Below are 112,991 nucleotides of genomic sequence, written 5' to 3' on the forward strand. Positions count from 1 at the left end.
CCCCGCGGTGACGCGGGGTGCCGCCCTCGGTGTGCGTCCGTACGGCGTGCCGCCTACTCGGGCGGACCGATGTAGTTCTTCAGTCCCGGGACCGTCAGGGTGCCGCCGAACTGGCCGGCCTGGACGACCTTGACGTCCGTGAAGAACGCGAACGGGACATTCAGGGGCGGCGGGCTGTTCGGAGTGAACTCGATCGGGATCAGCCCGAACAGCTTCCCCTTGAGGCTCTCGGTGTACATCGTCACCGTGCCGCCGCGGATCTTGGACGTGGAGCCCGGACGCGACTTCAGGTGGGCGACGTTCCCGCCCTTGCCGACCGTCTGGTAGAGGTCCTTGATGTCCAGCGAGTCCGCGGTGAACTTCAGGACCTTCTTCACCTTGCCGCCGGCGGTCTTCACCTCGACGATGCCGTGGTAGTCGAGGCCGTAGAGGGTCAGCAGGGAGCTGTCGAGGTACCAGGGCTCGTCCGGCAGGAGCGGGATGCCCTGCTCCAGCTCGGCGTTGGCCAGGGCCTCGGCGTCGTAGGTCGGACAGGGGAAGGGTTCCTTCCCGTCCGGGTCCTTCGTCGTCCCGGGCTCGGTCGCGTCCTCGCCCTCGTCACCCTCGTCGCCCTCGTCCTCGGGTGTCTCGTCCTTGGGCTTCTCGTCCTTGGGCTTCCTGACGGTGTCCTTGACCTCGTCGGGCAGCTCCTCGACCGTGGCACCGGCCTGCTCGGCGGCGCGCCTGATCGCTTCCGCCGCAGGGTCCGGGGCCGGCTTCGCCGTCGTGGAGGGCGTGGCCGTGGGCGTCGGGTCCGCCTTCGGCTCCAGCGGCTTGCCCAGCCCGTCGAAGAGGTCCTTGAGCTTGTCGCCCACGCCGAGGGGGTCCAGCGGGTTCGCGGACTTCGTGGGTGCCGGCGCAGGCGTGGTGGCGGCCGGCGCCGGGGTGCTCGCCGACGGGGAGCCGGTCGCCGAAGGGGAAGGGCTCGCCTTCGGCTTCGCGGCGGTGGAGGCTGCGGGCGACGCGCTGGGCGAGGTGCTCGGCGAGGCCGTCTTGGAGGGCGTGGGGGACGGGGACTTCGACTCGGTCTCCGCCGGCTCGTCGGACCGCGTCACGCACGGCCCCGGCGCGAAGGGGATCTCCTTGTCGTCGGCCACGGCCAGTTTGGGCGCCATGCCCATCCCGACGAAAACGGCCGTCGGCATCGCCGCCAGCGCCATCGTCCTGCCGACGGGTATCTGGATCTTGTTCAGCAGGGACTTCCTGGGCGCCGCGTGCCGCGGGCCCGTCTTCTCACGGGACTCTGCGCCTGGGGCCACGCCCCGCTGCGTCTCGTCACCCCGCACTGTTCCTCCCGCCATCGGCGTGGGCAGTCGTCTCGCTCGCGTGTGCCGTCTCCGTCTCGCGGGGGCCCGGAACGTCCAGGGCTCCGGGCGCCGCATCCGTCTTGCCCAGGGCGACCGCGCCCGGCTGCTGGACCGCGGGCTGCTGGACGGCCGCCTGCCGGTCGGCGGGCACCTCCTCCGCGGGCTGTCCGGGCACCCACGACAGGGCGAGTGCGCCGCCGATGAGGGAGAGGACGAAGCCCATCCCGAAGCCGCCGAGGTTGGACACCGGCAGGGACACCAGGGCCAGCAGGATCGAGGCGACTCCGGCGAAGACCCGGATGGACTGCTGGAACCAGAGGGCCAGGCCCAGCGTGATCAGCAGTACACCGATGATCAGCGCACCGGCGCCACCGGTGGTGGCCATCGCGAGACTGACGTTGCCCAACCGGAGGTCCGCATAGGGGAAGTACGCGATCGGGAAGCCACCGAGGAGCGTGAACAGCCCGGCCCAGAAGGGACGGCGACCGCTCCAGGCATGGAAGTGGTAGTACACCACGGTGAGCCAGGCGTCGTCTTCTGCGCGAACGTAAACCGGGGCCTGGGGGTTCATGGACAACAGCTCCCTGGAAACGGTGGTACGGAGAACTCTGTGGAGCCCGGACGGGCGGGCGGGGACAGCCGTCGCCACCCGCCCGTCCGGTCATTCACCGGGACGGACTCAGTCCTTGATGTCCTGGTAGCACGGCTGGTCGCCACCGAGCAGGCGCAGCTTCAGGTCGGGCAGCTTGAACGTGCCGGCCGTGGTCGCCCACGCCTTCTGGCGCACGTTGGTCAGGATCGCCTTGTCCGCGCGCTGCGAGAACGCGTACGGGCTGGCGACCGTGCCGGCCTGCGGCTTGGTCTTGTGGCTCTGGTCGCCGACCGCGACACCGATGTCCAGGTTCTTGAACTCGGCGTCGGTGTCGAGCTCCGCCACATCCAGGTAGATGTTGTCGGCGACGGCCGGCTTGCCCTTGTGGCCGGTGCGCAGCTGCAGCGTGATGTTGCCCAGCGGCGTCGGGGTCACCAGCGACTGGCACATGTTGGTGATCTCGGCGTGGCTGAACCCGGAGATGGTCACCGGGTGGTGCTGCGCATTGCCCTTGAGGTCGTGCCCCTCGGCGATGCCGCCGTACTGGATGAGGTTGTCACCGTCGAGCTTGTCGGCCGTGACCTTGAAGTCCTGGCCGGAGACGCTGAAGGACGCCGCAAGGGCACCCTGCGCCAGACCCACACCGACCGCGGCCGTGGCCGCGATGCTCGGCACCATGACGAGCGCGAAGCGCTTCCATCTGGTCCCGCCACGAACCTGAGAACTCATTTCGTTCCTCCTTCTCGGACGTACATCTCCGGTCCGGGCCGCGCCCGTCCTGGGATGGGAGAAGTGCTACGTCCTCGGGAAGGAGCGCAGGCGGGCCGGCCGCGGCCGTGCCACGTCCGATACACCGGCGTTCACCCCCGAGCGACAACCACTGGGCCACGCGTTCGCGCAACCTGGAGGACAGGCCCCGCCCGTGCGGCGGAGACCCCCCTGTCCCACGGCCGGTGCCACTGCCACCGGCCGGCCCGGTGGGGACCCTTCACCGCGGCTCCGAGTGAGCGGCTCTGCGGGAAGGACCGAGCGTCGCCGATCGTGGTCCATTCCCGGCCGGGGCACAAGAGGGTTCGTTACTGGCGGGTAACGGCCAGATAACCTGCATGCTGCCCGTAACCGTCCGTCGGCAACGCAGGGTGCCGCCGAGGGCCACGACAGAATGGCGGAATGGTGAACACACCGGACAGTTCACGGGGTTCGATTTACTGCGAGTAACAGCGGCCGCGAATGCCAAGTTTTGGCAAAGCGCGGCCGCTGTTTATCTACGTGTCAACAAATCGTCGGCGGTCCACCGACCTCCGAGCCCTTCCCAGGACCGGCTCGGAACCGCACCGGAGCCGCCCTAGAAGAGCACCCGCGCCAGCGCCGTCCGCGCCGCCGTCACCCTCGGATCGTCGGCGCCGATGACCTCGAACAGTTCGAGAAGCCGCAGCCGCACCGCATCGCGATCGTCACCGAACGTGACCTTCACGGTGTCCACCAGGCGCCCGAAGGCGTCCTCCACGTGGCCGCCGACCAGATCGAGGTCGGCCGCGGCGATCTGGGCCGCCGGATCGCGCGGATTCTCGGCGGCGGCCGTGCGCACCTGCTGCGGGTTCATGTGCTGGACCCTGGCGAGCAGCTCGGCCTGGGCCAACCCGAGTTTGGCCTCGGTGTTGCCCGGGTCGTCCGCGAGCACGTTCTTGTACGCCTGCACCGCACCGCCCAGGTCGCCTGCATCCAGTGCGACGACGGCCGCCTCCAGCAGCGCGTCGTACGGTCCGGCCGGCGCCTCGGCCGGGATGGTCTCGGCGGCGCCCTCGGCGTTCGGGTCCACCTGCAGGCCGATGATCCCGAAGCGCTCCTCGGCGACCTGGACCAGCTGGGCGAGGGTCTCGCGGACCTGCTGCTCGGGGGCGACGCCCTGGAACAGCGGCAGCACCTGACCGGCAACCACGGCGAAGACGGCCGGGATGCCCTGGATCTGGAACTGCTGCATCAGCATCTGATTGGCGTCGACGTCCACCTTGGCCAGCACGAGGCGGCCGTTCGCCTCGACGGTCAGGCGCTCCAGGAGCGGGCTGAGCTGCTTGCACGGCTGGCACCACTCGGCCCAGAAGTCCAGGACGACCGGGACCTCGGCGGAGAGCTGGAGCACGTCGCGTTCGAAGCCGGCCTCGTCGACGTCGACGACGAGTGCCGAGGGCGGGACGGCGCCGGCGGCCGGAGCGGCCGCGCCCCCCTGAGCGGCCTGCCGCGCCGCTTCCGCGCGGGCCTGCTCGGCCTTGGCCTTGGCCTCGCCGGCCGCCTTCACCGCGGCGAGGTCGACGACGCCGCTCATGGACATGTTTCTGGGCTGCATGCGTACATCCTCCCCCGTGTGCGCGCGCCGACGAAAAAGATCGCGCGAATTGGCCGTGCCGTCACGTCCGTGCCGTCACGTCCACTGCGATCGTCTTGCTGGGCGGCGCCGGGTCCCCACCTGGCGCCTGTAGCTCGTCGCGTGGTTGTCGCTCTTACGCTACGAGCCGTAGCGTAACTCTCCCGGGGGCCCGGCGCGCCCCCGCGGCGCCCGTGATCTGAACCACAGCGGCCCGTTCGGCTACCGGCGGGTATGGTCTCGGCCATGCGCAACCCGAGCCCCGGCCGCACCGGTCGCCCCCGCAGCGCGGCCGCGGACGCCGCCATCCTCGCCGCCACCCGGGACGCGCTGGTCGAGCTGGGCTGGTCGAAGCTGACCATGGGCGACGTCTCGGCCCGCGCGGGCGTCGCCAAGACCACCCTGTACCGGCGCTGGGCGGGCAAGAGCGAGCTGGTCGTGGACGCGGTCGCGGAGCTCTTCGACTCGCTCGAACTGCCGGACCGGGGCTCCCTGGAAGCCGACATCGAGTACGTGGTCCTGCGCTTCGCGGAGCTGCTGCGGCGCCCGGAGGCCCGTACGGCCCTGATGGCGGTCGTCGCCGAGTCCACCCGGGACGAGGCCCTGCGCGACCGGATCCGGTCGGCGATCGTGGACCGGCAGAAACGTCTCGTCGTCCTGGGCCGCGAACGGGCCCAGGCCCGCGGCGAACTCCCCCACGAGGAGGACGACTTCCTCGCCGGCCACACCACGGACCTGATCTTCGACGTGATCGCGGGCACCGTGGTGCACCGCGCCCTGGTGAGCTCGGAGCCGGTGGACGAGCTCTGGGTGGCAGCCTTCACCACCCTCCTGATGCACGGCCTGCGCGGCGCGGCCGCCGCCTGAGGCCGCAGCCGCCCCTGTTCCTCACCACGTGCGCGCTCACGCTCCGTACGGGCAGGGGAAGGCCGGTCACGGCGTCACCGTACGGGCGCCGCGACCGGCCTTCCGCGCGCTCTCCGGGGCGGGACCCGGCCTCAGAAGCCCGGGGGCTCGGTGTAGGTGCCCCATTCGTCGCGCAGCGTGTTGCAGATCTCGCCCATCGTGGCCTCGGCGCGGACCGCGTCCAGCATGGCGGGGATCATGTTCGACCCGTCGCGGGCGGCGTCCAGCATGGCCTTCAGGGAGGCGGCGACCTTGGCGTCGTCGCGGCGGGCCTTGCGATCGGCGAGCATGCGGACCTGTTCGCGCTCCACCTCGTGGCTGACCCGCAGGATCTCCAGGTCGCCGGTGACCGATCCGTGGTGGACGTTGACGCCGACGACCCGCTTGTCGCCCTTCTCCAGCGAGCGCTGGTACTGGAAGGCGGACTCGGCGATCTCGCCGGTGAACCAGCCGTCCTCGATGCCGCGCAGGATGCCCGAGGTGATCGGACCGATGGGGTGCTGCCCGTCGGGGTGGGCGCGCAGGCCGCGCTCCTTGATCTGCTCGAAGATCCGCTCGGCGTCGGCCTCGATGCGGTCGGTGAGCTGCTCCACGAACCAGGAGCCGCCCAGCGGGTCCGCCACGTTGGCGACGCCGGTCTCCTCCATCAGCACCTGCTGGGTGCGCAGGGCGATCTCGGCAGCCTGCTCGCTCGGCAGCGCGAGGGTCTCGTCGAGGGCGTTGGTGTGCAGCGAGTTGGTGCCGCCGAGGACGGCCGCGAGGGCTTCCACGGCGGTGCGCACGACGTTGTTGTAGGGCTGCTGCGCGGTGAGGGAGACGCCCGCGGTCTGCGTGTGGAAGCGCAGCCACATCGACTTCTCGTTCCGGGCCCCGTAGACCTCCTTCATCCAGCGCGCCCAGATCCGGCGGGCCGCGCGGAACTTGGCGATCTCCTCGAAGAAGTCGAGGTGCGCGTCGAAGAAGAAGGAGAGCCCGGAGGCGAAGTGGTCCACGTCCAGGCCGCGGGAGAGGCCCAGCTCCACGTAGCCGAAGCCGTCGGCGAGGGTGTACGCGAGCTCCTGCGCGGCCGTGGCCCCGGCTTCGCGGATGTGGTAGCCGGAGACGGACAGCGGCTTGTAGGCCGGGATGCCCTTCGCGCAGTACTCCATGAGGTCGCCGATGAGACGCAGGTGCGGCTCCGGCTCGAAGAGCCACTCCTTCTGGGCGATGTACTCCTTGAAGATGTCCGTCTGGAGGGTGCCGTTCAGGACGGCGGGGTCCACGCCCTGGCGCTCGGCGGCGACCAGGTACATGCAGAAGGCGGGCACGGCGGGGCCCGAGATCGTCATGGAGGTCGTGACGTCGCCGAGGGGAATGTCCTTGAAGAGGACCTCCATGTCGGCGGCGGAGTCGATGGCGACGCCGCAGTGGCCGACCTCGCCGAGGGAGCGGGGGTCGTCGGAGTCGCGGCCCATGAGGGTCGGCATGTCGAAGGCGACCGAGAGCCCGCCGCCGCCGGCGGCCAGGATCATCTTGTAGCGCTCGTTCGTCTGCTCGGCGTTCCCGAAGCCGGCGAACTGGCGGATGGTCCAGGTCCGGCCGCGGTAGCCGGTGGCGTGCAGGCCGCGCGTGTACGGGTACTCCCCCGGCCAGCCGATCCGCTCGAAGCCCTCGTACGCGTCGCCGGGCCGGGGCCCGTAGACGGGTTCGACCTCATCGCCGGAGAGCGTGGTGAAGTCTGCCTCGCGCTTGCGGGCCTTGTCATAACGGGCCTGCCAGCGGCGGCGGCCCTCCTCGATGGCGTCAGCGTCCATACCCACGAATTTACTAGGACGTCCTAGTAAATGTCGATGGGAAACCCCCGGGAGTCGTCCCGGGGGCGGGTGACGCTCGCCTCGTCGTCAGGCCTTCGCGGTCGCGAGCGAGTCGTCGATCAGCGGCTCCACCTCGGCGCGGACCGTGCGCTCGACGAAGAAGGCGGCCAGCGGGATCGTGCCCGACACCAGCACCCACAGCAGCCTGCCGAAGGGCCACTTCGCCTTGGATCCCAGGTCGAAGGCGAACACCAGGTAGATCATGAACAGCACACCGTGGGTCTGCGACACCACGAAGGTCAGATCGGCCCCGGTGTCGAAGCCGTACTTCGCCACCATGCAGGCGCACAGGATCAGGAGCATGACCGCGGTCACGTAGGCCATGACGCGGTAGCGGGTCAGCACGCTTCGTTTCATGCCGACGAGCCTAACCGTCCGTTTTGCTCGATCTTGACGCGGCCCCGGGATCGCGGGGCGGCCTCAGGACTCCTCGAAGTCGGCGGCGGCCACCCGCAGCGGGCGGAGCAGGGCGAAGATCTCGCCGCACTCCTCGGCGTCGTAGGCGCCGAGGCCGAAGTCGATGGCCATCAGGTCCTTCGTGGCGGCCTCGACGACCTCGCGGCCCTTCTCCGTGATGGAGGCGAGGGTGCCTCGGCCGTCGTTCGGGTTGGGCCGCTTGGCGACCAGCCCGGACCTCACCAGCCGGTCCACGGTGTTGGTCACCGAGGTCGGGTGAACCATCAGCCTCTCGCCGATCTTCGACATCGGCAGCTCGCCCGCCTTGGAGAAGGTGAGCAGCACCAGCGCCTCGTAGCGCGCGAAGGTCAGCCCGTACGGCTTGACGACCGCGTCGACCTCGCCGAGCAGGATCTGGTGGGCGCGCATGATCGAGGTGATCGCGGCCATCGAGGGCACGGGCCCCCAGCGCTGCTGCCAGAGCTCGTCGGCGCGGGCGATGGGGTCGAAGGGAAGGCTGAGCGGCTTGGGCACGCCTCCGACCCTACCGGGAGGTCACTTCACGGCGGGGGCCGTCTCATCCCTCAGTCGCTCCTCCTGCCGGACCGCGCAGCGGAGTTCGGCCAGGAGAGCCAGGGCGACGGCCGTACCGAGCACCCCGGCCCCCGTGACGACCCCGTGCACCGGGAAGAACTCGGCGGCGACCCCGGCCAGAGCCATGCCTGCTCCCTGGAGGGTCATCAGGCCGGTGCTGAGCAGGGTCATCGCCCGGCCGCGCAACCCGTCGGGGACGGCGTCCACGTACCACTGGTCCAGCCCCAGGGTGTAGGCGTGGGCCAGCCCGGCGAGCAGCAGCGCGAGCAGGGCGACGGGCACGCCCGGCCGGCCGGCGTAGAGGAGGAACGGCAGCAGGCCGCCGGCGGCGAGCGGGGCGACGATCCGCGAACGCGTCCGCGCACTGAGCGCGGAGCCCGCCCAGAGCTCCCCGGCCAGGGTGCCGACGGGCATGGCGCACATCATCAGGCCGAGGACGCCGGTCCCGGCGCCGATGCCGTCGGCGTACGCGGCGAGCAGCGCCTCGGGGACGACGAGGAAGACGGGCGGAAGCCAGAACAACAGGGTGAGCGCCCGCAGCCGGCAACGCCCCAGGACGGCCCGCATCCCGGCGATCGCGGAGGTCCGGGCGTCTCCTTCGAGGAGGAGCTCGCGGTGATCCGGGCGGCCGACCCGGCCGCTGCGCGCGAGGACATCCGCAGGTCGTTGGCGTGCACGCCGGGCGCGCTCGACAGCGAGCCGGGCCGGGCCCTGCTCGCCGATCCGGCCCGGTCGGTACGGGAACTGGCCGACCTGCTGGAGCGGGGCTGGGGCGTACTGGTCGAGCCGCACTGGCCCCGACTGCGGGCCCTGCTGGAGGCGGACGTCCTCTTCCACACCCGCCGTCTGGCCGCCGGCGGGCTGGCGTCCCTCTTCGACGGCCTGCACCCTGATCTCTCCTGGGACCCCGCGTCTCTCACCCTCACCATCGAGCGGCCCAGCCACCACGACCGGGTGCTGGGCGGCCAGGGGCTGCTGCTCATGCCGAGCGCCTTCGTCTGGCCGCAGATCGCGGGCGGCTTCGACCCGCCCTGGCAGCCGACCGTCGTCTATCCGGCGCGCGGCATCGGCGCCCTGTGGACCCCGGCGGACCAGGACACACCGACCGCGCTGACCCGGCTGCTGGGCCGGGCCCGGGCGGACGTCCTGTGCGCGCTGGAGGAGCCGGCGTCCACGACCGCCCTGGCCCACCGCCTCGGCCTGGCCCCCTCCACCGTCTCGACCCACCTGGGGATCCTGCAGGCCGCAGGTTTGCTCATCTCCGTCCGCCGCGGGCACCAGGTCCTCTACGAACGCACCCCGCTGGCCATCGCCCTCACCACCGGGAGCGCCGCCGACTGACCGGCGCGGGCGGTGTCGCACGACCGAGCCGACGGACCGTCATGTCACCATATTCCGGTCATACATCCCTACTGCGTCACCGCCTCACCGCCTCACGGCCTGCCCCCGACCCTTCGTCGCGAGGAATCCGGATGCCACCCGTCGCTCCCAGGCCCGTCGCCGTCCTCGGCCTCCTCCTGCTCCTCGCCGCGGCCGCCGCCTGCACCACCGCGCCGGATCATGGGCCGCGCGGTCCCGCCGCCGGCCAAGCCGCCGGCCCCACGGCCACGGCCGCCCACGGCGAGTCCCCGTTCTGGGTGGACCCCGACAGCGAGGCCGCCCGGCAGGTCGCGGCCTGGGAGGCGACGGGCCGCTACGCCGACGCCCAGGTACTGCGCCGGATCGCGGACCGGCCGGTCGCCCTGTGGGGACGACCGGGCGATCCCGGACCCGGGATCCGCCGGGCCCGCGCGGCCGCGAAGGCCTCCGGGCGGACGCTGGTCCTGGCCGCGCACCACATCCCGCCCCGCGGCTGCGGGCAGCCGCCCGCGGGCGGCGCCGCCGACGCCCGCGCCTACCGCGACTGGATCGACGCGTTCGCCGATGCCATCGGCGACGCCCGGGCCCTCGTCGTGCTGGAGCCGCACGCCGTCGCGCACGCCGTCGACGGCTGCGTGCGCGCCGAGCACCGCGCCGAGCGCTACCGGCTGCTCTCCGAGGCCGTCGACCGGCTCAAGCGGAACCGCCACACGAAGGTCTATCTGGACGCCGGCGGGCCGACGTGGATCCGCGACCCGGCGGATCTCGCCGGCCCGCTCCGCCGCGCGGGCCTCGACCGTGCCGACGGCTTCGCCCTCAACGTCTCCGGCTTCCAGCCGGACGCGGCCGTACGGGCCTACGGCGCGAAGCTCTCCCGGGCGGTCGAGGGCCGGCACTTCGTCGTCGACACCGGCCGCAACGGCGAGGGGCCCCTGCCGGGTGACCGCGGACACGTTTCCTGCAACCCGCCGGGCCGTGCGCTCGGCACGCCGCCGACCGACCGGACCGGCGACCCGCTCGTGGACGCGTACCTCTGGGTGAAACGGCCCGGCGAGTCCGACGGAACCTGCCGCGGTGGCCCGGCGGCCGGCGCCTGGTGGTCGGAACAGGCCCTCGGCCTGGCCCGCCGGGCACGGGGCGCCTCGTAGGCCGTGTCCGCGGAGCAGCGCCGGGCGCACCCGGACGCCCGACGGCGACGCCGCGAGGTGCGGCCACCCCCCGTTCCCACGCTGCGAGCGATCGCTCAACAGTGAGCGCGGTCAGCCGGATTGGGGTCCGGGCGTGCGCGAGCGCCCCCGGCCGATCGGCCGGGGGTGCTCGTGGCGTGGGGCGGGAACGGGTCGTTCACCCCTGCGCGAGGTGACGCTCCACCGTCTCCACCTTCGAGGTGATCCCGTCGGTGACGCCGGGGCGGATGTCGGCCTTCAGGATGAAGGAGACACGGGGCGCCCGCTCCTCGACGGCGGCGACCGCGCGCCGGATCACGTCCATGACCTCGTTCCACTCACCTTCGACGGTGGTGAACATGGCGTCGGTGCGGTTCGGGAGCCCTGACTCGCGGACCACGCGGACGGCGTCGGCGACGTACTCGCCCACCTCTTCACCGACCCCGAGCGGGGTCACCGAGAACGCGACGATCACGCCCGGGCCGCCTCACGGGCACGGGCCGCGACCACGCTGTCGGCCTCTTCGCGCTTGAGCAGCTTGTCGCCGTAGAGGCCGCCCAGGGGCACCACCGAGAGGACGAAGAAGAACAGGGCCTTCTTGAACGGCCACTTCGCCTTGTACCACACGTCCAGCAGCAGCACCGAGTAGACCATGAACAGGAACGCGTGCAGCAGGCCCAGCGGCAGCAGCAGGTAGTCGATGTCCGAGACCCGGCTCAGCAGCGAGCCGAAGATCAGCAGGGCCGGGAACGACAGCGCCTCCGGGACGGAGACGAGGCGCAGGCGGTGCAGGGCGGAGGCGGTCTTGATGTCCACGTGGAACCTTCGGGGAGGGAGGCCGGGGTCGCCATCCAGTGTCTCAGCCGCTTTGCGGGATCTTGACCCGGCCCCTCCGCCGCGGCACGGGCCGGGCCGGACCGGGATCGCTCCCAAACGCCCGGGTGTGTCATATATCCGGCCACGGGACTCTGTTCGGGTCCGCCCCCTGCCGATAACGTCTTCCCGTGGCTCAGTTCCGACTCCAAGGCAGCAAGGTGCTGGCCGTCGACCTGACCGGGGACGCCGTGAAAGCGAAGAACGGCTCCATGGTCGCGTACGACGGGCAGATGGCCTTCAAGAAGATGACCGGCGGTGGCGAAGGCCTCCGCGGCATGGTGACCCGCCGGCTGACCGGCGAACAGATGACGGTGATGGAGGTACAGGGGCACGGCACCTGCTTCTTCGCCGACCGCGCAAGTGAGATCAATCTGGTCAATCTGCACGGTGAAAAGCTCCACGTCGAGTCCAGCAACCTGCTGTGCACGGACGCCGGCCTGCGCACCGGCACCACGTTCACCGGTCTGCGCGGCGCCTCGACGGGCAACGGTCTGTTCACCACGACGGTGGAGGGCTCGGGGCAGGCCGCGATCATCTCCGACGGCCCGGCCGTGGTGCTGCGCGTGAGCGCCCAGTACCCGCTGTCCGTCGACCCGGGGGCGTACATCGCGCACACCGGCAACCTCCAGCAGTCCTTCCAGTCCGGCGTGACCTTCCGCACGCTGATCGGCGAGGGCTCCGGCGAGGCGTTCCAGATCCGCTTCGAGGGCGAGGGCCTGGTCTACGTGCAGCCGAGCGAACGCAACACCGTCGGGGGCGATCTCTGATGCCGTTCCGCGAGATCAACTCGAAGATGGTCGAGGCCCAGGTCGTCCCTGGTCAGAAGATGTTCAGCCAGCGCGGCGCGATGCTCGCCTACCGCGGCGACGTCTCCTTCACCCCGAGCATGACGGGCGGTCAGGGCGGCGTCATGGGCATGATCGGGCGCCGCGTGGCCAACGAGCAGACCCCGCTGATGGCGGTCGAGGGCAGCGGGACCGTGATGTTCGGGCACGGCGGCCACCACATCCAGGTGATCAATCTGACCGGCGAAACCCTCTACGTGGAGGCCGACCGGCTGCTCGCCTTCGACGGCACCCTCCAGCAGGGCACGATGTTCATGGGGTCGCAGGGCGGGGTCATGGGCATGGTCCGCGGCCAGGTGACCGGACAGGGCCTCTTCACCACCACCCTCAAGGGCCACGGCTCGGTCGCCGTGATGGCCCACGGCGGGGTCATGGAACTCCCGATCACCGCGAACCGGCCGGTCCACGTGGACCCGCAGGCGTACGTGGCCCACCACGGGGACGTCAGGAACAAGCTCTCCACCGCCCTCGGCTGGCGGGACATGGTGGGGCGCGGCTCGGGCGAGGCGTTCCAGCTGGAACTGTCTGGCCAGGGCGCGGTGTACGTACAGGCCTCCGAGGAGAAGCTGTGAACTTTGGCCCCGTGATGGGCGGGCCCGGTGGCCCGACGGTCTTCGACCCGTACACGCTGCCGTCGGACGACAACGTGAACGCCTACACCTTCTGCGTGGAGCTCAAGGGGAGCCAGTGGTTCCTGCAGAAGGGCAAGATGATCTCGTACTACGGGCGCATCGAGTTCAACGGCATCGGCAACGGGCGCTTCGACCGCCTGCTGCGCACCAGTTTCCACTCCCCGCTGCACGCCAGCGACTGGGTGGTCGCCGAGGGCCAGGGCAAGATGCTGCTGGCCGACCGGGCGTTCGATGTGAACTCGTACGACCTGGACGACGGGAACCTGACGATCCGCTCGGGCAACCTGCTCGCCTACCAGCCCTCGCTCGCCCTGAAGCAGTCGATCGTCCCGGGCTTCCTGACACTGATCGGGACCGGGAAGTTCGTGGCGGCTTCCAACGGGCCGGTGGTGTTTATGGAGCCGCCGCTGCGCGTGGACCCGCAGGCGCTCGTCGGATGGGCGGACTGCCCGTCTCCCTGTCACCATTACGATCACGGCTACATGTCCGGCGTGATGGGCGGACTGCGCTCGCTGACCGGCATCGGGGGAACCTCGGGCGAGGAGCACCAGTTCGAGTTCGTCGGAGCGGGGACGGTGCTGCTGCAGTCCTCGGAGATGCTGATGGCGGAGCAGTCGGTCGGCACGGTGGGTGCCGGGGCGGCCACGGGCAACGCACAGGGCGTGCCGGGGGCCGGCCAGGGACCCCTGGGGCAGGTGGGTGTGCCGAGGATGCCGGGACAGCTGGGTGATCTCCAGCGGCGCCTGGGACTGTAACGGCGGGGACTTTCGACCTTTGTACGCAATTCAACTTTTTAGGTAGAGTTCATTCATGGAGACCATGGAGACCGAGACGGCAACGCGCTGGCTCACCGACGCGGAGCAGTGCGCCTGGCGCACTCACCTGGACGTCAGCAGGCTGCTCATGCACCAGCTGGAAAAGGATCTCCAGCCCTTCGGACTCACCAACAACGACTACGAGATCCTCGTGAACCTCTCGGAGTCGCAGGAGCACCGGATGCGCATGAGCGATCTCGCGACCGCGACCCTGCAGTCCAAGAGCCGGCTCTCGCACCAGATCACGCGGATGGAGACGGCGGGCCTGGTCCGCCGGGTCAACTGCGAGTCCGACCGCCGCGGCCTGTACGCGGTGCTCACGGACGAGGGCATGGAGACGATGCGGAAGGTCGCCCCGCACCACGTGGCGTCCGTCCGCCGGCACTTCATCGACCTGCTGCCGCCGGAGGCCCTGGCGGCGCTGCGCACCTCCCTGACCCCGGTCGCGGAGCACCTGCGCGGCACCCGCGGCAAGGTCTGAGCCGGTCCAGGTCGGTCCGGGCGCCCGGATCGCCCCGCCCGGCAGCGGGCGGGGCGATCCGCCCGCTGCCCGGCCGGGGCCGTCAGGCCTCCGTCAGGGTCGCCAGGAGGGCGTCGGCCGCCGCGTACGGATCCAGCTCGCCCTCGGCGACCCGGGCGGCCAGCGCGCCGAGGTGCGCGTCCCCGTGCACGTCGGCCATCCGCGCCCGCAGCGCCGTGACGGCGATCGTCTCGACCTCCCGGGCGGCCCGCGCAGCCCGCCGCTCGGCGAGCACGCCGCGCTCGTCCATCCACGCCCGGTGCTTCTCCAACGCCTCGACGACCTCGTCGATGCCCTGCCCGCGGGCCGCCACCGTCTTCACGATCGGCGGCCGCCAGTCGTCCCGGCCGCGCGCCTCGCCCAGCCCCAGCATGTGGTTCAGCTCGCGGGCGGTGGCGTCCGCGCCGTCCCGGTCGGCCTTGTTGACCACGTACACGTCGCCGATCTCCAGGATGCCCGCCTTGGCAGCCTGGATCCCGTCGCCCATCCCCGGAGCCAGCAGCACCACCGAGGTGTCCGCCTGCGAGGCGATCTCCACCTCCGACTGCCCGACGCCGACCGTCTCGACCAGGATCACGTCGCAGCCGGCCGCGTCCAGCACCCGGATCGCCTGCGGGGCGGCCCAGGCGAGACCGCCCAGGTGGCCGCGGGTGGCCATGGAGCGGATGTAGACCCCCGGGTCCGAGGCGTGGTCCGACATCCGCACCCGGTCGCCGAGCAGCGCCCCGCCGGAGAAGGGCGAGGACGGGTCCACGGCGAGGACGCCCACGCGCTTGCCGGTCCTGCGGTACGCCGACACCAGCGCGGACGTCGAGGTCGACTTGCCCACGCCCGGCGATCCCGTCAGGCCCACCACGTACGCCCCGCCCGTCAGCGGGGCCAGCGCGGCCATCACCTCACGCAGCTGCGGGGACGCCCCCTCGACCAGCGAGATCAACCGGGCCACCGCTCTCGGCCGGCCCTCCCGCGCCTGGGCCACCAGCTGGGGGACGTCCACCGTCATGCGTGCTGCGCTCCTCGGTTCTCGTACGGGATACGTGCGGGCCGCCGGGCCCGGTTCCGGCCCGGCGGCCGGGCCGCTTACTCGGCGACTACTTGGCGACGCGGACGATCAGCGCGTCACCCTGGCCGCCGCCGCCGCACAGCGCGGCCGCGCCGACCCCGCCGCCGCGGCGCTTGAGCTCCAGCGCCAGGTGCAGCACCACGCGGGCCCCGGACATGCCGATCGGGTGGCCCAGGGCGATCGCACCGCCGTTGACGTTCACCTTTTCCGGGGTCACGCCCAGATCCTTCATTGACTGCACGGCGACCGCCGCGAAGGCCTCGTTGATCTCGATGAGGTCCAGGTCGGAAACCTCCAGACCCTCCTTCTTCAGGGCGTGCAGGATCGCGTTCGACGGCTGCGACTGGAGGGAGTTGTCCGGGCCCGCCACATTGCCGTGGGCGCCGATCTCCGCGATCCACTCCAGGCCGAGCTCCTCGGCCTTCGCCCTGCTCATCACGACCACGGCGGCCGCGCCGTCGCTGATCTGCGAGGAGGTGCCGGCGGTGATCGTGCCGTCCTTGGCGAAGGCGGGCCGCAGCTTGCCGAGCGACTCCACCGTGGTCTCGGGGCGGATGCCCTCGTCGGTGGAGAAGATCACCGGGTCGCCCTTGCGCTGCGGGATCTCGACCGGGGTAATCTCCGCCTCGAAGACGCCGTTCTTCTGGGCGGCGGCCGCACGCTGGTGGGAGGCGGCGGCGAACGCGTCCTGCGGGCCGCGCTCGATGCCCAGGCGGGTGTTGTGCTTCTCGGTGGACTCGCCCATCGCGATGTTCTCGAAGGCGTCGGTGAGGCCGTCGTAGGCCATCGCGTCCAGCATCTCGATCGCGCCGTACTTGTAGCCCTCGCGGGACTTCGGCAGCAGGTGCGGGGCGTTGGTCATCGACTCCTGGCCGCCCGCGACGACGATGTCGAACTCGCCGGCGCGGATCAGCTGGTCGGCCAGCGCGATCGCGTCCAGGCCGGACAGGCACACCTTGTTGATGGTCAGGGCCGGCACGTTCATCGGGATGCCGGCCTTGACCGCCGCCTGGCGGGCGGGGATCTGACCCGCGCCGGCCTGGAGCACCTGGCCCATGATCACGTACTGGACCTGGTCGCCGGAGATCCCGGCCCGCTCCAGCGCGGACTTGATGGCGAAGCCGCCGAGGTCGGCGCCCGAGAAGGACTTCAGCGAGCCGAGCAGCCGCCCCATGGGCGTGCGGGCCCCGGCGACGATCACGGAGGTGGTGTTGTTCGATCCGGACATGAGGCACAGCCCCTTGGATGAGGAGTGAACGAGGGTTTACGTGAATGTACTGGGCGGTACCGCAGCGGTCACCGGGCTGCCGGTGTGATCGCGCGCACGTTGCGTGACCGCCCCCTTCAGGAGTGCACTGTCCCCATGCTGACAAGAATCGACCACATCGGGATCGCCTGCTTCGACCTGGACAAGACTGTCGAGTTCTACCGTGCCACGTACGGCTTCGAGGTGTTCCACACCGAGGTCAACGAGGAGCAGGGCGTCCGCGAGGCCATGTTGAAGATCAACGAAACCTCCGACGGCGGCGCCTCCTACATCCAGCTCCTGGAGCCCACCCGCGAGGACTCCGCCGTGGGCAAGTGGCTCGCCAAGAACGGCGAGGGCGTGCACCACATCGCCTTCGGCACCGAGGACGTCCGGGGCGACTCGGAGGCCATCCGCGGCAAGGGCGTCCGCGTGCTCTACGACCAGCCCCGCACCGGTTCGATGGGCTCCTCGATCACCTTCCTGCACCCCAAGGACTGCCACGGAGTCCTCACCGAACTGGTCACCTCCGGCCCCGACCATTGATGGACCACTGATGGCCCGATTCCCCGGCCGGTAGAGTGGCCATGGCTCGGCCGGGGTTCGGTGCGGAGAGGGTCGGGGCCTGTGACCCCTGCCCCGGTATCTGACACCATTCCCCCGGGGGCGTCGTTCAGCGGGCGAGCGATGCTCATTGGGAGTGAGCTTGCGACCAGGGGACGGATGGGACCGCGCTGTGCGGGGCTACGAAAGCCAGGAGAGCCATCAGGCCGAGGCCGACCATCTCTCGCGCTTCGAGGCCGAGATGGAGCGGCTGAAGAAGGAGCGCGGGAAGGCCGTCCAGCACGCTGAGGACCTGGGCTACCAGGTCGAGGTGCTGCGCGCCAAGCTCCACGAGGTACGCCGGGCCCTCGCGTCCCGCCCTGCCTACGACGGCGCGGACATGGGCTATCAGGCGGAGCAGTTGCTCCGCAACGCCCAGATCCAGGCCGACCAGATGCGCTCCGACGCCGAGCGCGAGCTGCGCGACGCACGGGCGCAGACCCAGCGCATCCTCCAGGAGCACGCCGAGCACCAGGCGCGCCTGCAGGCCGAGCTGCACACCGAGGCCGTCAACCGCCGCCAGCGGCTGGACCAGGAACTCAACGAGCGCCGCCAGACCGTCGAGGCGCACGTCAACGAGAACGTGGCCTGGGCAGAACAGCTGCGCGCCCGTACCGAGGCCCAGGCTCGCCGCCTGATGGAGGAGTCCCGCGCCGAGGCCGAGCAGTCCCTGAACGCGGCGCGCGCCGAGGCCGCCCGGGTCGCCGAAGAGACCCGGCGCCGGATGACCGCCGATGCCGACGCCGCCCGCGCGGAGGCCGAGTCCACGCTGCTGCGCGCCCGCAAGGAGGCCGAGCGACTGCTGACCGCCGCCTCCACCCAGGCGCAGGAGGCCACCCAGCACGCCGAGCGGCTGCGCTCCACCACCTCCGCCGAGGCGGAGCAGACCCGGCAGCAGACCCTGGACCTCGGCCGCATCGCCGAATCCCGGGTGCAGGAGGCCGAGTCCGCGCTGCGCGAGGCGCGTGCCGAGGCCGAGAAGGTCCTCGCGGAGGCCAAGGAGAGCGCCTCGCGCCAGCTCGCGTCGGCGGAGTCGGTCAACGAACAGCGCACCCGCACCGCCAAGGAGCAGGTCGCCCGGCTGGTCGGCCAGGCCACCAAGGAGGCCGACCTCCTCAAGGCCGAGGCCGAGCAGCTCCTGGCCGACGCCCGCGCGGACGCCGAGCGGCAGCGCACCGAGGCCGGAGAGCAGGCCCGTACGGCCGCTGCCGAGGACATGGCCGCACAGCTGGCGAAGGCCGCCCGTACGGCGGAGGACGTCCTGAACAAGGCCTCGGAGGACGCCCGGGCCACCACCCGGGCCGCGTCCGAGGAGGCCGAACGGATCCGCCGCGAGGCCGAGGCCGAGGCCGACCGGCTGCGCCTGCAGGCCGCGGCAACGGCGGACGAGCTCAAGGGCGCCGCGAAGGACGACACCGAGGAGTACCGCGCCCGGACCGTCGAGCTGCAGGAGGAGGCCCGTCGACTGCGGGGCGAGGCCGAGCAGCTGCGCGCGGAGGCCGTCGCCGAGGGCGAGCGGATCCGCGGCGAGGCCCGCCGCGAGGCGGTCCAGCAGATCGAGGAGGCGGCCAAGACCGCCGAGGAACTGCTCGGCAAGGCCAAGTCCGACGCGGACGAACTGCGCGCCGGGGCGACCACCGAGAGCGAGCGGGTCCGCGCCGAGGCCGTCGAGCGGGCCGGCACCCTGCGCAGGCAGGCCGAGGAGACGCTGGAGCGCACCCGCGCCGAGGCCGAGCGGATCCGCGGCGAGGCCGAGGAGCAGGCCGAGTCGGTCCGCGCCGAGGCGGACGCTGCGGCCCTCGCACGGCGCGAGGAGACCGAGCAGGCTCTGGCCGCGAAGCGGGCCGAGGCCGACGAGGAGCTCGTACGGCTGCACACGGAGGCCGAGAGCCGGCTGACCACGGCCGAGCAGACGCTGCGCGACGCCCGCGCGGCGGCGGAGACCATCCGCCGCGAGACGACCGAGGAGAACGACCGGCTGCGCGCCGAGTCGGCCGAGCGCATCCGCACCCTGCAGGCGCAGTCCGAGGCGGAGGCCGACGAGCTGCGCACCGAGGCGGCGCAGGACGCCGGCCGGGTACGTGCCGAGGCCGAGCAGGTCGCCGTACGGCTGCGCGGTGAGGCCGAGACCGAGGCCGAGCGCGTGCGCTCCGAGGCCCAGGAGACCGCGGACCGGCTGCGCGCCGAGGCGAAGGCCGCGGCGGAGCGGGTCGCCGAGGAAGCCGCCGAGGCGCTGGCCGCCGCGCAGGAGGAGGCCGCCCGGCGCCGCCGGGAGGCCGAAGAGACCCTGGCGTCGGCCCGGACCGACGCCGACCAGGAGCGGGCGCAGGCCCGCGAGCAGAGCGAGGAGCTGCTGGCCGCGGCCCGGCGCCGGTCGGAGGAGGCGCAGGCGGAGGCGACCCGCCTGACCGAGGAGGCCGAGCGCCGCGCGTCGGAGCTGGTGTCGGCGGCCGAGGCCACGGCCCAGCAGATGCGCGACTCCGTGGCCGGACTGCACGAGCAGGCCGAGGAGGAGATCTCCGGGCTGCGCAGCGCCGCCGAGCACGTGGCGGAGCGGACGAAGGCGGAGGCCGAGGAAGAGGCGGCCCGGGTCCGCGCCGACGCCCACGCGGAGCGGGAGCGGGCCGCCGAGGACGCCCACCGGATCCGCACCGAGGCGCGCACCGAGACGGACGCGGCGAAGGCGCTGGCGGAGCGGACCGTCGGCGAGGCGATCGCCGAGGCGGAGCAGCTGCGCACCGACACCGCGGAGTACGCGCAGCGGGTGCGTACCGAGGCCACGGACGCGCTGGCCGCGTCCGAGCGCGACGCCGCCCGTACCCGGGCCGACGCCCGCGACGACGCCAACCGCATCCGTGGGGAGGCGGCGGAGGCCCTGGAGGCCTCGCGCGCCGAGGGCGTCCGGATCGTCGCCGACGCTTCGGCGGAGGCCGAGCGGATCACCGAGGAGACCCGCGCCGCGAACGCGGCCACGGTCAGCGAGGCCGAGGCGGAGGCGGAGCGGCTGACCGCCGAGGCGGCGGAGGCCGCCGAGGCCACCCGCGCTGAGGCCGCGGCCGCGCTGGACGAGGCGCGGGCCGAGGGCAACCGGCTGCGCACCGAGGCCGCGGAGCAGGTCGACCGGCTCATCACCGAGGCCTCGGCGGAGGCGGAGCGCCTCGTCGAGGAGACCCGCGCCGCGAACGCGGCCACCGTGGGCGAGGCGGCGGCGGAGGCCGAGCGCCTCACCACCCAGGCGGCACGCCTGAAGTCGCAGGCGGCCGAGACGCTGGCGGGCGCCGAGCGGGACGCCGCGAAGATCATGGTCGACTCGCGCGCCGAGGGCGACCGGCTCATCGACGAGACCCGGGTGGCCAACGAGGCCACCGTCGGAGAGGCCGCGGCCGAGGCCGAGCGGCTGCGCGCCGACGCGGCCCGCGTCCTGGACGACGCCCGTGCGGAGGGCGGCCGGATCATCGGCGAGGCCACCGCGGAGGCGGACCGGGTCACGGCCGCGGCGGGCGAGACCCTGGCCGGTGCCGAGCGCGACGCCGAGCAGACGCTGGACGAGGCACGCGCCGAGGCGAACCGGCTGCGCAGCGAGGCGGCCGAGCAGGCGGACCGGCTCATCACCGAGGCGGCGGCCGAGGCGGACAAGCTCACCGAGCAGACCCGCAAGGACAACGAGCGCACGGTCGGCGAGGCGTCGTCCGAGGCGGAGCGGCTGCGCGCCGAGGCCGCGGAGGCACTGTCCTCGGCGCAGGAGCACGCGACGCGTACCCGGTCGGAGTCCGAGCGGGTCGAGGCGGAGGCCGCCGCCGCGGCGGAACGCACCCGGGCGGAGGCCCGTGCGGAGTCCGAGCGGCTGCTGGACGAGGCCCGCGAGGAGGCCAACAAGCGGCGCAGCGAGGCCGCCGAGCAGGTCGACCGGCTGATCACCGAGGCGGCCGCGGAGGCCGACAGCCTCACCGTCGAGGCTCAGAAGCAGGCCCTCGCCGCCACGACGGCGGCCGAGGAGCAGGCCGACGCCATGGTCGACGCGGCCCGCAAGGAGGCGGCGCGCATCACCTCGGAGGCGACCGTCGAGGGCAACTCCTTGGTGGAGAAGGCCCGTACCGATGCCAACGAGCTGCTGGTCGGAGCGCGCACGGACGCCGCCGCCATAAGGGAACGGGCGGAGGAGCTGCGCGGCCGCGTCGAGGGCGAGGTCGAAGAGCTCCACGAGCGGGCCCGCCGGGAGTCGGCCGAGCAGATGAAGTCGGCCGGCGAGCGCGTGGACAAGCTGGTGCGTGCGGCGACCGAGCAGAGCGTCGAGGCCGAGGCGAAGGCCAAGGAGCTGCTGTCGGACGCGAGCAGCGAGGCGAGCAAGGTGCGCATCGCGGCGGTCCGCAAGGCGGAGGCCCTGCTCAAGGAGGCCGAGCAGAAGAAGGCCGAGCTGGCGCGCGTGGCCGAGAAGGCACTGGCCGAGGCCAAGGCGGAGGCCGAGCGCCTCGTCGAGGAGGGCCGCCGCGAGCTGGAGGTCCTCGTCCGCAGGCGGCAGGACATTCAGGGAGAGATCTCCCGTGTCCAGGACGTGCTTGAGGCGTTGGAATCATTCGAGGCGCCTTCGGGTGGCGGGAAGCCCGCGGTCGGCGGCCAGGGCGCGGGGGGTGCCAGGGCCGGAGTCTCGGCAGGTTCCACTCGTTCGGGTGGCAAGTCGTCGGAGGGGTAGCCAAGCGGTCCGAGATGTGCGCACCTGATGAGGGTTCAGGCGAACGAGTGACAAGCATTCCGCCGCCTTGCCACTCAAAAGGGGTGTCATTGTCCAGATCAAACGCGGATTGACTCGATGACACGCCGTCTGGGCGCCTAGGATTCCCCTAACACCTCACGTAGCACCTCATCGGTCTCATTCGACAGGAACCCCATGAGCGACACTTCCTCCCCCTTCGGCTTCGAGCTCGTGCGGCGTGGTTATGACCGCGGTCAGGTGGACGACCGCATTACCAAGCTGGTCTCCGACCGCGACAGCGCCCTTGGACGTATCAACTCTCTGGAAAAGCGGATCGAGGAGCTGCACCTCGAGACGCAGAACGCCCAGGCCCAGGTGAACGACGCGGAGCCGTCGTACGCGGGTCTCGGCGCCCGGGTCGAGAAGATCCTGCGGCTGGCCGAGGAGGAGGCGAAGGACCTGCGCGAGGAGGCCCGTCGCGCGGCCGAGCAGCACCGTGAGCTCGCCGAATCGGCCGCCCAGCAGGTGCGCAACGACGCCGAGTCGTTCGCGGCCGACCGCAAGTCGAAGGCGGAGGACGAGGGCGTCCGCATCGTCGAAAAGGCCAAGGGCGACGCGGCCACCCTGCGCGCCGAGGCCCAGAAGGACGCGGCCTCCAAGCGCGAGGAGGCCGACGCCCTGTTCGAGGAGACCCGCGCCAAGGCCGCACAGGCCGCCGCGGACTTCGAGACCAACCTGGCCAAGCGCCGTGAGCAGTCCGAGCGCGACCTGGCCTCCCGCCAGGCCAAGGCCGAGAAGCGCCTGGCGGAGATCGAGCACCGGGCCGAGCAGCTGCGCCTGGAGGCCGAGAAGCTGCGTACGGACGCCGAGCGCCGGGCCCGCCAGACCGTGGAGACCGCGCAGCGCCAGGCCGAGGACATCGTGGCCGACGCCAACGCCAAGGCCGACCGCATCCGCAGCGAGTCCGAGCGCGAGCTGGCCGCGCTCACCAACCGCCGCGACTCGATCAACGCGCAGCTGACCAACGTCCGCGAGATGCTGGCCACGCTGACCGGTGCGGCCGTCGCCGCGGCCAACCCGATCGTGGACGACGAGCCGGTCAGCCGCGGCGTTCCGGCGCAGCAGAGCCGCTAGCCACCGGGCATGACCCGCAGGTAGCGATCGAGCCTGATCGAGGGCCCTATGTCACCCATTCGAGGTGGCGTAGGGCCCTCGGGCGTTCTAGCGTGGCGACATGATCGAACTCGATGGCCTCACGAAACGGTTCGGCACGAAGACCGCAGTCAACAGCCTCAGCTTCCAGGTCAGGCCAGGGGTGGTGACCGGCTTCCTCGGCCCCAACGGGGCGGGCAAGTCCACGACGATGCGCATGATGCTCGACCTCGACAACCCGACCGCGGGCACGGTCCGGATCCTCGGCAAGCGCTACCGGGAACTGCGGGAACCGCTCAAGCACGTCGGGGCGCTGCTGGACGCGAAGGCGATGCACGGCGGCCGCACCGCGTACAACAACCTTCTCTGCCTGGCCCAGTCGAACGGCATCCCGCAGCGCCGGGTCACCGAGGTGCTGGACCTGGTCGGACTGACGCCGGCGGCCAGGAAGAAGTCCAAAGGTTTTTCGCTGGGCATGGGCCAACGGCTCGGGATCGCCGCCGCATTGCTGGGCGATCCGCAGATCCTCATGTTCGACGAGCCCGTCAACGGCCTGGATCCCGAAGGAATTCTCTGGATCCGCAATCTGATGAAGGGCCTGGCGGCAGAAGGGAGAACGATCTTCGTGTCCTCCCATCTGATGAGCGAAATGGCCCTGACCGCCGACCATTTGATCGTCATCGGCCAAGGAAGGCTGCTGGCCGATACCTCTATGGCTGATTTCATTCACCAGAACTCCCGCAGCTACGTCCGGATGCGCTCGCCGCAGCAGGAGCGGCTCAAGGACGTCCTGCACGAGGCCGGGATCGACGCCGTCGACGTCCCCGCCGGCGGCACCCTGGAGATCGACGGCGCGAGCGCTGAGCAGCTCGGGGAGCTGGCCGCCCGGCACCAGATCGTGCTGCACGAGCTCAGCCCGCAACGGGCATCACTGGAGGAAGCGTTCATGCGCATGACGGCGGACTCGGTCGAATACCACTCCCACGCACCGGGAGCACCCGGCCCGGCCACCGACAACCCGGCCCGGCCGGCCGACGTCCCCGCCTGGGGCGCCGGTTTCGACACCGCAGACTCCACGCGCAAGGGCGGGCGGTGACCATGGCCTTCTCCGCCGTCCTCACGTCCGAGTGGACCAAGATCCGCACCGTGGCCTCCACCAGCTGGACGCTCGCCACCGCGCTCCTGGTGACCGTCGCCATGGGCGCCGGTCTGTGCGCCGTGGTCAACGCGACCTTCGACACCATGCCGGAGCCGCAGCAGATCGCCTTCGACCCCACCCAGATGAGCTTCTCCGGAATGCTCCTCGGCCAGGTGGCGGTGCTCGTCTTCGGGGCCATGGTGGTCGGCAGCGAATACAGCACCGGCATGATCCGCAGTTCCCTGGCCGCCGTGCCGAACCGCGGCTCCCTGCTGCTGGGGAAGCTCACCGTGGCTACCGGCCTCGCACTGGTGGTCGGCATCGCGACCGGATTCCTGTCCTTCTTCCTCGGCCAGGCCCTCCTCGGCGAGCACAGCACCACGCTCGGTGAGGAGAACGTGCTGCGCGCCGTGATCGGCGTCGGCCTGTACATGGCGCTGCTCGCGGTGTTCGCGATGGGTGTGTCGATGATGCTGCGCAACACCGCCGCCGCGATCTCGATCCTGATCAGCTTCGTCCTGATCCTGCCCATCGTCCTCAGCCTGGTGGACGCCACCCACAAGATCGCCTACTACCTGCCCAACCAGGCCGGGTCCGCGATCATGCAGACCGTGTCCTCCCCGACCGTCTCCTCTGACGCGCCCTACGGCCCGTGGGGCGGGCTCGGGATCATGCTCCTGTGGGCGGCCGCCTCGGTACTCGGTGGGTACCTCGTCCTCAGCAGGAGGGACGCCTGACGGCCGGCCCCCTCCGGAAGGACTACGGGGCATCCCAGGGTCGGCCTCGGGGGCGGGTCAGGGATCCGGCCCGGGACGGAACCGTAGGAAGCTCGCTATCCTCTTAACCCTTACACGGGCGAGAGTCGTCCCGGCCTGGTAAGGGGCAGCGAGATGATCGAGGCAGTCGGCCTGACCAAGCGCTACGGCGCCAAGACCGCCGTCGAGCAGTTGTCCTTCCAGGTCAAGCCGGGACACGTGACGGGATTCCTGGGGCCCAACGGCTCCGGGAAGTCCACGACCATGCGCATGATCCTCGGCCTGGACCGGCCCACGTCCGGTCATGTCACGATCAACGGCTTCCCCTTCCGGGAGCTGCCGAACGCCCAGCGGCACGTCGGCGCCCTCCTCGACGCCAAGGCCGTGCACGGCGGCCGCCGGGCCCGCACCCACCTGCTGTCCATCGCCCAGCTCTCGGGGATCCCGGAGAAGCGGGTGGACGAGGTGCTGGCCGTCGTCGGCCTCCAGGACGCGGCCCGGCAGCGCACGAAGGGCTTCTCGCTCGGCATGGGCCAGCGCCTCGGCATCGCCACGGCGCTGCTCGGCGACCCCCAGGTGCTCCTGTTCGACGAGCCGGTCAACGGGCTGGACCCCGAGGGCATCCTCTGGGTCCGCAACCTCATGCGCCGGCTCGCCGCCGAGGGTCGCACCGTCTTCGTCTCCTCGCACCTGATGAGCGAGATGGCACTGACCGCCGACCACCTGATCGTCATCGGCCGCGGACGGCTGCTGGCCGACATGGGTACGCAGGAGTTCATCGCGCACAACTCGGCCGGATTCGCTCGGGTACGTGCGGCCGACACCGATCCCGATGGCCGGGACGCGCTGGGTTCCGCCCTCACCCGGGCGGGCGGCCGGGTCCTCCAGGAGCCCGACGGAGCACTGCGCGTGACCGGACTGGAGCTTCCCCGCATCAGCGACCTCGCGCACACGGCCGGCGTACGGCTGTGGGAGTTGTCCCCGCACCGGGCCTCGCTGGAGGAGGCGTACATGCGGATGACCCAGGCCGACGTCGAGTACGCCTCCACCGAGGACCCTCGGGCCGAGTTGTGGGAGGAGGACCCGCTGGCCCTCCCGGCCTGGGAGGACGAGCAGGCGGCCCCCGAGGTCCCGCAGGCGGGCTTCTTCGCCCCGCCGCCGCCCGGAGCGGGCGGCAGGCCCTTCCTGATGCCCAGCAATCCCGGCGAGCTCGCGAGCACCGCCAAGGACTCCCCCGAGGACACCCGATGACCCCGACGACCACGACGCCGGACCGGCCGCGGAGCTACAGCTCTCCGTTGCCCTCGCCGCGGCCGCACCTGGGGCACGCCCTCGCCTCGGAGTGGACCAAGCTGATCTCGATCCGCTCGACCCTCTGGACGCTGGGCGCGCTCGTGCTGACCGTCGTCGGCGTCGGGATGCTCTTCGTCTCGCAGACCTCGGACCGGGACTACGAGTCGATCTCCTTCACCACCCCCGCCCTCTTCGGCCTGATGGTCGGCCAGGTCGCCGTGATGGTCCTCGGCGTGCTGACCATCTCCTCGGAGCACGCCACCGGACTGGTGCGCACGACGTTCACCGCCGCCCCGGACCGCTTCCGCGTCCTGACCGCCAAGTACCTCGTCTTCAGCGTCACGGCCTTCGTCGCCACCGCGCTGTCGGTCTTCGTGGTCGGGATCGCCGCCTCCCTCGCCCACGGCGGGGCCGCCGCCGGCCCGCACACGGCCGACGAGTGGCTGGGCGCCGCGGCCGGCTGCCTATACGTCACCCTGCTCGGCGTGCTCGCCCTGGCGATCGGTGCGATGGTGCGGCATTCGGCGGGGGCGATCGCCGTCATGCTCGGCCTGGTCACGCTGCCGCCGGTCCTGGGCGCCATGCTCATCGTCTGGGAGGCCGTGGCCCCCATCGGGCGGGAGATCCTCCAGCGCAACGTGCCGGTCGCGCTGAGCCAGCTGTTCGGCATGCAGGAGGGCGGCGACCTGGGCGCTACGCCCAGCAACCTCTCCAACGTGCTGATCATCGTGCTGATCACGGGAGCGACGGTCGCCGCCTCGTACGTGATGGTCGGCCGCCGGGACGTCTGACGGAGCCGGCGCCGGGGTCAGTACCTCGGCGCGTTGCGGGACCGCTGCACCTTCGTGGTGCGGCGGTCCTTCGCGTTCCAGCAGGCCTTGTGCCAGTGCCGCCGGTCGTCCACGCCGCCGTACTCGGGCCAGGCCACCAGGTGCGGGGTGCCGGAGGGGATCTCCTGGTCGCATCCGGGGCACCGGTAGCGCTTGCCGGCCGCGCTCGCGCCCGCGACGTGTCTGACCTTCCAGTCCTCGCCCTGGTACTCCTCGGTGCGCTCCAGCCCGAAGCGGTCCAGGCCGACACCGGGGCGGTCGTCCGGGTTCTCGCCGCCCCTGGGGCGGTTGTGGCGCGGTGACACGTATACCTCACGGATGAGCCGACGGCAGTGACTTTCTTCCAGACTACGCGCAGCGAGGCCGGGTACCCGCAGGGTGTCCATGGGGAGGACGGGCCGATGGCCGGCACTGGCCCGACAATCCCAATAACTTTCGTGTCAGCCCGTGCCTTTGGCACGTGTCAGACGTTGTTGCCATAGGAAGAACCGGTCCACCTGGGGGAGGCCGCGTCAGCCGCGAGGAGGATAAAGGCGATGCGCGTAGGAGCGTTTGTACTGGCGGCCCAGTTCCCTGGCCAGGGGCAGGGCGAGGCACTGCACCGGGCAGTGCGGACCGCGGAGGTGGCCGAGGAGGCCGGGCTCGACTCGGTCTGGCTGGCCGAGCACCATTTCGTCCCGTACGGGGTCTGTCCGTCGGCGGTGACCCTGGCGGGCCTGCTGCTGGGTCGGACCCGTCGGCTGCGGGTGGGCACGGCGGTGAGCGTGCTGCCGAGCACGCACCCGGTCGCCCTGGGGGAGCAGGCGGCCCTGCTGCACCTGGCCTCGGGCGGCCGTTTCACCCTGGGGGTGGGACGCGGCGGGCCGTGGGTGGACCTGGAGGTCTTCGGCGGCGGCCTGGACGCCTACGAGAACGGCTTCCCGGAGTCCCTGGACCTGCTGCGGCGTTGGCTCACCGAGGCCCGGGTGGGTGCCGCCGGCGAGCGGTACGCCTTCCGCGAGGTGGCCGTCGTACCACGACCCTCGGAGGCGCTGGACGGCGACGGGTCGGGCCCGGAGGTCATCGTCGCCTGCACCTCACCGTCGTCGGTGCGGGCGGCCGCGCAGCGCGGGCTGCCGATGCTGCTGGGCATGCACTGCGGGGACGAGAACAAGGCCGAGATGGTCGCGCTGTGGCGCAGCACGGCGCTCGCGGCGGGCCACTCCCCCGAGCACGTCGCCTTGGCCGGGCACGTCTCGGCCGGGGTGTGCCAGATCGCGGACGGCACCGCCGACGCGCGCGAGACCCTGCTGAAGTCCATGCCGGGCTGGCTCAGGCTGGGCCTGGACGCACACGTGACCGTGGACGGCCGCGTGCGCGCGATGCGGGATCCGGTCGCCTACACGGAACTGCTGTGCGACCTTCATCCGGTGGGCACCCCGCAGCTGGCGGCGGACCGCCTGGCGGCGACCGCCGCACGCACGGGGATCACGCGCTTCGCCCTCCTGACGGAGGGCTCGGGAGATCTCGCCGCGACGGAGGAGAACGTACGACGGCTCGGCGCCGAAGTCCTGCCCCGTCTCGGCTGAGATCTACCGGCTGCGGCCCTGCTCAGCAGTCCCGCAGTTCGGGCGACTGGTTGAGCAGCTGGCCACGGATCGAAGTGAACTTGGCCAGCCGGTCGTCCACCGAGGGATCCAGCGGGAAGACCGCCACCCGGTGACAGTTCTGGAATGCCAGACGCACTCCGAAGTGCCGCTGCAGCGCACCGCGTATCGCGTCACTCGCGAGTGCGCGCAGCAGTTGCCCACGCGCCTGCTCGTCGGGCGGCGGCGTCTGGTTGTCGGCGAACTGGCCGCCGTCCACCTTCAGCTGGGCCACCAGCGAGCTGATCATCTCCCATGCGTAGGGCAGGGAGGTCCGGACGCAGTCGACGAAAGCGGCTTCGTCGACCTCGCCTCGCTCGGCCTGTTCGAGTAGGGCCGGTGAGACGTCGAGCGACATGGGTTCTCCTCTCGCGACCCCGGCTGACTGGTTGCCGGAGTCTTACGGGCAGGGAAGGAGATCGCGACGCAGAGTGCACGCTCGACAACCTCCCGCTCACCACGGTAGGCGCCCACTGGGTGACGCACCAGGAGAATGCGCATACAACGCGCCATCGGCGAACGGGGCTTTCAGGGGCGAATCGCGTGGAGGGCAGTAGGTCGAGTAGCGTTGCCGACCATGCGTCTCGTGATTGCCCGCTGCTCCGTCGACTATGCGGGCCGGCTCACCGCCCATCTGCCCTCGGCACCCCGTCTGATCCTCGTGAAGGCCGACGGCAGTGTCTCGATCCACGCGGACGACCGGGCGTACAAACCGCTCAACTGGATGTCGCCTCCGTGCACCCTCAAAGAGGGGAGCGGGGACGACGCCGGTGTGTGGACGGTCGTCAACAAGGCGGGCGAGAAGCTCATCATCACGATGGAAGAAGTGCTCCACGACTCCTCCCACGAGCTCGGCACGGACCCCGGGCTCATCAAGGACGGCGTCGAGGCGCACCTCCAAGAACTGCTCGCCGACCGCATCGAGACGCTGGGCGAGGGCTACACCCTGATCCGGCGCGAGTACATGACGGCGATCGGCCCGGTGGACATCCTGTGCCGGGACGCCTCGGGCGCGACGGTGGCCGTGGAGATCAAGCGCCGCGGCGAGATCGACGGCGTGGAGCAGCTGACCCGCTACCTGGAGCTTCTCAACCGCGATCCGCACCTGGCCCCGGTCCGCGGCGTCTTCGCCGCGCAGGAGATCAAGCCGCAGGCGAAGGTGCTGGCTACGGACCGCGGGATGGACTGCGTGGTCCTGGACTACGACGCCCTGCGCGGCATCGAGGACGACAAGCTCCGCCTGTTCTGATCCCGTTCGAAACGACACGGCTCCGTCCGCGAGGACGGAGCCGTCGGCGTTTCAGGGGGTGGCGACCGGCGAGGTGGCGGTCGCGGTGCCGGTGCCCGTCCCGGCGCCGGTGGGCGACGGCGCGGCGGTCTCCGTCGGCTGCGGGGTCGGCGCCCCGGTGGTCGCCGGGGCCGAAGGGGACGTCGGGGCGGGCGAGTTCGGGGGCGTCGTGGCGGGGCGCCGGGTCGGGGTCCGGCCGGGCGGCGTCGGAACCGGGGCCGGCGGGGCGAGGCTCACGCCAGGGGCCTGGGTCGTGGTCGTGGTCGTGGTCGTCGAGCCCTGCGAGGGAGCCGTGGCGGGCTGCTCCGGCGCGGGATCGTGCCCTCCGGTCTCCAGGGCCGCCGTCGGTGTCGCGGAGGCCTCCGGGGTCGAGGACACGGCCGGCCCCTGGGCAGGCGGCTCACGGTCCGGGGAGCTCATCGCGAAGCTGACGACGGTGCCCAGCGCGACCGCGGTCAATGCTCCCGCGGCGGCCAGCAGCACGAGCTTGCGGCGGCCGGCGTCCCGGCCGGGCGGCGCCGGAACCGGGGCCGGCGGCACCGGGGAAGCCGCGTCCTGCTTCGGTGCCATCGGGAAGGCGTCCTCGAACACCGCCGACAGCGTCGTGGGCGGCTCCGGGCTCTCGGTCACCGGTACCACCGGAGTCATCCGCGTGACCGCCTCGGAGGAGACCGGGACCACGGGAACGGCCGCGGCCGCCCCGGCGGCCGGCGGCGGGGCCGGGAGGGCCGGGGCACGGCGGGTGGCCGCGGACGGCCGGACGGCGGGGGTCCTGCGGGCGACCGGGGTCACCACGGTCGCCGCCTCGGCGGCCGGGCCCGGCGCCGCGGCGGCCGGGATCGCCACCGTCACGGCCTCCGGGGCCTCCCCGGGAGCCTCGGGCGCCTCCAGTCGCAGCGGGGGCGACGCAGCGGCCCCGGCGAGCTCACGGTCCACCACCAGCGCCAGCGCTCGTCTACCCGCCACCATGCCCCGCTTGTCGGCCAGCGCGCCCCGCAGCCCGATCGAGGTCTCCAGTTCGGCGCGGGCCCGGTCGAGCCTCCCCTCGCACAGGGCGAGCACCCCCAGCTCGTGGTGGAAGTAGGCCTGTTCGGCCACCTCCCCCGCCTTGCGCGCGGCTTCCGCTCCCGAGCGCAGCACCCGCTCCCAGGCCTCCCAGTGCAGTGAGGCCGCGAAGGCGGGGGCGGCCGTACGCGCCAGCACCGCCGCGGCCACCACGTCCGCGCCGGCCAGCGCCGCGAGCACCGCGTCCGCTTCCCTTCCCACCCGCTCCGGGACCACCGAGGCGTGCCCGGTCCACCAGGCGTAGTGCCGGGCAGCCGTACGGGCCTCCTCCGCCGCGGTCTCCCCGTAGCCGGCCTCCTCCAGCTGGCGGGCGACGCCGGCGGCCAGCCGGTAGCGCGTCCCGACGGGCGTCAGCAGGCCACAGGCCAGCAGTTCCGCCACCGCGGTGTCGGCGTGGGTGTCCCCCACGAGCGCCGGCAGGTGGGTGTGGTGCGGCAGTTCGCCGCCCAGCGCGCACGCGATCCGCAGTGCCGCCCGCGCCGACTCGCTGACCCGCGACGCCAACAGCTCCGCCGGGGCGGCGCCCTCGGCGAGCGTCGGCAGGGGCACCGCCGCGCTGTCGCGCGGGCGCTCCTCGAAGACGCCCGGCTCCTCCTCGTCGTCGTCCTCGTCGCTGTGGTTGAGCTCGTCGCGTTGGCGCAGCATCGCGGCGGCCTGTACGAAGCGCAGCGGCAACCCCTCCGAGGCGAACCGAAGGTCGTCCGCCCAGGCGGTCTCCTCCTCGGTCAGCGGTCGTCCGACGCCCGCCTCCAGCAGTGCTGCGCAGTCGGCCTTGCCGAGGCCGGTGAGGAAGACCTCTTCGACGTGGGATTCGTCGGAGGGGGCCTTGGTGTCGGGGGTGGCCGCCAGCAGGTAGGCGCACTCGGGGGTGGCGCGCAGCAGCTCGTCCAGAGCGCTGCCGCCCATCTCCAGGTCGTCGAGGAGGACGACGGCCCCGATCTCGCGCACGCGGGCGAGGAGCTCGTCCTGTTCGGGGCGTTCGCGGGGCGCCTCGTAGACCGTCGCGCAGAGCGCGTGCAGCAGTTCCCCGGGCTGCTGATGTCCGTGGCCGCTGAGTCGTACGACGCCGTCGGGCGCGACGCCCGCGCACCGGGCGGCGACGGCGTCCAACAGCGCGCTGCGCCCGGATCCGGAAGGGCCGGTCAGGCGGACGGAACGGCCGCGGCCGAGGAGCCGTACGAGCCGCTCCAGTTCCTCGTCCCGGGCGAGCAGGGGCCGGACGGGTATCGGGTCTCCCGGCAGTACGGGCGGCCGGGCCGCGGCGTCCCGGGCCGCGCGGGCGGCCGGGGTGCGCCGGGCGGGGCGGGCGCGTTCGGTGCCGGGCCGCAGCGGTTCGATCTCGCTGCCGTCGACCGGGTTGACGGTGAGGGTGAAGTCGCCGGCGGTCAGGGTGACGACCCGCGCGGGCCCACCGGCCCCCGGGGCCGGCGTCGCACCGGCGCCGGCGGCACGCTCGTCCCGCTCGCCGTGCCCGTGTGTACGGTCCATGACCCAGTCCCCCGATCGCGGGCCGCGCGCCTCGCCGTCGTACCGCCCGGCCGTCGCGCACCCGCTGTCGCCACTGGTCCGGTTTCCGCCCGAACCCTAGACCGTGGCCGGTGGTGCGGGAAACCGCAGGGACTCGATCACCACCGGACCGTTACTTTCCGCAGGAAATGCAAAGGTCAGCGGCTTGCGGGTCAGACCCGGGGAAGGGACTCGGCTTCCAGGCCGCCCTCGATCGCGAGGATCCGGTGCAGCCTGGTCGCCACGAGCAGCCGCTGCATCTGCGGCGGCACCCCGCGCAGGACGAGGCGCCGCCCAGTCCGGCCGGCCCTCCGGTGCGCTCCCATGATCACGCCGAGTCCGGTCGCGTCCCAGGAGTCGAGCCCGGTGAGGTCGAGCACGAGGTCGCCCTGGCCGTCGTCGAGGGCGGTGTGCAGGGCCGTACGGGCGTCCGCCGCGCTGCGCACGTCGAGGCGTCCCCCGACAGCGAGTTCGGCGTGGTCGCCCCTGATGTGCATGTGTACTCCCGGCAGTACTGCGTACGTATGGCAACTGGCCCGTGGTCGGCAACTCTCACTGCAACTGACTGCCGCGCGGGCAGGGAAGTTGCCGACCGTGAGCGAACCGATACCTAATTCACCCTGACGGGTGACGGCATTCGAACGATGGCGCTCAGTGGCGGGACCGTTCTCAGTGCTTGTAGAAGCCCTGGCCGCTCTTGCGGCCGATGTCCCCGGCGTCCACCATGCGGCGCATGAGCTCCGGCGGCGCGAACTTCTCGTCCTGGGACTCGGTGTAGATGTTGCTGGTGGCGTGCAGCAGGATGTCGACGCCCGTGAGGTCGGCGGTGGCCAGGGGGCCCATCGCGTGCCCGAAGCCCAGCTTGCAGGCGATGTCGATGTCCTCCGCGGACGCCACGCCCGATTCGTACAGCTTGGCGGCCTCGACGACCAGCGCGGAGATCAGACGGGTCGTCACGAAGCCGGCGACGTCGCGGTTGACCACGATGCAGGTCTTGCCGACGGACTCGGCGAACGCCCTGGTGGTGGCCAGGGTCTCGTCGCTCGTCTTGTAGCCGCGGACCAGCTCGCACAGCTGCATCATCGGGACCGGCGAGAAGAAGTGCGCGCCGACGACCCGCTCCGGACGCTCCGTCACGGCCGCGATCTTGGTGATCGGGATGGCGGAAGTGTTGGAGGCGAGCACGGCGTCCTCGCGCACGATCTTGTCGAGGGCGCGGAAGATCTCGTGCTTGATCTCGATCTTCTCGAAGGCCGCTTCCACCACGATGTCGACGTCGGCGACGGCGTCCAGGTCGGTGGTCGTCGTGATGCGGGCGAGCGCCGCCTCGGCGTCCTCGGCCGTCAGCTTGCCCTTGGAGACGAACTTGTCGTACGAGGCCTTGATCCCGTCCGTGCCCCGGGTCAGCGCGGCGTCGGTGACATCGCGCAGCACGACGTCCCATCCCGCCTGAGCGGAGACCTGAGCGATCCCGGAACCCATGAGTCCCGCACCGATGACGGCGAGCTTCCCAGCCACTGCACACCCCTCGTTGTTCTCAAATACGGCACGGCTTCACAGCCACTCCGGCGGAGACTAGCGCCCGGGGGGTGCGGTGTGACCGCGAAGTAACACGCGTCACGTCTCAGATGACGGACATCACACCGGTACGGCCCATGAGCGGTGCGCTGCCGCACAGTTCACCCGCCGCCGCCGTCGCCGCCCGTCCGGCGGGCCCGTCTACCCTGGCCGCATGGTGAACCTCACGCGCATCTACACCCGGACCGGCGACAAGGGCACGACCGCCCTGGGCGACATGAGCCGCACGGCCAAGACCGACCTGCGGATCTCCGCGTACGCCGACGCGAACGAGGCCAACGCGGCGATCGGGACGGCCATCGCGCTGGGCGCGCTCCCCGCCGAAGTCGTAAAGGTCCTGGTGCGGGTGCAGAACGACCTGTTCGACGTGGGCGCGGACCTGTGCACCCCCGTCGTCGAGAACCCCGAGTACCCGCCGCTGCGCGTGGAGCAGTTCTACGTCGACAAGCTGGAGGCCGACTGCGACCTCTTCCTGGAACAGGTGGAGAAGCTGCGCAGCTTCATCCTGCCCGGCGGCGCCCCCGGCGCGGCCCTGCTGCACCAGGCGTGCACCGTGGTCCGGCGCGCCGAGCGGTCCACGTGGGCGGCGCTGGAGGTGCACGGCGACACGATGAACCCGCTCACCGCCACCTACCTCAACCGTCTCTCCGACCTCCTGTTCATCCTGGCCCGGGTGGCCAACAAGGAGGTCGGGGACGTGCTGTGGGTGCCGGGCGGCGAGCGGTAGCTCGGGGCGCCCTACCGGGTCCGCGCGAGTGGGGGCTGGTCCTCCGCCTCGGCGTCCGCGGGCGCCTTCGGCGGCCACAGCGTGTAGCCGACCGCGACGAGCGCGTGGAGGGCGACCGCCCGCAGGGCGCCGGACTGCCACGCCCGCAGCGAGCTGATGTCGCCCGCGTCGCCCACGTACCAGATCGCCACCTGGAGCAGGCCGGCGCCGATCGCGGCGGCGAGGACCGTCCGGGTCCACAGCCTCCACTCGTGCGCGACCCGGGCCTTCCCGTGGCCGGCACCCGCCGGCCTGGGGCCTCCGGCCAGCCGGTGGGCGGCGTGCCCGTCGAGCCACTTGACCGTGTAGTGGCCGTAGGCGACGGTGTAGCCGATGTAGAGCGCGGCCACGCCGTGCTTCCAGTCCGGCTCGGCGCCGTTCTTCAGGTCCATCGTGGTGACGACGAGCAGGACCAGCTCCATCACCGGCTCGCACAGCAGGACCGCGGCCCCCAGCCGGGGCATCCTCGCGAGGTAGCGCAGGGCGAGTCCCGCCGCCAGCAGGACCCAGAAGCCGATCTCACAGGCGATGATCAGCGTGACGATCACGGGGGGCCTCCGTCCGCTCGGGTTGGCCGTTCGCCTCAAGGCTCCCGTCCGCCGCCGCCCGATGCGTCGTCGCGAATGACCATGTGCGCCTGCACCCTTCGATGTACCCGCACCTCGGCCGCTCCGCCGAGGTGCGGGGCGCGTACACTCTGTTGGATGGCAACGTGACCGAGAAGAGCCTGCGCCCGCACCGTGACGACGTCCTCCTCGCGGTGGTCAGCGTCGCCGCGGGCCTCGTGTTCTGGTCGCTCGGCGTCTACAGCAGCCCCCACCGCACCGCTCTGCCGGCCTGGGCCGCCCTGGTGCCCCTCGTGGCGCTCGGCGCGATGGAGCTGCTGCGCCGCACCGCGCCGCGGACGATCCTGACCGTCGGCACGGTGGGGGTGGTCGCCGACCAGTTCACCGTCGGCAGCCTCGCCACCGTCATCATCTTCACCGACCTGATGTACGCCGCCGTCGTGTACGGGGAACCGGCCATGGCCCGGCGGCTCCCGGTGACCACCGGCCTGATCACCGTCGTGGTGACCGTCGCCTCGCTGGCCTGGTTCCGCACCCCGCAGGCCCTGCTGGTCGGCGCGATCACCGGCATCGTGAGTTTCGCCCCGGCACTGACCGGGGCCACCCTGCGCAACCACCGCGAGGCCGCCGAGGCGGCCCGGCTGCGTGCCGAGCAGACGGCTCTGCTGGCCGAAATGGACCGCAGCCAGGCCGTGGCCGCCGAGCGCGCCCGGATGGCCCGGGAGCTGCACGACATGGTGGCCAACCACCTCTCCGCGATCGCCATCCACTCCACCGCCGCGCTCTCCATCGACACGGTCGCGACCAGCCGTGACGCGCTGGGCGTGATCCGCGAGAACAGCGTGCAGGGCCTGGCCGAGATGCGCCGCCTGATCGGACTGCTGCGGGATGCCGGGGGCGACCGGGAGGCGGTCGCGGTGCCCTCGCTGGACGGCCTCGACGCCCTGATCGGGCAGGCCCGGTCCAACGGCTCGGCGAGCGGGCTGGCCTTCGTGCTGCACGACGACCGGCCGCCCGGGGAGCCGGCCGCGGCCCCCGTGGAACTGGCGGCGTACCGGATCGTCCAGGAGTCCCTGACCAACGCCCTCAAGCACGCGGCCCCCGGCACGGTGACGGTCCGCGTGGCGCGCAAGGACGGACTGCTGAGCGTGGTGGTCGACTCGCCCTGCGGGGACGGCCCCGGGCCCCGCGCACCGGGCTCGGGGGCCGGGCTGATCGGCATGAGGGAGCGGACGGAGCTGCTGGGCGGGCAGTTCACAGCGGGCCGGACCGGTCCCGTGTGGCACGTGCGGGCGATCCTGCCCGCCGAGGAGAAGGCGGTGGAGTGGTGACCATCCGGGTGGTGGTGGCCGAGGACCAGGCCGCGGTACGGGCCGGGCTGGTGCTCATCCTGCGCAGCGCGGGCGACATCGAGGTGGCGGGCGAGGCGGCCGACGGGGAGGAGGCGGTGCGCCTGGCCCGGGAGCTGCGGCCGGATCTCGTCCTCATGGACGTACAGATGCCCCGGCTCGACGGGGTGTCCGCGACCCGCCAGGTGGTCGAGGAGGGGCTGGCGGACGTGCTGGTGCTGACCACCTTCGACCTCGACGCGTACGTCTTCGGAGCGCTGCGGGCGGGCGCCTGCGGCTTCCTGCTGAAGGACGCGGACGCGGCGGAGCTGCTGGAGGCGGTACGGACCGTCGCGCGCGGGGAGGGTCTGATCGCCCCGGCGGTGACCAGGCGGCTGATCGCGGAGTTCGCGGCGCCGCGTCCGGCGCGGACCGCTCCGGCGCCGGAACGGGCGGCGGCGGTCGCCTCCCTCACCCCGCGCGAGCGGGAGGTGCTGGGTGCGCTCGGCCAGGGGTTGTCGAACGCGGAGATCGCCGACCGCCTGGGCATGGCGGAGGCGACGGCGAAGACGCATGTCAGCCGCCTGCTCGGCAAGCTGGAGCTGCGCAGCCGACTTCAAGCTGCCGTGCTGGCGCAGGAGTTGGGGATCTAGCGGACGAGGGGCACACCGGTCTGGACCTCTTGACGGTTGGTCCAGACCTTTCTACTCTCACGGCAACACTGTGGTGAGCGTGCCATGACAAAGCGTGCTCACGGGCGGCGCAGGTCCCACCCCCATGTCGACGTCGGCCCCACGACCGCGACGGACCTACGGAGGATCACCCTTGAGCACAGCATCCCCACCCCCCACCAGGCGCACCCGGTTCTTCACGAGAGTCGCGGCCGTCGTCGCCGCGCTCGCCCTGCCCGTCACCGGGCTCGTGGCCCTGGCCGGCCCGGCCCAGGCCGCCGCGTCCGCGACCGCGACGTACACCAAGGTCTCCGACTGGGGTACCGGCTTCGAGGGCAAGTGGGTGGTGAAGAACACCGGCACCACCACGCTCAGCAGCTGGACCGTGGAGTGGGACTACCCGGCGGGCACCTCGGTCACCTCGGCCTGGGACGCCACCGTCACCGGCTCCGGGACGCACTGGACGGCCAAGAACGTCGGCTGGAACGGCACACTCGCCCCGGGGGCCACGGCCAGCTTCGGCTTCAACGGCGCCGGGTCGGGCGCTCCCAGCGGCTGCACGATCAACGGCGCCTCCTGCGACGGCGGCACCCAGCCCGGCGACACTCCCCCCACGGCCCCCGGCGCGCCCGCCGCGAGCAACGTCGCCGACACCTCGCTGACTCTGACCTGGACCCCGGCCACCGACGACAAGGGCGTCAAGAACTACGACGTCTACCGGGGCTCCGCCAAGATCGCCACCGTCACCGGGACCACGTACGCGGACTCGGGCCTGACCAAGGGCACGACGTACACGTACAGCGTCACCGCCCGCGACACCATCGACCAGACCGGCCCCTCCTCGGGCTCCACCACGGTCACCACGACCGGCGGAGTGATCCCCCCGGACCCGGGCGACAAGGTCAAGCTCGGCTACTTCACCAACTGGGGCGTCTACGGACGCAACTACCACGTGAAGAACCTGGTCACCTCGGGTACGGCCGGAAAGATCACACACATCAACTACGCCTTCGGCAACGTCCAGAACGGCCGGTGCACGATCGGTGACGCCTATGCCGACTACGACAAGGCCTACACCGCCGCCCAGAGCGTCGACGGGGTCGCCGACACCTGGGACCAGCCGCTGCGCGGCAACTTCAACCAGCTGCGCAAACTGAAGAAGCAGTATCCGAACATCAAGGTGCTGTGGTCCTTCGGCGGCTGGACCTGGTCCGGCGGCTTCCCGCAGGCCGCCGCCAACCCGACCGCCTTCGCCCAGTCCTGCTACGACCTGGTCGAGGACCCGCGCTGGGCCGACGTCTTCGACGGCATCGACCTGGACTGGGAGTATCCGAACGCCTGCGGCCTGTCCTGCGACAGCAGCGGCCCGGCCGCCTTCAAGAACTTGATGCAGGCTGTGAAGGCCCGGTTCGGCGCGAACAACCTGGTCACCGCGGCCATCACCGCCGACGCTTCGGACGGCGGCAAGATCGACAAGGCCGACTACGCGGGCGCCGCGCAGTACACCGACTTCTACAACGTGATGACGTACGACTTCTTCGGGGCCTGGGCGGCCCAAGGCCCGACCGCCCCGCACTCCCCGCTGACCTCGTACGCGGGCATCCCGCAGGCCGGCTTCAACTCGGCCGACGCCATCGCCAAGCTCAAGGCCAAGGGCGTGCCCGGCTCCAAGCTCAACCTCGGCATCGGCTTCTACGGCCGCGGCTGGACGGGCGTCACCCAGGCCACCCCCGGCGGCACCGCCACCGGACCGGCCCCGGGCACGTACGAGCAGGGCATCGAGGACTACAAGGTGCTCAAGAACAGCTGCCCGGTGACCGGCACCGTCGCCGGCACGGCCTACGCCAAGTGCGGCAGCAACTGGTGGAGCTACGACACGCCCGCCACCATCGCCGGCAAGATGACCTGGGCCAAGCAGCAGGGCCTCAGGGGAGCCTTCTACTGGGAGTTCAGCGGCGACACCGCCGGCGGTGAACTCGCGAACGCGGTCCACACCGGACTCCAGTAGGCAGACGGAAGCCGGGGAGACGGGTCCGCCCCCGTCTCCCCGGCTTCTTCATGCCTTCACCCGATACCCCGCAGGGGTGCAACGCCCCGGTCCCGGACCGGCTCAGGCGACGTTCACCCGCTGGCCGGGCGGAGCCGCCTCCAGCCACGCCAGGAAGCCCGTCAGTGCGTCCTCGCTCATCGCCAGCTCCAGGCGGGTCCCCTGGTGGAGGCACCCGAGCACGACGGCGTCGGACAGCAGGGCCAGCTCCTCCTCGCCCTCCGGGGCGCGGCGGGCCAGCACCTCGATGGAGCTCCGCTCCAGCAGCCGGCGCGGGCGCGGGGAGTACGAAAAGACCCGGAACCAATCGATCCGGTCTCCGCTGTAGCGCGCGACCCCGTAGACCCAGCCCTTGCCCGAGACGTCAGGCTCCTCCGCCACGCCCCAGCGCATGCTGCAGTCGAAGGTCCCGCCGGACCGCTGGATCAGGCGGCGGCGCAGTCCGAAGACGAACAGCCCGATCACCACCAGGGCTACGACCAGGCCGCTCACAAGCAGAGCGAGGAGCATCTTCACCGACCTCCTCGCTCATCGAATACGCATGAGAAACGGGGACCCCTCCCAGACCGAGTCTGGGGGAGCACCTGCATCGCCTCAGCCGCGACCCGGTCTGGAAAATTCCAGAACGGACCGCGGCTGAGGTCTGCCGAGCCCTGAGGGTCGCCCTCCAGGGCTCGGCGGTGAAACTCCGACGGGCGGTCAGCCCGTTACGGCGCGCAGCCGGACATCCGCGCGACGCTCGGCGGCCGCGTCGGCCTCCGCCTTCGCGCGCTCCAGTGCCCGCTCCGCCCGCTGGACATCGATCTCGTCCGCGAGCTCGGCGATCTCGGCCAGCAGGGACAGCTTGTTGTCCGCGAACGAGATGAATCCGCCGTGCACCGCGGCGATGACAGTGTTGCCCTCGCTGGTACGGATGGTCACCGGGCCCGATTCCAGCACACCGAGAAGCGGCTGGTGACCGGGCATGACGCCGATGTCGCCGGACGTGGTGCGGGCGACAACAAGGGTGGCCCCGCCGGACCAGACATTGCGGTCCGCCGCGACCAGCTCGACGTGCAGCTCAGCAGCCAAGGTGGCTCCTCGGGTCACCACCCGGCGGGTCAGCCGGGTGTTGGGTCAAATTCTAATGGGCGTGGGGAGAGGGACGGGACACACCCGCCCCTCTCCAGGGTCCCTCCCCCGCTTCGGCCGGGAAGGGACCGGCGAACCGGATGCGCTCCTCGCGGAGCGCGCCGGATCAGGAGACGCCCAGCTCCTTGGCGTTGGCCTTCAGGTCCTCGATGCCACCGCACATGAAGAACGCCTGCTCGGGGAAGTGGTCGTACTCGCCGTCGCAGATCGAGTTGAACGCGGCGATCGACTCGTCGAGCGGAACGTCCGAACCGTCCACGCCGGTGAACTGCTTGGCGACGTGGGTGTTCTGCGACAGGAAGCGCTCGACGCGACGGGCACGGTGGACGACGAGCTTGTCCTCCTCGCCCAGCTCGTCGATACCGAGGATCGCGATGATGTCCTGGAGGTCCTTGTACTTCTGCAGGATCCCCTTGACGCGCATGGCGGCCGCGTAGTGGTCCGCCGCGATGTAGCGGGGGTCCAGGATGCGGGACGTGGAGTCCAGCGGGTCCACGGCCGGGTAGATGCCCTTCTCGGAGATCGGACGGGAGAGAACCGTCGTCGCGTCGAGGTGGGCGAAGGTGGTCGCCGGCGCCGGGTCGGTGAGGTCGTCGGCGGGGACGTAGATCGCCTGCATGGAGGTGATCGAGTGACCACGGGTCGAGGTGATGCGCTCCTGGAGGAGACCCATCTCGTCGGCCAGGTTCGGCTGGTAACCCACCGCGGAGGGCATGCGGCCGAGCAGGGTCGACACCTCGGAACCGGCCTGGGTGTACCGGAAGATGTTGTCGATGAAGAAGAGCACGTCCTGCTTCTGGACATCGCGGAAGTACTCCGCCATGGTCAGACCGGCCAGGGCGACGCGCAGACGGGTGCCCGGGGGCTCGTCCATCTGGCCGAAGACCAGCGCGGTCTTGTCCAGAACACCGGATTCCGACATCTCCTCGATGAGGTCGTTGCCCTCACGGGTACGCTCACCGACACCCGCGAACACCGACACACCGTCGTGGTTGTTGGCGACGCGGTAGATCATTTCCTGGATCAGAACGGTCTTGCCGACACCGGCACCACCGAACAGACCGATCTTTCCACCCTTGACGTACGGGGTGAGGAGGTCGATGACCTTGACACCGGTCTCGAACATCTCGGTCTTCGACTCGAGCTCGTCGAAGTTCGGCGCCTTGCGGTGGATCGCCCAGCGCTCGCCGACCTCGGCGTTCGCCTCCGGGTAGTTCAGCACCTCACCGAGGGTGTTGAACACCTTACCCTTGGTGAAGTCACCGACGGGGACGGTGATGCCCTCGCCCGTGTCGGTCACCGGAGCCTGGCGGACCAGACCGTCGGTGGGCTGCATGGAGATCGTGCGGACCAGGCCGTCACCCAGGTGCTGGGCGACTTCGAGGGTCAGCGTCTTGAGCGCGCCCTCCTCGGCCGGGTCGGCGACCTGGACCTTCAGCGCGTTGTAGATGTCGGGCATCGCGTCGACGGGGAACTCCACGTCGACGACCGGGCCGATGACCCGGGCGATGCGGCCCGTGGCAGCGGCCGTCTCAACAGAGGTCGTCATTACTTGTCACTCCCCGCGGTCGCGTCGGCCATGGCGCTCGCGCCACCGACGATCTCGCTGATTTCCTGGGTGATTTCGGCCTGGCGGGCCGCGTTGGCAAGCCGGGAGAGGCTCTTGATGAGCTCACCGGCGTTGTCGGTGGCCGACTTCATCGCACGGCGGCGGGCGGCGTGCTCGGAGGCAGCGGCCTGCAGCAGCGCGTTGTAGATACGGCTCTCGACGTAGCGCGGCAGAAGGGCGTCGAGGACGTCCTCCGCCGACGGCTCGAACTCGAACAGCGGAAGGATCTCGCCCTTCGCGCCGTCCTCCTCCGCAGCCTTCTCAAGGCTGAGCGGCAGCATCCGGCTGTCCACCGCGTTCTGCGTCATCATCGACACGAATTCCGTGAAGACGATGTGCAGCTCGTCGACGCCACCCTGGGCCGTGTCCAGCTGGATGGCCTCGATCAGCGGCGCCGCGACGCGCTTGGCGTCGGCGTAGTCCGGGCTGTCGGTGAAGCCGGTCCACGAGTCCGCGATCTTGCGCTCGCGGAACCCGTAGTAGGCGACACCCTTGCGGCCGACGATGTAGCTGTCGACTTCCTTGCCCTCGGCGCGCAGCCGCTCGGTGAGCCGGTCGGCCTGCTTGATGGCGTTCGAGGAGTAGCCGCCGGCCAGACCGCGGTCGCTCGTGATGAGCAGGACCGCGGCACGGGTCGGCGCCTCGACCTCGGTGGTCAGGGCGTGCTTGGAGTTCGAACCGGTGGCCACCGCGGTCACCGCGCGGGTGAGCTCGGTCGCGTACGGGGTCGACGCCGCCACCTTGCGCTGCGCCTTGACGATGCGCGAGGCGGCGATCATCTCCATCGCCTTGGTGATCTTCTTGGTCGCCGTGATGGCACGGATGCGACGCTTGTAGACCCGGAGCTGCGCTCCCATGAGTCAGGTCCCTTCCGTCGTCACTTGGAGACGTTGACGGCCGGCGCGTCCTCGCCCAGAAGCTTGCCGTCCGAGGTCTCGAACTGCCGCTTGAAGCCGGCGATGGCGTCCGCGATGGAGGACAGGGTGTCGTCCGACATCTTGCCGCCGTCGGCGATGGAGGTCAGGAGGTCCTTGCGCTCGCGGCGCAGGTGCTCCAGCAGCTCCGACTCGAAGCGGCGGATGTCGGCGACCGGGACGTCGTCCATCTTGCCGGTGGTGCCGGCCCAGACGGAGACGACCTGCTCCTCGACGGGCATGGGCTGGTACTGGCCCTGCTTCAGCAGCTCGACCATGCGCTTGCCGCGCTCCAGCGAGGACTTCGACGCGGCGTCCAGGTCGGAACCGAAGGCGGCGAACGCTTCCAGCTCGCGGTACTGGGCCAGGTCGACGCGGAGACGACCCGAAACCTGCTTCATGGCCTTGTGCTGGGCGGAGCCACCGACGCGGGAGACCGAGATACCGACGTTCAGCGCCGGGCGCTGGCCCGCGTTGAACAGGTCGGACTCCAGGAAGCACTGGCCGTCGGTGATGGAGATGACGTTGGTCGGGATGAACGCCGACACGTCGTTCGCCTTGGTCTCGACGATCGGCAGACCGGTCATCGAACCGGCGCCCATCTCGTCGGACAGCTTCGCGCAGCGCTCCAGCAGACGGGAGTGCAGGTAGAAGACGTCACCCGGGTAGGCCTCGCGGCCCGGCGGGCGGCGCAGCAGCAGCGACACGGCGCGGTAGGCGTCGGCCTGCTTCGACAGGTCGTCGAAGATGATCAGGACGTGCTTGCCGGCGTACATCCAGTGCTGGCCGATGGCGGAACCGGTGTACGGCGCCAGGTACTTGAAGCCGGCCGGGTCGGACGCCGGGGCGGCGACGATCGTCGTGTACTCGAGCGCGCCGGCCTCTTCCAGGGCGCCGCGAACGGACGCGATGGTCGAGCCCTTCTGGCCGATGGCGACGTAGATGCAGCGGACCTGCTTGTTCACGTCGCCCGAGCGCCAGTTGTCGCGCTGGTTGATGATCGTGTCGACGGCCAGAGCGGTCTTGCCGGTCTGACGGTCACCAATGATCAGCTGACGCTGGCCACGGCCGATCGGCACCATCGCGTCGACGGCCTTGTAGCCGGTCTGCATGGGCTCGTGCACCGACTTACGGACCATGACGCCCGGGGCCTGCAGCTCGAGGGCGCGGCGGCCTTCGGTCGCGATCTCGCCGAGGCCGTCGATCGGGTTGCCGAGCGGGTCGACAACGCGGCCGAGGTAGCCCTCGCCGACGCCTACGGACAGAACCTCACCGGTGCGCTGCACCGGCTGGCCCTCCTCGATGCCGCTGAACTCGCCGAGGACGATCGCACCGATCTCGCGCTCCTCGAGGTTGAGGGCGAGACCGAGGGTGCCGTCCTCGAACTTCAGCAGCTCGTTCGCCATGGCGGAGGGCAGGCCCTCCACCTTCGCGATGCCGTCGCCGGCAACGCTGACCGTTCCGACCTCCTCGCGCGAGGCCGCGTCCGGCTGGTACGACTGGACAAAGGTCTCCAGTGCGTCCCGGATCTCCTCCGGCCGGATCGTGAGCTCCGCCATCTGGGTTCCCTGCTCTCCTTGTTGGGCCTGAAGCTTCTTAGGGGTCTGGGGGTGACCCCCAGGAATCTTCTGCAAGTTCTGCACGGCCCAACCGGGCCGCTAGGAATGCTTTGTACTTGTGGTGGCTGGTCAGCCGGCCATGCGGCGGGACGCCTCTGCGAGGCGGTCCGCGATGGTGCCGTCGATGACCTCGTCGCCGACGCGCACCGAGATCCCGCCGAGGACCTCGGGGTCCACGTCGAGGTTCAGGTGCATCTGGCGGCCGTACAGCTTGGCCAGCACCGCGCCGAGGCGCTGCTTCTGCACGTCGCTGAGCGGAACCGCGCTGGTCACGGTGGCGACCATGCGGTCACGGCGCTCGGCGGCGAGCTTGGAAAGGGACTCCAGTCCCGCTTCCAGGCTACGTCCACGCGGGTGCGTGACAAGACGGATCACCAGGCGCTCGGTGACGGCGTTCACCTTGCCGCCGAGCAGGCTGCGCAGCAGCTCGCTCTTGGCGGAGGCGGTCGCCGCACGGTCGGTCAGCGCGGCACGCAGCTCGGTGTTCGAGGACACGATCCGGCCGAAGCGGAAGATCTCGTCCTCGACGTTGTCGAGCGCGCCGGCCTGCTGGGCCGCCGTGAGGTCGGCGGTGGCCGCCAGCTCCTCCAGCGAGTCCACCAGGTCGCGGGACTGCGACCAGCGGGACCGGGCCATGCCGGACACCAGGTCGAGGGTCTCCCCGCCGACCTGACCGCCGAGCAGCCGAGCGACCAGCTCGGCCTTGGCCTCACCGGCCTGCGCCGGGTCCGTGATGACCCGACGCAGCGAGACCTCACGGTCGAGCAGCGCGGTGACAGCGGCCAGCTCACCGGCGAGCTTCGCCGCGTCGACGGACGTGTTGTCCGTCAGCGCGTCGAGACGCTCACGCGCGGAGGCCAGCGCCTCGCGGCTCGCTCCGTTCATCGGGCAGCCTCGGCCTTCTCCTCAAGCTCGCTGAGGAAACGGTCGATGGTGCGGCTCTGCCGGGCGTGGTCCTCCAGGGACTCGCCGACGAGCTTTCCGGCCAGGTCGGTGGCCAGCTTGCCCACGTCCTGACGCAGCGCCTGGGAGGCGGCCTTGCGGTCTGCCGCGATCTGGGCGTGGCCGGCAGCGATGATCTCCTCACGCTGCCGCTGGCCCTCTGCGCGCAGCTCTTCCTTCAGCGCAGTGCCCTGCTCCAGCGCTTCCTGGCGCAGGCGCGCGGCCTCGTGCCGGGCCTCGGCGAGCTGGGCCTTGTACTGCTCCAGGACGCTCTGGGCCTCGGTCTGAGCGGCTTCCGCCTTCTCGATACCGCCCTCGATGGACTCACGGCGCTCTTCCAGAACCTTGTTGATGTTCGGGAGGAGCTTCTTCGCGAGGAAACCGAAGACGATGACGAAGGCGATCAGACCGATGACGAGCTCGGGGATCGGCGGGATGAGGGGGTTTTCCCCGCCCTCAGCCGCGAGAACCATGAGGTTCACTTCAGTGCCTTTCGTCTAGTGGGTGGTCGTGAATCCGAAGATCACGGGCCGTAGACGAACGGCATGACCAGACCGATGAGGGCGAGCGCCTCACAGAAGGCGAAGCCGAGGATCTGGTTGGCGCGGATCAGGCCGGCCGCCTCGGGCTGGCGAGCAAGAGCCTGGGTGCCGTTACCGAAGATGATGCCGACGCCGACGCCGGGGCCGATGGCCGCGAGACCGTAACCGATGGAGCCGAGGGAGCCGGTGACGGCAGCAAGGGTCTGGGACATGCCAGTTCTTCCTTCTCTTTCACGGACCGGTGGGGGTTGGCCACCGGACGAATACGGGGGTCTGAGGGGAGCTAGCCCGACTCAGTGGTGTTCGGCCAGCGCGCCCTGGATGAAGCTGCAGGCCAGGAGGACGAAGACGTACGCCTGGACGGCCTGGATGAAGAGCTCGAAGGCCGTCATCACCAGCACCATGACGAACGAGACGCCGGCGTAGGCGATGCCGATGCCGTTCAGCAGGTACCAGCTGGCGATCGTGAAGAGCAGCAGCAGGGTGTGACCGGCGAACATGTTCGCGAACAGTCGGACCGCGTGGGTGAAGGGACGGACCAGGACGTTCGAGAAGAACTCGATGACCATGACCATCGGGAGGACCGGGCCGAGCGACTTGTCGTAGCCGGTCAGGTTCTTGAAGCCCCCGACGAAGCCGTGACGCTTGAAGGTCACGCTCATCCAGATCACGTACACGATGGCCGCGAGGGCCACGGGGTACGCGATGATCGAGGTCACCGGGAACTGAGCGAGCGGAATGATGGACCAGAGGTTCATCATCCAGACGAAGAAGAAGATCGAGACCATCAGGGGGACGTACTTCTCGCCCTCCTTCTTGCCCAGCGTCTCGTAGACGATGCCGCGGCGCACGAAGTCGTAACCGGCCTCGGCGACCATCTGGAGCTTGCCCGGGACGACCTTCGGCTTCCGGAACGCGGCCCAGAAGAACCCGACGATGATGATCGAGCCCAGCAGGGCGAGAAGCATCGTCTTGTTGAAGTACAGGCTGCTGTCCGCGTCACCGAAGATCGGCTCGAACAGGAACGAGTGCAGGCCGGGAGCCGGGAAGCCACAACCGTCGAAGATGTGGCAATCGGTCTCGAAGGCGAGCACCGTCGTCGGGTCAGCACTCACCGCGGGCTCCTTCAGCGTGGCGCATAGGTACGGCAACCTCGTTGTGTCGGCGCGGCGCACAGCCGCTGTTCGGCACTGGACTGGTGTTACGGATGATGGGGCGGCGATCAGGCATCGAGCCTCGCGATGGGACAGGCGTCAGCTCAGATGCCCGCGCCCGCAATGCCGCAGTTGGCACCGGACGATAGCAGGATCTCGAACGCTCACTTATCCCGGCCCTACCCTTCACGACTTCGGTCCCGGGTTTTCGGGCTTGTCGCCCTTCACCGAGTCCGGTTCGACGTAAAGGATCTTGGCCTTCATGTGAGCACGCGTCTGCGCGGCGATCCACACCAGGGTGGTGGCGACGAGCGTGATGGCGAAGGCCTTGGGGTTGAACAGTGTGGTGTTCTTGAACGCTGCGACGAAGACGAAAAGCAGCAGGATCTGGGCCGTGTAGAGCATGAGCCCCATGGCCTGGAAGAGGTGCGGAAGCGATTTCGCCGTGCGCTGCAGGACGACGAACCCGATGCCCATGAACAGGATCACGACCAGCGTCGCGACGACCGCTCCGACCACGCCCTTGCCGCCGACGACAAGCCCACTGATCAACGCGGCGAGTACGCCGGCGACGGCCGTGGGCACGGCGGCTTGCAGAAGGGATCGGACGTCATCTGACCGCATGGCGGTTTGCTCCGCGTGGTGGTGGGGGCACTGGACTCGTACGGGACGAGCGTAAGCCCGGTCCGAGAGAGAACCTCGGGCCAAGGGACCGTCGCACTACGGTCCTTCGGCTCTGTCGCCGGGTTTAGTGAACGGTATCACAAACTATTTGATGAGAGCTTTACCTGCCCGGTGTGCCGACTGTCACACATGAGAGTGACCCTGCGCGTGTGTGCGCGACAGGGGGGCTGGTTGTCTGCTAATGGACTTTCATGTCGGACATGTGAAGCAGGGGTCAGCGAGCGGATTCAGCCTTACGCCGCTCGGGGAAGCGCGAACGGGGGCCCACCGCGGTCGCGCCGTTGACGCCCGAGACGCCTGCGGCGATCGGCCCGGCGGGCTTCTGCTCGGCTCCCGACGCGTCCTGCAGGGCGGCCTCCGCCGCCGCCTCGGCCGCGCGCGCGGAGTGCCGGTAGCGGGGCGGGACCAGACGTTCGGCCCAGGCCGGCGTACGGGGCGTGAAGCGCGGCAGGAGCAGGAGGAAGAGCCCCACCGCGCTGAGCACGGCGATCACGAGCACGATCCACATCGCGGTGGAGTGCACGGAGTAGGCCACGGTGCCGAAGGCGATCAGGCCCGACCAGAAGTACATGATCAGGACGGCGCGGCTGTGCGAGTGGCCGAGTTCCAGCAGTCGGTGGTGCAGGTGCCCGCGGTCGGCCGCGAACGGCGACTGGCCGTTCCACGTACGCCGCACGATGGCCAGGATCAGGTCCGCCATCGGGATCGCAATGACCGTCAGGGGCAGGATCAGCGGGATGTAGGCGGGCAGCATCGCATGCGTCGCGTTGCGCTCACCACCGGCGAACAGGGCCAGCGCGTCCGGGTCCACCTGCCCCGTCAGGGAGATCGCCGCGGCGGCCAGGACCAGACCGATGAGCATCGACCCGGAGTCGCCCATGAAGATCCGCGCGGGGTGCATGTTGTGCGGCAGGAAGCCCAGGCACATGCCCATCAGGATGGCGGCGAAGAGAGTCGCGGGGGCCGCGGACTCGATCCCGTAGCCGAACCAGATCCGGTAGGCGTACAGGAAGAGAGCGGCCGCCGCGATGCAGACCATGCCGGCGGCGAGGCCGTCGAGGCCGTCCACAAAGTTCACCGCGTTGATGGTGATCACGACGAGCGCCACGGTGAGCAGGTTGCCCTGCCACTGGGTGAGCGGGACCGTGCCGATGAAGGGGACCGGGATCCACAGGATCGTCAGTCCCTGCATGACCATCACACCGGCGGAAATCATCTGCGCGCCGAGCTTGATCAGGGCGTCGATCTCGAACTTGTCGTCCAGTACGCCGATCAGCCAGATCAGGGCGGCACCGGAGAGCAGGGCGCGCGGCTCGTTCGACTTCTCGAAGACCGCGTTGAGGTTCTGCAGGTGATCGGCGACCAGCAGGCCGGCGCACAGGCCGCCGAACATCGCGATCCCGCCGAGGCGCGGCGTCGGCTCTCGGTGCACGTCGCGGGCGCGGATCTCCGGCATGGCCCCGGCCGCGATCGCGAACTTCCGCACGGGCCCGGTCAGCAGGTAGGTCACCGCGACCGTGACGCAAAGCGTCAGCAGATATTCACGCACTGGCTGCCCCAGAAGTATCGCCGGCCATCTCAGCCCCACACATTAGCTGCGATGCCCCCTCCACCGAGGACGCGAGGGGTCCGTATACCGGTTCCACTACACCCCCCTTGCCCCGTTTACTCCCCGTAAGGGGGAAATCCTGCTGTGAGCTCGCCGACCTCCGTACGTGTCTGCGCGGCTTCCCCGCGCAGCGCGGTCGCGAACAGCTCCGCGATCCGGAGCATCTCCGGCTCCCCCATCCCCTGGGTGGTCGCGGCGGCCGTCCCCATCCGGACCCCCCGCTGGTCTCCGTAGGGCAGCACGCACGTGTCCAGCACGATCCCGGCGGCGGCCAGCCTGCCGCGGGCGGTCGGGCCGTCCACGCCCAGCGGCGCCGGGTCGGCGGTGATCATGTGCGTGTCGGTGCCGCCGGTGGTGATCATGAACCCGCGTTCCTCCAGCGCCCCGGCCAGTACCCGGGCGTTGGCCACCACCCGGTGGGCGTAGGTGGCGAATTCCGGTCGGGCCGCTTCGCCGAAGGCCACCGCCTTGGCGGCGATGGTGTGCATCTGCGCCCCGCCCTGGGTGAACGGGAACACCGCCCGGTCGACGCGCTCGGCGAGCTCGGCGCCGCACAGCAGCATCCCGCCGCGCGGCCCGCGCAGCACCTTGTGCGTGGTCGCGCAGACGACGTCCGCGTACGGGACCGGACTCGGCGCGGCCCCGCCGGCCACCAGCCCCATGGGATGCCCGGCGTCGGCGATCAGATACGCCCCGACCTCGTCGGCGATTTCCCGGAAGGCCGAGTACTCGGGGTGGCGGGGATAGGAGATGGACCCGCACACGATGGCCCTGGGGCGGTGCGCACGGGCAAGGTCCTGCACCTGCCGGTAGTCGATCAGGCCGGTCCGGGGGTCCACGCCGTACCCGACGAAGCTGAACCAGTGGCCGGAGAAGTTGGCGGGCGAGCCGTGGGTGAGGTGCCCCCCGTACGGCAGCCCCATCGCCAGCACGGTGTCCCCCGGCCGCAGCAGCGCCGCGTAGGCGGCCAGGACGGCCGAGGAGCCGGAATGCGCCTGCACGTTCGCGTGCTCGGTCCCGAACAGCGCCTTGGCCCGCTCCACGGCGATCTGCTCGGCCATGTCGGCGTACTCGCACCCGCCGTGGTAGCGGGCGCCCGGGTAGCCCTCGGCGTACTTGTTGGCGAGCGGGGACCCCAGCGCCGCCAGGACGGCCGTCGAGGTGAAGTTCTCCGCCGCGCTCAGCTGCAGCGTGCCAGCCTGCCTGCGGCCCTCCCCGGCGAGTACGTCGGCCATCTGCGGGTCCTGCCGGCGCAGCAGGTCCGTGGGCTGGGTGATGACGCTCATGGCGCGACTCCAGGGGGATACCGGGTACCAGCCACTGTAGGCCCGGCCCGCCCGTCACGCCTCGCGGCGCAACCGCCCCGCCGCGCGGTGCGCCCCGCCGGGGTCAGCGACGCGCCGCCACACCCGTCAGGGCCGTCACCACGGGGTCCAGCGCCTGGTTGATCTCGTCGCCGATGGAGCGGAAGAAGGTGATCGGCGCACCGTACGGGTCGTACACCTCGTCCGCGTCGGGCGACGGTGCCAGCAGCCACCCGCGCAGCGCCGCGGCGGCCCGTACGAGGGCCCGCGCCCGCTCCGCCATGCCATCGTCCACCGGCGGCAGCGTGGCCGGGTCTATGGCCCTGACCAGCCGGGTGAACTCCTTCAGCGTGAAGGTGCGCAGCCCCGCCGAATGCCCCATCGAGATGACCTGCGCGCGGTGGTCCCGCGTGGCGGTCAGCACCAGGTCGGCACGTATGACGTGCTCGTCCAGCAGCTCGCGGCCGGTGAACCCCGAGGTGTCGGCCCCGAAGTCCTCCAGTACGGCGGCCGCGTTGGCCTCCATCGGAGCGCCCTCGTGGCCCCAGGTGCCAGCGCTCTCCACGATGAGGTCGCCGCCGACCGGACCGCCGAGGCGGTGCGAGAGGGCGTGCCGGGTGAGCCGCTCGGTGATCGGAGAGCGGCACACGTTGCCCGTGCTGACGTGGAGTATGCGGAAAGTGCTTCCCCCTGCTATGCCACGCCCCTCAGGGCTCACGGGGCGACCTCGAGGTCGGGTACGACCTCCCGCAGCTGGCCGGCGCTCAGCGCTCCCTCCCGCAGCAGCACGGGCACCTTCCCCGTGACGTCGACGATCGACGACGGCTCGATGCCGGGCGTCGGGCCCCCGTCGAGGTAGACCGACACCGATTCCCCGAGCATCTCCCGCGCCGCGTCGCAGTCCTCGGGCGCCGGATGCCCGGAGAGGTTGGCCGAGGACACCGCCATCGGGCCGACCTCCGTCAGCAGCTCGATGGCGACGGGGTGCAGGGGCATCCGCACGGCCACGGTCCCCTGGGTTTCGCCGAGGTCCCACGCCAGCGAGGGCTGGTGCTTGGCGACCAGCGTCAGCGCGCCGGGCCAGAAGGCGTCGACGAGCTCCCAGGCCTGCTCGGAGAAGTCCGTGACGAGGCCGTGCAGGGTGTTCGGGGAACCGATGAGCACCGGGGTGGGCATGCCGCGGCCACGGCCCTTGGCGGCGAGGAGGTCGTGCACGGCCTCCGGGCTGAAGGCGTCTGCGCCGATTCCGTACAGGGTGTCGGTGGGCAGCACGACGAGCTCGCCGCGGCGCACGGCGGATGCGGCTTCGCGCAGGCCCGTCTTGCGGTCCGTTGCGTCGTTGCAGTCGTATCGCCGGGCCATCAGCGGGCCTCCTCGTGCAGCAGGGGGGTGGCGGGGGTCGTCGCGCCGGTCACGGCAGTGCCTTGCGGGCCGTGGCGAAGCGCGGGCGGTTGTTGAGGTCGGGGTGGTCGGCCGCGTCGGCCCAGCCCCGCTCCTCGGCGAAGATCCACGGGACCTGCCCGCCCTGCGTGTCGGCGTGCTCGACGACGACGATGCCGCCCGGCCTGAGGAGCCGGTGGGCGGTGCGTTCGAGGCCCCGGATGGTGTCCAGGCCGTCCTCGCCGGAGAAGAGCGCCATCTCCGGGTCGTGGTCACGGGCCTCGGGCGCCACGTACTCCCACTCGGTGAGCGGGATGTACGGCGGGTTGGAGATGACCAGGTCGACCTGGCCGTCGAGCTCGGGCAGGGCGCTCAGGGCGTCCCCCTGGTGGACGGTGACCCGGGAGCCCTCTGCGTTCTTGCGGGTCCACCGCAGGGCGTCCTCGGACAGCTCGACCGCGTGCACGCGCGAGCGAGGCACCTCCTGGGCCATGGCCAGAGCGATCGCCCCGGACCCGGTGCACAGGTCGACGATCAGCGGCTCGACGACGTCCATCGCCCGGACGGCCTGTATGGCCCAATCCACGACCGACTCGGTCTCGGGCCGGGGCACGAAGACACCGGGCCCGACCTGGAGCTCCAGGTACCGGAAGAAGGCGCGCCCGGTGATGTGCTGGAGCGGCTCGCGCGCCTCGCGGCGGGCGACGGCCTCCCAGTAGCGGGCGTCGAAGTCCGCGTCCTTGACGTGGTGCAGTTCCCCCCGCTTGACGCCGTGCACGAAGGCGGCGAGTTCCTCCGCGTCGAAGCGCGGTGAGGGTACGCCGGCGGCGGCCAGCCGCTGGGTGGCCTGGGCCACCTCGGCAAGCAGCAAGTTCACGCTGGTCCTCCGGGCTGCTGTCGTACGGGGGGGGGTGGAGCGGGCTTCGGTCAGCTCGCGGCGGCGAGCTTGGCCGCGGAGTCGGTGTCCACGCAGGCCTGGATGACCGCGTCGAGGTCTCCGTCGAGCACCTGGTCGAGGTTGTAGGCCTTGAAGCCGGTGCGGTGGTCCGAGATCCGGTTCTCCGGGAAGTTGTAGGTACGGATCTTCTCGGACCGGTCCACGGAGCGGACCTGGCTGCGGCGCACGTCGGAGGCCTCCTGCTCGGCGGCCTCCTGCGCGGCGGCCAGCAGGCGCGACCGCAGGATGCGCATGGCCTGCTCCTTGTTCTGGAGCTGGCTCTTCTCGTTCTGGCAGGAGGCGACCACACCGGTCGGGATGTGCGTGATGCGCACCGCCGAGTCGGTGGTGTTGACGGACTGGCCGCCGGGGCCGGAGGAGCGGTACACGTCGATGCGGAGGTCGTTCGCGTTGATCTCGACCTCGACCTCCTCGGCCTCCGGGGTGACGAGTACACCGGCGGCGGAGGTGTGGATGCGGCCCTGGGACTCGGTCGCCGGGACGCGCTGGACGCGGTGCACGCCGCCCTCGTACTTCAGACGGGCCCACACGCCCTGGCCCGGCTCGGTGGCGCCGTTGCCGCCCTTGGTGCGGACGGAGACCTGGACGTCCTTGTAGCCGCCGAGCTCGGACTCGGTGGCGTCGATGATCTCGGTCTTCCAGCCCACGCGCTCGGCGTAGCGCAGGTACATGCGCAGCAGGTCGCCGGCGAACAGGGCCGACTCGTCGCCACCCGCGCCCGCCTTGACCTCCAGGAGCACGTCCTTGTCGTCGCTGGGGTCGCGCGGGACGAGCAGCAGGCGGAGCTTCTCGGTGAGCTCCTCGCGCTGCTGGGTCAGCTCCTTGACCTCGGCCGCGAAGTCCGGGTCGTCGGCCGCGAGCTCCTTCGCCGTCTCGATGTCCTCGCCCGTCTGCTTCCAGGCACGGAAGGTGGCGATGATCGGGGTCAGCTCCGCGTAGCGCTTGTTCAGCTTGCGCGCATTGGCCTGATCGGAGTGGACCGAAGGGTCGGCGAGCTGCTTCTCGAGGTCGGCGTGTTCGCCGACCAGTTCCTCGACCGCCTCGAACATCGGGGGACTCCTGTGGTGAAAGTGCGGGGGGACTGCACGGGGTGACGGGCTTGAACGACGACAAAGGCGCCGGTCCGGCCGCCCCCGAGTGGACAGGGGGCGGCCGGAGACCGGCGCCTGGGTCGCGCTACTTCTTGGCCGCGCCCTTGCCGAAGCGCGCCTCGAAGCGGGCCACACGGCCACCGGTGTCGAGGATCTTCTGCTTGCCCGTGTAGAACGGGTGGCACTCGGAGCAGACCTCGGCACGGATGGTGCCCTCGGTCAGGGTGCTACGGGTCGTGAACGACGCGCCGCAGGTGCAGCTGACCGCGGTCTCGACGTACTCGGGGTGAACATCGCGCTTCAAGGTGTCTCCTAGATTCGGGAGGGCGCCGGGTCGCAGGAGCCGAATTGCGCACTGCGTGAACCGGGGCCGACAGACCAGTCTGCCAGGACCGGGCCGCCTGTCAAAATTCTGAGGACACCACCCTCAACGGGAGGGGGGCCGGGTCTATTCCGGGCTCCGTTCCGGGGCCTGCCGCGGGGTCCTGCCGGGCTGCGGCGCAGCGGGTCCCGGGCCGCTTCGCCTACCGGACGACGGCCCCGGCCTCGCTCTTGTCGCCGGTGGAGTGCGCGGTGGCGCCGGCGGGGATCGGCCGGTCGGCCAGCAGGGCGTCCCAGACCATGGCGGACTCCTTCGGCAGGGGCGTGACGCGGTTGGCGTCGATCGCGTCCGTGGTCACGGGCAGGGTGATCATCTGGAGGTCGGCGGCGTCGATGCCTTGGAGGCTCTGGGCGAACCCGGCGAGGGACTTCACGTCGCCGAGCGCCTTGTCGGTCGTGAGCGCCTTGGTCCCGGCGTCGGCGAGGTCGAGCAGCTTCTTGGGGCTGTCGAACACGCCGACGCCCTTGACCTGCTTGATCAGCGCCTTGATGAAGGCCTGCTGGAGCTGTATTCGGCCGAGGTCGCCGCCGTCCCCGACGCCGTGGCGGGTGCGGACGAGCCCGAGGGCCTGCTCGCCGTCGAGCCTGTTGGGGCCGGCCGGGAGGTCGAGGTGGCTGTAGTCGTCCTTGATCGGCTTGGTGGTGGTGACCTCGACCCCGCCGAGGGTGTCGACGATCCTCTTGAAACCGGTGAAGTCGACCTCGATGTAGTGGTCCATGCGGATTCCCGACATCTTCTCGACGGTCTTGACCGCACAGGCGGCGCCGCCGACGGTGTAGGCCTCGTTGAACTGCGTGCGGCGACCACCCGGGTCGGACCTCCCCGTACCGGCGACGGCGCACGCGGGGCGGGCGGTCATGGTGTCGCGGGGTATGGACACGATCGCGGCCTTCTGGTGGCCCTCGTAGAGGTGGACGACCATCGCCGTGTCGGAGCGGGCGGAGCCGCCGTCGTCCCGGCCGTACGCGCCGTTGGCGCCGCCGCGGGAGTCGGAGCCGAGGACGAGTATGTCCATCGAGCCGTTGTCGACGTCGGCCGGCCGGTCGGTGCCCAGCACCTGGTCGATGTCGACCGTCTTCAGGTTGCCGTTGAGTTTGACGTAGACGTAGCCCACGCCCGCCCCGCCCAGCAGGAGCACCGCGACGGCGCTCCACCCGGCCGCGGCGACGGCCCGGCGGCGCGCCGCCGGTCTGCGCCTGCGCGGGCCCGCGGCGCTCCGGCCGCTGCCCTTGATGTCCTCGGTCATGGTCTCCTCGGTCCTGGGTCCGGCCTGCGGGTTCCCTGACACAGACGGGCGAATGCGGTGAAGGGTTTCACCGAGGATGCAACCCTCCGTACCGACAATAATCGCGCACGAACCGGGACAGACCTTCCCCGGCCGCCCCTCACCTGCGGTTTCGGGCGCAGGACGGGAGTCCCCGCACGAAGGCGACGTGGCGGAGCTCTCAGGTGTCCCGACGGGCCCAGGACGCCTCCCCGCCGGCGCCGGCGGGAAGCACGGCAGCCCCCGCCGCGGCGTGCGGCGGGGGCTGCTGTGGCGATGCCTCACGGCCGGCGTGGTACGCCGGCCGACGGACCTCAGTCGTCGCTCTTGCCCGACGGGGTCGTCTTCGCGATCTGCATCAGGAACTCCGCGTTCGACTTCGTCTGCTTCATCTTGTCGAGGAGCAGTTCGATCGCCTGCTGCGAGTCGAGCGCGTGCAGCACCCGGCGCAGCTTCCACACGATGGCGAGCTCCTCCGCGTTGAGGAGGATCTCCTCCTTGCGGGTGCCCGACGGGTCGACGTCGACGGCCGGGAAGATGCGCTTGTCGGCGAGCTTCCGGTCGAGCTTGAGCTCCATATTGCCGGTGCCCTTGAACTCCTCGAAGATCACCTCGTCCATGCGCGAGCCGGTGTCGACGAGCGCGGTGGCCAGGATGGTCAGCGAGCCGCCGTCCTCGATGTTGCGCGCGGCACCGAAGAAGCGCTTCGGCGGGTACAGCGCGGTCGAGTCGACACCACCGGACAGGATGCGGCCGGAGGCGGGCGCCGCGAGGTTGTACGCGCGGCCCAGACGGGTGATGGAGTCCAGCAGGACGACCACGTCGTGACCCAGCTCGACGAGGCGCTTGGCGCGCTCGATAGCCAGCTCGGCGACGGTGGTGTGGTCCTCCGCCGGGCGGTCGAAGGTCGAGGAGATGACCTCGCCCTTGACCGACCGCTGCATGTCGGTGACCTCTTCCGGACGCTCGTCGACCAGGACGACCATCAGGTGGCACTCGGGGTTGTTCGTGGTGATCGCATTGGCGATCGCCTGCATGATCATGGTCTTGCCGGTCTTCGGCGGGGCCACGATCAGACCGCGCTGGCCCTTGCCGATCGGCGACACGAGGTCGATGATGCGGGTGGTCAGCACGCCCGGGTCGGTCTCCAGGCGCAGCCGGTCCTGCGGGTACAGGGGCGTCAGCTTCTGGAACTCCGGTCGGCCGCGGCCGGATTCGGGCGCCATGCCGTTCACCGAGTCGAGGCGCACCAGGGCGTTGAACTTCTCGCGGCGCTCGCCGTCCTTGGGCTGGCGCACGGCACCGGTGGTGTGGTCGCCCTTGCGCAGCCCCGCCTTGCGGACCTGGGCGAGGGACACGTACACGTCGTTGGGGCCGGGCAGGTAGCCCGAGGTCCGGATGAACGCGTAGTTGTCCAGGATGTCGAGGATGCCCGCGACGGGGATCAGCACGTCGTCGTCGGCGACCTGCGGCTCGTTCGGCGCGAACTCGTCGCGGCCGCGACGGCCCCGGCGGTCGCGGTAGCGGCCGCGACGGCCACGGCGGCCGCCCTCGTCGTCGAAGTCGTCCTGCGGACCGCCGTCCTGGCGGCCCTGCTGGCCCTGGCCCTGACCGCGGCCGCCCTGCTGCTGGCGGTCCTGACGGCCGCCGCCGCCCTGGCCACCCTGCGCGGCCTGGCCCTGACCCTGGCCGCTCTGGCCCTGCTCGTCGGCCTTGGCGCCACGGTCGCGGCGGTCGCGCTGGCGGTCGCCGCGCTCCCGGCGGTCGCGGCGGCCGCGGCCCTCGCCGTCCTGGCCCTGGGCCTGGCCGGCGGAGACCGCCGTGGCGGCCTCTGCCTTGGGCTCGGCGGGCGCGGTGGCGGTGGCGGTGTCGGCCTTCTGCTCGACCTGCACGGAGACGGGGGCCGAGCTCTCCGGGCTGCCGGAGGGCGCCGTGGCGCGGCGGCGGCGGCGTTCGCCGGCCGGGGCGTCGTCTCCCCCGCTCTCGGCCGCGCCGGAGCGGGAGGGGCCTCCTGCCGGCTGGCCCGGGATCTCGATCTGCGTCTGCGCGGCAGGCTTCTCGGCCGGGGCCGCGGGGGCCTCCGCCGGTGCGGCGTCGGCGGCGGCCGTACGGGCCTTGCTGGTGGCGCGGCGCTTCGGCTTGGCCTCGGCGGTGTCCGCGGCGGCGGAGGCAGCGGCCTTGGGGGCACCTCCGCCCGCCTGCGCCTCCTTGATGACCTCGATCAGCTGGCTCTTGCGCATCCGCGCGGTGCCCCTGATGCCGAGGCCGGACGCGACCTGCTGCAGCTCGGCGAGGACCATGCCGTCAAGGCCGGTGCCGGTGCGTCGCCGCCGTCCGGCGGGGGCGGCCGCGGCGCCCGCGGCGGGGGCACTGGTGTCGACAGAGGTGTCGGCAGCGCCCATCAGATCGGTGGTGTCGCTCACGAAGGGTCCTTCCCTGGAGCGGACGTCGGCCTGTCTGGCTCGGCGACCGGTTGTGCTGTCCGACGACGGCCCTAGGTGTGGACCGTGCCGGGGCGGTGGTCCGCCGATACGGAGATGCGGCGGAAAGAAACGTGCGTGGGTTCGGCGAGAAGCCCCCGAGCTGAAAGCGTGGGAAAATCACGCCGATTCCGGAGCGTGCTCGAAACTGCTGGAAGCGATCAAAGCAGTCGGGGAGGCTCCCGGAAGAAATGTGGTCCCGGATGGGGACACTGAGCACCGAGCCCTGGCGGCTTCCGATGCGCACTTGAGACTAACACTACCGGATCCAATAGATATTCCCCCTCTCAATCACCGGCAATCGCGTGCTTCCGCGCGGGCGGCCTGCCCTGGCCGCCCGCCCCTGGCCGACTGGTCCTGTCCGAAAGCAGGCCTAGCCGCCCTGGGTGCCCAGCGGAAGTACGCTCGCGCCCGCGGCGTCGAGTGCGAGCCGGTTGGCCGCCCACCCCTCGCCCGCGAGCTGCGCGACCTTGTCGGCCGCGTCGTTGTCGACCAGCGCGAGGACCGTGGGCCCCGCGCCGGAGATGACCGCGGGGATGCCGTCCGCCCGCAGTCGGTTGACGAGTGCCACGCTCTCGGGCATCGCCGGGGACCGGTACTCCTGGTGGAGCCGGTCTTCGGTCGCCGGCAGCAGCAGCTCGGGACGCCTGGTCAGGGCTTCCACGAGCAGGCCCGCGCGGCCGGCGTTGACGGCCGCGTCCACATGCGGGACGGTGCGCGGCAGCAGGCCGCGCGCCGTCTCCGTGAGGACCGGCCGGGAAGGCACGAAGACCACCGGAACGATGGATTCGGCGGGCTCCATCCGGATCGCCCGGGCGCTGCCCCCGTCCATCCAAGCCAGCGTGAACCCGCCGAGCAGGCACGCGGCGACGTTGTCGGGGTGGCCCTCGATCTCGGTGGCGAGCTCCAGCAGCGCCGCCTCGTCGAGCTTCCCCTCGCCGCCTATGGTGACGGCGCGGGCGGCCACGATGCCTGCGCAGATGGCGGCGGAGGAGGAGCCCAGGCCGCGGCCGTGCGGGATCCGGTTGGCGCAGACGACTTCGAGGCCGCGCGGCTGCCCACCCAGCAGGTCGAAGGCGGTGCGCATGGAGCGTACGAGCAGGTGGCTCTCGTCCCGCGGGAGGGTGTCGGCGCCCTCGCCCGCGATGTCGATGTCCAGGCCGGAGTCGGCCACCCGGACCACGACGTCGTCGTAGAGCCCCAGGGCCAGGCCCAGGGCGTCGAACCCGGGGCCGAGGTTGGCACTGCTGGCGGGGACGCGCACCCGTACGGCGGCGGCGCGGAACGCTGGACCGGCCATCGTCCGATGACACTCCTTGTGACTGTGCGAGAACTTCGCTCTTCGCTGGCTCGCTGTGAATGTACTGGAGAACGTACGACACCCGAAGGCCCTCGGGGCAGCACCGCAGTCATATGCGCGGTGGCGGATGTAAGTACAGCCTATCGAAGGAAGGTTCTCTCGCGACATAGGGCGCACAGGAGGCGCACGATGCGTGTCGCGGGCTTCGACCGGGTTGGACCCGCTTCGGCCGCACTTCGGTCGTCGTACGGGGTGAGTTGCCGGGTCCGGAGGACCCCTGGAGCGCCGTCACGGCACTCGGAGGACCCTCCGGGCCCGGCCCCGCACGGGCGTGCGTCAGACCAGGCCGAGGCGCACCGCGGCGGCTTCGGCGTCCACCGGAACGGTGACCGGCTGCGGCGCGCCGGCGACCGCCCAGTCGGGGTCCTTGAGGCCGTTGCCGGTGACGGTGCACACGATCCGCTGGCCCGGGTCCACCAGGCCCAGCTCGGCGGCCTTGAGCAGGCCGGCTACGGAGGCGGCCGAGGCGGGCTCGACGAAGACGCCTTCCTGGGCGGCCAACAGCCGGTAGGCGGCCAGGATCTGGCGGTCCGTCACCTCGTCGATGAAGCCGCCGGACTCGTCCCGCGCGGCCAGCGCGTGGTCCCAGGAGGCCGGGTTCCCGATGCGGATCGCGGTGGCGACGGTGTGCGGCTCCTTGACGACCTCGCCGCGCACGATGGGCGCCGAACCGGAGGCCTGGAAACCCCACACGCGAGGCGTACGGGAGGCCAGGCCGTCGGCCTTGTACTCCTTGAAGCCCTTCCAGTACGCGGTGATGTTGCCGGCGTTGCCCACCGGCAGCACGTGCACGTCCGGGGCGTCGCCGAGCGCGTCGACGATCTCGAACGCGGCCGTCTTCTGGCCCTCGATGCGCACCGGGTTGACGGAATTGACCAGCGCCACCGGGTAGTTGTCGGACAGCGCGCGGGCCAGGTCCAGACAGTCGTCGAAGTTGCCGTCCACCTGAAGGATCTTGGCGCCGTGCACGAGGGCCTGGCCCATCTTGCCCAGCGCGATCTTGCCGCGGGGCACGAGCACCGCGGAGACCATCCCGGCCCGCACCGCGTAGGCGGCGGCGGAGGCCGAAGTGTTGCCGGTGGAGGCGCAGATGACGGCCTTCGCGCCCTCTTCCTTGGCCTTGGTGATCGCCATGGTCATACCGCGGTCCTTGAAGGACCCGGTGGGGTTCGCCCCTTCGACCTTGAGGTGCACCTCGCAGCCGGTGCGCTCGGACAGCACCTGCGCGGGGACGAGGGGAGTGCCGCCCTCGCGGAGCGTGACCACCGGAGTCGTGTCCGTCACCGGCAGGCGGTCCCGGTACTCCTCGATGATGCCGCGCCACTGGTGGGTGCGATTGCTGCTCATGGGTCCTTACTCCCCTTCAACACGCATGATGCTGGCGACACCGCGGACGGTGTCCAGCTTCCGCAGCGCCTCGACGGTCCCGGAGAGGGCGGCGTCGGGCGCGCGGTGGGTGACGACGACGAGGGACGCCTCGCCGTCCTTGCCCTGCTGGCGGACGGTGTCGATGGACACACCGTGCTCCGCGAACGTCGTCGCCACCTGGGCGAGGACGCCCGGCTTGTCGGCCACATCGAGGCTGATGTGGTAGCGGGTGACGACATCGCCCATGGGGCTGACCGGCAGCTGGGTGTACGCCGACTCGCCGGGCCCCGTTGCCTCGGCGAGCTTGTTGCGGGCGACGGCGACAAGGTCGCCGAGGACCGCGGACGCGGTCGGGGCGCCGCCCGCACCGGGCCCGTAGAACATGAGCCGCCCGGCGGCCTCCGCCTCGACGAAGACGGCGTTGTACGCCTCGCGGACGGACGCGAGCGGGTGGCTGAGCGGGATCATCGCCGGGTGGACGCGGGCCGTGACGGACGCCCCGTCCGCGGCGCGCTCCAGGATGGCCAGGAGCTTGATGGTGCAGCCCATCCGCTTGGCGGAGGCGAAGTCCGCGGCGCTGACCTCGGTCATGCCCTCGCGGTACACGTCGTCCAGACGGACGCGGGTGTGGAAGGCGATGCCGGCCAGGATCGCGGCCTTGGCCGCGGCGTCGTAGCCCTCGACGTCGGCGGTCGGGTCGGCCTCGGCGTACCCGAGGGCGGTGGCCTCGTCGAGCGCCTCCTGGTAGCCGGCGCCGGTCGAGTCCATCTTGTCGAGGATGAAGTTCGTGGTGCCGTTGACGATGCCCATCACCCGGTTGATCTTGTCGCCGGCGAGGGACTCGCGCAGCGGGCGGATCAGCGGGATGGCGCCGGCGACGGCGGCCTCGTAGTACAGGTCGAGCCCGGCCCGCTCGGCGACGGCGTGCAGCGCGGCGCCGTCCTGGGCGAGCAGCGCCTTGTTCGCGGAGACCACCGAGATGCCGTGCTCGAAGGCGGTGGTGATCAGGGTGCGGGCCGGCTCGATGCCGCCGATGACCTCGATGGCGATGTCGATGTCGCCGCGTTTGAGGAGGGCGGTCGCGTCGGTGGTGATCAGCGCGGGATCGATGCCCTCGCGCACCTTGGAGGGGCGGCGGACCGCCACGCCGGCGAGCTCGACGGGCGCACCGATCCTCTGCGTGAGGTCGTCGGCGTGCGTCGTCATGATGCGAGCCACCTCTGAGCCGACCACTCCACAGCCCAGCAGCGCCACCTTCAGCGGACGCGTACGCATCATTCGACCTACGCCTTTCGATCTTCCATCATTACCCCGCGCGCGGTTTGCACGCGGGGTGTGAACCAGTCTCACCCAATGGACAGCACTTTCCACCTTCGGTCCATTGGCTGAGACACCTATTTCATTATCCGACGTCGAGTCGCAGGAGATCTTCCTCCGTCTCGCGGCGAACGATCACTCGGGCCTGCCCGTCACGCACGGCGACGACGGGCGGGCGGAGCGCGTGGTTGTAGTTGCTGGCCATGGAGCGGCAGTACGCGCCGGTCGCGGGCACGGCGAGGAGGTCACCGGGCGCCAGGTCGGCCGGCAGGAAGGCGTCCTTCACGACGATGTCACCGCTCTCGCAGTGCTTACCGACGACGCGGACGAGCATCGGTTCGGCGTCGGAGGTACGGGACACGAGCGCGATGGAGTATTCCGCGTCGTAGAGGGCCGTACGAATGTTGTCGGACATCCCACCGTCGACGCTGACGTACGTACGCAGCCCCTCCAGCGGCTTGATCGTCCCCACCTCGTACAGCGTGAACGCGGTCGGACCGACGATGGCGCGACCGGGCTCGACCGAGATCCGGGGAGCGCGCAGCCCGGCGCTCTCGCACTCGCGGGCCACGATCTCGGTGAGGGCCTTGGCGATCTCGTGCGGCTCGCGGGGGTCGTCGCCGGAGGTGTAGGCGATGCCGAGGCCGCCGCCGAGGTCGATCTCGGGCAGTTCGATGCCGTGCTCGTCACGGACGGCGGCGAGCAGCCGCACGACGCGCTTGGCGGAGACCTCGAAGCCGGCCATGTCGAAGATCTGGGAGCCGATGTGCGAATGGATCCCCAGCAGCTCCAGCGAGTCGTGGCCGAGGACACGGCGCACGGCCTCGGCGGCGGACCCGTCCGCGACGGCGATGCCGAACTTCTGGTCCTCGTGGGCGGTCGCGATGAACTCGTGCGTGTGCGCCTCGACGCCGACGGTCACGCGAATCTGCACCGGCTGGCGTACGCCCAGCTCACGGGCGATGTGCGCGACCCGGACGATCTCCTGGAAGGAGTCCAGGACGATCCGGCCGACGCCGGCCCCGACGGCCCGGCGGATCTCCTCCCCGGACTTGTTGTTGCCGTGGAAGGCGATCCGGTCGGCGGGCATGCCCGCGGCGAGGGCGGTCGACAGCTCCCCGCCGGAGCACACGTCGACGTTGAGCCCCTCTTCCTTCAGCCACTTCACGACGGCCTTGGAGAGGAAGGCCTTCCCGGCGTAGAAGACGTCGGCGTCCTTGCCGAAGGCGTGCGCCCAGGCCCGGCAGCGCGACCGGAAGTCGTCCTCGTCGAGGAAGTACGCGGGCGTCCCGAACTCCTCGGCGAGCCTGGTGACTTCCATGCCGCCGACGGTGACGACGCCGTCGTCCCCGCGCCGGACGGTCCGGGCCCAGACCTTCTCGTCGAGCGCGTTCAGGTCAGCGGGCGGCGGGGAGTAGTGCCCTTCGGGCAGGACGTCGGCGTGGCGGGGCCCGGCGGGGTGCGCGGAACGGCTCATCGGCTTCTCTCTTCGCGGTTCATAGGCGTTCGGGTGCGTCCAAGCCGAGCAGGGCCAGGCCGCCGGCCAGCACCGTCCCGGCGGCTTCGGCGAGTGCCAGCCGGGCGCGGTGGGCGGCCGAGGGTTTCTCGTCCCCCCGGGGCAGTACGCGGTACTGGAAGTCGAGCAGCGCATCGGCCAGCTCGACGAGGTGCCGGACGAGCCGCTCGGGCGCGCGGTGGTGCGCGGCGGCCTCCAGGACGAGGGGATGGTCGGCGAGGAGCCGCAGCAGGGCGGCGGCGTCGCCGACCTCGCCCGCCTCGGGCCGGAAGCCCAACTGCTCGGCGTTGCGTACGAGGGCCCGGCTGCGTGCATGGGCGTACCGGACCCGGAAGAACTCGCTGGCCTCGCCCTGGTGCAGCAGCAGGTCGGAGAAGGACGGAGTCTCCCGGGCGGGCGTGGCGAGCATCGCCCATCGGGCGGCGTCGGCCCCGTAGCGGGCGACGACGTCGCCGTCGCGCTGCGCGACGGGAGCGACGGTGACAGCGATGGCGGGGGCGGGGGCGGCGGAGTCGGGAGAGGTCAGAACGCCGGTGGAGGCGGCAGGGGCGGCGGGCGTGCGCACGGACCCGATCTCACCCTGGACGCACAGGAGCCGCAGAACGCTCCGGCGCACCACGCGCTCACGGGGCCCGAGCCCGCTCTCGTCGCCGTGGACGGTCCGCACGGCCCGGCCTCGGACATCCCGGCCGATCACGTCGGCCACGACCGCGGGCGCGGAGGGGGCGGGCAGCACGAAGTTGAGGAACCCCGCTCCGGTGACCTCGACGCGCTCGATCCCGGGCTCGGCCCCGAGCCGGCGGGCCAGTACGTCGGCCACTCCACGGGGCGGGCATCCGGCGGCCTTGGCGACCTGGAAGGCGACGGGGGTGGCGTAGTCCCCCACCCCGCCGGGCCGGGTCCGCTCGACGACGACCCGCTCGGGCGCGGCCGCACCCGCGGCGAGCTCCCCGTCGGCGACGGCGCAGCGCACGGCGCGTACGACGCAACGGGAGAGGTCTGCGGGGGTCACGGGACCAGCCTAGGGGAGGCGCCCGGTCATCCCACGAAGGGTTTCGCCATGTGAACAGCAGCCCCCGCGGGCCGACCGCGAGTCAGCCGCGGCCCCTCCCGGCGGGTGCCCCTCTCCTCCCGTCGCGCCGGTCCTTGCGCTCGATGAGCCGGCGCACGACCCGTACGAGCTCGGTGGGCTCGAACGGCTTGGCGAGGAAGGCATCCACCCCGGCCGCGATCCCGGCCTCGACCTCCTGCTGCGTACAGGCGCTGACGATGGCCACGGGCACGTCCCGGGTCCGCGGATCGGCCCGCAACTGCGCGGCGGCCCCGAACCCGTCCAACCGGGGCATGACCACATCAAGAGTGATCACGTCAGGGCACACCCGGTGCGCCACGTCCAGGGCCTCGGCACCATCGTTCGCGGTCACGACCTCGAAGCCCTCCAGCTCGAGATTGACCTTGATCAGCTGCCGGATCACCTTGTTGTCGTCGACAACGAGGACCCGGCCAGAGACGCCTGGCACAACTCGAGAGTAGGTCGGCGCGGGCCCCGCGTCCGGGTTTTTGCCACTTCCACCCCGTGCGGGCGACCCATGTCCCCGTCCCCCGCACATCGGTTCCTGATCACCCCGCGGAAGCTGGTAGTGTTCAACCCGTCGCCGCACGACGAGCGACACGCCCCCGTAGCTCAGGGGATAGAGCAACGGCCTCCGGAGCCGTGTGCGCAGGTTCGAATCCTGCCGGGGGCACTTCACAGGAAGTGCCACAGAAGCCCCTGACCTGCAGAAATGCGAGTCGGGGGCTTTCTTGTTCATGCCAAAACTCACATGGCGCAAATGGCCGTTGCACTAACCTCGATCTTTCGTGATGGTCCGTCGGCTTCTTCGGCGGGCCGTTTCGGTTGTTCGGGTCGGTGGCGGGCGCGCTGATGGCCCGGCTGTCGCGTCGGGTGGGCGCCGGGTTCCACGGCTCCGGTCGGGGTGATACTGCTCGCAGGGACGGGAACGTGCTGGTCAGCCGGGATTTGGGAGAGCTTCGAGCCGCGCCAGCGCGTCGGTGATCACGTCGGTCCAGGGCCAGTGGCGTGCGAACCTCAGGTGCCGGCGGCGGGCGGTCGTGACAATCTGGGCGGCGGCGGAGAGAAGGCGGAACCGGAGACGGCGGGGCTCCCACCTGCGGATTTCGCCGGTCAGAGCGAGCATCGGCATCCAGGCCAGCAGGTCCAGGGCGAGCTGGACGATCTCCAGCCAGATCTGGTTCTGCGCGGTGTCGTGCAGGGGCAGGTTGCGCAGGCCGGTGGCCCGCGCGGCCCGGATGCGGTCCTCGGCCCGTGCCCGCTGGCGGTGCCGCAGCTCCAGTGCCGCGATCGGCATGTCGGTGGTGTTGGTGGCGAAGCAGGTCAGCCGCAGTCCGTCGGCGTCGGTAATCCGCAACTGGGCGCCGGGATGGGGCCGTTCCTTCCGCACGATCAGCCGCATTCCCTTCGGCCAGCCCTTGAGGCAGCCGCCGGTGATCTCGGCGACCCACGCCCCGTCCCGGATCTCGCCGCCGGGCTCGATCGCTGCCGTCCAGGCCGGGGCGGGAACCTTGAGGACGGCCTGGTGAATCTGCTCAGTGATGGTCATGCCGACCGAGTACGACAGCCACCGGCCGCGCTGGGCGAGCCAGGCGACGAACTCGTGGGTGCCGCCGCCGGAGTCGGTACGGATCAGCGTCCGGCGTCCGCGCCGGTACTTCTTCGGTAGTTGCGCCAAGCCGAGTTGGGCCGTGGTGATGTGGTCGGCGGCGGTGTTGCTGCCTGCGTTGCCCGGTCTGAGCAGGCCGGCGACCGGCTCACCGCTCCCGCCGCTTCCGTGATCCACGAAGCCCATCAGGGGGTGGTGTCCGAAGGTCTTCTTCCAGGTCGCGGTGGCGTCCTGCTTCTCAGAGTGGGCCAGCACGAGCACCCCGTCCAGGTCCACGATCACCTGCCCCGCGGCATCCGGCGCCGCAGCGCTGGCCAGCTTCCAGACGCGCTCACGCGCTTCGGCCCGAGCGGCCCTTATAGCGGACAGGGCCTTCGGCCCAGCTGCGGCGAGGGCGTCGACGAGCCGGGAGACCGTCGGGTCGGAGGCCACCGGCCCGAACACGCCGGGCTCGGCCCGCAGCGTCCCAACATCCGCGAGGCAGTCCCCGCCCATCGCGACCGCGAGGGCCACGTCCAGCAGGATCTTCCCCGGATCGTGCACCGCCCGGGGCCGCCGCCACGGCGCAAGCGCCGCCGATATCGCCTGGTCCAGCCCGGCCTTGCGGACCGTCTCGACCAGCAGCACGGCCCCGGCCTGGGACACCACCCCACGGCCACCGCCCTCGACGCGGACGCGTGGATAGGACCCGATACGCTTCTTCACCTGGGAAGTGCCTCCGACGGTGGCAGGAACAAGGACCTCGACAATCCTCATTCTTGCTGGTCAGAGGCACTTCTCGCTTACCTGGCCACCCGTCGGACAGCCCGCTTCATGAAAGCGCGAGGCTAACCACCCCTTTGCACACACGCACCCCCTGACCTGCTCTTTTGCCACGACACGTCTACGAGAACACGCCTGCCCGGCGCTCGAGACCGACTCGCGCGGGACATACGCGGGACGCGAGGGCCGCGTGGACCGCTCGGTTTGCCGCGAGGAGTGTGACGGATCCTCAGTTGCATTCGTCCAGGAACGCGTCGACGCGCCTGTTGGCGAGGGCCTGGCGGCCGTGGAGACACCTCACGTACCGGGTCATGAGCACCTCGATGCTGTTGCCCGCCCGTTCGTCGGTCTGGAGCGCCGCCCCTTCGCAGTCAACCACGAGGGCTGGACGCGGTCCGTGTCCTTCGCGACGGAGCGCTATCGCCGGTCCGCCGGTGCCGTCGGGCGGGCCTCCTCCAGAGGCTCGCCGATCCTCACGAGCACCTCACGGGACAGCGTCTGGAACTCCTTGAAGCAGGTCTTCACGTACTGCTGAGTGCTGCCCAGAGCGCCGTCGGCCGGCCTCAGGTCGAACATGGGCTTGCGAGCGTCGTGTGCCAGAGGCATGAGGCTCCGGTAGTTCCGCATGGTCGCGATGCGGTGCAAGTCGTCCTCACGGGTGGGTTCCACCTCGTTGAGGACTGCCGAGGAGTAGACCCACGGAATGCGCTTGAGCCACCGTTCGTACGCCTTGACGGGCCGGTCGAGGCGCATCTCCGGCTGCATGATGACGTACCCGAGGGGACGCATCTCGGCCTGGGGCGCGGAGATGTTCGCGGGCACCCTGGGCAGGACGAGCTGCTGCCAGTCGGCGCGCCACTGGCGCAGCGTCGGCCCCAGGTTGCTGAGGCCCTTGAGCGAGAACAGGTCGGCGGCCAGCGGCATCAGCACCGTGTCGGCCGAGATCAGGGCGGCGCGGTTGATGGCCCCCAGGTTGGGGCCGACGTCGATGAGTACGACGTCCGCCCCGACGGCCCGAGTGGCCTGCTCGATGATCCGATGGAACGACGTGGACGTACGGATCGCCGCGATGTCACCTGCGTAGGCGCGGGACCATTCGTTGGACAGCTTGTCCTCGAAGCGGCTGAGGTCGAGGCTCCCCGGCAGCAGCCAGAGCCCCGGCTGGAGCTCGACGGGCTCGACGGCCGCAATGTCACCGGTGCCTTCGAGGATGGGACGGACAGCGTCGGCGATGGTCTGTCCGCTGCGCACCCGCCCGGTACCGGGGAGTCCCGCCTTCGCCGCACCCTGGTTGATGAGTTCGGAGGGGTTCTCCCACAGGTCCTCGATCTCGGTCTCGTCCAGGCACATGGAGGTCAGGTTGGCCTGAGGGTCCAGATCGACGGCCAGCACGCTCAGACCGAGGCGACGGATCATGTGGGCCAGATGGTAGGTGAGGGTGGTCTTTCCCACGCCTCCCTTGTTGTTGAACAGCGCGATCGACGTCATGCGGCTCTCCTGATCACGACGACCCACGACGAATCGTCCACCTGGAACTCGGCGGGCGGATTCCCGTTGCCCTCCAGCGCCCTTCTCACCCGGCCGATACCGCGGCCGAATCGGTTCACGTATCCGAGGCCCTTCAGCGCGGCGGCCAGGGACGGATTGCGGTAGTCGGTGACACGGTCGAAGTTGTCATCCCGGACCTGGCCAAAGGGGCCACCGGGGTTGGTGATCTCGATCCGGTCGTCGAACCAGACGATGCGGGTCGGCGCATACGACGTCTCATAGTTCCGGTGCATGAGGGCGTTCATGCAGAGCTCACGCAGCGCCTCCAGCGGATAGTCCGGACGCGGGGTCTCCCGGAATCCGTCCTCCACGAGCCGGGTGCGGAGGTTGCTGCGCAGGAGTGGTTCCAGGCGCGCCGAGAGCCCCACCAGGTTCTGCCGGAGCTCCTGCTCGTCGGCGATCGGGGCGTCCAGGTCGGTGCCCTGGTAGCGGACGAACTGGACGTAAGCCCCGGGTACCTGGCTGGTCGGATCCAGTCCGACGGCCAGGACGCCGAGCGTGGTCGGCGTGCCGGCCGGGGTGGCGAGGTGGAGCGAGGAGAGCTGAAGGTCGATGGGACGGCCGTTCTCCTCGATGACGTCCGGGGCGACCATCGACGGCAGGTACGACTGCCGGAACACGTCCAGATCCAGGTCGTCGACGCGGGCCAGTTCCAGCGGGCGCGTGTCGAAGGGAAGGTCCCTGGCCCGACGGCGCTCCGTGAGGACCCGCTCGTCCTCCCGGTTGGCCTTCCGTGTGGTGGGGCCGGGGCGGACCCAGATGACACCGTCAAACCGTACCGGCGGGGTCGCGGACGCGGCCACGTGGAGCCGGACGACGGGCTTGCCCCGGTAGACGGCCCGCTCGACCGTGAGGGACGGGCGGTCGAGGATGAGGCCGGAGTCCCGGATCTCGGTGAGTTGGAGCAGCGCCCGGTCGCTCACGTCGACGTCGTCGACGGGCAGGCCGTTGTCGTCCACGCCGACCAGGATGTCTCCCCCGCCACGACCACACAGGTCGTTGGCCATGGCACACACCGCGTTGCCGATGGCGTCGCCCCGCTTCCCCTCGCGCTTGGGGCTGCGCTTGAACTCCAGCCATGCGGATTCCCGGGTCCCCAGGATCTCGGCCAGGTCCGCCTCTTCGTCGCTCACGGGCCCATTCTGCCGTGCGGATTCACTCTCCGACCGCCCACGCACGGGCCCGCCTCTCAGCCGCTCGCCGGGGCTGTGCGCCCCAGGACCGCGCGAGGGCCGTCGACCGGCATCCGCCGTCGACGGCCCTCTGTCCCTCAGGCAGGACCGGGATCGAAGATCTCGTGTCCGCCCACGCGGCGCCAGATGATGTGAGGCTCACCCGCGCGGACCTCGTCCGCGTACTGCCAGGTGGCACGCCCATCAGGCGCCCAGGTCATCTCCATGACGGGACGCGCGCCTGCGGGGAGCGGAACCCCCTGAACCGGCTTGACCCGGAGGCCGGGCCGAAACCGCCCGCTGGTCACATCCGGCACGAACTTGTCCCGAATGGTCGCCTGGAACCGCGCCCGCTCCTCCGGAAGGAGCTTCCTGAAGTCGCGGTCGAAGCGAGCGGTCGTCTCGAAAGTCGGCAATGGGCCTCCCAGGGGTCGGGGTCAGTTCTCCTTGCCGAGGTGCGCGAACATCTCGTCCACGTCCTCGTGACGGGTCGTGCGTCCGGCCGCGATGTCCTCGCTCGCCTCGCGCTCCCCCGCCTGCCACCGCTCCGTCCAGAACCACGCCTGATCGGTGCGGATCTTCCGTAGCCCGTGAACCTCGACGACACCCGCGTCGTTGATCGCGAACTCAAGCTCGTCACCCGGGGAGACTCCCAGCGCCTCGCGCACCCCTGCGGGCAACGTCAGCTGCCCCTTGTCGCGCACGCTGGCATGGAACGTGGTCGCGGCCATGAGTGACCTCCCTCTCTCCATCCCATGTCTTCTTCGCCCCCCCAGACTACCCAGAACCCGAAGAAAGTGCGAGTCTCCGACTTTCCGAGATTCTCACATTCTGCCATCAGCGGGTCGGCGGTGCTTCCAGATGCCGTAGAGCCGAAGGACATCCAGCTGCCACCGTGCATGGAGTTCGTCCTGCCCCGAGGGTGTCTCCCGGCCGAGCGAATAGGCCACGTGCCGGTACAGCGGGTGGAGATCCCCCTCGTTGGTCGTGACCAAGGCGGAGAGGAGCGGTTCGTCCGCCGGCGTGTCCGCGTCGGCGAGGACAAGCACCTGCCCCTGATCGTCCGGGTGGAGGTGAGGAAGTTCCACGTTCAGCCGGTGCCGGATCGCGGACCACGTCAGCACGGCCCGGTCCCGCGCGGTGTCTTCCAGAAGGGAGCGAACAACAGCAGCGAGTTCTGACAGCTTGGCCCCGGCCGACTGGGGCGCCTCCTCCGTCTCCGGAGCGGAAGTGATCGGAACGCTGCCGGACGGCACGGCGAGCAGCTCGGCAAGTCGTCCCTCGCAGGCGCCGTACGCGTCCTGGAGGTCCTGCGGGAGCTTGCCGTGGTGCTTCCTCTTGAGCTCTTGCGCACCAGCCAGGCCGTCACGAAGGGCATCGATGTCAGCGAGCCCCTGCCGCCGCGCGAGGTCATCGAGCAGCCTGCGGAGGTTCGCCTGAATGTTCTCGTTCTCGCGCTCCCGTACCCACTCGCTCATGTCGCGCAGGTGGGGACGGTACTGGCTCTGTGCCTCAGGGGGGAGCTTGGTGCCGTACAGCTTGCCAGACGCGCTTGGCCTCGGCGAGGTCGCCGACCTGCCGCGCATGGTCGAATCGCCAGCGCAGTCCGGTAAGCGTTCCGATGGCCGCGGTCACGGAGGTGTCGAGGGGGCGCTCAGCCGGAGCGGGCGCCGATGCGGCAGACGGTTCGGGGGCGGGAGCAGGGGCCGTGGCCGCAGCGGGCGGCATGGGGGTCACACCACCCGACCCGCGGGCGCCAGATGCGTACGCGTCACGAATACGGTCCGCCTCCAGCCGCCGGGTTTGATGAGCCTCGCTCTGGAGACCCGGCACCGGACGTCCATGGCGCTGAAGGAGCTGGGGGAAGTACGGCAGCGGCTCGCCGTCGTCCGTCACGACGAGGGCCGCGTACATGAGGTCATGCCTCCTGAGGGGCTCATCCACACGGAACAAGAGGGTGGTGCGCCGCTCGTCCGACAGGGTGCCGAAGTCGAATCCTGTGTTGCCCGAGAGCTCGCGCCACGTGATGTCGTCGGCTCCCTTCCTCGCTCGCGCCTTGAGGTGTTCGCGTACGGCGAGCACGAGTTGGAGGGTCGGAAGACCGGTCGGCGAAGTCAGCCTGGCCGCGGCGGCTTGTGGCCGGCCCTGCGGTTGCCTGGGTTGCGGTATGGGCTGGAGCCGTGGAGTCGCCGGGGAGGCAGGCGGCGTCGGCGGGGCCGCGACAGGGCTGTCCCCGAAAGTCTCGTAGGCGCGCCGCCGTTCCATCTCGTTGATGTGGCGAACCTGGTTCCCCGGGAGGCCCGGTGCCCAGCCCAGCTCGGTGAGGACGGCGGCGAAGAAGGACGGGACCTCGCCGCTCTCCGTCCTGAGGAGCGAGGACAGTACCGGTTTGTCCTGAGCGCGCGGGAAGTCAAGCGCTGTGAGAAGCCTGCGTTGGTGCTCCGAGGTGAACTGCTGGGGTGTCGCCCTTGCGCTCCCGACGAGCTTGGACCATGTGATCCGGCCACGTGCGCGGGCGGTCCGCTCCAGGGTCCTCCGGAAGGAGGCCACGATCTCGCGGTCGTCGAGCCGTGGACTCGGGGGTGCGGGCAGCTGCTCGACGGGGAGGGGCGTGGCTACCGCGGGTACCGGCTGGGGTGGTTTCAGTCCGTTCCAGGCCGCCGCCTCCCGGGCGTCGAGGCGTCGCGTCTTGGAGGCGGCGAGAAGCCATGCGGGCGTGTCTGCCGTCGTGCCGTCGACGGGGGTCAGGGTCACCCGCTCCCGAAGGAGGTACACCCTCGACGGGTTGGGGGGGCGTCGAGGCGTGAGGAAGGACGATGCGGGCCCGTATCACGTCCGAGCCGAGAGGCTGGATGTCCGCGTCGTAGACGCTGCCCGGTGCCCCCGTCGGCGACTGCACGTCGGCCCTCGGCGCGGCCCCTGTGAACGCCACCGTATCGTCGGCAAGCGCGAAGGAGAGCCGGGGCGTAGGGGTGGTGGCCGCTTCGGCCGACCCGCGCGGCACGATGCCCTGAGGGGTGGACACCAAACCCGGGGTAACGACCCCCTGAGGAGTCAGGGAGCACTCCTCCAGCGTGGTCCATTCGATGGTGTTGCCAGGCAGCTGGATCCCGATGCGCACCTCACGCGTGACGCCTACCGTCCGGCACTCGGCGCGGATCGCGTAGCCATGGGATTCCACCCGGTCGAAGGCCAGCATGCTGTCCGGCCCGAAGAGCCACTCAACGTGGTCGGCGCCCCGGGCGAGGTCCTCCGCCTCCTGTCGCCACGGGTGCAGACCCAGCCGGGCCATCTGCACCCGTATGAGCTGCCGCCCGCCGGACAGCCGGAAGTCCACCGTGCCGCCCGGTCTGTCCCCGACCGTGCGGTACGACGCCTTGGCCTGCCGGTGGTTCTGCCGGGCGAGCCACCGGGTCAGGGCTTGGCCGATGTAGAGGTGGTCGGCGCTGGACTCGCCGTTCGCGGTGCGACGGCAGTGGACGGGTGGGCGGTGGGCGAAGTGGCACTTCTTCTCGGTGTAGCGCTTGGCGGCGAGCTTCTTGCCGCAGCCGCCGAGAAGTGTGCCGCAGTAGAAGTCGTCGCGGGAGCGGCCCCGCATGAAGAGGTCGAACTCGTCGTAGTCGTACGGGAGGAAGACAGGGTCGTCGGATCCCGCCCCGCCGATGACGGCGGTCTGGACCTTGCGGGTGTCTTCCTCGTCGGCGAACGGCGTCATGGCACGGCTCCAGGGCGGGTGGTGGGTGGGTACGGCCAGCTGATCCTGGTGCGGGGCTGGAGCGACGGTCTGCAAGCCGGCTGAGGAGGCTCAGCAGAGGGGCCGCCGGCCCGACGGGAACCCACGTGGCTGGCGGTCGGCGCTCGCTCAGCCCTCCTCGTCGCGTTCCTTCGCGTCCCCGCGGCGGCGACGCGCTCGCTCGGCGATCCCGCTGCTGATCTTGTCTTTCACCGAACCTGCCCGGTCCAGGGTCTCGTTGCCGAGACTTCTGACCACATCGGCGCCCTTCACTCCCGTCTCCAGCGCCTTGTCCCTCACCTCCACCGCCGCGACCGCCCATCGTCTCGTCTCCGACGACTGGCGACCGGACTCGATCCCGAGCCGCCCGTGGAAGTCGTGGACACCGGCCACCACCTGGTTGCTCGACCGGACCACGGCCGGGGACTTGGTCGGGTGCAGCAGCACCTTCGCGTTGGCCTCGTCGGCGGCCGCATTCATCCGGGCCACCAGCCGCTCGGTGCTCCGCGAGATGAGATCCAGCCGGTTCCTTCGGGCGATCCGGATGCCGCTGCGATGCCGGTCCAGCTCCTCCGGAGCCGCGTCCAGCACCCGATCGAGTTCGAGCACGGCTATCGCGTCCTGGAGCTGGAAGCAACGGGCCAGGACGGCCAGCCACTGCCGGGCCTTGGACTCGGCGTCCTCTGCCGCCGCGGCGAGTTCACCGATCTTGGCCTTGCGCTCCATCCTCTCCGCGAGCGCGTCGAGCCGGCGGAGCGCGTATACCTGGGTCGTGGCGATCGTCTCCGATGTGGCCTGCACCTTCGACCACGTGATGTCGGAGACCCGGCCCACCTCGTCCCGGATGGTCATGGCCTCCTCGATCACGAGTTCCGCGCCGATAATCTTCGACAGCGCGTCGTCCTCCTGGGCGCGGAGCACGTCGTCGAGCTTCTCGTCGATCGCGGCGAGGTAGTCGGTGATCTCGTCCATGGCCTGCTGCATCGCAAGCTGCGCCATGACCGCCGCTACGTTCGACAACTGCGCCGGGTTGCCCCGGAGGGGTCCGGGCTCCTTCGCGAACTCGACGAACCCCTTGCTCTGCCCCTTGGGCCCTTTCAGCACACCTGTGCTGAGACCCGTCTTGGCACTCTTCCTGAGCCCAAGCTGGTCGATACGCCGCGCGGAGTCCTTGCTCAGCTTCACCCAGCGGCCTGAGTGGGCAGCGATGTCGGAACCTGCCTGCGCGACTCCGGCCGCGTTGCCGAGGGCGGATCGGAACCGTCGCGGCCGCAGGGCCTGCGACGGCAGCCCTTCTGAGATGAGGAAGCGTTCGACCGTCGCTTGATTGCCGATGACCGCCAGGCCATCGCCGTCCCTGATCAGCTGGATCTCGTCATCCATGGTCACTCCTTTCGGGTCGCGGCCCGGACCGGGGTGCTCTCCGGGGTCCGGGCCGCGTAGGCGTAGGCGCGTTGGTGCGCGTCAGGCTGGGTGGCGGGCGCCGTGGTCCGGGGGCGGGGTGAGGCGGCGGCCCGGCCCGAGATGGTCAGCAAACGAAACGCGGACACCGCCTGCCGGGCCTGGTCGGCGTGGGCACGGGCATCGGCGTACTCGAAGGAGCCGTACTGGGCGAACGGGCCGATGTCGAGCAGCTCACGGAAACGGGACCGGATCCCGGCCACGTCGTCGCGGCGCTCGCCGCCCGCAGTTCCAGTCGCCTCCGCAAGTTGCGGTCCTCGGCCATCTCCTCCCGCACGAGAGCGAGGAGGCCGTCCCGTGACAGGCCGGTCAGCCAAGCATCGAGGCCGTGGGGCCGGTCCCGGGCCGCCTTCCGCCTGCGAGACAGGTCGGCCTCCTGAACGATCACCGTCAGATCGAGGGCGACCAGATGCTTGCAGAAGTTGCCCTCCTGGCCGTACGGGCAATCGCACGTCCCCGCCGGCTTTCCGCGCCCGCCCGGGAGCAGCTCCATCGCGTACCGCTCCGTGCCGCGTACCGATGCCCTGATCCAGCCGTCACCGAACTCGACCCCAGACACCTCGTCGACATAACCACGTCCACGCTCGAACGAACGCTCCCCGGCCAGCGCCCTCAGCTTCGCTTCCGTAAGACCGCCCACGACTCTCCGCGCTCCGCTCCGGCTCGGATTCGCCTCCAACGGCCCTCACACTAACGGCTGGCAGGGCGAACAATCCCAGGGATCAGCACGGCGTCCCCTCCGCGAACCGTTGCCGTCTTCAGCAACCACGCGCCTCCGCGTCCCGCTCCCCGCGCCGCCCGGCCGACGGGCCGACGGGCCGACGGGCCGACGGGCCGACGGGCCGACGGGCCGATCCTCGTGCGAGGCCGTCAACGACCGATGCTCTGCGGTGCCTCACGCCCCGCCTGTACGGTCGTTGATCACCCCGGCTCCCCGGGCCTTCCCCGAGAGGTGCCGCATGACCACGCCCGCCACCGTGAACCTGACGAAGGCCGCCCCCACCGTCTCCCTGGCCAAGCACGGCGTGACCTCCGGACTGATCAAAGTGAACCTCAACTGGACCTCGCCGCAGGCCGCCGCTCGGCAGGCGGCCGGCGAGGCGCGCGGTCTGTTCGGCCGGATACGGGCCTCGCTGCGCTCGGCCTCCGCCTCGGCCAGGACGGTGGACCTCGACCTCGGCTGCATGATCCGCTGCACCGACGGCTCCAAGACCGTCGTGCAGGCGCTGGGCAACGCCTTCGGTGCGGTGGACCGCTTCCCGTACGTCGCCCTCGACGCGGACGACCGGACCGGGGCACGGGAGACGGGGGAGAACCTCGTCATCAACCTGGACCACCAGGCTGAGTTCCAGAAGCTCCTGCTCTTCGTCTACATCTACGAAGGCTCCGGCGACTTCCGCGGCCTCGACGCCGTGGTGACCTTGACCTCCGACCGCGGCGACCGCTTCCGGGTGGTCCTGGACGCATGCCCGCCGCAGGCGAACGCCTGCGCCATCGCCCTCATCAAGCGCCAGAAAGGCGAACTCGTCATCGAACGCGAGGTGCGCTGGTTCACTCCGGCGGACGGTCCCGGCGTCCAGGACAAGATCTCCCGCGCCTACCGGCTCGGCATGAAGTGGACCCCCGGACGGAAGTAACCCCGGCCGCGATTCCTCGGCCTCTGGGAGGCGGGGCCGACGGTGTCCGCAGCCGGAGCGTGGCCGATGCGGTCGCCCGCCGCAGACCGGAGGACCGGCTGCCAGAAGCGCACTGCGGCGCGAGGTCCCCGACGTCGGAGTGCCGGAGAGGGGCGGACCTCGTGGTGAGGTCCGCCCCGGTGCGCCCGGCCGGGCGGGGGTGCGATGGGGTGACGCGAGAGGGGGCGGGGGTGGGTCAGAAGGTGAGGGACCAGGCGTCGATCTTTCCGGTGTCCCACCAGGCGTTGTCATGGACCCGGAGGTTCCAGATGCCGTTGGCGGGGGACGCCGAGGTGTCGACGGTGTACGTGGCGCGCAGGTCGTCGTTGCTGCCGCCGACGCCGTAGTCCTTGAGCAGGTGGACCCTGCCGTCCGGCGCGAGGAGTTCGACCCGGAGGTCTCCGATGTAGGTGTGCTTGATGTCCACGTCGACCTTCAGCGCGGACGGGGCGTTGCCCGAGCGCCCCTTGACACCGATCGGCGATTCCGAGGTGGCGTGGTCGTTGATCGCGTAGTCGGTGGTGTTCTCGTAGCGGTCGCCACCGGGCGGCGGCGGCTCGTCGCCCCCGCCTGCCACGCGCAGCAGGCGGTTGGGGCTGCCGCTGCCGGGGTCGCCGACGACTCCCCCGGTGGCCGCCGAGGTGAGGGCGGCGGAGACCTGCGCCGGTGTGGCCGACGGGTTGCCCGCGAGGTAGACGGCGGAGGCGCCCGCGACGTGCGGGGCGGCCATCGACGTGCCCGAGATGGTCTGGCGGTCGGTGTCGCTGCCGTTCCAGGCCGAGGTGATGGAGTAGCCGGGCGCGAACAGGTCGAGGATGCTTCCGTAGTTGGAGAAGTACGCCCTGTCGTCGCCGCTCGTGGTCGCTCCGACGGTCAGCGCCTGGGAGACGCGGGCGGGCGAGGATCCGGAGGCGTCCTCGTCCTCGTTGCCGGCCGCGACGGCATAGGTGATGCCGGAGGCGATGGAGTTGCGAACGGCGTTGTCCAGGGTGGTGTTGGCCCCGCCGCCGAGGCTCATGTTGGCGACGGCCGGCTTGACGGCGTTCCGCGTCACCCAGTCGATGCCCGCGACGACCCCGGAGATGGTGCCGGAGCCTTCGTCGTCGAGGACCCGGACCGCCACGACCTTCGCCTTCTTGGCAACGCCGTAGGACGACCCCGCGACGGTACCCGCGACGTGGGTGCCGTGGCCGTGGCCGTCGGCGGCGGTGTTGTCGTCGTCGACGGCGTCGTAGCCGTAGGAGGCGCGACCGCCGAAGTCCTGGTGGGTGATGCGGACACCGGTGTCGATGATGTATGCGGTGACGCCCTCGCCGGCGGAGTCCGGGTAGCGGTACGTCTGGTCCAGTGGCAGCTTCTCCTGGTCGATCCGGTCCAGGCCCCAGGAGGGCGGGGACGGCTGGGTTCCGTTGATCCTGACCACCTGGTCCTGGACGACCGATTCGACCGCCGGATCCGCGGCGAGTCGCCTGGCCCGCGCCTCGGGCAGTTCGACCGCGTAGCCGTTGAGGGCCGCGGTGTACGTTCGCGTGACCTTGGCGCCGTACCGCTCGGCGAGAGCTCTGCCGGAGGCTCCGTCGGAGTCGGCGAGGGCGGGGCGGAGTGTGACGAGGTAGCTGCCGGGGACGGCGGCGGCGGCGGTGGTGTGCGGGACGGCGCCGGTGCCGCCGGTTCCCGCCGCTGCTGCGGCTGGGGCGGCGAGGGAGCAGGCGCCCAGGGCGGAGGCCAGGAGCAGTCCGGCCAGGCTGGTTCTGCGTCGTCGCGTGCGTAACGCGGACATGGGGGGTCTCCTTGTGAGAGGTGGGGTGTCGTGGAGTTCCACAGACTTGGCAGGCCCATGACAATTCCGCATGTGCAGGAGCTGTGCGGAAGTTGTGCGCTCCTCGGGCTGCGGGCAGAACAGTGACCCATCTCCCTCCAATGCACAAGTGCCGTTGGGTGGTTGAAAAGCGCACGGCCGAGCCGGGCAACGCCCACCTGCGAGGACCCGGGCCCGATCGGTTGCCTTCGCCGATGCGCGCGGGTCCGTCGGTGCGGCTGCACCGGCGCCGTGGAGCCGGGCGCGGAGCCGGGCGCGGAGCCGGGCGCGGAGCCGGTCACGAGTCGATAAAGCGTCGGGAGGCCGGCGTTCGGCTCCACTCCCTCCTCATGAGAGGGCCTGGTCCACCGCACCGTGCGGTGGACCGCCGTGCCGTCGCGCAGCCGTACCGACGAGCCCGTGCCGAACCGATCCCCCGGGACGGCTCGGGAGCGTCCGCTCCACGCCGATCCTCGAAGACGCGGTTCGGCCCGGGGCGGGCGGTACGTCCGGACGCCGGCGACCGGTGGGGGCGTCCGCGCCCCGGGCCGCGCGCACAGGAGGAGCACTCATGCACAAGCGCAGGAGATCCACCGCCCGCCGGGTGAGAACCGGAGCCGCTCTGGCCGCCGGGCTACTGGTCGCGGCGGGCCTGCAGCTCGCCGCCTCGGCTTCCGAACCCGACCTGGACCGGAACGTGGCGGACGCGGAGGCCGACGTCGCACGCCACCCGAAGGCGTTCGGCTATGGACCGGGACAGAGCCTGCGGTTCACGGACGCAGTCGTCGACGCGGACGGTACCCGACACATACGTTTCGAGCGCACGTATCAGGGGCTCCCGGTCATCGGCGGCGACCTGGTGGTCCACCAGGACCGGAACGGCAGGATGACGCGCGCCTCGCGCGCCAAGGGACACAGCCCCGTCGTCCGGTCCCTCGAACCGGTCGTCACCGTGTCGGAGGCCGCCGCCGCGGCACACGGCGCGGCCACCGGCATCCGCGAGGCCGTGGCCGAACCCCGGCTGGTCGTCTGGGCCGTGGAGGGGACGGCCCGACTGGCCTGGCAGACCACCGTGCGGGGCGTGGGAGCGCACGACCAGCCCACCGGACTGGTGGTCGTCACCGATGCCGCCACCGGCGAGCGGATCGAGAGCTACACCTCGGAGCACCAGGCGCGCGGAGAGGGCCGCTCCGCCTACGCCGGCAAGGTGCCCCTGGACACCAGCCCCCACAGGGGCGGGTTCTCCCTCACCGACCCGGTCCGCGGGCACGTCACCAAGGATGCCGGGAACATCCGCCCCGGCAGGGTGAACGCGGCGTCGGGCACGCTCTTCACCGACGCCGACAACCGCTGGGGCGACGGCCGCACCCTGTCCCGTGACCGGTCCACCGCGGCCGTGGACGCGCACGCCAACACCGCCCTGACCCACGACTACTTCAAGAAGACCTTCGGCCGGAAGGGCATCAGGAACGACGGTCGGGCACCCACCGTCTTCGTCCACGTCGGCAAGCACTGGGACAACGCCCAGTGGGACGACAGTTGCTTCTGCATGCTGACCGGGGACGGCGACGGCCGCAAGGACACCGAGCAGGTCGACCTCGACACCATGGGGCACGAGATGACGCACGGCATCACCGCCGCCACCGCCCGGCTCCGCTACCACGGCGAGGCCGGCGGACTCAACGAGGCCACCAGCGACATCTTCGGCACCATGGTGGAGTGGTACGCGGACAACCGCGACGACACCCCCGACTACCTGTTCAGCGACCGGTCCACCCCGCCCTGGCTGCGCCGCCTGGACCAGCCCTCGCGTGACGGCAGGTCACCCGACTGCTGGAGCCCCAAGGTCCGCCGCATGGACCCGCACCAGTCCTCCGGAGTGGGCAACCACTGGTTCTACCTGGCCTCCGAGGGCAGCGGTCGCAAGACCGTCAACGGGACCGCGTACAACAGTCCCACCTGTGACGGTTCCCAGGTCACCGGTATCGGCAACGAGAAGGCCGCGAAGATCTGGTACCGGGCGCTGACGGTCTACATGACCTCGACCACCGACTACCACGAGGCCAGGGGCGCGACCCTGGACGCGGCCCGCGACCTCTACGGCAAGGGCAGCAAGGAGTACCGGACCGTGGCGCAGGCCTGGGGTGCCGTCAACGTCGGCTGATCGGGCGCTCCGGGCGCGGCCGGTATACCCGGCGCGCCCGGAGCGGCCCCACGCCTCACATGACCCACGGAACACACAGAGCACACGGCACACGGCACACGGCACACCGGACGCACCGGGTCTTCGCGGCCGGTACCCGAAGGGTGGTCAGACCTGCGCCCTGGGCTGCTCCCCCACCAGCTTGCCGAAGACGATCAGGCGGCCGCGGGTGCTGAACTCAGGTGTGCACGTCGTCAGGGTGATGTACCGGCCGGACACGGTGAAGGGGGATCCGCCGGGGACCGGGCGGAGCACGCTCACGTCGGTCGGTGGGGTCTCCGGGATGCGGCCGGCCACCTCGTAGCTGTAGGAGGCGTTCGCGGTCTCCACCACGATCCGGTCCCCCGGCGCCAGCCGGCCGATCTCCCGGAACGGCTCCCCGTGGGTGTTCCGGTGCGCGGCCAGCACGAAGTTCCCGGTGGCGTCGGCGGGCATTCCCGTGCCCGGGTAATGGCCCACCAGCCCCTTGTCGAGCACCTGCTGCGTGCCGATGCCCTCGGCGATGGGGAACTCCAGGTCCAGTTTCGGGATCCGGATGATCGCGAAACCCTCGCCCGGCGCGAAGCCGTCGTCGCCATCGTCGCCATCGTCGCCGGCTCGGGGCTCTGGGTCGTCGTCACGCCACGCCTGTTCCAGTCGGGCCCGGGCCTCGTCGGCCTCCGCGCGGGCCTGCACGTTGCTCCACCACACCTGGTGGGCGACGAAGAGGACCATGGCGAGTCCGGACGTGAGCATCACGGTGCCCGCGGCCCGCGCGGCCCCGGAGGGCGGCTGCCTGCGGCGACGCCCCGACCCGGCCGGGCCGCGCCGGGCCCTGCGCCGCCCCGAATCGGCGCGACGGGCCGCCGCCCTCCGGGCCCCGGCCCGTCGCGAGGGGGGTGCCTGCGCCGTCTCCGGCGGCATCACCGGCGCCTCCGGAGCCGACCCCGGCGGGGGCGGCGCCCCGGGGCCGTCATGCCCCCCGGAGCCGGCCGGCCACTCGGGGAGGTGGGGAGCAGTGGCGTACGCCTGTTCCGGGCCGACGTCCCAGGTGTCCGGGTACGGGAGCGGTTCACGGCCGTACGAGGCGCCGTCCGGCTGGAGCGGCACGGCGGTGAACCAGGCCTCGGGCGGCTGCGGCGGGGGGTCGGCGTACCAGGCCTCGGGCAGCTGCGGCGGGGGGTCGGCGTACCAGGTGCCGTCCGGCTGGAGCGGTGGGTGTGCCGCCGGGAGGTAGGGGTGCGGTTGGCCCGGCCAGGCGTAGGACTGCGGGGGCGGCGCGTACGCCTGGGGCGGGTGGGTGTACCAGGCGTGCGTCGCGGGATGCGATTCCTGAGCGGGCCAACCGTCCGGTGCGGGGAGCGGTTCACGGCCGTACCAGGGACCGGGCGGCTGGAGCGGCGCAGCGGCGTACCGGGCCTCCGGTGACGGGACGGGTGGATGAGGCGGCCAACCGGCGGGTTGGCCGGCCCACTGTGCGGCGTCGTCCGGATGCGTCGTGGTCATGAGCGGGGTGCCTCCGGCGACTCGGCCGGGGCGGTCCCGGCGGGATGGAGCGGGCGCCCCGGTGGGGGCCGGCCCGAGCCCCGTGGCGCCCGGGAAGGGTGCACGCCACGGGGCCCGGGCGGACGGAGGCGGCGTCCGGCTGGGCCGGACGCCGCCTGGAGAGTGGTCAGTTGGCCTGCGTGGCTCCGCGGCGGGAGCGGGCGCGGCGGGTCGCGACGAACGCGCCGCCGATCAGGAGCGCACCGCCGCCGAGGGCGGTCAGGGTGAGCGTGGTGCCGTCGCTGCCGGTCGAGGCGAGGTTCTGGCCCGCGAGACCGGGAGCCTTGCCGGCCTTCCCGGACGCGACGGCCTCCGAGGTCCCGGCGGCGCCCGGGGCGGCGGCGCCCTGCTCCTGGTGCTCGTGCGAGCCGTCGGTGCCGCTCTCGTCGACGTCGGCGGGACCGGTGGGCACGGCCGGGTCGGTCACCTCCAGCGGCGCGGTCTTGCCGGCCGCTTCCTCCGGCGCGACGGGGTCGCTCGGCGCGGCGCCCGCGGCCGGGGCCTTGCCGTCGAGGCCGACCGCGACGGTGGCCGCGTCCGCGGTCTTGCCGGTGATCTTCACGGTCACCTTGGAGGCGTTGTCACGGAGTTCGGTGATGCCGGCGCTGCGTTCGGTCGTGGACAGCACGATCGGCACCGCCGTGTGGTAGCGGCCCTCGGTCACGCGGTAGGCGTAGACGCCGTCGAGGTTCTTGTCGAGGTGGCCGGACGGACGGCGGTATTCCAGGAGCAGGCTCTGCTGGTTCCCCATCGGGATCTCCAGCGCCCGGGTGCCCTTCTGGGATCCGTAGAGGGCCTTGATGCTGAAGGTGCCCGAGCCGGTGGCACGCTGGTGCTCGGCGGTCTCCAGCCAGCCCATCCGGATCAGCTGGTTGGCGGACAGGCCGGCCGCCCCGTTGCCGCCCATCGGCGACCTGCCCTCGACGGCGGCACGGTCGTTGCAGTCGACGAGGTTGCCGTCCTTGCACTGGTAGCGGATCTGGTGGCCGAAGCCGATGTTGTGGCCGAACTCGTGCCGGATCGTCGTCTCGGACACCTTGTTGTCCCCCGTGTTCAGCCAGGTGTAGCGGCCACCGATGGATCCCATGCCGGACCAGTAGCAACTGATGTGGGGCAGGACGATGGACAGGTAGTCCCAGTCCTTCCCCCGCACCAGGCCCTTCGCCGCGACCTGCGCCTCGACATCCTCACGGACCATCCGCAGCTGGCCGTTGCCACCGCAACCGGCCTTCTCCTTCAGGGTCAACGGACCGAGGACCTTCTCCTTGGCGGCGGGCCCGAAGGTGAACCGGCCACGCGACGTCTCACTGAAGTACGTGGACAGCGACTCGCCCGCGCCGAAGTACTTGTCGACGGCGTCCGTCCGCATCGCGGCCGCGTCCGGGTGCGCGCGGTCGGCGAAGTTCGCCACGACGACCAGGACGCGCCCGGTCTTGCCCTCGTCGGCCGCCGCGGCCGGGGAAGCCGAGGCCCCGACCGCCAGCGTGGTGAGGGACGCCGCGGCGGCCAGGAACCTGCCGATGTTCGTGTTCATGCGCTCTGTGCTCCCATGGCTCGAAGGCTGATTCACTGGGAGAGAGCGCACGCCCGCCGCACCCTGGTGCGGCGTTACCCAGTCGTTATCTTCGAGCGATCGCCCGTCGCGGGAGATCGGGGTGTGCGGCCCCTTGTCAGAACGCGGGTTTGGTTGCGGTGAGGGTGACCGTGGCCATGCCCATCTCGATGAACCCGGGGCGTGAGAGCCGGTCGAGGACGGTCGGGACGTCGTCGGTGTGGACCCCGGGGAGCGCGGCGATGCCCGGACCGAGATGGTCGAGGGTCAGGCGCCAGAAGCGGCCCATCGGGGTGTCGTACGCGACCGTCGGCACGGTGGTGCGCAGGCCGATGCCGGTGAGGCCGTGGGCGGCGGCGGTACGGGGCAGGTCCGGACCCCAGTCGGTGCAGTCGGTCCCGATGCGGTCGGCCAGGACCCGCAGGGCGCCCAGGGAGACCCGCCGGTAGACCTCGTCCCGCGCGGCCTCCAGGGAGAACAGCGCCGGCTCCTCGATGACCAGGCGGCCGCCGGGCGCGAGCCAGCGGACGATCCGGCGGAAGACCTCGGCGCGGTCGGGCAGGTGGTGCAGGAGGTAGCGGACGTGGATCACGTCGAAGGAGCCTTCGGGAAACTCGTCCGTGGTGACGTCGTGCCGCAGGACGCCCAGGCGGTCCCCGCGCATCCCTTCGAGGAAGCGCAGATCGAGTTCGGTCGCCGTCACGTGGGCGGAGGGGAAGAGGTCGAGCATCCGGAGGGCCACGCTGCCCGTTCCGGCGGCGAGTTCCAGACAGCGGCGCACGGAACCGGGCCCGGGCGCGGCCAGGGCGTCGACGGAGACCGGGTCCAGGACGTCCGCCAGGGCGGAGAGCCGGTCCCTCTCGTCCTTGCCGGTGTGGCTGAAGATCTCGTCGCCGTAGCGTTCGGTGCGTTCGGTGCGTGCGGTCATCGGGCACTCCGGGGTCGGTGGGCGGTGACGGGCGTGAGATCGGCGGGCGAGAGGGTGCCGGGGCGCCGATGTCCGGTGAGGGTGAGCGCACCTGTGAACTCGGCCTCCAGGCAGCGCAGGACGTGCGCGACGCCGTCCTGTCCGCCGATGGCGAGGCCGTAGAGCCAAGGCCGGCCGATCAGGACGGCACTCGCCCCCAGCGCGAGGGCGATCAGGACGTCGGTCCCGGTACGGACGCCCGAGTCGAACAGGACGGGCACCCGGCCGGCGACGGCCTCAACCACCCCGGGCAGGCAGTCGAGCGCCGCCACTCCGCTGTCCAGCTGTCGGCCTCCGTGGTTGGAGACGATGATCCCGTCGACGCCCGCGTCGGTCAGCGCGGTCGCCTCGTCCGACCGGCAGACCCCCTTCACGACCACGGGCAGGTCGGTCCAGGAACGCAGGAGTTCCAGGTCCGCGGGGCGGAACGCGGGGCGCGTGTAGAGGCGGTTCCAGGTGGCCGCGGCGGCCCGGATGACCGCCTGGTCGGGAGCGGCGCCCCGGGGCGGCGGAGCACCCGTTCCGGCCAGTTCGCAGAACCGCGGATCCGAGAGGTAGTTCCCGATTCCGTGGCCGTGCTGGAACGGAAAGAAGCCGGAGTCGAGTTCGCGGGTGCGCCAGCCCGCGACGTGGCAGTCCCCCTGGAGGACGACGGCGCGGTACCCGGCGTCCTCCGCCCGCGCGAGGAGCGAACGGGCGAGCTTCTCGTCATCGGGCCAGGCGAACTGGAACCACCTTCGTCCTCCGGGGGCGGCCTCGGCGACCTCCTCCAGCGGGGTCGAAGTCGCCGACGACAGCACCTGCACGACGCCCGTGTCGGCCGCGGCCCGTGCCGCCGCCCGTTCGGCCTCCGGATGGGCCAGATCGGCCACTCCGGCCGGGGCCAGCATCACCGGCACCGCCATGGGCGTCCCCAGGACCGTGCACGAGGGGTCGCCGGCCGCCCCGTCCCGGAGGATCCGGTAGTTCAGGCCCCAGCGCGCGAAGGCGTCCTCATTGGCCGCCACCGTCCGCTCCTGCCCGGCGCCCCCCGCCATGTAGTCGAAGCGGGGGCGCGGCAGCGCCTGGCGCGCCGCGTCCTCCAGTCCGCGGGAAGTGAAGGGGAAGGGGCTTCCGCCTGCGGCGAAGACCTGGCTCTGGTAGCCACCTGCGTACGGCAATCGGGCACTCCTGTAGGTGAAACGCACCCCGCCGGCCGACGAGTGCGGCGGGCGAGGCACGGCCTGTCGTGTTCTGCGGATGCCACCCGTGGAGAAGCAGGTCCCTGCCCGCCCGTCCGAGTCCGAGCCCCGCCGGATCGGCGAGCGGACGGATCGGCGAGCGCACGGTGGCGAGCGGACGGCAGCGGTCGGCGGATGCCGGGGGCTCGGGCGGCTGCTGCTGCGGGCGTGCCGCCGACCAGTTCGCCTCGGCGGCGCTCAGCCGGTGGCAGGAGGGTGGACGCTGTCGCCCGTGTCCCGGTCGGTGGTGGTCCGCCGCTCCCTCGCCGTGCTGCCCTCGGTGCGCTCCAGGACGTAGCGGTCGGCGCGGAACCGGATGCCCTGGGTGGGCCGTCCGTGGCCGCTCGCGACGGACGGGTGGACCGTCGCGCAGGTGCTCGCACCGAAGGCTGCGCCGGTCAGGTGGCGACCGGTGGGCTTGTTCCTCAGCCGGTACGCGTGGCCCGGTTCCGCGGTCACCGCAGGCATCGCCCGTCCCCCTCCGTCTGTGACGCGACACCTGGAAGCTACACACCGTGCGCGACCGACGACAGAAGGCGAAATCCGGCCACAGGCGGAAACCTGCTCGCCGGCGGACCGGATCGCCCGCCCGTCGGCCGCGCCCCGCCGGAGACCGCACCGGATGCCCGTCGCGCCCCGTCCGCCTCGGGCCTCCTGGTTCGGGCGGTCCGTACGAGGGGGAACCCGGGGAAGCTGTGGGTTCGGGGGGTGGGGGCGGGGCGCCGGGGTGTCTAGGGTGGACGGTGAGGCCGCAATGCGCCGCTGACCTGGTGCTTTGCGGGAGAGCACGGAGTGGATGGGGCGGCACGATGCGTGAGCTGGTGGAGACGGCGCGGCGGTGGGTGGCCGAGGGCCGGGCGGGGTATCTGGCCCGGCCCGTCACCGAGCAGGGCTTCGGGCCGCGGGACCCCGCCGGGGCCCTGCTCGTCGACGTGCGCGGGGAGTGCGTCGGCAGCTGTACCGAGGAGTGTTCGATGCGGAACTCGCCGCCGAGGTCGCGGCCATGGCTCCCGGGGCCACCGCGCGGGTGTGCGAGGTGTCCGTGGCAGGGGACGAGGCCGTGGCGGCGAAGCTGACCTGCGGCGGGCAGGCCGAGGTGCTGCTCCAGCCGCTCGCGGCGATTCCCGCCGAGTGGTGGCAACTGCTCGGGGAGGGGGTCGGGGTGGCGCTGGTGACCCGCCTGAACGGGGCCGCGGACCAGGCGTCCAGCGAGGTCGTACGGGCCACCGCGGTGCCGGACGGCGATGCCGGGCGGCGGGCCGCGGAGCTCCTGGCCACGCGGCGGGCCGGGCGGGACGCCCTGTACGGGGATTCCGGGCTGGTCCTGGTCGAGGCACACCCGTCGGCCCCGTACGTGGTCATCGGCGGTGGCGGTGAGCTGGCGGCCGTCATCGAACGGCAGGCACTGCTGTTGGGCTGGGAGGCGGTGCGGGTCGAGGCCGCCGGGCCTGCGGTGGAGGTGATCGAAGCGCGCCGGGACGCCGCGTGCGTGGTCATGCTGAGCCACGACGAGCGGTTCGACGTGCCGACGCTGCGTGCGGCGCTGGCCGCGGGGGTCCCGTACGTCGGGGCGCTCGGGTCGCGGCGGACGACGGCACGCCGGAGGGACGGGCTGCTGGCGGCCGGGGTCACCGAGGCGGAACTGGCCCGTGTGCACGGGCCGATCGGGCTCGATCTCGGCGCGCGTACCCCGGCGGAGACCGCCCTGGCGATCTGCGCCGAGATCCTCGGGGTGTTGGGGGCACGCCCGGCGGGTGCGCTGCGGGACGCCGACGGCCCGATCAACACCTGAGCCCGAATCCCCGCACGCGCCTCGTCGCGCCACACGTCCCGCGTCCTGCGCGGCTTCAGACGCCGATCGCCCGAAAAGCGCGCAATCTGATGTTGTGAGAGAAAATGCTCCGTATGGACATGATCCTGAGCGTGGACTCGATCCTGACGGATGTCGCGTGGTTCCCGGTCATCGGATTGGCCGTCGTCGCCCTGCTGCTCGGCGGCTTCAAGCTGGGCCAGCTGGTCCGGGCCAAGGAGCCGCCACCCCCCGCCGCCGAGGAGCAGCCCCGCCTGCCGGAGGGCGGAGCGGTCTACGAAGTCCGCGAGGAACGGGACCAGGTGGAGATCCCCGAGGGTGGCCTGAGACCGCACGAGATGCAGGGCTACGGAAACTTCGGGTCCACCACCTCCAGCCATCCGGAGGAGGTCCGCAAGGAGCGCGAGTCCGGGTACAAGCTGCCCGAAGGGCCCGGTCCGCACCCGCAGCCCGGGGCTCCGCCGAACGCCGGGCGCGGGGCGCACTCCTGACCCGGCCGTCCGCCCCGGGAGGACGGCGACCCGAAGGCCGCTGACCCGCGCCGCCCGCGCGGGTCAGTGCCCTTCCCTCCTCGCAGGTCCGCCCCCGCAGGTCCGCCCCCGCAGGCACGCCCCGGAACGGTCCGTCCAGGTCCGTCCTTCAGAGGTCCGCCCGCAGCCGGAGCACCTCCGGCGGCGGGTGCCGGGCCGAGGCGTGTCGGACCTCCGCAGTGAGCGGCGGGTCCAGGGCGCGGTAGGGGACCTCGCCGAGCCCGATGGCGGTGACCGTGCCCTGCGGCCCCGCGGATCCGCGCGCGGCGGCGGCCTCGGCCACCTCCCGGCGCAGCGCCGCCGTCAGCGGGCTCGACACCAGTGGGGTCTCGTCCCCGACCGGCAGGACGAGCACCAGGGCGAGGGGCCGGCGCGGGGTTCCCGTGTAGCCGACGACCGCGGCGTCCCGGACGTCGGTGTGCCGCACCTTCTGCCAGCCGCGCCGCCCGGCCGGGTAGGCCTGGTCCAGCCTCTTGACGACGAGGCCCTCGATACCGCTGGCGGGGAGCGTCTCGTACCAGGTGGCGGCCAGCTCCGGGTCGGTCGTCATCGGGACGGGCTGAAGGGGCGGCCCGAGGGGGAGGAGCAGATCGACGAGGAGGGCCCGCCGGCGTTCGTACGGGCGGGCGCGCACGTCCAGCCCGGCCAGTTCCAGCACGTCGAAGGCGGCGTACGAGGCCGGCAGGCTCTGCGCCAGCACGGCGGCCCGGGCCGCCGTGGCCGCCGCGCGCCGCTGTACCAGCGCGAAGTCGGTGCGGCCCGACTGCCAGACCACCACCTCACCGTCGAGGACCGTCCCCGCGGGCAACTGCAGCGCTGCCGCCGCCAGGTCGGGGAACGCACTGGTCACGATCCGCCCGGAGCGGGCCTGGAGCGTCACGTCGGCCGCCGAACGGGCGATGACCAGCCGGTGTCCGTCGAACTTCGGCTCGTACGCCAGTCCCGCCCCACGCGGCAGGACGGGGACCGCGGCGGCCAGCGCCACCCGGATCACGGCCGGACCTTGGGGAGCGGGCGACCTCGCGCGGGATCGGCCAGCGGGGCGAAGAGGTCGCCGTCGCGCAGCAGCCGCGGCCCGATGTCATCGGCGAGGAAGACCAGGTCGGCGGGGGTGCGGCAGGCCTCGACCTCGGCCCAGGACACGGGCGCGGAGACGGTGGGGCGGGCCCGCGCGCGCAGGGTGTAGGCGGCGGCGGTGGTTTTCGCGGCTGCGTTCTGGCTGTGGTCGACGAAGACCTTGCCGGGGCGCAGGGCCTTGGCCATGCGGTGGACCACGAGGTCGGGGAGCTCGCGCTCGGCCTCCTGGGCGAGCTGCTTGGCGTACGCGGACACCTGCGAGGACGGGGTCGGCTCCAGCGGCACGGCCAGGTGCAGCCCCTTGGAGCCGGAGGTCTTGGCGCAGGCGTCGAGCCCGTCGGCGGCGAGCCGCTCGCGCAGCCACAGGGCGGCGGCGCTGCACTCGACGACGGACGCGGGCGCGCCGGGGTCGAGGTCGAGGACCATGCGGTCGGCGACCGCGGGGCTGCCCGCCGGCCACTGGTGGACGTGGAATTCGACGACGAGGTTGGCGGCCCACATGAGGGTGGCCATGTCGGCGACGACCACCTGTGCGGCGGAGGGGTCCTCGGAGCGGGGCACCGGGGTGGTCCTCACCCAGTCGGGTGTGCCGGGCGGCGGGTTCTTGGTGAAGAACAGCTGGCCGTCCGGCCCATCCGGATAGCGCAGGAAGGAGACCGCCCGGTCGTGGATCTGGGCCAGCAGGGGCTCCGCCACGCTGGCGTAGTAGTGGAGCACCTCGCCCTTCGTGTAGCCGGTCTCCGGGTAGAGGACCTTGTCGAGATTGCTGAGCGTGATGCGACGGCCCTCCACCAATGTGATCGGCGTCATACGATGAGACTGCCACGAAACAGGAGGAACCGTGCGATCCATCTGGAACGGAGCGATCTCCTTCGGCCTCGTCAGCATTCCGATCAAGCTCGTGAACGCCACCGAGAGCCACTCGATCTCCTTCCGTCAGATCCACCTCGCCGACGGCGGCCGGATCCGCTACCGCAAGGTGTGCGAGCTGGACGGCGAGGAGGTGGCGGGCGCCGAGATCGGCAAGGGGTACGAGGAGGCCGACGGGTCGGTCGTCCCGATCACCGATGAGGACCTGGCTCAGCTGCCGCTGGCCACGGCGAAGACGATCGAGATCATGTCGTTCGTGCCCGCCGAGGAGATCGACCCGCTGCAGATGGACGCGGCGTACTACCTGGCGGCGAACGGGGCCACGGCGGCGAAGCCGTACACGCTGCTGCGGGAGGCGCTGAGGCGCAGCCGGAAGGTCGCGATCGCCAAGTACGCGCTGCGAGGGCGGGAGCGGCTCGGCATGCTGCGGGTCGTCGACGACGTGATCGCGATGCACGGGCTGTTGTGGCCGGACGAGATCCGGGCGCCGGAAGGAGTCGCTCCGGACGTGGAGGTGACCGTACGGGACGCCGAACTGGACCTGGCGGACGCCCTGATGGCAACGCTCGGCGAGGTGGAGATGGCATCGCTGCACGACGACTACCGGGACGCCGTGGAGGCGATGATCGCGGCGAAGGCGGGCGGGGCGTTCGAACCGGCGGAGGCGACCGTGGAGCCGGCCGGGGGGCAGGTGATCGACCTGATGGCGGCGCTGGAGAAGAGCGTGCGGGCGGCGAAGGCCTCGCGGGGCGAGGGTGCGCGGCCTGACGGAGCGGCCCCGGAGAGTGGCACGGAGGCCGAGGTCACGCCGATGCGGCGGCGGGGCGGGACGAAGCGCAGGGCGTCGGCTGCGCCGAAGGCGGTCGGTGGGAAGAAGTCGACGGCGGCTTCGGCGAAGAAGACGGCCGCCTCGAAGACCGCTTCGAAGAAGAAGTCCACCACCGCCAAGTCGGGCACCGCCAGGTCGACGACCGCCAAGTCGGGCACCGGCAGGTCGACGACCGCCGCGTCGGGGACCGCCAAATCGGCCACGGCCACGTCGACGGCGGCGGCCGGTACGAAGAGGGCCGCCACGGCCTCGGGTGCGAAGAAGGCCGCGACACCGCGGAAGCGGACCTCTGCCTGAGGGGCTGGCCCGGGGTCTGGTTCGAGAACCACGCCTGTGCTGTGCTCTCCCGCCCCGCCCCGCCCCGCCCCGCCGCCGTCCACCGGACTCCACCCCGGAACCTCGCACCCCGGACCTCGCGCCCCCGCTCCCCCGGCTACCGCCGGGAGGCGCCCCCTCGCGGGGCTGCGGTGCGGCCGGGGCTCAGGGGCGGGCGCTGCGGCAGCCAGGTTCGGGTGTCGCGGGCCTGGGCGAACAGGGCTTCGACGTCAGGGGCTTTGAGGGCCACCGGAGCGGCGGCGAGGTCCGGTGCCGCGGACTGCGGTTGCAGGATGCGGATGTCGCGGACCGTCGGGGCCGTCTCCAGGCGGGAGGCGTCGACCACCGCCAGGGCCGGGGTGACCTTCGCGGCGAGGAGCACGGTCGCGCGGACCGCCGCGCCGCGGATCCAGCGGGGGTCCGGACGGGGTTCGGCGCGGCCGACCGTGAGCAGCAGGTCGCCGACCACCGCGCGCTGGCGGCGTCCGGGAACCGTACGCACGCAGAAGATCCCGGCGGGACCGATGAGCAGGTGGTCGATGTGGCCGGAGCCCGGGAGCGGGACGCAGTGCAGGGTCCGCCAGCCGTCCTGCTCCAGGGCGTCGAGGGCGTCACCCATCCGCTGCTGCGCGGCGAGGTCCTGGCGCAGCCGGTGGCGGGCCCGGCTGCCCGCGGTGCCGTGCTCCAGCTCGCCCAGCAGGGTCTCGCCGGGGCGGTTCGGTGCCAGGTCCGCGTCCGGCGGCATGGCCAGGCGGCGCAGGTCGGCCGCGGTCGGGACCGGTGGCGGCCCGATGGAGACGGTGCCGCTCAGGTAGGGACGCAGCGCGGCCAGGACTGCCTCGCGGTGGTCGTCTTCGAGGACACTGATCCGGTTGGCCTGGCGGTCGTACCAGGCGACCGCCTGCCCGTCGGGCAAGTTGACGTACAGTCGACCGCGTCCGGGACGGCCGCTGGGCAGTACCTTGAGTCCGCGCATTCACCCTCACCCCCGCCGTCCATGTGAGCAGCCGGGGCGGCGCACGGCAATCCCTCGGATGTGTAACGACTCCGACGGGCTGTTGCGACTTCGCTGTTACACGAACGGGGTGCCGCCGCAACGGCCGCCGCCTACGGTGGTCGCACCTGGAGACACCAGGGCCCGACCAGCACCGAAGGACTTTCCGTGAGCACCGCCCGCCGCCGCACTCTCGTTCGCGCCACCGCCGTGACCGCCTGTGCCGGCAGCCTGCTGGCGCTGCCCACCGCTGCCGCTCTGGCCGAAGGGGTGCCGGCGGCCGCCTCCGCGCACTCCTCGGCCGCCCAGCGGACTCTGGTCAAGAGCCTCGAACTGGCCGACGGAGTGTCCACGGCGAAGGTCTACCGGACGGCCGAGGGCGGCTACCAGGCCGACATCCTGGCTGTCGACGGCACCAGGGCGGCCACCCTGACCAGCCGTGACGGGGTCATCGCCGTCGACGGCTCGGGCGGCCTGCACGCGGCCCTGGACCCCGCGGGCCGGCTGACCTCCTGGGTCGGCGGTGCCATCGTGCAGGGCGGCGGCCACGCCGTCGCGGGCGGCGGGCACAAGACCGGCACGCGCGACGGGCAGATCGTCCCGGTCTCGGCCGAGCAGCGGGCCGCCGCCGGCGACACCCGCGCCCTGGAGGCCGCGTCCGCGGAGGGCCGGCGGCTGAGTACGCTGGCCGACGGGCCCGGCGAGGGCGTGCTGCTGCTCGCGGCGGGCGGCGGCATCGCGGCGGTGGGCGCGGCCGGACTCGGCTTCGCCATGCTGCGTCGGGGGCGTACCGACGGCTGACCGCCGTCGGCGGCCGCATGGACGGCGGGCAGCGCTCCCGCCCGCGCTCCGACCACCGGCGGCCACCCGGGTAAAAGGGGGCACACCTCCGCATAGGGTGGATGTGATCGACCGTCGCGGCGGGGCGCGCAGAAGGGCACGGGGGCTGTGGACTGGGGGGCCGTGAAGAGGTTCGTTTTCGGCGGGGCGGCGAGCCGCTCCCGCTCTCCCGTTTCCGGCCCGGCCCGCGCGCCGCTGCTGGCCCTCGCCGCGCTCCCGCTGCTGGCGGGCTGCGGCGACACCGGCGGGCTGGTCGGTGCCGGGGCGACCGCGACCGCGAGCGGGCCCGTCCACCTGTGGCCCGACCGCACGGGGGCGACCGTGCCGCCGGCCGATCCGGCCGGGGCTCCACCCGAGTACGTGAAGGGGATCCCGCCCGTCCCCGACGAGGACGTGCACGCGGTCGATCCCGTGGCGCTCGTCCAGGCGGAGCTGCGGGCCCACCCCAAGACCAGGTCGGGTGCGGACGGGATACCGGCCGAGACCGCCGCGGCGATCAACACCTGCGCGCGGGGGGACACGGGGCCCGCGTCGTGCCCGGTGCTGGCGCCGTACTACCGGGACCTCACCGGCAATGGCCGGGACGAGCTGATCATCGGCATCGAGTTCCCGGACAGGAGGATGTCCGTACGGGTCTACACGGCGGACCGCGACGGCCGCCTCAACCGGATCATGGCGACCACCCAGACGGTCGTCTCGGTGGAGCTGGCCGGGCACGACGTGGTCCTGCGGGTACCCAGCGGGAACCGCGGCTACGAGCTGATCACCGCCTGGTCCTGGGAGGAGAAGCAGCGCACCATGCTGCCGACGCGCGAGCAGATCGTACGGGTGCCCGCGAACCCGCAGGGTCCGCAGGACCGCGGGCCCGGGCCCGGGCCCGGCACGGGACCCCGCACGGGGTCGGGCACCGGACCGGGCACGGGACCGGGCACCGGACTCGGTCCCGGACCGGACCGGCCGTGACGGCGCGCGGGAGCGGGAACAGCGGGAACGAGGACCGGGCGCGGGCCGGGCTGGGGCGGGGACGGCTCCGACTGCCTGCCTGGACGGCCACGCTGACCTGGAAGTCGGCCTGCTTCATCGCGGTGATGTGCTGCTCGCTGGCCGCGGTCCTCGGAGCGCTCGTGCACGTGGAGGTGACCCGTCAGACGGTGGCCACGGCGCGGGAGAAGGCGTTGGGCAAGCTGAGCGACGTCACGGACGCGTACGAGGCGGGCGAGCCGCTGCCGCCCGGTTCCGGCCTGGATCCGGTGGGCCTGCCGCCGCAGCTGCGGGCGCTCGCGGTCGGCGGGCACCGGGGGACGGTCGTGGCGGAGCACCGCGGTCGCCCCACGATGTGGGCGGCCGGCCCGGCGGACGGACGGGCCCTGGCGACGGTGGTCGACTACGGGCAGAGCGCCCGCACCATCAGCGGCCTGGACAAGGCGATCATCGGGTCGTCGGTGCTGGCGATCGGCGGGACCCTGCTCGTGGGGACCTTCGCGGTGACCCGGGTGACGCGGCGGCTGCACCAGACGGCGACCGTGGCGCGGCGGATCACGCGGGGCGACCTCGACGCCCGGGTGGACGACCCGCGGACGAAGGAACCGTCGCGGCGCCAGGACGAGGTGGCGACGGTCGCCGGGGCGCTGGACACGATGGCGGGGAGCCTGCAGTCGAAGCTGGAGAGCGAGCGGCGGTTCACCGCGGACGTGGCCCATGAGCTGCGCACTCCGCTGACGGGCTTGCAGGCGGCGTCGGAGCTGCTGCCGGAGGGCCGGCCGACGGAGCTGGTGCGCGAACGGGTCCGGACGATGCGGCAGCTGACGGAGGACCTGCTGGAGATCTCCCGGCTGGACTCGGGCAGCGAGGCGGTGGAGACCGACCTGCACCAGCTGGGGCGGCTGGCCCGGCGCGTGGTGCGGGCCTCCGGGACGGACACCGAGGCGGTCGTCCTGCGGGACGCCCATGTGGAGACGGATCGGCGGAGGCTGGAACGGGTCCTGGGGAACCTCGTGGCCAACGCCCATCAGCACGGGCGCGCGCCGGTGGTGCTGACGGTGGACGGAACGGTGGTGACCGTACGGGACCACGGGGACGGCTTCCCCGACTACCTGCTGGCACACGGCCCGCAGCGCTTCCGCAGCGGCGGGAAGGGGCACGGGCTGGGGTTGACCATAGCCGCGGGTCAGGCGGAGGCGATCGGCGCGACGCTGCGCTTCCGCTCCGCGGACGGTGGCGGAGGCCTGGCGGTCCTCACTCTCCCGGGTTCCTGACGGGCCGCCGCCCGGCCCTGCGGCCCCGTTCCCGGGCGCCGCGGGGCACGCGCCGGCGGCCGGCCGCGGCGGCGGGCCGGGGGTCAGCTCTGCGGGCGGGAGGGCTTGGTCCAGGGCCAGCGGGGGCGCGGCTTGGTGCCCGAGGGGCGGAACGCGTACTTCCAGCCCTTCTGCAGACCCAGCCGCTTGGAGTAGCCCGCCGGGACGCGTTCGTACAGCAGCACCGTCGGCGGGCCGTCCGGCGTCGGGACGGGGATCTCGTACCACTTCGGCGGGTGTCCGGTCGGGCCGGTCAGGATCGGGAGGACCCGGCCGTCCATCGGGCCGCCCTCGAAGGGGGTCGGTTCGCTTCTCACTCCACCAGTGTCACAGCAGGTGGGCGGCCTCGGAGACCACCGGCATCACGCGCCGGGCCAGGTCCCCCACCGGGCCGTCCGCCGATTCCAGGGACAGGGCGGTCCGGGCGGCCGCCGCGGTCTGCGGATCCGTGGCGGCGGTGGCTGTCAGCAGGGCGATGAACTGGTCGAGCAGCCAGTCGCGGAGGGTGTCCACCTCGGGCTGCTTGCCTTCGTCGATCCACATGAGGGAGGCGGCCTCGACGGCCGTGATCCAGGTACGGACCATCATGCGCAGCCGGGGTCCGGGGGCCGGGACCCCCAGGTGGAGGAGGATCTGGTCGGCGGCGGCCCGGCGGATGCCGTCGACCGTCGCCGTCGTGCGGGAGGTCTCCACGACGCTGCCGCCCTGGAGGAGGGCTGCGAAGCCGGTGTCGTGTTCGTCAACGAACGCGAGGTAGCGGTCCAGGGCCCGGGACAGCCGCCGGGTCAGCGGGCCCTGCTGGGGTTCGGCGAAGCAGAGCTCCAGGAGATCGGCCGCCGAGCGCAGGGCCGCCTCGTAGAGCTGCTGCTTGCCGCCGGGGAAGTAGCGGTAGACGAGCGGGCGCGAGACCCCGGCGGCCTCCGCGACGTCGTCGAGCGAGACCTCCTCCGGGGCCCGGTGCGCGAACAGCGAGAGGGCCGCGTCGAGGAGTTGGGCCCGCCGCTCCTCGACGCTCAGCCTGCGGTACGCGCGTACGGTCATGAGCGCAGGGTAGCCCGCGGGCGGCCGACCGCGGCCGACGTCCGCCAAGTCCGCGGGAACCCGGGAACCGCGGGAACCCGTGCCGTCCCGTCCGTCCGCCCGGGTGCCCGTGCCCCGCCCCCTCCCTATGCCAGGAGGCCTGAGCTCTGCCACAGTTTCCGGCCGACGCCGCGCAGTACGCCGATGTCGTCGAGGAAGTCGGTGAGCCGCTTGGCGCCGGCCTGCATGACCTCGCGGCGGTGGCCGCTGGCCCGGACCTGTGCGACCGCCTCGCGGCGGTCCAGGCCGATGTTGTCGTAGACGGCGGGGTTGACGAAGGCGAGGGAGAAGACGCGGGCCGCCTCACCGCAGCTGACGCGGGTGAGTTCCTGCTCCCAGCGCGGGGCCGTCAGCATCTGGCGGCGCAGCTCCTCGCGGGCGTACCGGACGTGCCGGGCTTCCTCGATGACGTGGATCCGGGTGACTCCGCGCACCAGCGGCTGGATGCGCTCGTCCGGGAAGGTCAGGCGCTGCATCCAGTCGAGGATCTCCTCCCCGAGCAGGGTGCAGGCGAAGGACCCGGGCGTGGTGGAGACGGTCTTCAGGATCCGCGCGAGGTTGTGGTTGAGGCGGGAGACGGGGTAGGCGGGGCTGCCGCTCTTCTCGATCAGGCGGGCGAACATCATCGAGTGGCGGCACTCGTCGGCGATCTCGGTGAGCGCGTAGCGCACGTGCTTGCTGGTCAGCGACTTGTCGTAGATGTGTCGCACCAGCAGCTGCATCAGGATGATCTCGAACCAGACGCCGAGCGAGCCGAGCGCCGCCGCCTCGTGGCGGGAGAGGTCGATGCGCTGCTCCTCGCCCATCTTCTTCCAGAGCGGGGTGTCGTAGAGGGAGAGCAGTTCGGGCGGCCAGTAGTACTTCCCCTCGACCATGGGGGCGTCCCAGTCGAGTTCCCTGTCAGGGTCGAAGGAGTGCCTGGCCGAGGATTCGAGCAGGCGCTCGGCTGTCTGCTCCCGGTCCTTGAGGAGGCCGAGGGCGTCCCTGAGCGCGGCTCGTTCGGTCACGGTCGTCATGGCTTCGGACACCTCGTCGTCGAGTTACCGGCGGTCATCGCTTATGAGACTCCTTGTCAGCAAGGTCGTCAATCCCTCGCGCACTACTTGTTGACCCTGCGTCTACCAACGTGTGACTCTGCCAACTGTCCGGTCCTGCACCGCAGTACGTGAGACGAGGGGGCGTCAGTGTCGACGCACGAGCTCTACACCGAGGACCCGGGCGAGGCCGTCTGGCAGATTCCCGCCTCCGGTTCCGCCCGCTTCACCTGGGAGTACGACGACGGTCGCGAGCGGCTCCTCGCCCTCTACCAGAAGGGCAAGGACAAGCAGTGGGACGGCGCCAAGCGCATCGACTGGGACATCGAGGTGGACCCGTACGATCCGCTGGGGACCCCCGACGAGGCCCTGCCGCTCTACGGGACGCGGCACTGGGCCAAGCTCACCGAGAAGGACAAGGGCGACCTGCGCCGGCACTACACCGCCTGGAACTTCAGCCAGTTCCTCCACGGCGAGCAGGGCGCGATGGTGTGCGCGGCACGCATCGTCGAATCCGTTCCGGACCTCGACGCGAAGTTCTACTCGGCCACGCAGACCATGGACGAGGCCCGGCACGCCGAGATCTTCGGGCGCTTCCTGCACGAGAAGGTCGGGATGCTGTACCCGGTCAACGACAGCCTCCAGGGACTGCTCGGCGACACCCTGCGCGACTCCCGCTGGGACATGCCGTACCTCGGCATGCAGGTGCTCATCGAAGGGTTGGCGCTGGCCTCCTTCGGTCTCATCCGGGACACGACCACCAAGCCGCTGCCCAAGCAGCTCCTGGCCTACGTGATGCAGGACGAGGCCCGGCACGTGGCCTTCGGGCGGATGGCGCTGCGCGACCACTACCGGCAGCTGACGGACGCGGAACTGCGCGAGCGCGAGGAGTTCGTGATCGAGGGCTGCTACCTGATGCGGGACCGGCTGCTCGGGGTGGAGGTGCTGGAGAACTTCGGCATCCCGGCGAAGGAGGCGCAGCGCCTCAGCGAACAGTCCGAGTTTCTGCACCTGTTCCGCAAACTGCTGTTCAGCCGGATCGTGCCGTGCGTGAAGGACATCGGGCTGTGGGGCGAACGGCTCCAGCGGGCGTACGTGGACCTGGGCGTCTTCCACATGGGTGACTCCAACCTCGACCTGCTGATGAGCCAGGACGAGGAGATCGCCGAGGCCTTCGACCGCGAGCGCTTCGCGGCCGAGGAGTCGGCACGGGTCGCGGAGGTCGAGTCGGCCATCCGGGAGGGCACCGACCCGACCCGCTGAGTCCCGCCGAGCCCGGCTGCGCCGCTCCGGCGATCGGTGCCCGCCCCGATCCGGGCACCCGAACCGGCGCAGCCCCCGTCCCTCCCCGCACGAACCAGATGCCTAATCCGAGGGCTTCGCGCCCAGCGCCGCCGCCATCACCGCCCGCGCGATCGGGGCGGCGGCGCCGTTGCCGCTGATGTCCCCCCGGTTCGCCGACGCGTCCTCCACCACCACCGCCACCGCCACCGCCGGCAGGGCCGCGCCCTCCGTGCGGGCCCAGGAGATGAACCAGGCGTACGGGGTCCCCGCGTTGCCGACGCCGTGCTGGGCGGTACCGGTCTTGCCGCCGACCACCGCACCCGGGATCGCCGCGTTCTTCCCGGTGCCGTTCTCCACCACCTTCACCATCAGCTCCTGCATCCGCAGCGCGGTGGCCGGATTCATGGCCCGCCCGAGGCTGCGCCGGTCCGCACGCCGGACCGGGGAACCGTCGCCCCGGGTCGTCCGCTCCACCAGGTACGGGGAGGCCAGCTCACCGCCGTTCGCGACGGCCGCGGCCACCATCGCCATCTGGAGCGGTGTCGCTGTGGTGTTGAACTGCCCGATCGAGGAAAGTGCCAGCTGGTCCGGGCTCATGTCGGTGTCGAAGTTCGACCGGGACACCCACGAGGGCACCCGCAGCCCCTCCGTGTTGAAGCCGAAGCGGCGCGCGGCGTCCACCATCCCGCGCAGCCCGACCTGCACTCCGATCTTCGCCATCACCGTGTTGCACGACCACTGGACCGCCTCGGCCATGGAGGCGTCCTCGCACCCCTTGGCCGCGTTCGGCAGCAGGGTGCTGGTCCCGGGCAGCGGATAGGGGTCCGGCGTCCGCGTCGGCGCGTCCACGTCGGTCACCACCCCCGCGTCGAGCGCCGCCGCAGCCGTCACGATCTTGAAGGTGGAGCCGGGCGGGTAGGTCTCCCGCAGCGCCCGGTTGAGCATCGGCCGGGCGGGGTCCTCGTTCAGCTCGGTCCAGGCCGCCTTCGTCTTCGCCCCCGTCCCCGAGAGCACAGAGGGGTCGTACGAGGGGCTGCTGACCAGCGCGAGGATCCTCCCGGTGGCCGGCTCCAGGGCCGCGACCGCGCCGCGCTTGCCACCGAGTCCGGCGTACGCGGCCCGCTGCACGGCGGCGCGGACCGTGGTGGCGGCGTCCCCGCCGGCCGGGCGCCCACGGGTCAGGTCGTACCAGAGGGGGAACGCCGACAGCCCGGGGTCCGTGCCCGACAGGACGGCGTCCTCGGCACGCTCGACGAAGCTGGTCCCGTACGTCTGGGAAGAGAAGCCGGTGACGGGCGCGTAGAGCGGGCCGCTGGTGTAGGTCCGTTCGTAGCGCAGCAGCTGGCCGCTGTCTCGGGTGCCGGTGACGGGCCGCCCGTCGACGAGGATGTCCCCGCGCGGCTCGGCGTAACGCCCGATGGCGGTGCGCTTGTTGGCCGGATTCGCACCGTAGGCCGCGGACTCCCAGACCTGCACCCGTGCGATGTTGACCAGCAGGGCGAGCAGCAGCAGGGCGCAGAAGTACGCGCACCAGCGGATGTAGCGGATCACTCGGCCGCCTCCTGCCCGGGACGGGGCCGGCGGGCGCTGTCGCTGAGCCGGACCAAGAGGGCGACGATGATCCAGTTCGTGACGACGGAGGACCCGCCCTGGGCCAGGAACGGCATGGCCATGCCGGTCAGCGGGATCAGCCCGGTGACTCCGCCCGCGATGACGAACACCTGGAGGGCGACGATCGAGGCGAGGCCGGTGGCCAGCAGCCGGCCGAACGGGTCACGCAGGGCGAGTCCGGCGCGGAAGCCGCGGGCGACGAGCAGGCCGTAGAGGAGCAGGATCGCGGTGAGGCCGATGAGTCCGAGCTCCTCGCCGGCGGTGGCGAGGATGAAGTCCGACTTGGCGGCAAACCCGATCAGGTAGGAATCGCCCTGGCCGAGGCCGGCCCCGAGGAGCCCGCCCGCACCGAAGGCGAAGAGGGACTGGGCGAGCTGGCCGGGGCCCTCGCCGCGCTCGATGGAGGCGAAAGGACTCAGCCAGTCGTCCACACGGCTGTTCACGTGGGGCTCCAAGGTCCCGACGGCGTATGCGCCGAGGGCGGCGAGCAGCAGTCCGATTGCGATCCAGCCGATCCGCCCGGTGGCGGTGAACAACATGATCACGAAGAGGCCGAAGAACAGCAGAGAGGTTCCGAGGTCCCGCTCCAGGACGAGCAGGCCGACACTGAGCAGCCAGATCGCGAGGATCGGACCGAGCACGCGGCCCGGCAGGAGGCGCAGCTTCCAGAAGAGCCGGCGGCCGGTCAGGGCCAGGGCCGTGCGGTTCGCGGCGAGGTAGGAGGCGAAGAACACGGCGAGCAGGATCTTGGCGAACTCCCCCGGCTGGAAGGAGAGGCCGGCGAAGCGGATCCAGATGTGGGCGCCGTTGACGGCCGGGAAGAAGACGGGAACCAGCATCAGCGCCAGGGCGCAGGCGACGGACAGGTAGGCATAGCGCTGGAGCATCCGGTGGTCGCGCAGCAGCGTGACGGCGAGGACGAAGAACACCACGCCCAGGGCGGACCACAGGAGCTGGTCGTCGGCGGTGGGGTGGCCCGGGGTGGCCGCGTCGAGGCGCTGGATGAGCACCAGGCCGAGCCCGTTGAGCAGGACGGCGATGGGGAGCACGAGGGGGTCGGCGTACGGGGCCCGGATCCGGACGGCGAGGTGCGCGAGCAGGGCTGCCGCGGCGAGGCCGACGGCGTACCGGTCTGCGGGGTCGGGGATGCGGCCGGTGGTTGCGAGGCCGACGTGGAGGTGACCGAGTACGGAGATCAGGACGGCGCCCGTGAGGAGCGCCAGCTCGACTCCCCGGCGTGTGGGCGCACCGGCTTCGGGGGGCGGGGGCGAGGGCTCCGCCACCTTCGCCGTCAGAGCGGTCATACCCCGAAACGTAGCAAGCGGACGGATGCTATGTCCGCTTATGTCATAGTGTGCCGAAGAGTCGTCATCAACGGTCGCACGTGAGGAGCCGAGGCGCATGGGACCCGTGGAATTCATCGTCCTCGCCTTCCCGGAGGAGCAGTTGCGGGTACCGGCCGTCGAGGCCGTGACGGGGCTGCGCAAGACGGGGGTGGTCCGGCTGATCGACGGGCTCGTCGCCACGAAGACGGCCTCGGGCGAGGTCCTCGCCGCCGAGTTCGACGAGTTCGTGGAACTGCACGGCCTGCTGACGGGACGGGACGCGGCCCGGCTGATCGGACCGGAGGACGTGCACGAGGCGGCCGACCTGCTGGACCGCGGCAGCTGCGCGCTGCTGCTGGTGGTCGAGCACGTGTGGGCCGAGGACGCGGCGATCGCCGTACGGGCGGCGGGCGGGCGGATCGTGGGCTCGGTCCGCATCCCGCCGGACCGGGTCCCCGCCGACCCCCGGGCGGGGGTGGCCTGATGTTCATCCGGCCGATGGGAGTGACGGTCCGCGCCGCGAACCGACCGGCGGGATCCCCGCTGCTGCGGGGCCTGCTGGCCCGGGCCTCGGGCGCGGCGCAGGAGACGGCCGGCGCGGTACGCCCGGAGGAGCCCCCGCTCCGGGGCCTGCCGGCCCGAGAGATCCAGACGGCGGAGGCGGAGCCCCTGGAGGAGCCGGAACCGGATCCGATGGACGAGCCCGAGCCCGACTACGAGCCGGAGCCGGTCGACGCGGTGTACTGGGAATCCCACCCGGTCCCCACCCCCACGGCCCCCCCGGGCCTGGCCGCGGAACTGCGCCAACTGGCGGACCTGGCCCGCGAGGGCCTCCTGACCCCCCAGGAGTTCACGGCCGCGAAGACCCGCCTCCTGAACGGCTGACGGCACCCGGCAGGTCAAGGGCTCGGGGCGGGGAGGGGGAGAGAGCCGGCCGGGTGAAGAAGAGGGGCGCGGGGCGGCGCAAGCCCGGGGCCTGGTGCCGCCGCTCCCGGGAGGCCGCATCCCCCGACCGAGTGGCGCGCTGCGACCGGCCGACCCCGTTGGGGGATTTGTCATACCGGACGTGGGAGCATCGGCGCTCTCGGAGGTGATCCCATGTCATATCGGGGGCTTCGCGCTGCCTGCATCGCCGTAGCGCTCCTCGTCGCCGGACCGGTCCAGGACGCCGGTGCCGAGCCCGGTCTGCCCGAAGGGGAGAACGTCGGCGCGCTGCTCACCCGCCTGCAGGGGCTGTACCAGAAGGCCGAGGAGGCCTCCGAGGCGTACAAGAGCACGCAGGACGCCCTGGAGGCGGGCCGACGGGAGGAGCGGTCGCGGGCCGCCGAACTCGGCAGGGCGCGTACGGCCCTCGACGCCGGTCGTGCCCTCGCCGGGCGGCTCGCCCGCGAGCAGTACCAGGGTGGCCGGGGCCTGTCCCCCTACGCCCGGATGCTGCTGGCCGGAAACCCCCAGGCGGCGCTGGAGCAGCGGCGGCTCGCCGCCCGCGAGGGTGCCCGCCGGGCGGCCGCGCTGAGCCGTCTCGCGCAGGGCGAGAAGGAGGCCGACGCGCTCGCCGTACGGGCCCGCAAGGCCTTGGACACCCGGCAGACGCTGGCGGCGCAGCAGAAGGCCCACAAGGAGGAGGTCGCCGCACAGCTCAAACAGGTCGAGCGGCTGCTGGCCTCGCTGACTCCGGAGCAGCTCACCCGGCTGGGCGCGCGGGAGGCCGAGAAGACCGCGGCGGCGCAGCGGGACCTGGTGGCCTCCGGTGCCCTTCCCACCCGCACGGGCACCCCCACGGCCGCGGGCGGCACGGCCCTCAGGTACGCGGCGGCACAGATCGGGAAGCCGTACCTCTGGGGGGCCGAGGGGCCGGGGTCCTTCGACTGCTCGGGCCTGACCTCCCAGGCCTGGGCGCACGCCGGCCGGAGCATTCCGCGGACCAGTCAGGAGCAGTGGGCGCAGCTCCCGAGGGTGCCGCTGGACCAGTTGCGGCCGGGGGACCTGGTGGTCTACTTCCCCAAGGCCACCCATGTGGGTCTGTACGTGGGTAACGGCATGGTGATCCAGGCGCCGCGGCCGGGGTCCGTCGTGAAGGTCTCACCGATCGCCGCGAACCCCCTGCTCGGGGCGGTGCGGCCGGACCCGGACGGGGCTCCGCTGGCGGAGTTCACCCCGCCGCCGCTGCCCGAGACCTCGGGCGTGGCGGCGGACGACGCCGGCTACTCCGCGGAGGAAGCGCCCGCCGAGGACGGGGCCGCGGCTGCGGTGACCTCGGCCAGGTAGTCCGCCGCGTCCTGGGGGTCGTAGAAGTAGGCGTCGAAGTCGGCCGGGTTGTCGAAGCCGTTGGCGAATCGATTCGCCACCGGCTGGAGCTGTCCCGCCGCCCCGATCAGGTTGAGCACGTGCTCCGGCGGCACGCCGAGCATCGCGTTCGTCCACTGGGTCACCGGCTTGCCCGTGGTGAACCAGTACTTGTCGAAGGTCGCCTTCATCCACGCCTCGTCGAACGGGTCGTCCCCGTGCATGAGGATCGAGGACAGGTACGAGGCGGCGCACTTCGACGCGGAGTTCGAGCCCTGGCCCGTGACGGGGTCGTTGGCGACGACCACGTCGGCCACACCGAGGACGAGCCCGCCGCCGGGGAGACGCCCGATCGGGTTGCGGACGACCGGCGCGTACCGGCCGGAGAGCGTGCCGCCCGCGTCCGTCAGCTCCACCTTCGTCGCGCGGGCGTACTCCCACGGCGTGTACTTCTCCATCAGCTCCAGGGTGAGAGCGAGGTGTTCCGCCGGGTCCTTGACGCCCTCGAAGACGTCGAGCGGACCACCGGGGAGACCTTCCCAGAAGAGGATGTCCGCCCGGCCCGAGGTCGTCAGGGTCGGCATGACGAACAGTTCACCGACGCCCGGGACCAGGTTGCAGCGGACCGCTTCCGTCTCGGGGTGCTCCGGGCGCGGCCCGAGCCCGTGCACGTAGGAGACGGCGAGCGAGCGCTGCGGGGCGTCGTACGGGGAACGCGCCGCGTCCCGCCCGAACATGGACACCAGCTCACCCTTGCCGGCGGCCACCAGCACCAGGTCGTAGGTATGGGAGAAGTAGTCCAGGTCGGCGACGGACGCCCCGTGGATGACGAGCTGTCCGCCGCGCTGTGCGAAGGTGTCCAGCCAGCCGGCCATCTTCACGCGCTGGTCGACGGACTGCGCGTAGCCCTTGAGCCGGCCGAGCCAGTCGATGGGACGGCTGCCGTCGGGGGCGGCGACCGAGACGCCGAGGCCCTCGATCCTGGGGGCCTGCCGCTCCCAGAAGTTGATCCGGAGGTCGCGTTCGTGCTGGAGCGCGGTGTCGAACATGCACTGGGTGGACATGACCCGTCCGGTGCGGATCTCGTCCGCGGTCCGGTTGGACATGAGCGTGACCTCGTACCCCTTCGCCTGGAGCCCGAGAGCGAGCTGGAGACCGGACTGGCCGGCTCCGACGACGAGTATCCTGCGCATCTCTCAGGTCCTCTCTTCGGGAGTGCTGTCGAGGGCGTGGCCCACCAGCGCCAGCAGGGATTCGATCACCGTTCGGCGCTCTCTCGCGTCCATGATCACCACCGGTACGTGCGGTGGGACGCTGAGCGCGTCACGCACGTCCTCGGGCTCGTAGGCGTGCGAGCCCTCGAAGTGGTTGACGGCGACGGCGTACGGCAGCCCGGAGCTCTCGAAGTAGTCCAGGGCGGGGAAGCAGTCGCGCAGGCGGCGGGTGTCGGCCATGACGAGCCCGCCGATGGCTCCGCGCACCAGGTCGTCCCACATGAACCAGAACCGTTCCTGGCCCGGGGTTCCGTACACGTAGAGGACGAGGTCGTCGTCGAGCGTGACGCGGCCGAAGTCCATGGCGACGGTGGTGGTGTGCTTGTCCGGGGTTCCGGACAAGTCGTCCGTCGGGACGCTGGCCTGGGTCATCACCGCCTCGGTGCGCAGCGGGGTGATCTCGGAGACGGAGGAGACGAAGGTGGTCTTGCCGACGCCGAAGCCACCCGCGACGAGCACCTTGACGGCGACGGGGGCGCGGGAGCGGTCGTACTGCCAGGGCTGGACCGGTTCGTCGTCCAGCTCCGGTCTGTCAGAGACGGCGAAGGCCACCGAGCACCCTTTCCAGCAGCGCGCGTTCGGGCCGGCCGGAGCCGTGGCCCGTTCCGTAGACGCGGATCCTTCCCTGGTCCGCGAGGTCACTGACGAGGACGCGGACCACGCCGAGCGGCAGCTTCAGCAGTGCGGCGATCTCGGCGATCGTGCGCATGCGCCGGCAGACCTCGACGATGGCGGGCATCTCGGGCATGCGATCGGGCTTCTGCGGTTCGGACGCCTTGGTGTCCAGGGCGGCGACGAAGGTCTCGACGTTCAGGACCTGGGTGAACCGTGTCCGTCCGCCCGTCAGGGAGTACGGGCGGACGCGGGCGGGACGGCGGTCGGCTCCGCGTATCGGGAGTCGGTCGGCGGCCGGTCTCCTCACGGGGTGTTCTCCATCGACTGGCGCAGCTCGCTGCGGACTTCGGGGGTCAGGACGTGTCCGGCGCGGCCGACGAACAGGGCCATGTGGTAGGCGACGACGCTCATATCGCAGTCGGGCGCGGCGTGCACGCCCAGCAGCGAGCCGTCGCTGATGGCCATGACGAAGACCGAGCCGTGCTCCATCGCCACCATGGTCTGCTTGACGGCACCGAACTCCATGAGGGCGGCCGCCCCGGTGGTGAGGCTGCCGAGACCGGAGACGATCGTGGCGAGGTCGGCGGACGCTCCCCGTGGCCCCTTGGGCCCCGGCGTCTCCTGCCGTTCGCCCGCGCCGCCCGCTCCGGAGTCGGAGGACAGGAGCAGCAGCCCGTCCGAGGAGACGACCGCGACGGAGTTGACGCCGGGCACCTCCTCGACCAGGTCGGTCAGCAGCCACTGCAGGTTGCGGGCCTGGGTGCTCAGTCCGTACGTACTGGGCGCGGTCATGTGCGTGCCTCCTGTGCGCTGTCCCCCTGGTCGGTATTGCTCTCTTCCCGCCCCCGGTCCGGCGCCAGGTCCTTCGCCAGCTCGGCGGCGGCGACGCGTCGGCCGTCCTGGGCTCCCTGGTAGAAGCCCCCGAGCCGGCGCCGCAGTTCTTCGGCGTCGACCCGGTGCGGCTGCTGGGGCCGTACGTCCTCGCTGCGCGGGGCAGCGACGGTGCGCGGGGTGCGCTTCGGCAAGCCCTTGGCGGTGACGGGGCCGCCGCCGTCTGCAGGGTCGGCGGGGTGGCTGCCCTGGCGGGGGAGCCAGTCGGCCTCGGCGGGGGCGTGCGCGTGCGCGTCCCCTGCGGGGGGCTCGGCGGGCTCGGCCGGATCCGGCAGGGTGAAGTCGGCCGCGTCCGCGTCGTGGACGACACGCGCGACGAGCTGCTCCCCCGCGGGAGCCACGGCCGGGTCCGGCTCGGCGGGCTCGGCGGGCTCGGCGGTGAAGACCTGGTCGGCGGGCGGGGCGTCCGTCGGCGACGGCGTGTCCGCGGTCGGGGCCGCGGTGAAGACCTCGTCGGCGGGCGGGAGACCTCCACCGGAGGGGGCCTCCGCAGCGGTCGCCAAGGCCTCGGCCAGGGTGACCGGCGTGACCGGCTCGGCCGGGACGGCCTGCTCCGTGGGATCGGCGGGGTCCGGGTCGGCCACCGGGCGGGCGGGCTTCGGGTCGGGGTCGGCGGCGTCGGCCTCGGGGGCGGCGTGCGCACCGCGCCGACGGGCCTGGAGGGTGTTCTCGTTCGCCTCCGCTATCACGCCCGGCAGGTGCAGGATGGGCGCACCCGGGGTGGCCAGGTGGTGGACGGGCGAGGCCGGCGGGGTGGCGGGCAGCAGCGCCGCGGGGACGACCACCAGGGCTTCGGTCCCCCCGTGCCGCGCGCCGCGCAACTCCGCGGTGACGCCGTGCCGTGCCGCGAGCCGCCCGGCGACGTACAGGCCGAGGCCCAGGCCGTGATCCTCCTCGGGCTCCTCGTCGTACGCCTCGGGCGTGGACAGCCGGGCGTTGAGCGCCTGCAGGCGGTCCTCGGTGACGCCGATGCCCTCGTCGACGACGGAGAGCACGACGTCGCCGTTGTCGAGCGTCCAGCCCGACACCTTCACCTTGACGTCCGGCGGTGAGAACGTCGTGGCGTTCTCCAACAGTTCGGCGAGCACGTGCGAGATGTCGTCGGCGGCGTGCCCGGCCACCTGCGTGTACGAGGGCAGTGCCGCGAGGTCGACGCGCTCGTAGCGCTCGATCTCGCTGACGGCGGCCCGCATCACGTCGACGAGCGCCACCGGCGCCGCCTGTCCGTGGCCGTGCTCCTGCCCGGCGAGAACCAGCAGGTTCTCGTTGTGGCGGCGCATCACGGTCGCCAGGTGGTCGAGCTTGAAGAGGGTCGCGAGCCGGTCGGGGTCCTGTTCCTTGGACTCCAGTTCCTCGATGACGGCGAGCTGGCGCTCGACCAGGCCCAGCGTGCGCAGCGAGAGCGAGACGGAGGTCGTCGACATGATGCGGCGGTGCTCCTCCAGCCCGGCGCGCAGCTTCGTCAGCTCCTCCTCCAGCGCCTCGCGGCCCGAGGCGAGCGCCTCGTTGCGGCCGATGATGCGGCGCCGGTCGGCGTCGAGCCCGGCGATCCGGGTGTGCAGGGAGACCGTCTGGTCACGTACGGCATTCAGGTGCCGGACGACCTCGGCGAACTCGTCGTTGCGGCCGGTGAATCGCACCGGTTCCACGGAGCCTTCGGGCGTCGCCAGCCGCTCCGCTCCGCGGCGCAAGACCGACAGGGGGCGGGTCAGCGAGCGGGCGACGGCGGTGGCGAATCCGACGGCGACGAGGAACAGCAGGCCGAGCAGGGCGACCAGGATCTCCAGCCGGGCGACGTCGTCGTCGCGCAGGGAGGCGAGGGCGGAGGCCCGCTGTCCGGCGAGGGTGGCCTCGACGGTGCGCATCCGGTCGATGCGCGAGGTGAGCGCGGCGCCGACGGCGGCACCGTCGGTCTTGCGGTCGGGGGTGGCCTGCGTGGGCCGGTCGGTGAACCTCTTGAGGTAGTCGTCGGCCGCCTTGACCTCGGGGCCGGTGACGGTGGCGGTGAGGGTCTGGCGCACGTCGGGGCGGGCGACCCGGGCGAAGTCGTCGAGGGCCGCCTGCTCGCGTACCCGCGAGCGCTGCGCAGCGGCGGTGAGTTCATCGACGGTGGCCGAGCCCGAGGCCTGCTCGCCGCGGGGCACGGGCTGCTCGCTGCGGGGCACGGCCAGCGCGCCGAGCAGCAGTCCGCGGGTGGCCGAGGCCTGTTCCACCGCCTGGCCGAGGGGGGCCAGCGGACGGGTGGTGATGAGGGCGGCCCCGGCGCGCGGCGGGGTCAGCTCGGCGAGCCGGGTGCCCGGGGCGAGGAGTTCGGTGATGACGCCGGTGTAAGCCTGGTGGGCGTCGAGGGCGCTGCCCTTGCCGTCGATGGCTTCGGTGCGGACGGACCCGACGCGGGCGAGGGCCATGGCGAGGGGTTCGTCGACCACGCCCACGGCCTCGGCGATCTGCCGGTCGGTACGCAGGAGGCGGTCCTGGAGTCCGGCCTTGGCTGCGCCGGGTCGGCCCTTGGCCGCGTACTCGACGACGGCGTCGCGCTCGTCGGCGAGAACGTGCGTGAGGGTGAGGATCTGGCCGGTCTGCTCGGCGAGGGTGACCAGCCGCTGGGAGTCGTTCAGCTCCCTGGCAGCGGTGACGACGGCGGGGGTGCCGGCCACGAGGACGGTGAGTCCCGCGACGGCGACACCGACGACCAGCCGGCTGCGCACGCGGACGCGGCGTCCTGCGGGGGCCGGGCCTTCGGCGGCGGTGCCTCCCCCAGCTACCGCTGGGAGGTGCCCCCTGTTCCGAGACCGCTTCTTCTGCACCGGTGCTCGCAATCCTGTACGTGTGCTTATGCTCGTCTACTCGTGTGGCCGAGGTAACGGCCGGTCAACAAGTAAACGCCCCCTGCCCCCCTCGTACCGCCTCAGACCTTTGCAGCGTGTTGGGGAGAGAGCCGCACATCGCCCACCCGGCCACTCGAACGAGTGAACATCACGGATGAGTTGGCGGCCAAACTCGGACACCCGGCCCCAGAGCGGTTCCGTGGACAGGTGGTTGAAAGATCGATGCGGCCTTGGCAGTATGCCCGCCCACATCGGCCGTCCCGCACCGGGGTCTTGCCGGCCCCGGTCCGGGCGGCTCGCCCGCGGGGGCACCGGCCTCTCCCCCTCTTGGTACGCACCAAGCCCGCCTTCCGGGGCGCCACCGGGCAGAATGTCCGTATGCGCATCGACCTCGCCACGGCTCCCGGCAGTCCGGAACGCCCCAATGAGGACTGGCTGTCGGCCTCGACACCCGCCGCGGGAGGAGGGGTCCTCGTGGTCCTCGACGGAGTCACCCCGCCGGCGGGCGGCGACGGGTGCGTGCACGGGGTTCCGTGGTTCACAGCCCGGCTCGGCGGCCGATTGACCGAACTGTCCGCCTCGCGAGGGGACATGCCGCTGGACCTGATCCTGGCCGAGGCGGTCCGCGCCACGGCCGAGGCCCACCGCGACACCTGTGACCTTTCTCACGTACGCACCCCGCAGGCGACGGTGGTCGTGGTCCGCTGGGACGAGACGTACGTGGAGCACCTCGTGCTCTCGGACTCGGTACTCCTCCTCCAGGCGCCCGGGGGTGAGGTGACGGCCGTGCTCGACGACCGGCTGGACCGGCTGCCCCGGGAGGTGCTGCGCTCGGTGGCCGCGACGGACGCCCTGCGCAACGCCGAGGGCGGCTTCTTCACGGCGGCCACGGACCCGGCGGTGGCGGCCCGGGCGATCACGGGGCGGACCCCGCGCGGGCGGGTGCGGGCGGTCGCCGCGCTGACGGACGGGGCGAGCCGGTGGACGGACACGTTCGGCGAGGGCGACTGGGCGCAGTGCCTGTCGGTGCTGCGGAAGGAGGGTGCGGAGGGCCTGATCGACCGGGTCCGCGCCGTGGAGTCCGACCCTGCCCGCCCGACGGCCCGGCACAAGCGGCACGACGACGCATCGGCCGTCTACGCGGAGCTCTGAGCTCTCAGCTCTCGGCGGGCACTGGCCCGGGGTCAGTGCGGAGATCGGGATGGAGGGGAGGCCGTCGGCCCCAAAAGCGGTGCCGGGCCGGGCTATGGCCAGGCCGTGATCGGTGACTTTCGCGCCGCGTCCGGCCGACCGGAGACGGGCCCGACGCCGCTGCGGCCGGGGCTCGGCTACTCCGTGCCGGCGTTCAACTGGTGCAGCAGGCGGGCCAGTTCCGCCACCTCGCCGCGGTCCCAGCCGGCGAGCTTGCGCATGTACTGCTCGCGCCGCGCGCCGCGCACCCGCAGGAAGCGCTCGCGGCCCTCCTCGGTGAGCCCGACCAGGAAGGCCCGCCCGTCGGCGGGGTCCGGCTCGCGGGCGACCAGACCCAGCACCTCCAGGGCCCGCAGCTGTCGGCTCATCGTGGCCTTGCCGACGCCGAAGTAGGCGGCGAGGTCGGTGGCCCGCTGCCGGCCGGCCGCTTCCAGCCGTACGAGCAGCCCGTACGCGGCGGGCTCCAGTTCGGGGTGGAGCTCCCGGGCCATCTCGCCGGAGGAGGCGCGGGCCCGCCGGAGGAAGACCGACAGCTCCCGCTCCAGGGCAAGGAACTCCTGGTCTTCACTCCCGCGCACGTCCCGCTCCTTCTGCTGTGTGTGGCACCCCGGTGGGTGGGGCCCAGTATTTCGCAGCGGGTGCGGCGACGGCCCGGGACCCCGCCGCAGCGGGCCACCGGGCCGTCCTGCACCGTCGGGCGGCGGGCCGTCAGGCGATGGCGGCGACCGGTGCCTGCGCACCCTCCAGGGCCAGCTCCAGCACCTGGCGGACGTCGGTCACCGGGTGCACCTGCAGTCCCTCCAGCACCTCCGCCGGGACGTCGTCCAGGTCGGCCTCGTTGCGCTTGGGGATGACGACGGTGGTCAGCCCCGCTCGGTGAGCGGCGAGCAGCTTCTGCTTGACCCCGCCGATCGGCAGGACCCGTCCGGTCAGCGAGACCTCGCCGGTCATGGCCACGTCCGTGCGGACCTGCCGCCCGGACAGCAGCGAGGCGAGGGCGGTGGTCATGGTGATGCCCGCGCTCGGGCCGTCCTTGGGCACCGCTCCGGCCGGGAAGTGGATGTGCACCCCCCGGTCCTTCAGGTCGGCCACCGGGAGCTCCAGTTCGGCGCCGTGCGAGCGCAGGAAGCTCAGCGCGATCTGCGCCGACTCCTTCATCACGTCGCCGAGCTGGCCGGTGAGGGTCAGTCCGGCCGCGCCCGTCTCCGGGTCGGCCAGCGAGGCCTCCACGAACAGCACGTCGCCGCCCGCGCCGGTGACCGCGAGGCCGGTGGCCACTCCGGGGACGGCGGTGCGCCGCTCGGCCGGGTCCTGGGCGGACTCGGGCACGTGGTGCGGACGCCCGATCAGGCCCCGCAGCTCGCCGGCCCCGATGCGGTGGGGCAGTTCCCGCTCGCCCAGTTCGTGCTGGGCGGCGACCTTGCGCAGCAGCCGCGCGATCGCCCGCTCCAGGGTGCGCACGCCCGCCTCACGGGTGTACTCCCCCGCCAGCTTGCGCAGCGCGTCCTCTTCCAGGACCACCTCGTCGGCGGCGAGCCCGGCGCGCTCCAGCTGGCGGGGCAGCAGGTGGTCGCGGGCGATGACGACCTTCTCGTCCTCGGTGTAGCCGTCGAGGCGGAC

At 71.7% G+C, this 112,991-nt stretch carries 104 protein-coding genes, 1 tRNA gene and 3 pseudogenes (1 of these 108 running past the window's edge); 34 read left to right on the plus strand and 74 right to left on the minus strand.

Going from position 1 to position 112,991, the window contains the following annotated elements:
- Nucleotides 1-53 precede the first annotated feature (53 nt).
- The 4 genes from ACFW2G_RS08980 to ACFW2G_RS08995 all read right to left on the minus strand — a co-directional run bounded on the left by ACFW2G_RS08980 (nt 54) and on the right by ACFW2G_RS08995 (nt 4,282).
- The gene (locus tag ACFW2G_RS08980; protein ID WP_384445533.1) at nt 54-1,325 is read right to left on the minus strand and encodes a hypothetical protein; all 1,272 of its coding nucleotides are present in this window, start codon (nt 1,323-1,325) and stop codon (nt 54-56) included.
- A complete protein-coding gene (locus ACFW2G_RS08985) occupies nt 1,315-1,917 on the minus strand; it encodes a DUF6114 domain-containing protein (protein WP_384445531.1) in 603 nt (200 codons plus the stop codon). The genes ACFW2G_RS08980 and ACFW2G_RS08985 overlap by 11 nt, the downstream gene beginning before the upstream one ends.
- Nucleotides 1,918-2,025: 108 nt before the next feature.
- Nucleotides 2,026-2,667: a DUF6230 family protein gene (locus tag ACFW2G_RS08990; protein WP_384445529.1), complete on the minus strand. Its 642-nt coding sequence runs from the start codon at nt 2,665-2,667 to the stop codon at nt 2,026-2,028.
- A 616-nt stretch (nt 2,668-3,283) separates the two neighbouring features.
- Nucleotides 3,284-4,282 (minus strand): tetratricopeptide repeat protein, encoded by a 999-nt coding sequence (locus ACFW2G_RS08995; protein ID WP_384445527.1) that lies wholly within the window; start codon nt 4,280-4,282, stop codon nt 3,284-3,286.
- Nucleotides 4,283-4,546: 264 nt separating this feature from the next.
- Here ACFW2G_RS08995 and ACFW2G_RS09000 point away from each other — a divergent pair, with 264 nt between their 5' ends.
- Nucleotides 4,547-5,167 carry a TetR/AcrR family transcriptional regulator gene (locus ACFW2G_RS09000; RefSeq protein WP_037928641.1) on the plus strand — a complete coding sequence of 207 codons (621 nt, stop codon included), beginning with the start codon at nt 4,547-4,549 and terminating at the stop codon, nt 5,165-5,167.
- A gap of 131 nt (nt 5,168-5,298) precedes the next feature.
- Here the strand turns inward: ACFW2G_RS09000 and ACFW2G_RS09005 are convergent, their stop codons facing one another.
- From ACFW2G_RS09005 to ACFW2G_RS09020, 4 genes and pseudogenes are all read right to left on the minus strand, one after another.
- Nucleotides 5,299-6,999, minus strand: coding sequence for a methylmalonyl-CoA mutase (locus ACFW2G_RS09005; protein WP_037928007.1), 1,701 nt, complete (start codon nt 6,997-6,999; stop codon nt 5,299-5,301).
- An 87-nt stretch (nt 7,000-7,086) separates the two neighbouring features.
- Complete coding sequence (locus tag ACFW2G_RS09010; RefSeq protein WP_037928005.1) at nt 7,087-7,416, minus strand: DUF3817 domain-containing protein; 330 nt, start codon at nt 7,414-7,416, stop codon at nt 7,087-7,089.
- A 63-nt stretch (nt 7,417-7,479) separates the two neighbouring features.
- Complete coding sequence (locus ACFW2G_RS09015; RefSeq protein WP_384445524.1) at nt 7,480-7,989, minus strand: MarR family winged helix-turn-helix transcriptional regulator; 510 nt, start codon at nt 7,987-7,989, stop codon at nt 7,480-7,482.
- 21 nt (nt 7,990-8,010) lie between these two features.
- Nucleotides 8,011-8,685, minus strand: a pseudogene (locus tag ACFW2G_RS09020) (MFS transporter); the annotation flags it as partial.
- On the opposite strand from ACFW2G_RS09020, the pseudogene ACFW2G_RS09025 reads away from it, so the two are divergent.
- Together ACFW2G_RS09025 and ACFW2G_RS09030 are read left to right on the plus strand one after the other, a co-directional pair.
- Nucleotides 8,632-9,390 (plus strand): annotated as a pseudogene (locus ACFW2G_RS09025) (DUF5937 family protein); the annotation flags it as partial. The pseudogenes ACFW2G_RS09020 and ACFW2G_RS09025 overlap by 54 nt on opposite strands.
- 131 nt (nt 9,391-9,521) lie before the next feature.
- The gene (locus ACFW2G_RS09030; RefSeq protein ID WP_384445522.1) at nt 9,522-10,556 is read left to right on the plus strand and encodes a glycoside hydrolase family 6 protein; all 1,035 of its coding nucleotides are present in this window, start codon (nt 9,522-9,524) and stop codon (nt 10,554-10,556) included.
- 196 nt (nt 10,557-10,752) lie between these two features.
- On the opposite strand, the gene ACFW2G_RS09035 is transcribed toward ACFW2G_RS09030, so the two are convergent.
- Both ACFW2G_RS09035 and ACFW2G_RS09040 read right to left on the minus strand, forming a co-directional pair.
- Nucleotides 10,753-11,049: an MTH1187 family thiamine-binding protein gene (locus ACFW2G_RS09035; RefSeq protein ID WP_384445520.1), complete on the minus strand. Its 297-nt coding sequence runs from the start codon at nt 11,047-11,049 to the stop codon at nt 10,753-10,755.
- Complete coding sequence (locus ACFW2G_RS09040; RefSeq protein WP_037927996.1) at nt 11,046-11,390, minus strand: DUF3817 domain-containing protein; 345 nt, start codon at nt 11,388-11,390, stop codon at nt 11,046-11,048. The genes ACFW2G_RS09035 and ACFW2G_RS09040 overlap by 4 nt, the downstream gene beginning before the upstream one ends.
- Before the next feature lie 188 nt (nt 11,391-11,578).
- Here ACFW2G_RS09040 and ACFW2G_RS09045 point away from each other — a divergent pair, with 188 nt between their 5' ends.
- The 4 genes from ACFW2G_RS09045 to ACFW2G_RS09060 all read left to right on the plus strand — a co-directional run bounded on the left by ACFW2G_RS09045 (nt 11,579) and on the right by ACFW2G_RS09060 (nt 14,223).
- Nucleotides 11,579-12,217, plus strand: coding sequence for an AIM24 family protein (locus tag ACFW2G_RS09045; protein WP_037927992.1), 639 nt, complete (start codon nt 11,579-11,581; stop codon nt 12,215-12,217).
- Complete coding sequence (locus ACFW2G_RS09050; protein ID WP_037927990.1) at nt 12,217-12,867, plus strand: AIM24 family protein; 651 nt, start codon at nt 12,217-12,219, stop codon at nt 12,865-12,867. Before ACFW2G_RS09045 ends, ACFW2G_RS09050 begins: the two co-directional genes overlap by 1 nt.
- A gap of 14 nt (nt 12,868-12,881) precedes the next feature.
- Nucleotides 12,882-13,682 carry an AIM24 family protein gene (locus ACFW2G_RS09055; protein ID WP_384445614.1) on the plus strand — a complete coding sequence of 267 codons (801 nt, stop codon included), beginning with the start codon at nt 12,882-12,884 and terminating at the stop codon, nt 13,680-13,682.
- 64 nt (nt 13,683-13,746) lie between these two features.
- On the plus strand, nt 13,747-14,223 hold the full coding sequence (locus ACFW2G_RS09060) for a MarR family winged helix-turn-helix transcriptional regulator (protein WP_037928634.1): 477 nt from the start codon (nt 13,747-13,749) through the stop codon (nt 14,221-14,223).
- Nucleotides 14,224-14,305: 82 nt separating this feature from the next.
- Here the strand turns inward: ACFW2G_RS09060 and meaB are convergent, their stop codons facing one another.
- Together meaB and ACFW2G_RS09070 are read right to left on the minus strand one after the other, a co-directional pair.
- Entirely contained in the window at nt 14,306-15,265 is a 960-nt protein-coding gene (gene meaB / locus ACFW2G_RS09065) for a methylmalonyl Co-A mutase-associated GTPase MeaB (protein WP_037927986.1), read from the minus strand.
- 88 nt (nt 15,266-15,353) lie between these two features.
- Entirely contained in the window at nt 15,354-16,553 is a 1,200-nt protein-coding gene (locus tag ACFW2G_RS09070) for an acetyl-CoA C-acetyltransferase (protein ID WP_037927984.1), read from the minus strand.
- 135 nt (nt 16,554-16,688) lie between these two features.
- Between ACFW2G_RS09070 and mce the strand changes: the two genes are divergently transcribed.
- The 7 genes from mce (at nt 16,689) to ACFW2G_RS09105 (ending at nt 26,993) form a co-directional block, all read left to right on the plus strand.
- Nucleotides 16,689-17,117, plus strand: coding sequence for a methylmalonyl-CoA epimerase (gene mce, locus ACFW2G_RS09075; RefSeq protein WP_031148310.1), 429 nt, complete (start codon nt 16,689-16,691; stop codon nt 17,115-17,117).
- Between the two features lie 190 nt (nt 17,118-17,307).
- Nucleotides 17,308-21,864 (plus strand): polarized growth protein Scy, encoded by a 4,557-nt coding sequence (gene scy / locus ACFW2G_RS09080; protein ID WP_384581037.1) that lies wholly within the window; start codon nt 17,308-17,310, stop codon nt 21,862-21,864.
- A 195-nt stretch (nt 21,865-22,059) separates the two neighbouring features.
- Nucleotides 22,060-22,998 (plus strand): cellulose-binding protein, encoded by a 939-nt coding sequence (locus ACFW2G_RS09085; protein ID WP_037927975.1) that lies wholly within the window; start codon nt 22,060-22,062, stop codon nt 22,996-22,998.
- 100 nt (nt 22,999-23,098) lie between these two features.
- Entirely contained in the window at nt 23,099-24,112 is a 1,014-nt protein-coding gene (locus ACFW2G_RS09090; protein ID WP_384445514.1) for an ABC transporter ATP-binding protein, read from the plus strand.
- 2 nt (nt 24,113-24,114) lie between these two features.
- Complete coding sequence (locus ACFW2G_RS09095) at nt 24,115-24,891, plus strand: ABC transporter permease subunit (RefSeq protein ID WP_037927969.1); 777 nt, start codon at nt 24,115-24,117, stop codon at nt 24,889-24,891.
- Nucleotides 24,892-25,044: 153 nt separating this feature from the next.
- Nucleotides 25,045-26,160, plus strand: coding sequence for an ABC transporter ATP-binding protein (locus tag ACFW2G_RS09100; RefSeq protein WP_037927966.1), 1,116 nt, complete (start codon nt 25,045-25,047; stop codon nt 26,158-26,160).
- Nucleotides 26,157-26,993, plus strand: coding sequence for an ABC transporter permease (locus ACFW2G_RS09105; protein WP_037927963.1), 837 nt, complete (start codon nt 26,157-26,159; stop codon nt 26,991-26,993). The genes ACFW2G_RS09100 and ACFW2G_RS09105 overlap by 4 nt, the downstream gene beginning before the upstream one ends.
- A gap of 17 nt (nt 26,994-27,010) precedes the next feature.
- On the opposite strand, the gene ACFW2G_RS09110 is transcribed toward ACFW2G_RS09105, so the two are convergent.
- Nucleotides 27,011-27,337, minus strand: a complete 327-nt coding sequence (locus tag ACFW2G_RS09110) for a hypothetical protein (RefSeq protein ID WP_037927959.1) — start codon at nt 27,335-27,337, stop codon at nt 27,011-27,013.
- 231 nt (nt 27,338-27,568) lie between these two features.
- On the opposite strand from ACFW2G_RS09110, the gene ACFW2G_RS09115 reads away from it, so the two are divergent.
- Nucleotides 27,569-28,600 (plus strand): LLM class flavin-dependent oxidoreductase, encoded by a 1,032-nt coding sequence (locus ACFW2G_RS09115; RefSeq protein WP_037927956.1) that lies wholly within the window; start codon nt 27,569-27,571, stop codon nt 28,598-28,600.
- Between the two features lie 22 nt (nt 28,601-28,622).
- Here the strand turns inward: ACFW2G_RS09115 and ACFW2G_RS09120 are convergent, their stop codons facing one another.
- The gene (locus ACFW2G_RS09120; RefSeq protein WP_030660337.1) at nt 28,623-29,015 is read right to left on the minus strand and encodes an SCO5389 family protein; all 393 of its coding nucleotides are present in this window, start codon (nt 29,013-29,015) and stop codon (nt 28,623-28,625) included.
- 219 nt (nt 29,016-29,234) lie between these two features.
- Here ACFW2G_RS09120 and nucS point away from each other — a divergent pair, with 219 nt between their 5' ends.
- Nucleotides 29,235-29,906, plus strand: coding sequence for an endonuclease NucS (gene nucS / locus ACFW2G_RS09125; RefSeq protein WP_030660334.1), 672 nt, complete (start codon nt 29,235-29,237; stop codon nt 29,904-29,906).
- Between the two features lie 51 nt (nt 29,907-29,957).
- Here the strand turns inward: nucS and ACFW2G_RS09130 are convergent, their stop codons facing one another.
- The 3 genes from ACFW2G_RS09130 to ACFW2G_RS09140 all read right to left on the minus strand — a co-directional run bounded on the left by ACFW2G_RS09130 (nt 29,958) and on the right by ACFW2G_RS09140 (nt 34,034).
- Nucleotides 29,958-32,498, minus strand: coding sequence for an ATP-binding protein (locus ACFW2G_RS09130; RefSeq protein ID WP_384680889.1), 2,541 nt, complete (start codon nt 32,496-32,498; stop codon nt 29,958-29,960).
- A gap of 191 nt (nt 32,499-32,689) precedes the next feature.
- The gene (locus ACFW2G_RS09135; RefSeq protein WP_030386930.1) at nt 32,690-33,013 is read right to left on the minus strand and encodes an STAS domain-containing protein; all 324 of its coding nucleotides are present in this window, start codon (nt 33,011-33,013) and stop codon (nt 32,690-32,692) included.
- Nucleotides 33,014-33,185: 172 nt separating this feature from the next.
- On the minus strand, nt 33,186-34,034 hold the full coding sequence (locus ACFW2G_RS09140) for a 3-hydroxyacyl-CoA dehydrogenase family protein (RefSeq protein WP_037927951.1): 849 nt from the start codon (nt 34,032-34,034) through the stop codon (nt 33,186-33,188).
- A gap of 214 nt (nt 34,035-34,248) precedes the next feature.
- On the opposite strand from ACFW2G_RS09140, the gene ACFW2G_RS09145 reads away from it, so the two are divergent.
- Nucleotides 34,249-34,821: a cob(I)yrinic acid a,c-diamide adenosyltransferase gene (locus tag ACFW2G_RS09145; protein WP_037927948.1), complete on the plus strand. Its 573-nt coding sequence runs from the start codon at nt 34,249-34,251 to the stop codon at nt 34,819-34,821.
- A gap of 11 nt (nt 34,822-34,832) precedes the next feature.
- Here the strand turns inward: ACFW2G_RS09145 and ACFW2G_RS09150 are convergent, their stop codons facing one another.
- Nucleotides 34,833-35,408: a hypothetical protein gene (locus ACFW2G_RS09150; RefSeq protein WP_384445506.1), complete on the minus strand. Its 576-nt coding sequence runs from the start codon at nt 35,406-35,408 to the stop codon at nt 34,833-34,835.
- Between the two features lie 164 nt (nt 35,409-35,572).
- Between ACFW2G_RS09150 and ACFW2G_RS09155 the strand changes: the two genes are divergently transcribed.
- The 3 genes from ACFW2G_RS09155 to ACFW2G_RS09165 all read left to right on the plus strand — a co-directional run bounded on the left by ACFW2G_RS09155 (nt 35,573) and on the right by ACFW2G_RS09165 (nt 39,433).
- Complete coding sequence (locus ACFW2G_RS09155; RefSeq protein WP_106967686.1) at nt 35,573-36,757, plus strand: histidine kinase; 1,185 nt, start codon at nt 35,573-35,575, stop codon at nt 36,755-36,757.
- On the plus strand, nt 36,754-37,407 hold the full coding sequence (locus ACFW2G_RS09160) for a response regulator transcription factor (protein WP_037928623.1): 654 nt from the start codon (nt 36,754-36,756) through the stop codon (nt 37,405-37,407). The genes ACFW2G_RS09155 and ACFW2G_RS09160 overlap by 4 nt, the downstream gene beginning before the upstream one ends.
- A gap of 124 nt (nt 37,408-37,531) precedes the next feature.
- Nucleotides 37,532-39,433, plus strand: a complete 1,902-nt coding sequence (locus ACFW2G_RS09165; protein WP_384581041.1) for a glycosyl hydrolase family 18 protein — start codon at nt 37,532-37,534, stop codon at nt 39,431-39,433.
- Between the two features lie 102 nt (nt 39,434-39,535).
- Here the strand turns inward: ACFW2G_RS09165 and ACFW2G_RS09170 are convergent, their stop codons facing one another.
- The 25 genes from ACFW2G_RS09170 to ACFW2G_RS09290 all read right to left on the minus strand — a co-directional run bounded on the left by ACFW2G_RS09170 (nt 39,536) and on the right by ACFW2G_RS09290 (nt 65,616).
- A complete protein-coding gene (locus ACFW2G_RS09170) occupies nt 39,536-39,982 on the minus strand; it encodes a DUF2550 domain-containing protein (RefSeq protein ID WP_037928621.1) in 447 nt (148 codons plus the stop codon).
- Nucleotides 39,983-40,171: 189 nt separating this feature from the next.
- Nucleotides 40,172-40,543: a F0F1 ATP synthase subunit epsilon gene (locus ACFW2G_RS09175; RefSeq protein ID WP_037927938.1), complete on the minus strand. Its 372-nt coding sequence runs from the start codon at nt 40,541-40,543 to the stop codon at nt 40,172-40,174.
- A gap of 166 nt (nt 40,544-40,709) precedes the next feature.
- A complete protein-coding gene (atpD, locus tag ACFW2G_RS09180) occupies nt 40,710-42,152 on the minus strand; it encodes a F0F1 ATP synthase subunit beta (protein WP_384445500.1) in 1,443 nt (480 codons plus the stop codon).
- Entirely contained in the window at nt 42,152-43,069 is a 918-nt protein-coding gene (locus ACFW2G_RS09185) for a F0F1 ATP synthase subunit gamma (protein WP_037927931.1), read from the minus strand. Before ACFW2G_RS09185 ends, atpD begins: the two co-directional genes overlap by 1 nt.
- A 20-nt stretch (nt 43,070-43,089) precedes the next feature.
- On the minus strand, nt 43,090-44,685 hold the full coding sequence (gene atpA, locus ACFW2G_RS09190) for a F0F1 ATP synthase subunit alpha (RefSeq protein ID WP_037927930.1): 1,596 nt from the start codon (nt 44,683-44,685) through the stop codon (nt 43,090-43,092).
- A gap of 129 nt (nt 44,686-44,814) precedes the next feature.
- Nucleotides 44,815-45,630, minus strand: coding sequence for a F0F1 ATP synthase subunit delta (locus ACFW2G_RS09195; RefSeq protein ID WP_037927927.1), 816 nt, complete (start codon nt 45,628-45,630; stop codon nt 44,815-44,817).
- On the minus strand, nt 45,627-46,160 hold the full coding sequence (locus ACFW2G_RS09200) for a F0F1 ATP synthase subunit B (RefSeq protein ID WP_384581104.1): 534 nt from the start codon (nt 46,158-46,160) through the stop codon (nt 45,627-45,629). The genes ACFW2G_RS09195 and ACFW2G_RS09200 overlap by 4 nt, the downstream gene beginning before the upstream one ends.
- Before the next feature lie 50 nt (nt 46,161-46,210).
- Nucleotides 46,211-46,441 (minus strand): ATP synthase F0 subunit C, encoded by a 231-nt coding sequence (atpE, locus tag ACFW2G_RS09205; RefSeq protein WP_030768902.1) that lies wholly within the window; start codon nt 46,439-46,441, stop codon nt 46,211-46,213.
- Between the two features lie 81 nt (nt 46,442-46,522).
- Complete coding sequence (gene atpB / locus ACFW2G_RS09210; RefSeq protein WP_384445608.1) at nt 46,523-47,359, minus strand: F0F1 ATP synthase subunit A; 837 nt, start codon at nt 47,357-47,359, stop codon at nt 46,523-46,525.
- Between the two features lie 210 nt (nt 47,360-47,569).
- Nucleotides 47,570-48,007 carry a hypothetical protein gene (locus ACFW2G_RS09215; RefSeq protein WP_384445496.1) on the minus strand — a complete coding sequence of 146 codons (438 nt, stop codon included), beginning with the start codon at nt 48,005-48,007 and terminating at the stop codon, nt 47,570-47,572.
- Nucleotides 48,008-48,281: 274 nt separating this feature from the next.
- Nucleotides 48,282-49,628 carry an MraY family glycosyltransferase gene (locus ACFW2G_RS09220; protein ID WP_063890651.1) on the minus strand — a complete coding sequence of 449 codons (1,347 nt, stop codon included), beginning with the start codon at nt 49,626-49,628 and terminating at the stop codon, nt 48,282-48,284.
- Between the two features lie 104 nt (nt 49,629-49,732).
- Nucleotides 49,733-50,962 (minus strand): serine hydroxymethyltransferase, encoded by a 1,230-nt coding sequence (gene glyA, locus ACFW2G_RS09225; RefSeq protein ID WP_384445494.1) that lies wholly within the window; start codon nt 50,960-50,962, stop codon nt 49,733-49,735.
- Between the two features lie 103 nt (nt 50,963-51,065).
- Nucleotides 51,066-51,698, minus strand: a complete 633-nt coding sequence (locus ACFW2G_RS09230) for a protein-tyrosine-phosphatase (protein WP_384445492.1) — start codon at nt 51,696-51,698, stop codon at nt 51,066-51,068.
- Nucleotides 51,695-52,342: an L-threonylcarbamoyladenylate synthase gene (locus tag ACFW2G_RS09235; protein ID WP_037927914.1), complete on the minus strand. Its 648-nt coding sequence runs from the start codon at nt 52,340-52,342 to the stop codon at nt 51,695-51,697. The genes ACFW2G_RS09230 and ACFW2G_RS09235 overlap by 4 nt, the downstream gene beginning before the upstream one ends.
- A gap of 49 nt (nt 52,343-52,391) precedes the next feature.
- Nucleotides 52,392-53,237 carry a peptide chain release factor N(5)-glutamine methyltransferase gene (prmC, locus tag ACFW2G_RS09240; RefSeq protein WP_030853584.1) on the minus strand — a complete coding sequence of 282 codons (846 nt, stop codon included), beginning with the start codon at nt 53,235-53,237 and terminating at the stop codon, nt 52,392-52,394.
- A 50-nt stretch (nt 53,238-53,287) separates the two neighbouring features.
- Entirely contained in the window at nt 53,288-54,367 is a 1,080-nt protein-coding gene (gene prfA / locus ACFW2G_RS09245; protein WP_384445489.1) for a peptide chain release factor 1, read from the minus strand.
- Between the two features lie 127 nt (nt 54,368-54,494).
- On the minus strand, nt 54,495-54,713 hold the full coding sequence (gene rpmE, locus ACFW2G_RS09250; protein WP_030008686.1) for a 50S ribosomal protein L31: 219 nt from the start codon (nt 54,711-54,713) through the stop codon (nt 54,495-54,497).
- Nucleotides 54,714-54,933: 220 nt separating this feature from the next.
- A complete protein-coding gene (locus ACFW2G_RS09255) occupies nt 54,934-56,037 on the minus strand; it encodes an LCP family protein (protein ID WP_384445487.1) in 1,104 nt (367 codons plus the stop codon).
- 332 nt (nt 56,038-56,369) lie between these two features.
- Complete coding sequence (gene rho, locus ACFW2G_RS09260; protein WP_384581044.1) at nt 56,370-58,478, minus strand: transcription termination factor Rho; 2,109 nt, start codon at nt 58,476-58,478, stop codon at nt 56,370-56,372.
- Between the two features lie 430 nt (nt 58,479-58,908).
- Entirely contained in the window at nt 58,909-59,835 is a 927-nt protein-coding gene (gene thrB, locus ACFW2G_RS09265) for a homoserine kinase (protein WP_037927902.1), read from the minus strand.
- A gap of 336 nt (nt 59,836-60,171) precedes the next feature.
- Complete coding sequence (thrC, locus tag ACFW2G_RS09270) at nt 60,172-61,242, minus strand: threonine synthase (RefSeq protein ID WP_037927899.1); 1,071 nt, start codon at nt 61,240-61,242, stop codon at nt 60,172-60,174.
- 6 nt (nt 61,243-61,248) lie between these two features.
- On the minus strand, nt 61,249-62,538 hold the full coding sequence (locus tag ACFW2G_RS09275; RefSeq protein ID WP_037928613.1) for a homoserine dehydrogenase: 1,290 nt from the start codon (nt 62,536-62,538) through the stop codon (nt 61,249-61,251).
- A 127-nt stretch (nt 62,539-62,665) separates the two neighbouring features.
- On the minus strand, nt 62,666-64,057 hold the full coding sequence (gene lysA / locus ACFW2G_RS09280; RefSeq protein WP_384445483.1) for a diaminopimelate decarboxylase: 1,392 nt from the start codon (nt 64,055-64,057) through the stop codon (nt 62,666-62,668).
- Between the two features lie 19 nt (nt 64,058-64,076).
- Nucleotides 64,077-65,108 carry an ArgS-related anticodon-binding protein NrtL gene (nrtL, locus tag ACFW2G_RS09285; protein ID WP_384581045.1) on the minus strand — a complete coding sequence of 344 codons (1,032 nt, stop codon included), beginning with the start codon at nt 65,106-65,108 and terminating at the stop codon, nt 64,077-64,079.
- An 82-nt stretch (nt 65,109-65,190) separates the two neighbouring features.
- Entirely contained in the window at nt 65,191-65,616 is a 426-nt protein-coding gene (locus ACFW2G_RS09290) for a response regulator (RefSeq protein ID WP_052031247.1), read from the minus strand.
- A gap of 153 nt (nt 65,617-65,769) precedes the next feature.
- Between ACFW2G_RS09290 and ACFW2G_RS09295 the strand changes: the two genes are divergently transcribed.
- Nucleotides 65,770-65,841: transfer RNA gene (locus ACFW2G_RS09295), tRNA-Arg, on the plus strand.
- A gap of 264 nt (nt 65,842-66,105) precedes the next feature.
- Here the strand turns inward: ACFW2G_RS09295 and ACFW2G_RS09300 are convergent.
- From ACFW2G_RS09300 to ACFW2G_RS09345, 10 genes and pseudogenes are all read right to left on the minus strand, one after another.
- A complete protein-coding gene (locus tag ACFW2G_RS09300) occupies nt 66,106-67,482 on the minus strand; it encodes an IS1380 family transposase (protein ID WP_384581047.1) in 1,377 nt (458 codons plus the stop codon).
- Between the two features lie 286 nt (nt 67,483-67,768).
- On the minus strand, nt 67,769-67,918 hold the full coding sequence (locus ACFW2G_RS09305; RefSeq protein WP_384445475.1) for a hypothetical protein: 150 nt from the start codon (nt 67,916-67,918) through the stop codon (nt 67,769-67,771).
- 38 nt (nt 67,919-67,956) lie between these two features.
- Nucleotides 67,957-69,027, minus strand: a complete 1,071-nt coding sequence (locus ACFW2G_RS09310) for a ParA family protein (protein ID WP_384445473.1) — start codon at nt 69,025-69,027, stop codon at nt 67,957-67,959.
- Complete coding sequence (locus tag ACFW2G_RS09315; RefSeq protein ID WP_384445471.1) at nt 69,024-70,220, minus strand: ATP-binding protein; 1,197 nt, start codon at nt 70,218-70,220, stop codon at nt 69,024-69,026. The genes ACFW2G_RS09310 and ACFW2G_RS09315 overlap by 4 nt, the downstream gene beginning before the upstream one ends.
- 476 nt (nt 70,221-70,696) lie before the next feature.
- Nucleotides 70,697-70,990, minus strand: coding sequence for an AbrB/MazE/SpoVT family DNA-binding domain-containing protein (locus tag ACFW2G_RS09320; protein ID WP_128984616.1), 294 nt, complete (start codon nt 70,988-70,990; stop codon nt 70,697-70,699).
- A gap of 93 nt (nt 70,991-71,083) precedes the next feature.
- Complete coding sequence (locus tag ACFW2G_RS09325; protein WP_384445467.1) at nt 71,084-71,737, minus strand: hypothetical protein; 654 nt, start codon at nt 71,735-71,737, stop codon at nt 71,084-71,086.
- A 34-nt stretch (nt 71,738-71,771) separates the two neighbouring features.
- Nucleotides 71,772-72,341: a hypothetical protein gene (locus tag ACFW2G_RS09330; protein WP_384445465.1), complete on the minus strand. Its 570-nt coding sequence runs from the start codon at nt 72,339-72,341 to the stop codon at nt 71,772-71,774.
- 328 nt (nt 72,342-72,669) lie between these two features.
- Nucleotides 72,670-73,974, minus strand: a complete 1,305-nt coding sequence (locus ACFW2G_RS09335; protein ID WP_384581049.1) for a competence protein CoiA family protein — start codon at nt 73,972-73,974, stop codon at nt 72,670-72,672.
- Between the two features lie 147 nt (nt 73,975-74,121).
- Nucleotides 74,122-75,375 carry a hypothetical protein gene (locus ACFW2G_RS09340; RefSeq protein WP_384445461.1) on the minus strand — a complete coding sequence of 418 codons (1,254 nt, stop codon included), beginning with the start codon at nt 75,373-75,375 and terminating at the stop codon, nt 74,122-74,124.
- A 125-nt stretch (nt 75,376-75,500) separates the two neighbouring features.
- Nucleotides 75,501-76,093 (minus strand): annotated as a pseudogene (locus ACFW2G_RS09345) (SWIM zinc finger domain-containing protein); the annotation flags it as partial.
- 319 nt (nt 76,094-76,412) lie between these two features.
- Between ACFW2G_RS09345 and ACFW2G_RS09350 the strand changes: the two are divergent.
- On the plus strand, nt 76,413-77,090 hold the full coding sequence (locus ACFW2G_RS09350; RefSeq protein WP_037927888.1) for a hypothetical protein: 678 nt from the start codon (nt 76,413-76,415) through the stop codon (nt 77,088-77,090).
- A gap of 235 nt (nt 77,091-77,325) precedes the next feature.
- Here the strand turns inward: ACFW2G_RS09350 and ACFW2G_RS09355 are convergent, their stop codons facing one another.
- Nucleotides 77,326-78,909, minus strand: coding sequence for a S8 family serine peptidase (locus tag ACFW2G_RS09355; RefSeq protein WP_384581051.1), 1,584 nt, complete (start codon nt 78,907-78,909; stop codon nt 77,326-77,328).
- Between the two features lie 589 nt (nt 78,910-79,498).
- Between ACFW2G_RS09355 and ACFW2G_RS09360 the strand changes: the two genes are divergently transcribed.
- Nucleotides 79,499-81,091 (plus strand): M4 family metallopeptidase, encoded by a 1,593-nt coding sequence (locus ACFW2G_RS09360; RefSeq protein ID WP_384581053.1) that lies wholly within the window; start codon nt 79,499-79,501, stop codon nt 81,089-81,091.
- Nucleotides 81,092-81,238: 147 nt separating this feature from the next.
- Here ACFW2G_RS09360 and ACFW2G_RS09365 read toward each other — a convergent pair whose 3' ends face one another.
- From ACFW2G_RS09365 to ACFW2G_RS09385, 5 genes are all read right to left on the minus strand, one after another.
- Entirely contained in the window at nt 81,239-82,615 is a 1,377-nt protein-coding gene (locus ACFW2G_RS09365; RefSeq protein ID WP_384581055.1) for a class E sortase, read from the minus strand.
- A 166-nt stretch (nt 82,616-82,781) separates the two neighbouring features.
- Nucleotides 82,782-84,188 carry a hypothetical protein gene (locus tag ACFW2G_RS09370; protein WP_384445452.1) on the minus strand — a complete coding sequence of 469 codons (1,407 nt, stop codon included), beginning with the start codon at nt 84,186-84,188 and terminating at the stop codon, nt 82,782-82,784.
- A 136-nt stretch (nt 84,189-84,324) separates the two neighbouring features.
- The gene (locus ACFW2G_RS09375; protein WP_384445450.1) at nt 84,325-85,134 is read right to left on the minus strand and encodes a class I SAM-dependent methyltransferase; all 810 of its coding nucleotides are present in this window, start codon (nt 85,132-85,134) and stop codon (nt 84,325-84,327) included.
- Nucleotides 85,131-86,333: an alpha-hydroxy-acid oxidizing protein gene (locus ACFW2G_RS09380; RefSeq protein WP_037927875.1), complete on the minus strand. Its 1,203-nt coding sequence runs from the start codon at nt 86,331-86,333 to the stop codon at nt 85,131-85,133. Before ACFW2G_RS09380 ends, ACFW2G_RS09375 begins: the two co-directional genes overlap by 4 nt.
- A 258-nt stretch (nt 86,334-86,591) precedes the next feature.
- Nucleotides 86,592-86,861, minus strand: a complete 270-nt coding sequence (locus ACFW2G_RS09385) for a hypothetical protein (RefSeq protein WP_384581057.1) — start codon at nt 86,859-86,861, stop codon at nt 86,592-86,594.
- A 499-nt stretch (nt 86,862-87,360) separates the two neighbouring features.
- Between ACFW2G_RS09385 and ACFW2G_RS09390 the strand changes: the two genes are divergently transcribed.
- On the plus strand, nt 87,361-88,185 hold the full coding sequence (locus tag ACFW2G_RS09390) for an XdhC family protein (protein ID WP_384581059.1): 825 nt from the start codon (nt 87,361-87,363) through the stop codon (nt 88,183-88,185).
- Between the two features lie 113 nt (nt 88,186-88,298).
- The gene (locus ACFW2G_RS09395) at nt 88,299-88,694 is read left to right on the plus strand and encodes a DUF6479 family protein (RefSeq protein WP_037927867.1); all 396 of its coding nucleotides are present in this window, start codon (nt 88,299-88,301) and stop codon (nt 88,692-88,694) included.
- A 148-nt stretch (nt 88,695-88,842) separates the two neighbouring features.
- On the opposite strand, the gene ACFW2G_RS09400 is transcribed toward ACFW2G_RS09395, so the two are convergent.
- Both ACFW2G_RS09400 and ligD read right to left on the minus strand, forming a co-directional pair.
- A complete protein-coding gene (locus tag ACFW2G_RS09400; protein ID WP_384581106.1) occupies nt 88,843-89,724 on the minus strand; it encodes an ATP-dependent DNA ligase in 882 nt (293 codons plus the stop codon).
- On the minus strand, nt 89,724-90,620 hold the full coding sequence (gene ligD, locus ACFW2G_RS09405) for a non-homologous end-joining DNA ligase (protein WP_037927864.1): 897 nt from the start codon (nt 90,618-90,620) through the stop codon (nt 89,724-89,726). The genes ACFW2G_RS09400 and ligD overlap by 1 nt, the downstream gene beginning before the upstream one ends.
- Before the next feature lie 31 nt (nt 90,621-90,651).
- Between ligD and ACFW2G_RS09410 the strand changes: the two genes are divergently transcribed.
- Nucleotides 90,652-91,806, plus strand: a complete 1,155-nt coding sequence (locus ACFW2G_RS09410) for a Ku protein (protein ID WP_384445427.1) — start codon at nt 90,652-90,654, stop codon at nt 91,804-91,806.
- Nucleotides 91,807-91,942: 136 nt separating this feature from the next.
- Here ACFW2G_RS09410 and ACFW2G_RS09415 read toward each other — a convergent pair whose 3' ends face one another.
- Entirely contained in the window at nt 91,943-92,800 is an 858-nt protein-coding gene (locus tag ACFW2G_RS09415; RefSeq protein WP_384445425.1) for a nuclease-related domain-containing protein, read from the minus strand.
- Between the two features lie 186 nt (nt 92,801-92,986).
- On the opposite strand from ACFW2G_RS09415, the gene ACFW2G_RS09420 reads away from it, so the two are divergent.
- The 3 genes from ACFW2G_RS09420 to ACFW2G_RS09430 all read left to right on the plus strand — a co-directional run bounded on the left by ACFW2G_RS09420 (nt 92,987) and on the right by ACFW2G_RS09430 (nt 95,913).
- Complete coding sequence (locus ACFW2G_RS09420; RefSeq protein WP_384445423.1) at nt 92,987-93,619, plus strand: hypothetical protein; 633 nt, start codon at nt 92,987-92,989, stop codon at nt 93,617-93,619.
- Between the two features lie 162 nt (nt 93,620-93,781).
- Complete coding sequence (locus tag ACFW2G_RS09425) at nt 93,782-94,621, plus strand: hypothetical protein (RefSeq protein ID WP_384445421.1); 840 nt, start codon at nt 93,782-93,784, stop codon at nt 94,619-94,621.
- Between the two features lie 50 nt (nt 94,622-94,671).
- Nucleotides 94,672-95,913 (plus strand): histidine kinase dimerization/phospho-acceptor domain-containing protein, encoded by a 1,242-nt coding sequence (locus ACFW2G_RS09430; protein ID WP_384581108.1) that lies wholly within the window; start codon nt 94,672-94,674, stop codon nt 95,911-95,913.
- A gap of 83 nt (nt 95,914-95,996) precedes the next feature.
- Here the strand turns inward: ACFW2G_RS09430 and ACFW2G_RS09435 are convergent, their stop codons facing one another.
- The 3 genes from ACFW2G_RS09435 to ACFW2G_RS09445 all read right to left on the minus strand — a co-directional run bounded on the left by ACFW2G_RS09435 (nt 95,997) and on the right by ACFW2G_RS09445 (nt 98,048).
- Nucleotides 95,997-96,269 (minus strand): hypothetical protein, encoded by a 273-nt coding sequence (locus ACFW2G_RS09435; protein ID WP_037927855.1) that lies wholly within the window; start codon nt 96,267-96,269, stop codon nt 95,997-95,999.
- A 10-nt stretch (nt 96,270-96,279) separates the two neighbouring features.
- Nucleotides 96,280-96,993 carry a TetR/AcrR family transcriptional regulator gene (locus ACFW2G_RS09440; RefSeq protein WP_037928590.1) on the minus strand — a complete coding sequence of 238 codons (714 nt, stop codon included), beginning with the start codon at nt 96,991-96,993 and terminating at the stop codon, nt 96,280-96,282.
- Between the two features lie 125 nt (nt 96,994-97,118).
- Nucleotides 97,119-98,048 (minus strand): diiron oxygenase, encoded by a 930-nt coding sequence (locus ACFW2G_RS09445; protein ID WP_037927852.1) that lies wholly within the window; start codon nt 98,046-98,048, stop codon nt 97,119-97,121.
- 168 nt (nt 98,049-98,216) lie between these two features.
- Here ACFW2G_RS09445 and ACFW2G_RS09450 point away from each other — a divergent pair, with 168 nt between their 5' ends.
- Nucleotides 98,217-99,329 (plus strand): ferritin-like domain-containing protein, encoded by a 1,113-nt coding sequence (locus ACFW2G_RS09450; protein WP_384581061.1) that lies wholly within the window; start codon nt 98,217-98,219, stop codon nt 99,327-99,329.
- Between the two features lie 102 nt (nt 99,330-99,431).
- Here the strand turns inward: ACFW2G_RS09450 and ACFW2G_RS09455 are convergent, their stop codons facing one another.
- Both ACFW2G_RS09455 and ACFW2G_RS09460 read right to left on the minus strand, forming a co-directional pair.
- Nucleotides 99,432-100,901, minus strand: coding sequence for a penicillin-binding transpeptidase domain-containing protein (locus ACFW2G_RS09455; RefSeq protein ID WP_384445416.1), 1,470 nt, complete (start codon nt 100,899-100,901; stop codon nt 99,432-99,434).
- Nucleotides 100,898-102,265, minus strand: a complete 1,368-nt coding sequence (locus tag ACFW2G_RS09460; RefSeq protein WP_037927844.1) for an FtsW/RodA/SpoVE family cell cycle protein — start codon at nt 102,263-102,265, stop codon at nt 100,898-100,900. The genes ACFW2G_RS09455 and ACFW2G_RS09460 overlap by 4 nt, the downstream gene beginning before the upstream one ends.
- Nucleotides 102,266-102,362: 97 nt before the next feature.
- Here ACFW2G_RS09460 and ACFW2G_RS09465 point away from each other — a divergent pair, with 97 nt between their 5' ends.
- The 3 genes from ACFW2G_RS09465 (at nt 102,363) to ACFW2G_RS09475 (ending at nt 104,554) form a co-directional block, all read left to right on the plus strand.
- Nucleotides 102,363-102,770 (plus strand): DUF6325 family protein, encoded by a 408-nt coding sequence (locus tag ACFW2G_RS09465; protein ID WP_037927841.1) that lies wholly within the window; start codon nt 102,363-102,365, stop codon nt 102,768-102,770.
- Nucleotides 102,770-103,171, plus strand: coding sequence for an SHOCT domain-containing protein (locus tag ACFW2G_RS09470; protein ID WP_384581063.1), 402 nt, complete (start codon nt 102,770-102,772; stop codon nt 103,169-103,171). The genes ACFW2G_RS09465 and ACFW2G_RS09470 overlap by 1 nt, the downstream gene beginning before the upstream one ends.
- A gap of 213 nt (nt 103,172-103,384) precedes the next feature.
- Nucleotides 103,385-104,554, plus strand: coding sequence for an NlpC/P60 family protein (locus tag ACFW2G_RS09475; protein WP_384581065.1), 1,170 nt, complete (start codon nt 103,385-103,387; stop codon nt 104,552-104,554).
- On the opposite strand, the gene ACFW2G_RS09480 is transcribed toward ACFW2G_RS09475, so the two are convergent.
- Genes ACFW2G_RS09480 through ACFW2G_RS09500 form a run of 5 tightly spaced genes read right to left on the minus strand, consistent with a single transcriptional unit; the run spans nt 104,491 to nt 110,060 of the window.
- Nucleotides 104,491-105,765 (minus strand): styrene monooxygenase/indole monooxygenase family protein, encoded by a 1,275-nt coding sequence (locus ACFW2G_RS09480; RefSeq protein ID WP_384581067.1) that lies wholly within the window; start codon nt 105,763-105,765, stop codon nt 104,491-104,493. The two genes, ACFW2G_RS09475 and ACFW2G_RS09480, sit on opposite strands and share 64 nt — an antisense overlap.
- 3 nt (nt 105,766-105,768) lie before the next feature.
- A complete protein-coding gene (locus ACFW2G_RS09485) occupies nt 105,769-106,398 on the minus strand; it encodes an ATP/GTP-binding protein (protein ID WP_384445409.1) in 630 nt (209 codons plus the stop codon).
- Nucleotides 106,379-106,768, minus strand: coding sequence for a DUF742 domain-containing protein (locus ACFW2G_RS09490; protein ID WP_037927822.1), 390 nt, complete (start codon nt 106,766-106,768; stop codon nt 106,379-106,381). Before ACFW2G_RS09490 ends, ACFW2G_RS09485 begins: the two co-directional genes overlap by 20 nt.
- The gene (locus ACFW2G_RS09495) at nt 106,765-107,253 is read right to left on the minus strand and encodes a roadblock/LC7 domain-containing protein (RefSeq protein WP_037927819.1); all 489 of its coding nucleotides are present in this window, start codon (nt 107,251-107,253) and stop codon (nt 106,765-106,767) included. Before ACFW2G_RS09495 ends, ACFW2G_RS09490 begins: the two co-directional genes overlap by 4 nt.
- The gene (locus ACFW2G_RS09500) at nt 107,250-110,060 is read right to left on the minus strand and encodes a nitrate- and nitrite sensing domain-containing protein (RefSeq protein ID WP_384581069.1); all 2,811 of its coding nucleotides are present in this window, start codon (nt 110,058-110,060) and stop codon (nt 107,250-107,252) included. The genes ACFW2G_RS09495 and ACFW2G_RS09500 overlap by 4 nt, the downstream gene beginning before the upstream one ends.
- Nucleotides 110,061-110,558: 498 nt before the next feature.
- On the opposite strand from ACFW2G_RS09500, the gene ACFW2G_RS09505 reads away from it, so the two are divergent.
- Entirely contained in the window at nt 110,559-111,332 is a 774-nt protein-coding gene (locus ACFW2G_RS09505) for a protein phosphatase 2C domain-containing protein (RefSeq protein WP_384581071.1), read from the plus strand.
- Nucleotides 111,333-111,508: 176 nt separating this feature from the next.
- Here ACFW2G_RS09505 and ACFW2G_RS09510 read toward each other — a convergent pair whose 3' ends face one another.
- Nucleotides 111,509-111,949 (minus strand): MarR family winged helix-turn-helix transcriptional regulator, encoded by a 441-nt coding sequence (locus ACFW2G_RS09510; protein WP_037927808.1) that lies wholly within the window; start codon nt 111,947-111,949, stop codon nt 111,509-111,511.
- Nucleotides 111,950-112,079: 130 nt separating this feature from the next.
- Nucleotides 112,080-112,991, minus strand: partial view of an endopeptidase La gene (gene lon / locus ACFW2G_RS09515; protein WP_384445403.1) — the final stretch only. The gene runs 1,512 nt beyond the window's last position; only the last 912 of its 2,424 coding nucleotides appear in the window; the start codon falls outside the window, past its right edge; it ends in the stop codon at nt 112,080-112,082.

This window comes from Streptomyces sp. NPDC058880 (genome assembly GCF_042742535.1).
Lineage (GTDB): Bacteria > Actinomycetota > Actinomycetes > Streptomycetales > Streptomycetaceae > Streptomyces.

Excerpts from the sequence above, each read along its gene's own strand:
- ACFW2G_RS09350 (WP_037927888.1), top strand. The coding sequence starts at position 76,413 with ATGACCACGCCCGCCACCGTGAACCTGACGAAGGCCGCCCCCACCGTC.
- ACFW2G_RS09325 (WP_384445467.1), bottom strand. The coding sequence starts at position 71,737 with ATGAGCGAGTGGGTACGGGAGCGCGAGAACGAGAACATTCAGGCGAAC.
- ACFW2G_RS09480 (WP_384581067.1), bottom strand. The coding sequence starts at position 105,765 with ATGCGCAGGATACTCGTCGTCGGAGCCGGCCAGTCCGGTCTCCAGCTC.
- ACFW2G_RS09200 (WP_384581104.1), bottom strand. The coding sequence starts at position 46,160 with ATGGTTCTCGCGGCTGAGGGCGGGGAAAACCCCCTCATCCCGCCGATC.
- ACFW2G_RS09165 (WP_384581041.1), top strand. The coding sequence starts at position 37,532 with ATGTCGACGTCGGCCCCACGACCGCGACGGACCTACGGAGGATCACCC.
- ACFW2G_RS09470 (WP_384581063.1), top strand. The coding sequence starts at position 102,770 with ATGTTCATCCGGCCGATGGGAGTGACGGTCCGCGCCGCGAACCGACCG.
- ACFW2G_RS08985 (WP_384445531.1), bottom strand. The coding sequence starts at position 1,917 with ATGAACCCCCAGGCCCCGGTTTACGTTCGCGCAGAAGACGACGCCTGG.
- ACFW2G_RS09445 (WP_037927852.1), bottom strand. The coding sequence starts at position 98,048 with ATGACGACCGTGACCGAACGAGCCGCGCTCAGGGACGCCCTCGGCCTC.
- atpD (WP_384445500.1), bottom strand. The coding sequence starts at position 42,152 with ATGACGACCTCTGTTGAGACGGCCGCTGCCACGGGCCGCATCGCCCGG.
- ACFW2G_RS09310 (WP_384445473.1), bottom strand. The coding sequence starts at position 69,027 with ATGACGTCGATCGCGCTGTTCAACAACAAGGGAGGCGTGGGAAAGACC.
- ACFW2G_RS09030 (WP_384445522.1), top strand. The coding sequence starts at position 9,522 with ATGCCACCCGTCGCTCCCAGGCCCGTCGCCGTCCTCGGCCTCCTCCTG.
- thrB (WP_037927902.1), bottom strand. The coding sequence starts at position 59,835 with ATGGCCGGTCCAGCGTTCCGCGCCGCCGCCGTACGGGTGCGCGTCCCC.
- ACFW2G_RS09320 (WP_128984616.1), bottom strand. The coding sequence starts at position 70,990 with ATGGCCGCGACCACGTTCCATGCCAGCGTGCGCGACAAGGGGCAGCTG.
- ACFW2G_RS09465 (WP_037927841.1), top strand. The coding sequence starts at position 102,363 with ATGGGACCCGTGGAATTCATCGTCCTCGCCTTCCCGGAGGAGCAGTTG.
- ACFW2G_RS09185 (WP_037927931.1), bottom strand. The coding sequence starts at position 43,069 with ATGGGAGCGCAGCTCCGGGTCTACAAGCGTCGCATCCGTGCCATCACG.
- nucS (WP_030660334.1), top strand. The coding sequence starts at position 29,235 with ATGCGTCTCGTGATTGCCCGCTGCTCCGTCGACTATGCGGGCCGGCTC.
- ACFW2G_RS09105 (WP_037927963.1), top strand. The coding sequence starts at position 26,157 with ATGACCCCGACGACCACGACGCCGGACCGGCCGCGGAGCTACAGCTCT.
- ACFW2G_RS09090 (WP_384445514.1), top strand. The coding sequence starts at position 23,099 with ATGATCGAACTCGATGGCCTCACGAAACGGTTCGGCACGAAGACCGCA.
- ACFW2G_RS09060 (WP_037928634.1), top strand. The coding sequence starts at position 13,747 with ATGGAGACCGAGACGGCAACGCGCTGGCTCACCGACGCGGAGCAGTGC.
- ACFW2G_RS08990 (WP_384445529.1), bottom strand. The coding sequence starts at position 2,667 with ATGAGTTCTCAGGTTCGTGGCGGGACCAGATGGAAGCGCTTCGCGCTC.
- ACFW2G_RS09235 (WP_037927914.1), bottom strand. The coding sequence starts at position 52,342 with ATGGCCCGGCGATACGACTGCAACGACGCAACGGACCGCAAGACGGGC.
- ACFW2G_RS09460 (WP_037927844.1), bottom strand. The coding sequence starts at position 102,265 with ATGACCGCTCTGACGGCGAAGGTGGCGGAGCCCTCGCCCCCGCCCCCC.
- ACFW2G_RS09495 (WP_037927819.1), bottom strand. The coding sequence starts at position 107,253 with ATGACCGCGCCCAGTACGTACGGACTGAGCACCCAGGCCCGCAACCTG.
- ACFW2G_RS09145 (WP_037927948.1), top strand. The coding sequence starts at position 34,249 with ATGGTGAACCTCACGCGCATCTACACCCGGACCGGCGACAAGGGCACG.
- ACFW2G_RS09195 (WP_037927927.1), bottom strand. The coding sequence starts at position 45,630 with ATGAACGGAGCGAGCCGCGAGGCGCTGGCCTCCGCGCGTGAGCGTCTC.
- ACFW2G_RS09050 (WP_037927990.1), top strand. The coding sequence starts at position 12,217 with ATGCCGTTCCGCGAGATCAACTCGAAGATGGTCGAGGCCCAGGTCGTC.
- ACFW2G_RS09130 (WP_384680889.1), bottom strand. The coding sequence starts at position 32,498 with ATGGACCGTACACACGGGCACGGCGAGCGGGACGAGCGTGCCGCCGGC.
- ACFW2G_RS09395 (WP_037927867.1), top strand. The coding sequence starts at position 88,299 with ATGGACATGATCCTGAGCGTGGACTCGATCCTGACGGATGTCGCGTGG.
- ACFW2G_RS09275 (WP_037928613.1), bottom strand. The coding sequence starts at position 62,538 with ATGCGTACGCGTCCGCTGAAGGTGGCGCTGCTGGGCTGTGGAGTGGTC.
- ACFW2G_RS08995 (WP_384445527.1), bottom strand. The coding sequence starts at position 4,282 with ATGCAGCCCAGAAACATGTCCATGAGCGGCGTCGTCGACCTCGCCGCG.
- ACFW2G_RS09370 (WP_384445452.1), bottom strand. The coding sequence starts at position 84,188 with ATGAACACGAACATCGGCAGGTTCCTGGCCGCCGCGGCGTCCCTCACC.
- prfA (WP_384445489.1), bottom strand. The coding sequence starts at position 54,367 with ATGTTCGAGGCGGTCGAGGAACTGGTCGGCGAACACGCCGACCTCGAG.
- ACFW2G_RS09440 (WP_037928590.1), bottom strand. The coding sequence starts at position 96,993 with ATGACCGTACGCGCGTACCGCAGGCTGAGCGTCGAGGAGCGGCGGGCC.
- ACFW2G_RS09475 (WP_384581065.1), top strand. The coding sequence starts at position 103,385 with ATGTCATATCGGGGGCTTCGCGCTGCCTGCATCGCCGTAGCGCTCCTC.
- ACFW2G_RS09135 (WP_030386930.1), bottom strand. The coding sequence starts at position 33,013 with ATGCACATCAGGGGCGACCACGCCGAACTCGCTGTCGGGGGACGCCTC.
- ACFW2G_RS09120 (WP_030660337.1), bottom strand. The coding sequence starts at position 29,015 with ATGTCGCTCGACGTCTCACCGGCCCTACTCGAACAGGCCGAGCGAGGC.
- ligD (WP_037927864.1), bottom strand. The coding sequence starts at position 90,620 with ATGACGCCGATCACATTGGTGGAGGGCCGTCGCATCACGCTCAGCAAT.
- ACFW2G_RS09100 (WP_037927966.1), top strand. The coding sequence starts at position 25,045 with ATGATCGAGGCAGTCGGCCTGACCAAGCGCTACGGCGCCAAGACCGCC.
- atpA (WP_037927930.1), bottom strand. The coding sequence starts at position 44,685 with ATGGCGGAGCTCACGATCCGGCCGGAGGAGATCCGGGACGCACTGGAG.
- ACFW2G_RS09360 (WP_384581053.1), top strand. The coding sequence starts at position 79,499 with ATGCACAAGCGCAGGAGATCCACCGCCCGCCGGGTGAGAACCGGAGCC.
- ACFW2G_RS09010 (WP_037928005.1), bottom strand. The coding sequence starts at position 7,416 with ATGAAACGAAGCGTGCTGACCCGCTACCGCGTCATGGCCTACGTGACC.
- ACFW2G_RS09375 (WP_384445450.1), bottom strand. The coding sequence starts at position 85,134 with ATGACCGCACGCACCGAACGCACCGAACGCTACGGCGACGAGATCTTC.
- ACFW2G_RS09170 (WP_037928621.1), bottom strand. The coding sequence starts at position 39,982 with ATGCTCCTCGCTCTGCTTGTGAGCGGCCTGGTCGTAGCCCTGGTGGTG.
- mce (WP_031148310.1), top strand. The coding sequence starts at position 16,689 with ATGCTGACAAGAATCGACCACATCGGGATCGCCTGCTTCGACCTGGAC.
- lysA (WP_384445483.1), bottom strand. The coding sequence starts at position 64,057 with ATGAGCCGTTCCGCGCACCCCGCCGGGCCCCGCCACGCCGACGTCCTG.
- ACFW2G_RS09505 (WP_384581071.1), top strand. The coding sequence starts at position 110,559 with ATGCGCATCGACCTCGCCACGGCTCCCGGCAGTCCGGAACGCCCCAAT.
- ACFW2G_RS09335 (WP_384581049.1), bottom strand. The coding sequence starts at position 73,974 with ATGACGCCGTTCGCCGACGAGGAAGACACCCGCAAGGTCCAGACCGCC.
- ACFW2G_RS09000 (WP_037928641.1), top strand. The coding sequence starts at position 4,547 with ATGCGCAACCCGAGCCCCGGCCGCACCGGTCGCCCCCGCAGCGCGGCC.
- ACFW2G_RS09085 (WP_037927975.1), top strand. The coding sequence starts at position 22,060 with ATGAGCGACACTTCCTCCCCCTTCGGCTTCGAGCTCGTGCGGCGTGGT.
- ACFW2G_RS09215 (WP_384445496.1), bottom strand. The coding sequence starts at position 48,007 with ATGCGGTCAGATGACGTCCGATCCCTTCTGCAAGCCGCCGTGCCCACG.
- ACFW2G_RS09115 (WP_037927956.1), top strand. The coding sequence starts at position 27,569 with ATGCGCGTAGGAGCGTTTGTACTGGCGGCCCAGTTCCCTGGCCAGGGG.
- thrC (WP_037927899.1), bottom strand. The coding sequence starts at position 61,242 with ATGAGCAGCAATCGCACCCACCAGTGGCGCGGCATCATCGAGGAGTAC.
- ACFW2G_RS09055 (WP_384445614.1), top strand. The coding sequence starts at position 12,882 with ATGGGCGGGCCCGGTGGCCCGACGGTCTTCGACCCGTACACGCTGCCG.
- ACFW2G_RS09355 (WP_384581051.1), bottom strand. The coding sequence starts at position 78,909 with ATGTCCGCGTTACGCACGCGACGACGCAGAACCAGCCTGGCCGGACTG.
- ACFW2G_RS09070 (WP_037927984.1), bottom strand. The coding sequence starts at position 16,553 with ATGTCCGGATCGAACAACACCACCTCCGTGATCGTCGCCGGGGCCCGC.
- ACFW2G_RS09385 (WP_384581057.1), bottom strand. The coding sequence starts at position 86,861 with ATGCCTGCGGTGACCGCGGAACCGGGCCACGCGTACCGGCTGAGGAAC.
- ACFW2G_RS09095 (WP_037927969.1), top strand. The coding sequence starts at position 24,115 with ATGGCCTTCTCCGCCGTCCTCACGTCCGAGTGGACCAAGATCCGCACC.
- atpE (WP_030768902.1), bottom strand. The coding sequence starts at position 46,441 with ATGTCCCAGACCCTTGCTGCCGTCACCGGCTCCCTCGGCTCCATCGGT.
- ACFW2G_RS09340 (WP_384445461.1), bottom strand. The coding sequence starts at position 75,375 with ATGGATGACGAGATCCAGCTGATCAGGGACGGCGATGGCCTGGCGGTC.
- ACFW2G_RS09255 (WP_384445487.1), bottom strand. The coding sequence starts at position 56,037 with ATGACCGAGGACATCAAGGGCAGCGGCCGGAGCGCCGCGGGCCCGCGC.
- ACFW2G_RS09415 (WP_384445425.1), bottom strand. The coding sequence starts at position 92,800 with ATGCGCGGACTCAAGGTACTGCCCAGCGGCCGTCCCGGACGCGGTCGA.
- glyA (WP_384445494.1), bottom strand. The coding sequence starts at position 50,962 with ATGAGCGTCATCACCCAGCCCACGGACCTGCTGCGCCGGCAGGACCCG.
- ACFW2G_RS09365 (WP_384581055.1), bottom strand. The coding sequence starts at position 82,615 with ATGACCACGACGCATCCGGACGACGCCGCACAGTGGGCCGGCCAACCC.
- meaB (WP_037927986.1), bottom strand. The coding sequence starts at position 15,265 with ATGACGGTGGACGTCCCCCAGCTGGTGGCCCAGGCGCGGGAGGGCCGG.
- ACFW2G_RS09005 (WP_037928007.1), bottom strand. The coding sequence starts at position 6,999 with ATGGACGCTGACGCCATCGAGGAGGGCCGCCGCCGCTGGCAGGCCCGT.